This window comes from Kineosporia babensis (assembly GCF_021129305.1).
In the GTDB taxonomy this organism is placed as follows: domain Bacteria; phylum Actinomycetota; class Actinomycetes; order Actinomycetales; family Kineosporiaceae; genus Kineosporia; species Kineosporia babensis.
This window is the reverse complement of record NZ_JAJOMB010000020.1, coordinates 115,344-197,710: the sequence shown is the minus strand read 5'-3', so window position 1 is coordinate 197,710 and position 82,367 is coordinate 115,344. Positions and strand designations below refer to the sequence as shown.

Below are 82,367 nucleotides of genomic sequence, written 5' to 3'. Positions count from 1 at the left end.
TGATGGCGCTCGGGTGTGCCGAGAGCAAGAGGGATCGCCCCGAGTGTGGCGGCGGACATTGCTGTCGTCTGCTGGGACAGCATGCGGGCAGCATTCCCATAAACTGGAGCCAGGCTCTGAGCGGCCGTTGGTGGCTGGTCCGTCAGGCTGCCGCACGGCTTGTTTGATGAGGACAGGCCGAGGGGATGGGTGCTGATCCGGGCATAGGAGGTGGTTCATCCGCTCCATGCCGACATGAAGCGGTAATGGGCCAGCTGGAAGACATTTTCAGGCGCTTGTACCGGCAGCGGAACCTGATCATCCACGCGGGGCAGCTGACATCATGTGCCCTGCGTGGCTCGCTGCGGACTGCCGCACCACTCGTGGGTGCGGGTGTCGACACCGCAGTCCGGGCTGCAACGATCGACGGCGTGCCACCGTTGGAACTCGCAGCCAGGGCTGAGATTCGGCTGGCTGCAGCGGCCGTCGGCAAGTGCCCACTCTTGGGGCTGCTGTCCGCCAGCTACGTCCTCCCCGATCGGTGAGGCACTCGACAGAGCGGTCTCGCCCTGGCATTCCAAGGCGTACATTGACCTGACCGGTTTGGGCGATGACAGGTGGATTGGGCGATGCAGGTCTCCCCGAAGCCCGGGCACGATTATCTCAGCGGAGGCCTGCGCTTTCTGACCGAGCTGATCGCGTGGGTGGCTACGCCGTGGGCGTTGTGGTCGCACTCGAAGGTCTTGGCGATCGGTTCGGTGGTGCTGTTGATTGCGCTGCCGGCGATTTTCAGCACACCGGGGGACCGGCCGGGTGGTGACGGGCCGGTGGCGGTTGCGGGCATCGTCACGATCGGCTTGCTGGTGGTGCAGTTGGTGGCCGCCACCGTCGCGACGTGGGTGCTGGCGCCCACCTGGCTGGCTGTGATCGTCACTGTGCTGTGTCTGCTTGTGGTCGTGACTGAGCAGCCGCGCTGGCGTGCGCTTACCCGTTGACTGCCTGGGTGAAGGCGGCGACTCGGGCGGCGATGACGGAGTCCGGGGCTGTGTGGAATTCGCCGTCCAGCAGTTCGAAGGTGCCGTGCGGGGCGAGGGCAGCCAGGTGCCGTGCGGGTTCCTGAAGGTAGGCAGGGCTGCCGGTGCTGGCCAGGCCGAGCAGGGGCACGGTGAGTTGCTGGGCGAGGTCGGTGGGTAGTGAGTGGTCGTCGCCGCCCAGGCAGTGCCCGTCGTAGGCGAGGGTTGGGGCGACGGCGGTGAAGTGGGCCCACATCGGGGTGGCCTTCATGCCCTCGACCATGTCCTCGGGCAGGCCGACGGCCTTGAGCATGAAGAACTCGTAGGCGCCGTCGCGGTCACCGGCGGCGTTGAACTTCTCCAGCGTGGTTGTGTACCCCTCCGGCAGGGGAGGGCCGTCGGGCAGGCGGTACGGGGGCTCGAAGGGGATGACGCCGCTGACCTGAGCGCTGGCGGCGGTGGCCTGGAGGGCGAGCGCGGCGCCGGAGGAGAAGCCGGCCAGGAATGCCGGCCCACCCGGGCGGACGGCCTGGATCACGGCCTGGATGTCTTCTACCTCGCGTTGCACGGCGTAGGGCGCGGTGTCGGTGCTGTCACCCCGGCCGCGCCGGTCGTAGACCACCCCGACGCAGCCTGCGGCGGCCAGCGCCTCGGCCAGGCTGCTGGAGTCCAGACGGCGCTGGGTTGCGCCCCCGACGATCAGGACGAGCGGGCCGTCCGATCCGTTTGAGTCGTGGACGTCGAAGGCGATCACGGTGCCATCAGCGGAAACGGTGGTCTGCGGGGCGCGGGAGGCCACGGGCATCTCATACATGTTCTCTCCGACCGTCGATGACTGAGAAACTCATCGGAACGTTTCGGCGGCGACTGGACATGAGCAGGTGTGAAGGACGAAGCGTTCCGGCGCCTGTACACCACCCACTTCACGGCGATCCTGAACTATGCGCAGCGCCGGGTGAGCACCCCGGACGACGCCGCCGACCTGGTTGCCGAGACGTTCCTGGTGGCCTGGCGCCGACGAGCGGAGATACCCCCGGGCGGTGAGGCCCGGCTGTGGCTGTTCGGGGTGGCCCGCCTGGTGCTGGCCAATCACACCCGGGGCGAGCAGCGTCGCGTGCGGCTGGGCGAGCGGCTGCGGCTGGACCTGCGCGAAGGGCTCGAGGATCCGGCCGTCGACCTGGTCGAGGCCCTCGCCGTGGATGCGGCGCTGAGCGCTCTGGACGACACCGACCGTGAAGTGCTGGAGCTGACCGTCTGGGAGCAGCTCAGCCCGCGGGAGATCGGCGCCCTGCTGGACCTTCCGGCCCGGGTGGTGCGCTCGAGGTTGTTCCGGGCCCGGACCCGGATGCGTGGCCGGTTCGATTCCGGGAACTTGACGAACGATCGAGCGGGGGCCGGACATGTACCGGATGTCCGCACAGCGCTCACGCCGAGAAAGGAGAGGAAGGCATGAACGACCGTCAGATCGAGGATTTGATGCGCCGGGCCCGCCCGGTCCAGTCGCCGTCCTCCGGATTTCATCAGGCGAGGCAGGAACTCCTGGAGGAGATCATGTCCAGTCAGACCGAGGAAACCCTCGAAACCGGTTCCGACGTCACCCCGTTGCGAATCCGCCCGGTGAAGCGCACGGCCTGGCTGGCGGGAGTGGCTGCGGCCGCTGCGCTGGTCCTGCCCCTGGTTTTCTTCCCGAACAACGACGAAACGGTTTCTCCGGCGGCCGATCTGCCCCAGCAGGAGCTGAAGAGTGACGGTAACCCCTACCTTTTCGTGGAGAACGACGACTGGAAGCTGACCGAGCTGTACCAGGGCGCCGCGCAGGACGGCAGCGAGACGTTCACCCGGGGCCGGGAGAGCATGACGATCTCGTGGCTGCCGATGCGGATCTGGGACCGGACGCTGGAGCGGCTCGGCCCGGACATCGACGAGCGGGGCACGATCGACGTCTTCGGCCAGGAGGCCACGATTCTCGGCCTGGACCTGCACTACGAACTGCTGATTCCGGTCGGCGAGGTGTTCGTCACCGTGCGGATCGACGGTATCCGCGAGCGGGAGGCGTTCCTCTCGGCGGTGAGCGGGCTGCGGGTGCTGCAACCGCAGGAGTGGGAAGCCGCCCTCGGTGAGGGTTTCGTCCGGCCGGAGACCTCGGTCGCGGTGGCCGAGGAGATGCTCAGTGATGTTCCGGTGCCGGCTGGCCTGGAGGCGGCGGACTTGAGGGCCGAATACAGCCAGGACCGTTACTATTTCGGCATCGATGTGCTCCGTACGGTGAGCTGTGCCTGGCTGGAGGAGTATGCGCAGGCCCGGGCCGCCGACGACGACAAGGGCATGGCCGCGGTGGACGACGCGCTGAGCGGCCACCGCGAGTGGGCGGTGCTGCAGGAGATGAACCGCACGGGTGACTGGGGGAGTCAGGTGCCGATCTTCGCGGCCAAGGTGGCGATCCGCGCGGACGTCTCCCCGTACCAGGAGGCGTTGTCCTGCGACCGATGAGGGACGCACGCCCGGGCCGCGCGACTGTGTGACCCGGGCGTCCGGTTCAGTTCGAGCGCGAGTCGGGCGGCAGGATGGTCGAGACCGTGGTGAAGAACCGGTTGATCTGCTCCACCACCGCCTCCAGCTTGTCCAGGTCCAGCGGTTTGGTGACGAACGCGCTGGCGTGACCGTGGTAGCTGGCCAGTACGTCGGACTCGGCGTCGGAGGTCGTGAAGACCACCACCGGGATGGCCCGCAGCCGCTCCTCGGACTTGATCGCGGCCAGCGCCTCCCGACCGTCCAGGCGCGGCATGTTCAGGTCGAGCAGGATCAGGTCTGGGCGCGGGGCGTCGGCGTGCGAGCCTTCCCGGCGCAGGAACTCCAGACCCGCCTGGCCGTCCCCGGCCACGTGCAGTTGGGGCGGCACGCTGGCGCGTTCCAGGGCTTCGGTGATCATCAGGACGTCACCCGGGTCGTCCTCGACGAGCAGGACGACCGGGATGCGGGCGGGAGCGTTGGGCACCACGTCGTGGAGTGCCTCTCTGGGAGATGACTGCGGGTTGTTGGGAGCACCGCGGTTTGGCTGCACGGTTGACCGCATATGATCACACACTTCCCCTTCGGTCCCGTGCGTCGCTGGCGGCCGAAGCGCGGGTATGGGTGACTGAGGGGATGCAGACCCGGCACCACAGCGCGGACGAGCCGTTGCGCAGGCTCAGCCGCTTCGACGGGACGGGCTTCCACCCGGTCACCGCCGACAGCATCCAGGCCCCCTTCGTCCATGTCTTCGTGCACGGCTGGCAACCGGGGTTCTGGCTGCAGGAACGTTTCCACGCGGTGGGTGACCTGGTGGCCGAGCTGCCGGCCTGGGACCCGCGGCTGATCGACCCGACCGGCCGTACCCTGAGCTCGTACTACCTGCCGCTGCTGGAGGCCCTGGCCGGGCTCGGCGAGGACCACTGTGTGCTGCACTACTCCTGGCTGGACGAGTCGGCCACCGACGCCGACCTGATCCTGGCCTACCGCTCGCGCCAGGCCACCCAGAACAACGGCCGGCGCCTGGCGATGGCCCTGCAGCAGGGCCTGAGCAACCCGGACGCCCGGATCCAGCTGATCGGGCACAGCCATGGCAGCGCGGTCGCCGTGCACGCAGCGGCGGCGCTGGAGCGGGCGCCCGAGCAGGTGACGCTGCTGGACGCCCCCGACAACCGGCTCAGCCGGCTCAGCGGCGCCGCCAACCTGACCGACGTGGTCCTGCCCCGGATCGCGCCCGGTCGCACCGACGGCCGGACCTTCGTCGACTCCTACACCTCGGTCTTCGGCAGCCCGTACCACCGGATCCCCGGACTGTCGGCGGTGGTCGACGTGGTGCTGACCCCGGCCGGCAAGGCACCCGATCACAATGTGGTGCGGGCGGTGAACTGGGCGCATCTGTACGCCGTGGAGTGGTACGCCCGGTCGGTGCGCGAGTCGGGGCACGGCGTGGGCTACGGCTGGTCACCGCTGGCCGGGGCGAGCGTGGCCCGGCTGCATCCGTCCTACCGTTCGCTGTGGCCGTTGCGGCCCCTGGAACTGACCCGGATGCCGGAGATGGCGTGGAAGCCCTGGCAGCAGCGCGTGGCGGCCCGTGGGCTGCGGCGGGGCCGGATCACCGGGGCCGATCTCACCCTCGATGCGCACAAGCCCGCCGCGGCGGTGATCCTGAGCAGCCTGCCCGGCGACGGCCTGATCGAGTTCGGGCTCGAGGTCCAGGGCGGCGACGGCAGCGAGCAGATCCAGATCGACCTGGACGCGCTCACCGTCTTCGTGGCCGAGGCCCGCTACCCGGTACCGGCCTCCGGACGGTACGTGATGCTGGCCGACGGACGAGCCGGTGACCATCTGCTCACCGCCCGGCTGATCACCTCCGGGCCCGACTCTCAAGCTCAGGTTCGGATCACCGGCGTGACCATCGTGTCCTGGCCGGACGCCGCCCCCGGCTTCACCTTTCGCCGCCTGGCCCTGACCACGTTCACCTCCGGCGCGGTCAGCGGCAGCCTGGCCACGGTCGCGACCGGCGCCGGTCTGCTCTGGCTGCGCCGGCAGCTGCGTTCGCTGCTACAGCGCTGAGACCGGGCCCACCACGACGGGTTCCTCGTGAAAGACCAGCGCGGCGGCACCCACCGCCGCCGCGTCCGCGACATGCGCGGCCAGGGTGACGCCGACGGTGAGAAAGCCGTCGGCGTGCAGACGTTGTTCCAGCACCGCCACATAGATCGACCCGGCGGTGCTGAACGACGGCCCGGCCAGGGCCAGCGAGTCGATGTCCAGCAGGTGCGCGAGCGTGACCACAGCATCGGCCAGGTAGTGCGCGGACTCCTCCACCAGCTCCAGCGCGAGCGTGTCCCCGTGCACCGCGGCGGCGGCCACCATACCGAAATCCCTGAAGGGATCGCCCTCTTCGGTGAGCTCGATGGCCGAGGCGCGTCCCTCGTCCATCAGCAGTTGAGCTCTGTGCGCCACCGTATGGGGAGCGGCCAGGTCTTCCAGTGAAGGCCCGGCATCGCGTCCGGCCCGATGCAGATGCAGCCGTCCGAGCGGGCCCGGATTACCCCCGGCCCCGCGATGGACCGCCCCGGCCAGAATGAAGCCCGCGCCGATCCCGGCCCCCATGTACAAGGTGCAGTGGGCCACCGCGCCGGCGGTGCGCCCGCTCCAGTGTTCCCCGACGGCCGCGGCGGTGGCGTCGTTGTCCATCGCCACCGGCACCCCGAGCGCTTGGGACAAAGCGTCCCGTACCGGAAATCCGCTCCACCGGGGCAACGTGCGTGCCTCCCGGATCGCCCCGGCCTCGCGGTCGATCGTGCCCGGCACCGCCAGCCCTACCCCGATCAGCTGCTCGGAGCCGATGGCGGTGGCCCGCAGCAGAGTGTCCACATGCCCGGCGACGACGGTGATGACGTCGGCGGGGTCGTCCTGGCGGGCCCCGCGGACCCGGATCCGACCGACCACCGCGCCGCGAGCGTCCGTCAGCACCACCACGATCCAGTCGGCCCCGAGCTGTACCCCGACAGCGCAACGGGCCCGGGCCGAGATGGTCAGCATCACCCGGGGTTTACCGCCGGTGGGCTCACGCAGTCCGCTCTCCTCGACCAGTCCCTCGTCCAGGAGGGAGCGCACGGCGTGGGTGATCGCGGCGGGGGTGAGGCCGGTGATCTCGGCCAGCTGGACGCGGCTGATCGGGGCGCGGGTACGGATCAGATCCAGCACCACGCGCCGGGTGGATGTGCGGGGGGCCCGGCGGGCGCGCTTGCTCGTCTCAGGCCCTACATCCGCTCCGTACACGGGCGCAAGCATGGCACGGTCCGCTCGGCGCCGAGCACCGCTTTTCCCCGGCGCCGGGCATGTCATGCTGGGCGGCATGACTTCAGCGGCGGGGGCCGGTGCGGGCCCCCGGGTGGGCATGGCGCTGCTGGCGATGGATGACGACAGCGGCCTGGAACCGTTCTACGCCAGCCTGCTGGCCGGGCTGGAAGAGGAACTGGACCGCCACGACGGCACCGTCTTCCTGCACATCGTTCCGGATCTGGACGCCGAGATCCTCGCCTACCGCCGTTGGGTGGCCGAGGACCTGGTGGACGCGCTGGTGGTCTCCGACCTCGTCGAGGGCGACCCCCGTCTGGTGGTCTGCGCCGAGCTGGGGCTGCCGGCCATCCACATCGGCGGTGACCCAGCCTCAGGCGCCTGGGTGGTCGACTACGACAACGCCGGCGCCATGCGAGCCGCCGTCCAGCACCTGACCGGCCTGGGACACGAGAACATCGCCTGGGTCTCGGGTCCGGAGCGTTACCGCCACACCCAGGCTCGGGCCGAGGCCTTCACTGACGCGGTGAACGCGGCGGGTGGGCGGGGAACCCGACGGGAGGGCGACTACGGTGCGGCGGCGGGTACCAGCCTGACCGGCGAGCTGCTCGACCTGAACCCTCGGCCCACCGCCGTGGTCTATGACAACGACCTGATGGCCGTGGCCGGACTGCGCGAGGCCCGCCGCCGGGGCGTCCAGGTGCCGCACGACCTGTCGATCCTGGCCTGGGACGACTCAGCCAACAGCCGGATCTGCCACCCGCCGCTGTCTGTGGTCAGCCGCGACGTGCACGAGCTCGGCGTGATCACCGCCGGGGTGCTGCTGCAGGCGGTGCGCGGCGACGTCCCGATGGTGCAGACCCCACCCTGCGCCCAGGTCGTCGCCCGCGCCTCCACCGCGCCTCCGAAAAGTTAACTGGTGACGTGCACGACGAGGGCTTGCTGCGGCCACAGCGCCGGGATCTGCAGACCCAGCGTGTCGAGCATCAGGCCGCTCAGCACCACCTCCGGTTCGGACAGCCAGCGCGGCGTGATCCAACCCCAGCGGGCCTTTCCGATCTCCTCGCGCACGCGCACCTGATAGCTGCGGTCCGGATCGAGGCCGTGCAGCCGAACCGGCTCCGGCCGAGCATCTTCCAGCGTGGCCACCGTGGCGATCGTCCACACCCCAGCACGACGATCGGTAGCAACCACACCCCGCACCCGTAGAGCCGGATCACGGACGTCGGTGTGCACCACGGTGCCGCTGTGCAGCAACCCGCGCAGTTCCCGATACAGCCCGGCGAAACGCTGCAGCCGCTGCACCTCTTCCTCGTCGCACTGCAGCACATCCCATTCGAACCCCGCCGAACCGGTCAGGCTGGTCGCCAGCCGGTACGAAAGATCAACCGTACGGCCGGAACTGTGCGCGGTGGGCGGGCCGACGTGCGCACCGATCAGCTCCGGCGGCAGGAGCAGCTCGGTCCAGCGCTGAATGTCCTGCCGTTCCACCGCATCGTTGGAATCGCTGGCCCAGACCCGGTCGGCCACCTCGATCGCTCCCAGGTCGCAGCGCGCGCCGCCGGATGAGCAGGACTCGATCTCCAGACCCGGATGCCGGGCTTTGAGCTCCGCCATCAGTGCCAGGGCGGCTTGAGTTTGGGCATGCACACCGGGACGACCCCGGTGGCGGGCATCGACCAGGTCGCGGTTGTGATCCCACTTGATGAAAGCCAGCCCGAGCTGCGCCACCAGCCCACTCATCCGCTCCAGCAGGTAGCCGTACGCATCCGGATCGGCCAGGTCGAGCAGATACTGGGTGCGCCAGGAAAGACCTGCGGGTGAGGGAACCTGAGCCGGATCGTGCAGGAGCCACTCCGGATGGGCCCGGGCCAGATCCGAGTCAAGGCTGACCATCTCGGGCTCGAACCACAGCCCGAACTGCATCCCGAGTTCGCGCACCCGCTCGGCCAGCGGCTCCAGGCCTTCGGGCCAGACCGTGCGATCCACCTCCCAGTCTCCCAGGCCGCGAGTATCATTGCGGCGAGCCAGGAACCAGCCGTCGTCCAGAACGAACCGTTCCACCCCGATCTCAGCCGCCCGCTCGGCGAGCTGCAGGACCTTGGCCGGGTTGTGGTCGAAGTAGACGGCCTCCCAGGTATTCAGAACCAATGGACGGGGTGCCTGGGGATGCTGGGGACGTGACCTCAGGTAGGTGTGGAACTTGTGGGTCACCCCGTCGAACCCGTCCGGCGACCACGCGAACCAGGCCTTCGGCGAGGTGTAGGAACTGCCTGGTTCCAGGACGATTTCGCCGGGGCGCAGCAGTTCGCCCGCGCCCAGGAGCGTGGGGTTTTCCGGCAGGCGGTCGGTGCGGTAAGTGACGTCGGCGGGCCAGGCCAGGTGGACGGCCCACACTTCGCCGGAGCGGGCTCGGGCCTCGCCGTCAGAAAGAGCCAGCAGCCAGGGCTGATCGTGGCCGGGACGGCCGCGGCGTGTCTGCCGGGCCAACGAACCGCGGCTCAGCTGGGTGGTTTGCGGCGCCTTCTCACGGGTCCAGCGGCCGGAGAACGTGGTGACGCTGTCCGCTCGGGTGGGGACCGGCAGCACGGCTTCCAGCCACTGCACTTCGACCGGTTCGCCCTCGGTGCTCAGAACGTGCTGCAGGCCGAGCAGGCCACCCGGTTCCAGCCACAGCCGGGTGGTCAGGCGAAGGCCGGATTCATTGTCCTGTAAGGTTGTTTCGAGTTCCTGATCGGTCCCGGAGACGGTGCCGAGATGCCAGCGGGGGATCAGGGGGATGCCGTTGCGTACCAGCAGCAGACCGGGCCGGCCGGGCCAGCCGTCGGGCTCGGTGGGTAGAACGCCGGGGCGCCAGGCCGCATCGAGCGTGCCCGGGGGAGTCTGACGGTCGTCCGCGTCCCTGAGGGCGATGAGGTCCTCGGGGCTCAGAGGTCCGAGGTCGGCACCCCAATGCTGGACGATGGGGGGAGCGTCAGTGGGATGACGGACGATCACGGCCACTCCGTCACGCCTGAGCACCGACGTCTGCGGCGCAGAGGTCGGCATCGCTGACGTTGGGGTCGCGGATGCTGGGGGCGTGGGCTTTTGGGGTGCTGGGGTTGTGGCGCTCGGGCCAGGGGTGGGATCGATAGGGGTGTCGGGCACGGTTTCTCCTGGGGAAGGGAACGAGACGAAGGCTCCACGGCCGGAAGGGCTTTGAGAGTCAGAACGAGGTTGGGTGCCTGGATGAAGACCGTTTCAGGTCGTCAGTGGTGAGACGTTCTTCTCGGGAACCGCCGGCGGCTCGGCGTGGGCCAGGGGCGAGCGCAGCACCACCAGAGCCCCGCCAACAGCCGCAGCAGTAGCAGCATCAGGCGAGAGCAAAATCTTGACCGGCCGCAGCAATCGGGCCAGGGCACCGCGTTCGGCCGCCCGGGTAGCCGCCTCGGCGTACAACGGGCCCGCGGTCACCATGGCCGGACCGGACAGCACCACGGTATCCAGGTCGAACAGGTTCATCAGGGTGACCACCGCGTCCGCCAGCCGGTCCGCCGACGTGCGCAGCAGAGCCAGGGCCCACCGATCGCCCCGGTCTGCCGCCACCGCCAGGCGCTCGAAGTCGTTCAGCGTGTCCTCCGGTCGCCCGGACAACCGTAACCGCCCCTGCTGCAAGGGATCGGCAACCGCCTGAGCCACCACCGCAGCCGGCCCGGCCGTCACCTCCGCGCACCCCCGATTGCCGCACGCGCACAACGTCGAACTGGGATCCAGCGGAACATGCCCGATCTCCACCGGATTGGCGATCGGGCCACCGAAAGCCTCACCGTTGAGCACCACCCCGCCACCGATCCCGCTACCACTCACCCAGACCACCCCGAACGTGCCCACCCCGAGCGCACCCGTCCACTGCTCACTGATCGCCGCCGCCGTGGCATCGTTCTCCAGCAGCACCGGCAGCGACAGCAACTCGTTCAGCGTGGTGCTCAGCGGAAAACGTTGCCATGCCGGGGTCGGCTGCGCAGTCAGGATCATGCCGCGCTCACGGTCCTGCGGCCCGTGCGTGACCAGGCCCAGCCCGAGCACCCGCTTCCGCGGCACGGCGGCCGAGGCCAGCAGGTGCTCCACGTGCGCGGCCAGGGTAGTCAGCGTGGCCTGCACCGTGCCGTCCCCGACACCCGGCGACTGCGCGCTGACCAGCCGTCTTCCGGTGAAATCAGTGACCACGGTGGTGATCGTGGAGCGGGACAGCTGAACGCCCACGGCGTACCAGGCATCCGGAGCGAGGTCGAGCAGGCGCCGGGGTGAGCCGACCGCCACCGGGCGGCGGCCGGTCTCCCGGACCAGACCGCCGGCCAGGAGCTCGCGCACGGTGTTGGTGATCGTCGCCGGCGTCAGTCCCGAGTGGGCGGCCAGTTCGACCCGGCTGATCGGGCCGGAAGTCCTGATCAGATCGAGGACGAGGGCGAGGGTCGGTGTCGCCAAGGTGCCCCCTTCGCGGACGGAGAGTTCAAAGGCGCAGGTCAGGGGCGCAACGCAGGCCGGTGAACAGCTCCGTCGCGATGTCCCAGGACTATATTGACACACTAAATTTAGCTCCGTAAGAATTGCGTCACCGCAAAGTTGCGGGAGATGAGCCGTCGGTGGCACCCGGCGGTCAACGGGAAGGACCAAGGATGTTCCTTACGGCGATGAGGGCTCGCTCCCGGACGAACCGGGCCCGGGCTCTGCAGATTTCGGCCGGTCTGGTCGCGCTCGGGATGCTCGCGGCCGGCTGTTCCGGTGGCAGCGGCAGCTCAGAGGGCTCCGGAGGCGGCGGCACCACCACGATGGTGGTCTACACCGGCCAGTCCGGGGACTACCAGATCAACTTCAACCCGTTCTCGCCCACCCAGATCGGCGGCGGGGCGGCGATCTACGAGCAGCTGTTCTTCATCAACAAGTCCGGTGACGGCGAACCGCAGCCGCTGCTGGGCACCGAGTACACCTGGAACGACGACGGCACCGAGCTGTCGATCACCCTGCGCGACGACGTGAAATGGACCGACGGCGAGGCGTTCACCGCCGACGACGTGGTGTTCAGCCTCAACATCGTCAAGGACCACGCGGCGCTGAACTCGATCGGTTTCGACGGTGAGGCCAAGGCTGTCGACGACACCCACGTGGTGATCACCTTCCCCGAGGCGGCCTTCACCCAGGGCCCGGATGTGCTCGGCAACATCTACATGGTGCCCGAGCACCTGTGGGAAGGGCGTAACCCGGAGACCGACGTCAACGAGGAGCCGGTCGGCACCGGCCCGCTCAAGTTCGGCGACTTCAAGGCCCAGGCGTTCACCTACGTGGCCAACGAGGACTACTGGGGCGAGGTCCCGGCGATCAAGACGGTGCGCTTCCTGTCGCTGTCGGGCAACACCGCCGGCGCCGACGGGATCATGGCCGGCACGATCGACTGGCAGACCTCGCCGGTGCCGAACATGGACAAGGTCTCGGAGGTCTACCCGGGATACGACGCGCTGACCTCCAACCTGATGCAGACGTCGCTGATCGCCTGCGCCAACCCGGATCTGGGCTGCACCGGCCCGCAGACCGACCCGGCCGTGCGGCGGGCGGTGTACTACGCCCTGAACCGGCAGCAGATCAACGCCCTGGGCTTCCAGAACACCAACAGCGAGATCTCGCCGAGCTACGCGCTGCTGTCCAACCAGAAGGACATGATCTCCTCGGCGATCACCGAGCCGGTGGCCCCGGAGACCGGTGACGCCGCCGCGGCCACCGCCGAACTCGAAGGCGCCGGCTGGGCCAAGGGCAGCGACGGGATCTACGCCAAGGACGGCGAGAAGCTCAGCCTGATGGTCGAGACGGTGACCGGCTGGACCGACTACATCACCGGCCTGCAGACGATGGCCCAGCAGCTCAAGGAGGTGGGCATCGAGCTGAAGGTGGGCCAGTCGTCCTGGAACGAGTGGACCGGCAAGAAGACCAGCGGCAAGTTCCAGCTGGCGATCGACAACCTCTACCAGGGCTCGGCGCCGGACCCGTACTACGTGTACAACAACTTCTTCTCCACCACGAGCACGGCCAAGGTGGGCAAGACCTCGGGCAACAACGTCTCCCGGTTCTCCGACCCGGAGGTGGACCAGGCGATCAAGGCGCTCAGCGGCCTGCCGCTGGACGACCACGCCGGACGGCAGCCGCACCTGGACGTCATCCAGAACACGATCGTCGAGGAGATGCCCTACATCCCGCTGTGGACCGGTGGCACCACCAGCGTCTGGAACGTGAAGAAGTTCAGCGGCTGGCCCAGCGACAGCGACATGTACGCCTACCCGGCGGTGTGGTCGCGCAACGACTTCGCCGAGATCATCAAGCACGTCAAGCCGGCGTCCTGACCGACCTCCTGCGTGATCGGGCCGGCCACCGGCCCGATCACGGCCCGGACCTGCGAAAGGTGGTCGTGCCGTGAACTTCGTCGTGCGCAAACTCCTGTTCTACGCGGTCGCCGTCTGGGCGGCCATCACCCTGAACTTCGCCATTCCCCGCCTGCTGCCGGGCAATCCGGTGGACATCCTGCTGGCCAAGCTGCAGGCCCGGGGCGCCAGCGTCACCCCCGAGTCCCGGGCCGCCTACGCCGCCCTGCTCGGCGGGGAGAGCGACGACCCGATCCTCGTCCAGTACTGGGACTACCTGGTCAACCTGGTCCAGGGCGACCTGGGCACCTCGGTCACCTACTTCCCGACCAACGTCACCGAGGTCATCTCCACCTCGATGCCGTGGACCATCATGCTGGTCGGCATCGCCACCGTGATCGCCGCGGTGCTGGGCGTGGGCCTGGGCGCGATCGTCGGCTGGAAACCGGGTACCTGGCTGGACTCGGCCGTGCCGGCCACCACGATCCTGGCGGCGGTGCCGTACTTCTGGCTGGCCCTGGTGCTGGTCTACTTCCTGTCCCGGGTGCTGGGCTGGTTCCCGGCCCAGGGCGGCTACGACGTGGTCCTCGATCCCGGGTTCAACGCACCGTTCGTCGAGTCGGCGATCCGTTACGGGTTCCTGCCGGCCCTGACCATCGTGCTGGCCTCGCTCGGCGGCTGGCTGCTGGGCATGCGCAACATGATGGTCTCCACGCTGTCCGAGGACTACGTGCTCACCGCCCGGGCCAAAGGCCTTCCCGAGCGGACGATCATGCGCAACTACGCGGCCCGCAACGCGGTGCTGCCCTCGATCGCCGGGTTCGCCATCTCGCTGGGCTTCGTGGTCTCCGGCTCGGTGGTCACCGAGCAGGTGTTCTCCTACCCGGGCATCGGCTCCAAGCTGCTCTCGGCCGTGCAGAACAACGACTACGCCCTGATGCAGGGCATTTTCCTCTACATCACCCTGGCCGTTCTCGGCGCCAACCTGGTGGTCGACCTGCTGTACGGCCTGATCGATCCGCGTATCCGGGCCAAGGCCTGAGAGGAGGAACCCGATGACCACCTCGACCCCCACGGACCCACCCCGGCCGACCGGAGCGTCCGTTGCTGATTCCACTCTGATCGCTCAGGAGAGCCCGGCCGCGCCCACCGCGATCACCGGTCCGGGCGGCCCGATCGCCGGACCGCCACCGACCCCGCCACCGACCCCGGCAGCCGTGCCACCCGCCCAGCCCCGGCGGCGCGGCTGGCGTTCGCTGCTGCCCACCATGACCCCGTGGCTGGCCCTCGGCCTGACCCTGGTCGGGCTGATCACGCTGTTCGGCCTGATCGGCCCGTTCCTGGTCGGCGACCCCGACACGATCCGCGACATCGGCCTGGCCGGCCCGACCGGTGAGAACATCCTGGGCACCACCCAGACCGGGCAGGACGTGTTCTCCCAGCTGGCCTTCGCCACCCGGGGCTCGCTGCAGATCGGCCTGATCGTCGGAGTACTGGCCACCGTGCTCTCCGCGTTCTTCGGCATCTACGGCGCCTACCTGGGCGGCTTCGCCGACGAGGCGTTCTCGTTGCTGTCCAACGTCTTTCTGGTGATCCCCGGCCTGCCGCTGGTGATCGTGATCTCCGGCTTCGTGCCGCCGGAGAGCCGTGGCCTGTGGACGATCGCCCTCGTGCTCGCCCTGACCAGCTGGGCGGCCTCGGCCCGGGTGCTGCGGGCCCAGACGCTCTCGGTCCGCCAGCGCGACTACGTGTCCGCCTCGCAGCTGTCCGGCGAACGGCCCTGGCGGGTGATCGTGGTGGAGATCCTGCCGAACCTGCTGCCGGTGCTGGCCTCGCAGTTCGTCTACGCGGTGATCGCGGCCATCCTCGGTGAAGCCGGCCTGTCGTTCCTGGGTCTGGGCGCGTCCAACTCCTCCACCCTGGGCACGATGCTGTTCTACGCCCAGAACGGTTTCGCCCTGCCGCTGGGCGCCTGGTGGTGGTTCGTCCCGCCGGGCCTGATCATCGCCCTGTTCGGGATGGGGCTCTCACTGATCAACTTCTCGATCGACGAGATCATCGACCCCCGGCTGAAGAACGCCCGCAATGCCCGGCGGCTGGCTCGCACCCGGAAGGAGTCCTGATGGCCCGGCAACCCGTGCTCAGTGTGCGCGACCTGACGGTGATCTACGAGACCGAGCAGCCGGTGACCGCGGTCAGGCAGGCCTCCCTGGAACTGGGCCGCGGCGAGATCCTCGGCCTGGCCGGGGAGTCCGGCTGCGGCAAGACCACCCTGGCCTACGCGATCAACCGGCTGCACCAGCCCCCGGCCCGGATCGCCGGTGGCTCGGTGATCTTCCACGATCGCGAGGGCGAGGACATCGACCTGCTGGCCCTCAAGGACGAGGGTCTGCGCCAGTTCCGCTGGTCCCAGCTGTCGATGGTGTTCCAGGGAGCGATGAACTCGCTGAACCCGGTGCGCACCATCGGATATCAGCTGGACGACACGCTCAAGGTGCACGACGGCTCGCTGTCCAGGGCGCAGCGCAAGGAGCGCGCGGCCGAGGTTCTCACCCGGGTCGGCGTCGATCCGGTCCGGCTGCGGTCCTATCCGCACGAGCTGTCCGGCGGGATGCGGCAGCGGGTGATGATCGCGATGGCCATGCTGCTGCAGCCGCAGATCATGATCATGGACGAGCCGACCACCGCGCTCGACGTGGTGGTGCAGCGCGAGATCCTGCGCGAGATCCTGCGGCTGCGCGACGAACTCGACTTCGCGGTCATCTTCATCACCCACGACCTGCCGCTGCTGCTGGAGATCGCCGACCGGATCGCGGTGATGTACCAGGGCGAGATCGTCGAACTCGGTACCGCGCAGCAGGTGCACCAGCAGGCGCAGCACCCGTACACCCGCAAGCTGCTCGGCTCGTTCCCCAGCCTGACCGGTTCGCGCAGCGACTTCGTCCGGCACGGCAGCGCCCAGGAGAGGTCAGCATGAGCAGCGTGAAGGTCACCGACCTGACCAAGGACTACCTGATCCGGGACGGCCTGCGCCGGCGCCGGATGCGGGCGGTCAACAAGGTCAGTTTCGAGCTGACTCCCGGTCGTACGGTGGCTCTGGTGGGGGAGTCCGGTTCGGGCAAGTCCACCATCGCCAAACTGCTCACCCGGCTGGAGCGTCCGACCTCGGGCACGATCGACGTGCTGACGGACGATGGCGCGCGGGTTGCGGGGTCGGCGTACCGGCGCGAGGTCCAGATGGTCTTCCAGGACCCGTTCGCCTCGCTGAACCCGTTCCACTCGGTGGCTCACCACATCGCCCGCCCACTGCGGCTGCACAAGCGAACCCAGGACGCCGCGTCCACTCGTTCGGAGGTTCTGGCCATGCTGGAGCGGGTGAACCTCACGCCCGCCGAGGAGATGGCCGAGCGCCGGCCGCACGAACTCTCGGGCGGTCAGCGCCAGCGGGTGGCGATCGCCCGGGCGCTGGCTCCGGGGGCGCAGGTGCTGATCGCCGACGAGCCGGTCTCGATGCTGGACGTCTCGATCCGGCTGGGCGTGCTGAACCTGCTCGGCCGCCTGCAGCGCGAAAGTCGGCTGGCAGTGCTGTACATCACCCACGACCTGGCCACCGCCCGGCACTTCTCCGACGACATCCTGGTGCTGCATCACGGCCGGGTGGTCGAGCGTGGCCCGGCCGATGCGGTGATCCTGGATCCGCATCACGACTACACCAAGCTGCTGGCCCTGTCGGCGCCGGATCCCAACCGGCTCGGCGGAGTGGTGCGTTCCACGGCCCCTGACCGGGACGCGATCGACGACTCGGTCTGCTACGACCATCATCTCGGGGACTGGGTACCCAGCGGCACCCAGGAGGTCGCGGCATGAAGCTGGCCGAGGGGCTGGTGTACGGCGGCGACTACAACCCCGAACAATGGACGCGTGCGGTCTGGCTCGAGGACATGGCACTCATGCGGGAGGCTGGGGTCAACCTGGTCACGCTCGGCGTTTTCTCCTGGGGTCTCGTCGAAACATCCGACGGGGTTTTCGAGTTCGGCTGGCTGGACGAGATCGTCGAGCTGCTGCACGAGAACGGCATCGGGATCAACCTGGCCACCCCGACCGCAGCTCCGCCGAGCTGGCTGCACACCGCCCACCCGGAGATCCTGCCGCGCCTTGGCGACCTGTACCAGGAACCGCCGGGCGGCCGGAACGCCTGGTGCCCGAGCTCACCGGTGTTCCGCCGCTACGCGCTGCGGATCGCCGAGCAACTGGCCCGGCGCTACGGGCAGCACCCGGCGGTGCGGCTCTGGCACGTCGGCAACGAGCTCGGCGGTGGGAATGCCCGCTGCTACTGCGATGTCTCGGCCCAGGCGTTCCGGGAATGGCTGACCGAGCGGCACGGCACCCTCGAGGCGGTGAACCAGGCGTGGGGCACGGCGTTCTGGGGTCACCGGTTCGGCGCCTGGGAGGAGATCCTGCCGCCTCGCGGTAAGCACGGTGCGCCCAACCCCGGCCTGTTCATCGACTACGAACGGTATTCCTCCGACGCCCTGCTGGCTCACTATCGCGCTGAACGTGAGGTGCTACAGGAGTTCTCGGATCGGCCGGTCACCACGAACATGATGGTCGGGCCCGGCGCTCAGGTGGTGGACTACGCCCGCTGGGCCCCGCACACCGACATCGCGGCGACCGATCACTACACCTTGGTCAACGATCCGGACCGGGCGGTGGAGCTGGCCTGCGCGGGCGACCGGATGCGGGGGATGTTCGCGGATCGGCGGCCGTGGCTGCTGATGGAGCATTCCACCGGCGGGCCGAGTTGGCAGCAGCGCAACCGGGCCAAGGATCCGGGGGAGATCCTCCGGAACTCGCTGGCCCACGTGGCGCGGGGATCCGACGGGGCGATGTTCTTCCAGTGGCGGTCCTCGACGGCCGGGGCCGAGCAGTTCCACTCCGCCATGCTGCCGCACGCCGGTACCCGCTCGAGGGTCTGGCACGAGGTGCTAGAGCTCGGTTCCCGTCTGAAAGCGCTTAACGAGGTGGCCGGTTCGCGGGTGGAGCCGGCCCGGGCGGCGATGGTGGTCGACGACGAGTCCGGCTGGTATCTGCAGCACGGGCTCAAGCCGCACCGGGGCTTGCGCTACGGGCGGGAGTTGCGGGCCTGGCACAAGGCGCTGTGGGAGCGGCAGGTGCTGCTCGACCTGGTCCCGGCCGGTGCGGATCTGGCCGGTTACGACCTGGTGCTGGTGCCCAACCTGATGCTGGTCTCCGACGCGGTGGCTGAAGAGCTTTCAGCTCTGCCGCAGCACGGCACAGCCCTGGTGGTGACTTACCTTTCGGGGATCTGCGAGCCGACGGGACGGGTGCGAACCGGCGGCTACCCCGGGGCCTTCCGCGACGTTCTGGGCGCCTGGAGCGATGAGTTCTACCCGCTGCAGGACGGCGAGGAGGTGCAGTTGGACGACGGCGGCGTGGTGCGGGACTGGACCGAGCGGGTTCACCTGGACGGCGCCGAGGCCGTGGTGTCCTACGCCAGCAGTTCGCTGAGCGGTGCCCCGGCGGTGACCCGCCGTCCGATCGGTGCGGGTGCCGCCTGGTACGTCTCGGCGGCCTTGTCAGAGCGCAGCATCTCGGCGATCGTGGAGCGGTTGATCACTGAGGCAGGGCTGCCGCGCACGGTGCCGGCGCCCTCCGGGCTGGAGGCGGTGCGTCGGATCGGTGAGAACGCCTCCTACCTGTTCCTGATCAATCATCGCACCGATGACGTGGAAGTGGCGGCGGAAGGCCTGGACCTGCTGACCGAGGAGAAGGTCGGTCCGGTGACGGTGGTGCCGGCCGGTGGTGTGCGGGTCGTGCGTGAGAACCCTGCAGTCGAATCGCCCGGGAGGGCCTTGTGAAACACCAGGAAGTGACCAGCGGCTGGACCGTCACCGCGACGGCCGGTGAACTGCCGGAGGCGGTCAGGGGAACCTGGCCGGCCATGGTTCCGGGCAGCATTCACACCGATCTGCTGGCCGCCGGGGCGATCGATGAGCCGTACGACGACGCGCACGAGAACGACCTGGAATGGTTCCACCGCACCGATTGGCTCTATCGCACTGAACTGGACCTCGAACCACCGGCCGCCGGTGAACGCATCGACCTGGTGTTCGACGGCATCGACACGATCGCGACGCTCAAGCTGGGTGGGACCGTCCTCGGCGAGACCGCAAACATGCACCGCAGCTACCGGTTTGACATCACCGGGCACGCGGCTGCCCACGACCTGGAAGTGGACATCCGCTCGGCCACGATCTGGGCCGAGGCCCTGCGCGAGGAACTCGGCAACCGGCCGGCCACCAACGCGCCGCGCCCGTTCAACTTCGTCCGCAAGATGGCCAGCTCGTTCGGCTGGGACTGGGGGCCCGACTTCCGCACCGCCGCCCTGTGGAAGCCGGTCCGGATCGAACGCTGGGCCACTGCGCGACTGGCCCAGGTGCGTCCTGTTGTCGGGGTGGCCCCTGACGGCACCGGCACCGTCCAGGTGCACGTCGAGATCGAGCGCTCCGGGCTGGAACCGGACACGGCGTTGGAACTGACAGCCGAGGTCTCGGGGGTCAGAACGACCACGACGATTGCGGCGGGCGAGAATGGCGCCGTGTTGAGCCTACGGGTGCCCGAGGCTCCGCTGTGGTGGCCGGTAGGCCACGGTGACCAGCCGCTGGCCGAGTTGAGCGTCGAGCTGAAGAACGACCAGATTGTCGACGCGTGGACTCGCCGGATCGGGTTCCGCACGGTTGAGATCGACACGGGCGACGACGAGTACGGCACCCGCTTTAGCATTCTGATCAATGGCAAGCCGATTGCGGTGCGTGGGGCGAACTGGATCCCCGACGACCACTTCGTCTCCCGGATCACCCGCGAGCGCCTCGACCGTCGGCTGGACCAGGCCTTGGGCGCGCACCTGAACCTGGTGCGGATCTGGGGCGGGGGAATGTTCGAGTCCGACGACTTCTACGAGTTGTGCGATGAGAAGGGCCTTCTGGTCTGGCAGGACTTCCTGCTGGCCTGTGCGGCCTACCCCGAGGAAGAGCCGCTGCGCACCGAGATCGAGGCCGAGGCCCGCGAGAACGTGGTGCGCTTGATGCCGCACCCGTCGCTGATCCTGTGGAACGGCGGCAACGAGAACCTCTGGGGTCACGAGGACTGGGACTGGAAGCGACGTCTGGGCGATCTGACCTGGGGGCAGGACTACGCCCAGCGCCTGTTCAGGCAGATCGTGGCGGAACTGGACCCGACTCGTCCGTACAGCGACAACAGCCCCTACACCCCGCGGCGCACGCCGGAGCAGTCGCACCCCAACGATGCCGACCGGGGCACGCACCATCAGTGGGAGGTCTGGAACCGGATCGACTGGACCGCCTACCGCAGCGAGATTCCGCGTTTCTGCTCGGAGTTCGGATATCAGGCGCCGCCCGCGTGGCGCACGCTGACCGACCACGTGCGTGCCACGGACGGCACTGCTCTGGCCGAGGCGGCGGCTCCGTACGCCGATCCGGTGTTCCTGATCCACCAGAAGGCCGACGACGGCACCGGCAAGCTCGAGCGGGGCATGGATCCGCACACCGGGGTGCCGCAACGGTTCGAGGACTGGCACTGGGCTGCGCAGCTCAACCAGGCCCGGGCCATCCGGCACGCGGTGGAGCACTACCGTTCGTACTGGCCGCGTACCGCCGGGTGGATCGTCTGGCAGCTGAACGACTGCTGGCCGGTGGTCTCCTGGGCGCTGGTCGACTACGAGGAGCGGCCCAAGCCGGTCTATTTCGCTCTGCGCCGGGCCGCCGCACCACGGGCGCTGTATCTGACCGAGGGCACGTTGGTGGCGGTGAACGACACCGACGAGCCGTGGCTGGGCACATCCGAGGTCCGGCGCGAGACCTTCGCGGGGGAGCAGCACACCTCGGGCAACTTCACCGTTTCCGCACAGCCGCGCAGCGTTGTCGTCCTGCCGTTGCCGGCGGATCTCACCACGGCCAAGGACCCGGCCGGTGAGGTGCTGGTCGCCGAACTCGACGGCCTGCGGGCGGTCAAGACCTTTGGCGAGGACGTCACCCTCACCCTGGACCCCGACCCGCTGGAAGTCAGCGCCGACAAGGTCGACGGTGGTTACCGGATCGACGTGCGGGCCCGGAGCTTCGCCTCCGACATCACCGTTCACCCCGATCGTCTGGCCTCCGACGCGCAGGTGGACGACGGCGTGATCAGCCTGCCGGCCGGGGCCCGGGCCAGTTTCCTGGTGACCAGCACCGCCGACCTCGATCCGGCCGGCCTCACCCGGGCGCCGGTGCTGCGCACCGCCAACGACCTGAAAGCCGTTGCGGTGCGAACCGCTTCCCCGGCCACCGGTTCCGGTGGCCACATGGTCGCTGACTGAGCCACACCGTCCTCCATTTACTAACCCTCTCAGGAGCTTTGATGAACGAGCCCACCCAGCGTCGTTTCCCGGAAGGGTTCCTCTGGGGAACCGCCACGTCCTCGTACCAGATCGAGGGCGCCACCGAGGCGGACGGCCGCAAGCCGTCCATCTGGGACACCTTCTCCCGCGTGCCCGGAGCCGTCCGCAACGCCGAGAACGGCGACATTGCAGCCGATCACTACAACCGGCTGGGCGAGGACGTCAAGCTGATGGCCGATCTCGGGGTGAACGCCTACCGGTTCTCGGTGGCCTGGCCGCGGGTGCAGCCCCTGGGTTCGGGCCCGGCCAACCAGCCCGGCCTGGACTTCTACAAGCGCCTGACCGACCAGCTGCTGGAGCACGACATCGCCCCGGCGGTCACGCTGTACCACTGGGACCTGCCGCAGCCGCTGCAGGACGCCGGGGGCTGGCCGAACCGCGACACCGCCTACCGGTTCGCCGAATACGCCGCCCTGGTGGCTGATGCGCTGGGCGACCGGGTGCATCTGTGGATCACGCTGAACGAGTCGTGGTGCGCCGCCTACCTCGGTTACCTCTCGGGTGAGCACGCGCCGGGGATCAAGGACCCGGCGCAGGCGCTGGCCTCGGTGCACACCCTGAACCTGGCCCACGGTCTGGGCGCGCAGGCGGTACGGCAGAACGCGGGACCGGACGCCAAGGTGGCGATCGCGCACAACCTTCAGGTGAACCGGGCCCACACCGACTCGCCGGAAGACCTGGCCGTGAAAGCCAAGCTGGACCTGGTCAACAACGAGATCCTGCTCGCCCCGCAACTCGACGGCGCCTACCCGGAAGGGCTGTTCGAGGCCACGGCGGCGTTCACCGACTGGTCTTTCGTACAGACCGGCGACCTGGAGATCATCAACGCCCCACTCGACGGCCTGGGGCTGAACTACTACTCCACCGGCTTCGTGAAGGCCGGGATCGACCCGGACCGCGACCCGTTCCAGCCCACCCTGGTCGAGGGCGCGATGCGGGTGCGGCCGGAGGGCGAGTACACCGAGATGGGCTGGCTGGTGCGGCCCGAGGGCCTGACCGAACTGCTGCTCGAGATGCACCAGCGCCGGCCCGGGCTGCCGCTGTACATCACCGAGAACGGCGCGGCCTTCGACGACGTGGTGGCCGAGGACGGTCAGGTGCACGACGAGCGGCGCACCGCCTACCTGCAGACCCACATCGAGGCGGTGGGCCAAGCGATCGACGCCGGGGCGAACGTCCGCGGTTACTTCGCCTGGTCGCTGATGGACAACTTCGAGTGGTCGTACGGGTACGGCAAACGGTTCGGGCTGGTGCACGTGGACTACGACACCCTGGTGCGCACGGTGAAGGACTCCGGGCACTGGTACCGCTCGCACATCGCCGGCTACAGGTAACCAGCCAGCCGGGTAGCGACCGGGCGCAGGACCGGAAGGTCGAGCGAGGCGTGCACGCATCGCGCGAACAACCAGGCCAGCACCCGGTCGCGGTCCAGCCCGGCCAGATCGGCCACCCGGTGCACCAGCGCCCGCGGATCGTGGTGCAGGCGCTCGTCGCAGTTGAGCAGGTGCTGCAGGACGTCGTAGTGCGGGTCGCCGACGTACGGCTTGGGGTCGATCACCAGCCACGGCTCACGCTCGGCCTGCAGCACGTTGCCGGCGTGCAGGTCGGTGGCCAGCAGCACCTGCTCGGTGGCGGTGGTGGGTAGCTCACGCAGGAGGTTCAGCCCGGCCCGGGCCAGACCGCGGTCGATCGTGATCGGGCGGGCCTGGGCCGAGTCGGCCCAGGCGTTGCACATCTGGCTCAGCGGCCGGAACGGGTGCCCGCCCAGGGGCGCCGCCCACAGCTTGCGCAGCACCTCGACGATCACGGCGTCCTGCTCCGCCTCGGGCCGGGCCTCGGCCAGCGGGGTACCCGGCGTGCAGCGTTCCAGCAGCAGCACACTGCTCACAGCGGTTTGTTCGCTCGCGTGCACGCGGACCGCGCCGTGCCCGGACCAGGTTGCGAGCCCGGCAGCCTCGTCGTCCGCCTCGTAGTGCCGCCAGCTGACCTTGAGCACCCGGTCCCCGTCGGCCGCAGCCACCCAGGAACAGGTCCCGCCGGGCTGGTACGGCTCCTGGAGCTGCAGGGACCAGCGGGCCGCGTACTCGTCGACGATGTCCGGCAACTCACGCAACCAGCCGTGGAACTGCGCGTCGTGGTTGTCCCGGGCATGGCGCAGCAGGTTCTCCGGCAGCAAGATCACCCGCTTATGATGCGTGGCGGATCTGGCCACGGCCACCGGTTTTGGCGGCATACATGGCGGAGTCGGCGCTCTTGATCGATTGTTCCGGATCGGCGCCCGGCGGCGCCAGGAGCACCCCGATGCTGGCCCCCACCGAGACCCGGTGACCGTCCAGGTCGATCGGGCGGCTGATCGTGGCCAGGATGCGCGAGGCGATGTCGTCGGCGTGCTCGTCGCTGGCCCCGGGCAGGATCACCGCGAACTCGTCGCCGCCGAGACGGGCCACCACGTCACCGGAACGCACCACGGCGCTGATCCGCTCGGCCACGGTCCGCAGCACCACGTCGCCGCTCTCGTGCCCGAGCGTGTCGTTGATCTTCTTGAAGCCGTCCAGGTCCACGTACAGCAGCGCAGTCGGCCCGGCCGTCCCACTCAGGTTCTGCTGCCAGCGGTCATGGAACAACCGGCGGTTGGCCAGACCGGTGAGCTGGTCGGTGTGGGCCTGCGTCCGGGCCGTCTGCAACGAGTCGTCCAGCTGCTCCACCACACCGTGCAGCCGGGCCAGGACCAGCAGGTACAGGGCGATCGAGCCGAACGCGATCAGCGGCGCGTCGATCGGCCCGCCGCGCAGCCATTCCAGCAGCAGCACCAGCGGGGCCATCAGGCTGGCGGCGGCCAGCCCGTACAACCGTCTTCGCCCGATCACCCCGGCCAGCAGCGGCGCGGTGGCCTGGGAGATCGCGGGCATGGACGGGTGCAGGGCGGCCGCGGCCAGCAGCGCATGACTGAAGAACCAGCCGCCGTCCAGGAGCCCGCCCGCGCTGTACAGGCCCTCCAGCTCCAGCAGGGTGTAGGCGATGTCGGTGACCAGCAGACAGCTCACCCCGGCAACCAGCAGACGGTACGCGAACGGCCTTTTCCCGGCGCCGATGGTCAGCCGGAAGAGCACGGCCAGAGCGGTCAGATCCAGGATCGGATAGGCCAGCGACACCGCCTGGGCGAACAACGACAGGGTGCCGTCGCCGGCCGTGGGGGAGATCAGGTACAGCCAGGCCAGCATGCTCGCGCCGATGGTCAGGACCGCCGCGTCGATCAGGCCGGGGCGGTCCCAGCCGGTATGTCGCGACAGCGTGAAGCCGATCAGCGCGGCGATCAGGGCCAGGTTGGAGGGAACGTAGAAGGCATCGGCCCAGGACGGGAACACGTCCTGGCCGAAGGCACTCTGCGTCCAGTAGGCGATGTCCCCGACGGCGAACAGACCGGCCCGTGCGGCCAGGGCGTACCAGGGCCAGCGCAGCGCTGGCCGGTAGATACGGACGCCAGCCAAAATGATGCCGCTCGCGCAGAAATGCAGCAGCGTGGCCAGGACCGCCTGGACGTGCTCCCAAGGCAGCAACGGGTACACCAGGGCCAGTACGGCGCAGAACGCGACGTACCACTGCCACCCCCGTGACCCTGGCACCAGCCTGCTCCCCCCGAAGCCCTTGAGCCGTCATCATCGGCCGGTTGCGCGATCGGGTGAAGCTCCGAATTTCCCGGCGCGCCCCCGGCCGGCCGCAGCCTCAAGATCACCTAGCCTCAGCGTGATCATCTTCGGGGGGAAGGTTTTCGACATGAGCACCGCGCCACCGCACACCCGCCGCCGCAAACGTCAGGCTGCGGGCGGATTTGCCGCTCTCATCACCATCTTCGCACTGGCCTCGCCGGCCGGGGCGACCGGATCACCCGGGGCCGAACTACCGGGCCAGATATCCAAGCCCCAGCAGCTCACCCTGCTCGGCGCCGGCCCGTCCGGATACACAGTGGCCCGCAACCACACCGAGGTGCTCACCGCCCCGGCCGGAAAACCCTTCGCCGACAACCGGATCACCTACTCCGAGGACGGTTCGCCCGGGCGGCTCCAGCAGGTCAAGGACCTGACCGGCCACCAGCTACGGTGGGCCACCGCCGCCGACAGCGCCTGGCGGATCCACACCGCCGATCTGCGCACCGGGGCCACGACCACCCAGAACGTTCCCGATCGGCCGCTCGCCTTCGTCCCCACCGGATACGTCGGAGAGCTCGGCAGCCGCATCACCCTGCACCGCAAAGGTCTCGCCGACAAAGTCCTGATCAACGACGTGTCGGCCGACCCGGGCATGGCCGGGGCACCCACCTACGTCGCTGCCGACGCCGGTAGTGCGCTGATCAGCTACGCCCGCACGATCGCCGACCAGCCCACGTCCGGCCGCACCCTGGTACACGTGCCGTTCGGTTCCAGCGCCGTCGAGGTGATCGTCCCGCCCCGGACCGCACCCGGGTACTGGCCGGGACAGGTAGCCCTGACCCCGTCGTCCTTCGTCTGGCTCTCGTACGGTTTCGCCGACCGGTCCTTCTCCAGGATCGGGCGCAGGGCCCGCACCGACACCGAGATCACCGACCAGGAAGTGCCGTGGTTGCGCGCCGGCACCCGGATCGACTTCGCCGCGACCGACCAGCAGGTCGCCGTCGCCGACTCCTGGGTACCGCCCGGGAAGCTGAACACGACCGGGCTGCGGGTCCTGGTCGCCGGTGCCTGGCGGGAGGTGCCCTTACCAGAGAGCCTTTTCGGCACCGGAAGTACCGAGACGAGCCAGTTCGGCGGCGTCGAGGCCATCGGCAACCGCCTGGTGTACGCCCTCGGCTCGGCCGCCGAGCAACCCGCCGGAGTGCACGAGATCACCGCCGACGGGACGTCCCGGCCACTCGCAGCCCTGACCGAGACCTACCGCCCGGTCGAGACACTCGCGCTGGCGGCCGGGCGGCTGTACTACACCGGCCGGCCCGGCTCCGCCGACCCCGATGACGGGATCCGGCTGATCGCCCGACGTCCGGTCGAACAGGATTCAGCCGGGCGCCTGTCGCTGGGCGCCAAGGAGACCGGGGAACCGTTCTTCCGGGTGCCCGCCTGGCTGATGTCCCCACCCGGGGCCCTGGCGGCGTCCGGCGACCGCTGGCTGTTGCGTGGGCTGCCACCCACACCGCACTACTACCTGGCCAGCAGTACGTTCTCCACCACCGACCTTGGCCCGGCCTCCGCCGAGCCGACGCCGCTGCGGCTGTCCGGCCCGTACGCCGTGGCCGGCAACCGGGTGTTCCGGGACAAGAGCGCCACCCCGCTGCTCGACCTGACCAGCGGGACGAAAGACGTTGATCTGTTTGGCTCGCGGGTGTTGTGGTCGACGACCGGCGGGCAGTTGCGCACGCAGGACGTGACGCAGGGCGCGGCCAGCACCCTGGCTCAGGGGGCCGGCGGCGAGGTGGCGATCTGGGGGAGTGACATCGCCTGGGCTGACGGCTCGTCGCTGCGGATCGCCACCTTGGCCAAACCGCAGCAGCCCCGCGTGGTCACGAACACTGGCGGGGTACACGAACTGCGCTTCACCGAGGGCACTTTGAGCTGGCAGGACAACGCTGGGCGGTTGCGGGTCCTGAACACCCGCTCGAACCGCACTAATCCACAGATCACGCCGCTGAAGGCCCCGGCCGACGTCTACGACCACCTGATGACCGGGGTCGCGGCCAACGGGCGGGCCCAGGTGCTGCCGCTGCCGTTCGGTCAGGACACCAACTACCGGCCCAGGCTGATCGCGGCCAAGACCGAGCCCAGCGTCACCGCAGGCACCAACTGGGCGCCGGAGTTCGACACCAGCAAGGCGCTCATCGCGGTCAAGCTCACGATCCGGCGCAACAGCCGGGTGGTGGCGAACCTGACCGGTGAGGCCGCCCACGGCACCGTCCACGGCCTGAACTGGGACACCACCGGCGCCACGCCTGGCGTGTACACCTGGGCGCTGACCGCTCAGGCGGCGGACGGCGACGGCACCCTGGCCGGACCCGTCGAAGGGAAGGTCACGGTGGCTAGAACCTAACCGACGAACAGTTCCGAGATGGCGGTGTAGTCGTCGGTGAACTGGCCCGGGGTGGTGGTCTGGTTGACCCGCAGCCGGACGGTCCGGGACTGCACCGCCTCGATCGTCATGTACTGGATCTCGCGGGTCTCGTCCTCCAGCGACTGGTTGACGCTCAGGCCGTTGTCGAACATCCAGGTCACCGAGCGGATCCGGCGTCCGGCGGGGTAACGGTCCTCGCCGGAGACCGGGTCGACCTTGGTGTAGCCGTTGGTCAGCCCGACCGTCTGGATCGTCGAGGCGGCCGGCAACGTGATGGTGATGAACTCGTCCGAGTAGAAGCCGGGGGCCCGCCAGGCGGTGTTCGGGTCTTCGTCGGTCAGGTGCTCGGTGCCGTAGGTGACCGGGTCGCCGGCGGCGTCCTCGGCCGGATCGGCGGTACGGTCCGCGACGATCGTGGCGCTCTTGGCCAGGTTCACCACGGTGGTCGGGGCGGCGGTGCCGGTGCTGGCCACCCCCGAGGGCAGGTCGGCCGGCCGCAGACTGGAGGACGCGTCGTCCCCGCTGCGGCTGGCCGCGAACTGCAGGCCGACGAAGACGCAGATCAGGACGCCGACGACGGACACACCCCGGATGATCCAGGGACGTTCGGAGTCACGGGTGGTGCGCACCGGCGTCAGCGCGTTCCCGCTGACCGAGGGGAGCGCGGCCTGCAGTTCCAGTCCGCAGCGCGGGCATTCGGGGTCGGCGAGCAGGTAGCCGGCGCCGCAGCGGGTACAGGTCACTGGTCCGTCCCATCGAGAATGACCTGCGTCCGGCGGTGGAACTCCTCCGGGTCGAGGCCGGCGTTCTCCATCGAGGCGGCGACGGTCTCGATGATCTGCTGCTCGATCACCCGGATCTGCCGCTGCGCCGCGAAGCCGGCCATCAGATTCCCGGACTCCTGATCGGTGCCCAGTTCGCGCACGCTGGCGTGGGCGCCGCGCTCGTCCGAGGTCCCGAGCTGGCGCAGCCGATCGCGCAGGTCCCAGGACAGCTGCTCCTGGCCGAGCAGGGCCAGCACCAGGTTCAGCGGTGCACGCAGGAAGGTACCGGGCAGGTCGGGGAGCACGCCGAGCGCGGTGCGCAGCACCACCCCGGGCCCGGACGCGGCGTACTGGTCGATCTCGCGGTACCGGGCCCGGACCGGCGGCAGACCGCAGCTGACCAGGTCCAGGTGCAGCCGGCGGCCCTGGACCAGGGCCCGCACGAACACCCAGACCTCGCCCTGACCCCGGTCCGGTGCGGTGCGCACGCTCAGGTAGCGGTGGGTTCCGGTGGAATCGGACTCGGTGAGCTGCTCCATCTCCGCGACCGGCAGCCGGTGGCGCAGCAGGCCGGTGGCCGGATCCAGCCGCGGATCACCGGAGTGCGCGCTCGCCGGGGTGATCAGCCGGTCCTGGACCGAGACCTCCTCGGGACCGTTCAGCTGAGCCAGATCGCGGGCCAGGGCCTCACGCAGGCTCTCGGTGCTGAACTCGGCCGCGCCGCCACCGCCTGCGGCCAGCGAGACCGTCCGGGTGTAGGTGTGCTGCGCGGGCCCGGCACCGATGAACGGCTGCTCGGCGGCGTCCTGCGGGTAGTAGGTGACGTTGCCGAGCTGGGCCTCGGCGATGTACCGCAGCCGGGCCTGGCGGGACCTGGGCCCGGCCGGGCTCTGCGTGGGGTCGAACCGGCCCGGCATCAGGTGGTCCAGGATGGTCTGCCGGTTGATCAGCCGCTCGACGGTGATCGTGGTCCAGGCCGCCCCCATCACGATCACGAAGACGCCGATGACCTCCAGCAGGAAGGCGCCGAAGGGGGTGTGCTCCTCGTACCCGCTGGAGCCGTCGATCGAGGCGAACAGCCCGGAACTGGACTCCAGCAGGAGCAGGGCGATCAGCAGCGCGATCAGCGCGGGCACCAGCAGCACGAGGGCGGCCAGGAACCGCAGCCGCAGGGCGGTGCGGGCCGCCCGCAGGGTCAGCAGCGCCGAGCCGGTCAGGGCCAGGATCGCCAGCAGCAGCTTGGCCTGCAGCACCAGGAAGACCAGCAGGACGACGGTGAGCACCAGATCGCGCACGACCTGGTTGCGGCGCGCGTTCAGGGCGTGCCGCACCACCGGTACGGCGTCGGTGCTGAACGCGGGCGCGACCGAGCGCTTGGCCGAGCCCACCAGTTCCCGCAGGACCGCGTTGCGGAACGGCGGGTCGAGGTAGACGCCGGCGCTCAGATAACGCGTGGCGGGACTGCCCAGCATCCGGCGCTGCGCCGACGTGGGGGGCAGGTCGGGCGGTCGGCTGTCCGGCTCTGCCGTCCTGACCACTGCAGTTAACCCCCGATAGCGTCAGCAATACCCGATTCGAGAGCTTACCAATGAGTCATCAGAGCGCCGGTGCGGGCGGGGAACCGTTCCCCGCCCGACCTGCCCGCACGTCGGGTCAGCTGATCGCAGCGCGCAGCTGGGCGGCCGCCGCGGCGACGTCAGGAGCGCTGTAGATCGCGCTGCCGGCCACGGCCACGATGGCGCCGGAGCCCTGCACCGCGGCGATGCTGGAGACGTTCACACCACCGGCGACCGAGAACGGCACCCCGGCGCTCCGGCCGGCCTCCAGCAGGGTCTGCAGGCTGAAGCCGGGCTCGGCCTGCTCGTCCAGGCCGGCGTGCATCTCGACGAACTCGGCGCCCAGGTCGATGACCTCCTTGGCCCGGCCCACCTTGTCGTGCACCCCGATCAGGTCCACGACGACACCCTTGCCGTACTTGCGGGCGGCCTTCACCGCACCGGCGAGGGTGCTGTCCCCGGCCGCGCCCAGCACGGTGACCAGGTCGGCGCCCGTAGCGAAGGCGATGTCGGCCTCCAGCTCACCGGCGTCCATCGTCTTCAGGTCGGCGAAGACGATCTTGTCCGGGTGCGCCTGCTTCATCGCGGTGATCACGCTCAGCCCGACGCTCTTGATCAGCGGCGTGCCGAGCTCCAGGATGTCGACGGACGGCGCCGCGGCGGCCGCCAGCTCCAGCGCCTTCTCGGTGCTCAGGGTGTCGATGGCGAATTGCAGCTGCATGATTTCTCCTCTTGCGCGGAACGGGTTATTCGAGATTGGCGTGGCGTGGCCACAGGTCGTCGCCGGAGGCACCGGAGTTCAGCCAGAGGGCGTGGAACAGGGCGTCGCCGATCAGCATCACGGTCTGCTCGAAAAGGCTTCCGGCGTACTGCGAGCTGGCCGCGCCGGAGCGATCCAGCTTCTCGGCGGCGGGCACCACGACCACGGTGCCGGCCAGTTCGGCCAGCCGGGAGCGGGGATTCGTGGTGATGGCCGCCACTTCGGCACCCGCCGCCACCGCGGTCTCGGCGGCCCGCACCACGGCGGCCGTGCTGCCGGAACCGCTTGCGGTGAGCAGGATGTCCTGCGGGCCGATGGCGGGCGTGGTCACTTCGCCGACCACGTGCACGGTGAGCCCCAGGTGCATGAGCCGCATCGCGGTCATCCGCAGGGCCAGCCCGGACCGGCCCGCGCCGAGCACGAAAACCCGCTCATACCGGTCCAGAAGCTGGGCCAGCCGGGACAGGTCTGCGCCCGCCACCTGCTGGGCGCAGGCGCCGACTTCTTCGGTGATTGCCGTCAATGACTGTGCTGCAGTAGCCGTTCTCGAGGACACGACAGTGATGCTGGCAGCGCGGCGCCGCGGCTGCCGCCCTGCGACGGTCGAGCCCTACCTACCCGAACGGGTAGGTGCCGGCCATCCGCTAGGTTCTGCGGAATGACCGAAGCCTCCCGCCGCCAGGGCGCCGAGAACAACCGGCTGCTCGCGGAACTGGGTGAGCAGCACGCCGTGACGCTGGAATCCCTGCTCGCCGTGCTGCGCTCCGGCCACCTGGACGACCGGGCGGCCCGCACGATGGCGATCGACCTGGCCGCCTCGGCCCTGGTGCAGCTGCGCACCCAGACCGACCAGGTGCGGGCGGCCGTGCTGGAACCGGTGGTCGGGGCCTTCGCCCGGCTGAAGAACGACCTGCGGCCGCTGGTTAGGTTCGGCGATCTGGACGTGCAGTTCGTCGAGCCGCCCTCGACCGGCCGGGCGCTGCCGGGGGAGGTGGCGCACTCGGCCCGGGCGATCGTGCGTACTGCGGTCCTGGCCCTGGTCGATGCCGGAGAAGCCCAGCGGGTGCGCATTCACTGGGACTGCGACGGGCTGAACCTGCTGATCCACGTGCGCGACGACGGCCGGGGCGAACTCACCGGGCACGACGACGCGCTGCGCCCGATCGCCGAGAAGGTGACCGCACTGAGCGGTCACCTGGACGTCTCCTCCACCCCGGGCTGGGGCTCCAACCTGAGCATCGTGATCCCGCTCGACCCGCCCTCGCCCTCGTTGCCGCTGGGCGAGAGCGTGGACCTGAGCCCGCGCGAGCAGGAAGTGCTGCGGCTGCTGGTCGGCGGCGGGCGCAACCAGGAGATCGCCAAAGAGCTCGGGATCAGCGAGAACACGGTCAAGTTCCACGTCTCGAACCTGTTACGCAAGGCCGGGGCCCGGACCCGGGCGGAACTGGTCGCCCTGGCCCGGTAGACCGCCCTTTGTGCTGCGGAACCGCAGGCGGAGGTTCTGCGGAACCAGGGTGATGGTGGTGGACATCCCGGTCGGTGCGGGGCCCTCGACCGTCCCGGCCTGAAGCACCTCGCGCACCAGATGGTCCAGCCGGGCCAGCGAGAGTTCGGCGCCGACGCAACGCCGGGCGCCCGCTCCGAACGGGAAGTACTCGTTGATCCTGGGGTGCAGGCCGTTCCAGCGCTCGGGCCGGAACTCTTCCGGATCGGGGAAGACCTGCGCATCGCGGTGGCTCACATAGGGCGAGAGCACCAGTTCGTCGCCCGCGCGCAGTCGCCAGCCGGCGTAGATCCCGTCCTGGGCCACCATCCGGCTGATCAGCCAGGTGGGCGGGTACAGGCGTAGCGTCTCGTTGATCAGCCAGGTGCGGGCGGTTTCGTCGGTGCGGGCCCGTTCCTGCCACTGCGGGTGGGCGGCGAGCATGGCCAGCACCCAGGCGCCGGCTGCACCGGGAACCACCGAGCCGGCCAGGAGCATGGCCACCGCGAAGTTGGTGACTACCTGAGGCTCGACGCCGGCCCGGGCGAGTTCACCCACCAGCGAGTCGGGGTGTGCGACGGCCTGGATCTGGTTCTGCAGCAGAGTGTCCCGGCTCCGGGCATGCCGGTGGCGCCGGGTCAGCAGAGCGAGGACGCCGCGTAGTCGGGTGCCCTGATCCACCACCTCGGTGAGCGGGGACAGCAGGGCGAGGGTGGCCTCTTCCAGGGCCGGATCGGAGGTCCCGGTCACCAGCCGGGCGGTGGAGCGCAGGTTGAGGCGACTGAGATCGCCCACCAGATCGGTGGGTTCGCCGACCCTGACCCACGCCCGAACGTGTTCGGTGAGTTCCTCGTCCATAGTCGGGTTGGCTGCGGTGTGCAGAACGGAGGACGAGCGCCGGCGGGCCAGCATCCAGGCGTCCAGGGCAGCTTCGCCGCGGGCGGCGGATTCCGACTCCATCCGCCGGTTCAAGGTCATCTGGAAGTCGGTGTTCGTGCGCCGGAACATGGTTTCGATCAGGTCCGGGTCGCTGACGAACACCAGGTTGGCGGCCATCCGCACCACCGGCGCCCGGCTGGGCAGCGTGCTCAGGAAGGCGAGGCGGTCGGTGTTGTAGGCGGAGGTGAAAGCACGCCAGCTGAGGCCGGATTCGGCTGGATCGAGCGCACGGGAGGCGGCTGCCTCCCGTGCGCGGGATCGGATCAGTGCCAGGAGTAGCGGCCCGGCATGGTCTTACGGGTGAGACGCTCGATGATGCGCTTCATCGCAGAACCTCCAGCTCGACTTCAGGGAAGAGCCCGACATAAAAGGGGTAAATCGGACTTCGATCGAGGGTAGGTCAGGAAACCGAAGCCGTCCAGCATTCCCGAGGCCGGATCCCCTAGGCTGCCCCGGTGACGAAGCGCAACGTGATCTTGGACGTGGACACCGGTATTGACGACGCGATGGCGATCATGTTCGCCGTGCGGCATCCGGGCATCGACGTGCGGGCGATCAGTTGCGTGGCGGGCAATGCCTCCCTGGAGCGAGTGGTGACCAACACCCTCGGCGTGCTCGAGCTGCTCGACGCCCCGCCGATCCCGGTGGCCGGCGGAGCCCAGCAGCCCCTGATCGAACCGTCGCGCCCGGCCTCCTGGGTGCACGGCGCCGACGGCCTGGCCGGGCTCGATCTGCCGGTCGGCGGGCGCAAGCCGGTGCAGCAGCACGCGGTCGAGCTGATGCGGCAGACCCTGATGGCCGCCGCCGAGCCGCTGACCGTGGTCTGCCTGGCCCCGATGACCAACCTGGCCCTGCTGCTGCGCACCCACCCCGAGGTGATCGAGCGGATCGAGCGAGTGGTGTTCATGGGCGGAGCCGTGGCCGACGGAAATGCCACCGCGCTGGCGGAGTTCAACGTCTGGCACGATCCGGAAGCGGCCTACGTGGTGCTGAACAGCGGCGTGCCGCTGACCATGTACGGTCTCGACGTCTTCCACACCGTCGAGGCGAGCGCCGAGACCACTGCCGACCTGAAAGCGTCCGGGCAGCGCCTCGATCAGGTCCTCGGCGCCCTGCTCGGCTACGAGATGGTCAACCCGCTCACCGGTGCGATCACGGTCAACCGGGTGATCGGCGACGCCGGAGCGGTCTGCGCGATCACCTCGCCCGAGCTGTTCCGCTTCGAGACCTGGCCGTTGCAGGTCGAACTCGCACCCGGACTGAGCCGGGGCCAGACGGTGGTCGACCGCCGCCGGGCGATCGGCGAAGACACGTTCTACCCGACCGGCCAGCGGCCCTGGCCGACGGCGGACATCGCGCTCAGCGCCGACCCCGAGGCCGTGCTCCAGCTCTTCTTCGACACCGTTCGCTGAGTGCCCCCAGACGGATTCGAACCGCCGGCCTTCTCGTTCGTAGCGAGACGCGCTCTCCAGCTGCGCCATGGGGGCCTGATGGATCGCTTCCGGCCGAGGACTCGAACCTCGATCAACGGGTTCAGAGCCCGTCGTGCTGCCATTGCACCAGCCGGAAAGGGTGACGTGCGGGCGGAGGGAGTCGAACCCCCACAGCCGAGGCGGCGGCTCTACAGGCCGTTGGGCTCAACCACATGCCCAGTGCACCCGCGGGTCGGGACTAGGGCCTGTCCTGTGGATCTTTGCCTACTGCGGGGCACCCGGGACGCCGTCTGGACGCGTCCGGCGTGGCCCCACGCAAAACCATTGCGAGGGGCCCCACCGGCCACGCCCAGCCGACGCCCCGGGCACCTCCTCGCTACGGCCATGATCCACAGGACAGGCCCTGCGCGGAAGCTGAAGGAGTCGAACCCTCGGGCGCACTGCCCGGCCCTGTTTTCGAGACAGGTTCGCCACCACTGGCGCCAGCTTCCTGGGACAACGAAAAAGCGCCGCGGCCGGAGGTTCCCGGCCGCGGCGCTTGGTCAGCACCTGATCAGGCACTTACAAGACCGTGCGGGAACGCTGTCGGGACGACTGATAGCGACGCTGGCGCAGTGAGTAACGCATGATTTCAGTCCTTCCAGATCGCTGTCGTACCCGGCCGGCGTTTCCGGCGCGAGATCAGGATGGCACGGCGCTCGTGCGCAGCGCCAGGGTATTTACCGCAGGCGTTGCGTGAGGGGTGAGCCCAGCACGGCCGGCGCCACGGTGACCTTGTCGATGTTCGGCGCCCAGCCCTGCGAACTGGTCAGCCGCAGCGGCTGGTTCGCGGTCTTCAAGGTGACCGCGATGCTGCGCTGGGAGAAGCTGTTCCAGTCGTAGGTGTAGCGGAAGTACCCGTGACCGATCGGCCGGGTGCCCTCCTGCAGTTCGGCCCGCCGGTCCACCACCTGGGGGTTGTACTGGTGATCACCCTTCAGTTCGGCATTGGCGTAGGTGATGGCCACGTCGTAGTCGCCGGGCTGGTCGTAGCCCTTGACCCGGTCGAACACCACCGCGTTCTCGGTGCCGTTGCCGACGTAACCCACGTACCCACGTCCGCTGGCATTGCTCCCGACCGAAGCGGCCAGTTCGGTGACGGACGCCTGTCCCTCGAGCCGTGCGTCCTCTGCTTCCAGAACTACCTGCGAAGCATCAGATTTACGGACGCGGGTGGTCGTCAACGTGTCGATCAGGACTCCGGAGGGGGAGCGAAGTTCGATCTCGTTGATGCCCTCGACCAGGCGCAGGCGCACGGTCGACTTCCACGAACCGGACTGCTTGGCGGAGAGTTTGGCGCGTTCCCGGCCGTTGACGGTGACCCGGACATCCGATGGCTTCTTGGTCCGGTAGGCGACATCCACGTCGTAGTAGCCGGTGTCCATCGCCGTCACATAGAGGTCGCTGCGGGCCTTGCCGCTCAGTGAAGCCTGCCCGTGATCGAGCTTGGCGCCGTTGTAGAGGCGGAAGGTGGAAGCGGGGTACTGGGTGGGCTCGCCGTCGGTGACGTCGGTGAGCAGGTAGCGGTCCAGGGTGACATCGGGGTTGGGGAGCAGGGTCTTGCCGTCCTGGCTGGTGCGCAGGGAGAGGGTGTGAGTACCGGCCTTGAGGTCGAGGAGGACCTCGGCGCTGCCCCGGTAGTCCCAGTGCAGGTCGGCCGCGTACTGCACGAGCTTGCTGAACCTGTCGTCCACGAAAAGGGCATGACGGCCGGGTTTCTTGTTGCTGGCGCCGATCACCTGCAGCCGGTACGCGCCGGTGCGGGGCACCTTGACGGTCCAATCGCTGCGGGAGTCCAGGGTCTTGAAGGCGCGGACGTCCTTGTTGCCCGAGGCCAGCCAGGTCCAGCCGCCGCTCGCCTGCGGATCGTGGGTGGTGATGTCGGCACCGGTGACCTTGGTGTCCTCGGCCTCGACGGTGGTGGTCCAGGGCTGCGCGGCGTATGCCTTGGCCACGTCCCGGTCTCCGGACGGGGTGATGATGACCTGGTAGGCGGCGTAGCGGTTGTAGGTCTGCACCGGCAGGTTCAGCGCGCCGGAGTTGAGCTTGACCGCGTTCTTGGCCCACACCACTCGCGGGGTCTGAGCCAGGCCCTCGGCGCCGGTGGTGGCCACCTCGCGGACCTCGATGTCGACGCTTGCCCCGAACGTCTTGCGGTCCAGGCCGGACAGCTGCAGCGCTACGTCGTCGTCCGATCCGCCGAGCAGAACCGTTGCGCGGGAGTTGGTGTCGTCACGAGCGGCGATGGCCTGCAGGGTGTCGGCGGTGTCCGGCTGCGGCGCAGTGACCTTGACGGTCTGGGAGCCTTCGAGATCGCCGTACCACTTGAACAGCCACCAGCCGGCGTTGGCACCGTTGGGGCGGGCGGTGTTGTCGGAGAAGTTGCCCGAGTAGCCCCAGTAGGCGGTCTGAGCGTCGACCTTGGTGTCCTCGAACATCGAGAACCACTGCACCAGCTGGCCGGGGGTGCCCATGTCGCGCAGCATGCCGTACTCGGTGATGTTCACCGGCAGCGGGCCGATGCCGTGTTCCTGCTCCAGGGCGCGGTACTCGGCCAGATGGCCGCGGTAGGTGGCCAGGTTCTCGATGCCCAGCTCGTGCCAGATCCAGATGTCCGGCAGCACCTTCCGGTCCTTGGCGAACGCGACGAAGTCGCTGCTGCGCTGCTTCAGCCAGCGGCTGTCACCAGGGCCGCCGACCCGGGCGTGGCCCAGGCCGTGCCGGGCGTAGACCTCCTGGATCTCGTTGTACGTGGCCTCCCAGTCACCGAGGAACTGATCCTTCTGGGTGGCCCAGTCCGGGTACCAGTTGCCGCCGTCGGCCTCGTTGAACGGGATGATGACGTACTTCTCCGGATGCTCGGAGCGGGTGGCCACTGCCTCGACCACGAACTCGAGCACCTCGAGGTAGTCCCAGACCCCGTTGGGTCCCTCGGTGTACGTGCCCTTGGCCAGGTCGTAGGTCCGCTCGTCGCCGGGCCGTTCGCCGCTGTTGTAAGGCCATTCGGGGTAGTAGTCCTGGGCGTAGATGTACAGGTCCTCGCCGTGCTTGGCGAAGAAGCCGTCCTCGATCTTGAGGGTGTCGCCGCCCGGGTGCTGGGTGCCGTACGGCGGTTTCTGCGAGGTGTTGGTGATGTGGGCGCCGTTGATCAGGGCCTGGGTGGGGGCCCCTTCGTCGCCGAATCCGTACAGGGTGCCGCTGGCCCCACCGCGGAAATCGCCGGTGGTGGTGGAGAAATCAATCTTCAAGGGCTGACTCGCTGCTTGTGAGGGTGGCGCGCTCAGGACGGAGAACATCAGGGCGGCGGCCGTGGCCACCACCCCGGCCAGGGACTTCTTCATGAAGGACTCTCCTCGTCGTCGAGACAGGTCGCATCCGAGTGTCGGGCCGCGGCCAAGGTAGCAATCGGGTGATAACGGTTTCAATGGGTTCGTGATAGCGGTTTCATCCGGGGTCTTGATAGCGCTTTCAGAATCGGGTTACCGTCGACGGGGAGCACCGGCCTCGGCTCACGGGGTCGGTGCCGACGGGCCTGATCCACGATGACGAGGAGTCCGGTGCTGCGCAGGTTCACCTTCGGAGATTCCGCCCTGGAGCTGGTGTTTGAACACGGTCCGGGGGTTGCGGTCCGCCTGGTCCGGGCCGGCGGGGCGGATGTGTATCCGGTTGCCGTGGTCGAGATCGTCACGGCTGCTCAGGGCCGGCTGCCGGCTTCGAGCCGCTTGGCGCACACCCAGCTCGGAACGGAGCTGCGCTACACCGGGCACGAGATCCAGCAGCGTGGCGGCGTGCGCACGCTCGTGGTGAGGCAGGCGGGCGGCGGTCTGGAGGCGGACTTGCTGCTCACCCAGCCGGCGGGGATGGCGGCGGCGACGGCCCGGGTGGTGGTCCGGGCGGCTGGTGGTGGACGCGTGGTGTTGCGGTCGGTGGCCTCATGGTCGGGCGGCTTCACGGCGGCTTCGGTACAAGCACCAGCAACGGACGCTGTGGTCGCCCAGGTGCCCACGGCCGCCTCGGCTCCACTCCCCGAAGCCGACAAGCGGGAAGCCGGGGATCCTCTGGTGGGCTGGGAGTTGGTGTCGGGGGTCAGCGACTGGCTGGCTGAGGGGCGCTTCACCAGCAGACCTCTTCGCGAGCTGGGGTTGCCGCAACTGGCGGCGGCGCTGACTCATCAGCCGCCGCGTGGCTCGTACACCGCTACGTCTCAGGGCACCTGGTCGACCGGGCACCACCTGCCGGTGGGCGCGGTGGTCCATGCAGCGCAGCAACAGGCCCTGGCCTGGCAGATCGAGCACAACGGAGCCTGGCGCTGGGAGATCGGTGACGACGAGACCGGCGCCGTCCTGACCCTGGCCGGCCCGACCGACGAGGACGCGGCCTGGACCAAGGTGCTACAGCCCGGCGAGGAGTTCAGCACCGTCCCGGTCACCCTGGCCTGGGGCAAGAACTTCACCGCAGCGATGGCCGGACTGACCGATCACCGACGGGCCGGCCGCCGCCCCCACCAGGACAACGCGCTGATGCCGGTGGTGTTCAACGACTACATGAACACCCTCAACGGCGACCCGACCACCGAGCGCCTGCTCCCCCTGATCCAGGCCGCGGCCGAGGTCGGCGCCGAGGTGTTCTGCATCGACGCCGGCTGGTACGACGACACCGGCCACTGGTGGGACAGCGTGGGGGAGTGGCAGCCCTCGCGCACCCGCTTTCCCAACGGACTGCAGGAAGTGATCGAGGCCGTCCGGGCGCACGGCCTGGTCCCGGGGCTGTGGCTGGAGCCGGAGGTGATCGGGATCAACAGCCCGATGGCCGAAAAGCTGCCGCGGGAGGCATTTCTGCAGCGCAACCAGGAGCGGGTGGTCGAGCATCACCGCTATCACCTCGATCTGCGGCACCCGGCGGCCGTCGAGCATCTGAACGGGGTGGTGGACCGGCTGGTCGAGGAGTTCGGCATCGGCTTCTTCAAGCTGGACTACAACATCAACCCCGGCCCGGGGACCGACCTCGATGCGGACAGCCCGGGCGCCGGGCTGCTGGAGCACAACCGCGCACACCTGGCCTGGCTGGATGCGGTGCTGGAGCGTCATCCGCGGCTGATCCTGGAGAACTGCTCGTCGGGTGCGATGCGTTCGGACTGGGCGATCCTGTCCCGGCTCGCCCTGCAGTCCACGTCGGACCAACAGGACTTCCGGTTGTTCCCGCCGATCGCGGCGGCGGCGCCGATGACCATGCTGCCCGAGCAGGCGGCCAACTGGGCCTACCCGCAGCCCGGGATGACGCCCGAGCAGATCTCGTTCTGCCTGGTCACCGGGCTGCTGGGCCGGTTCTACCTGTCCGGCTACCTGAACCGGATGACGTCGGCCGAGCGCGAGCGGGTGGCCGCGGCGGTTGCGGTGGCCAAGGAGATCCGTTCGTTCGTCCGCACCGGGCATCCGATCTGGCCCTTGCACCTGCCGATCTGGGACGGGTCCTGGGTCGCCTTGGGTCTGTGCCGGGCGGACGAGGACCTGGTCTCGCTCTGGCGGCGCGGCCGACAGAGCGAGGTTCAGCTGCATCTGCCGCACCGGGCTCAGCAGCAGATCACCGTCGAAACCGTTTTCCCGAAGGATCTTCCGCCCTGGTCCACGCACTGGGATGCCGACCGGGCCGTGCTCACCGTACGCGCCGACAGCACCCATGACGTGGCTGCCCGCACTTTTCGTCTGCACGTGAGCGACCCGAACGACTGAACGAACCCCTGCCCACCCGTCCGTACAAGGAGCAGTTCAATGAAGAATCCGTTCCTCACCGTCGTCGCCGCGGCCACTCTCGCCGCCGTGACCTTGACCGCCTGCTCGGACCCGGGAGCGGGCGATGCCGGCGAACCTGCGACCGCCAGCGACTGGCCGGCCCAGGACGCCGATCTCAACGGCATCACGCTGACCGTCTGGGCCGCGCAGAACTCCAACAAGGTTCCGGAAAGCGTGGTCTCGGCCTTTGAGTCGAGCACCGGCGCCACCGTGGACGTGGTCACCATCCCCGACCCGTACGAGCAGAGCGTGCAGACCAAGGTGGCCACCGGAGACAAGCCCGACCTGGCCTTCTGGCAGCCCACCGCCTCGCAGCTGACCGCCCTGAACGCCCGCACCAACCTGCAGCCCCTCGACGGGGCGCCCTGGCTGGACTCGTACTCGGGCGATCTGCGCGGCATCACCGGAATCCTGGACGAGACCCGTTATGCCGCGCTGATCACCACCCCGGCGGTGGAGGGCGTCTACTACAACAAGCAGGTCTTCGAGCAGGCCGGCATCACCGAGACCCCCGCCAACTGGGACGAGTTCCTTGCTGTGGCACGCAAACTCAAGGGCGAGAACGTCACCCCGTTCTTCGACTTCGGCGCCGGAACACCGTGGGCCACGCAGTGGTGGGTGCAGGTGCAACTGGCCGATGCCGCCAAGGACGGCCTGTGGGAGCGGGTGAACCAGAACCAGGAGAAGTTCACCGACCCGACGATCCAGAAGGCGATCGACAGCTACCAAGGGCTGATCGAGGAAGGGCTGTTCAACCAGAACCTGAAGACGGCCACGTTCGAGGACCAGGGTGCGGCGTTGCTGGCCGGTGAGGCGGCGATGGCGATCCAGGTGAACTCCTTCTTCGGGCAGCTGCAGTCGCTGGCCGACACCGACGAGCTGAACGAGAAGATCGGCTTCTTCCCGATCTCGCCCTCCGGCAACGTCGGCACGTTCATCCCCGACCAGTCCAACGCCCTGGTGGCCTTCCGGACCGGTGATGCCGAACGGGAGGCCGCAGCCCGGCAGCTGCTGTCGTTCTGGCTCGGCGACGGGTACGCCGGTTTCGTCGAGGCGCAGTCCACGGTCTCGTTGCAGGACGCCGTCCCGACCCCGGCCGGGGTGCCGCAAGCGCTCCTGGACGTTCACGCGTCTCTCGGTGATGCGGTCGGCTCCATGCAGGCTCTGGCCGTGGCCAACCCGGATCTGTATCTGAACCTGGGCGACCTGATCCAGGGCACCAAGACGTCTCAGGAAGTGGCCGAGGCCACCCAGGCCCAGTTCGCCGAGCTGGCCAAAGCCATCGGTACCGAAGGCTTCTGAGCGTGGCCGTCGTCATCGACCGCGCCCTCGCGCCACCGAGCCCGAGCCGGCCCCGAACGTCATCCGGTCAACGGGCCGCCCACGACCACCCGCTGTGGTTCCTGATCCCGGCGCTGGCCGTCCTCACCGTGTTCTTCGTCCTGCCCACGGTGTTCAACTTCGTCTACGCGTTCACCGACTGGTCCAGCTTCAAGTCCTCGATCTCGTTCGCCGGGCTGGAGAACTTCCGGTCCCTGCTGTCCAACGGTTCCTTGGCCGACGCGCTGGTCGTCACCATGGTCTATGCCGCGCTGGTAGCCGTCTTCCAGAACCTGTTCGGCCTGGTCCTGGCCCTGCTGCTGGAGCGCGACACCGCGGTGAACCGGGCCGTGCGGGTCGCGTTCTTCGTTCCGGTGGTGATGTCGGCCCTGGCGGTGGGCTACATCTTTCAGGCCCTGCTGAAGCCCGAGGGCGCGCTGAACCAGATCCTCGGGTTCCTCGCCGGCCGTACCGTCGAGATCGCCTGGCTGGGCAGCACCACCTGGACGATCGTGGTGGTGGCGCTGGTGCACGCCTGGAAGTGGATGGGCCTGTCCATGCTGATCTACCTGGCCGGGCTGAAGACGATCAACAGCGAGGTGATCGAGGCGGCCCGGATCGACGGCGCGGGCTGGTGGAAGACGTTTCTGGCCATCCGTTTCCCGTTGCTGGCGCCGGCGATCACGTTCAACGTGGCCACCGCGCTGCTCGGCTCGATGAACGGTTTCGACATCGTTCAGGCCACCACCGCGGGCGGGCCCGGCGGGAGCACCGAACTGCTCAACATCTGGGTGTTCCGGACCTTCGGCCAGGGGCTGTTCGCCCAGGCCACCACGATGAGCCTGGTGCTGTTCGTGGCCGTCACGGTGCTGGCCTTCCCGGTGATCCGGACCCTGCGCCGACGAGAGGACGTGTTGTGAACCGGTTCGCCAGGCTGCAGCCGGTGGCCGCGGTGGCCACCGCCCTCGTCCTGCTGGGGATCCCGTTCTGGCTGGTGCTGGTGACCGCGGCCAAGGATCAGGCGCAGGCCCTGAACCCGACCCTTGCCCTCCCGGAACGCTGGCAGTTGCTGGAGAACCTGCAGGCGGTGTTCACCGACGGGCGGATGCTGGCCGCGCTCGGTGGCAGCCTGCTGGTGATGGTTCCGTCGGTGCTCGGCGTGCTGATCCTGGGGTCGATGGCCTCGTGGATCCTGGCCCGGCGCAGTTCACGGTGGCTGGCGGCGGTGTACGCGCTGGCGATCAGCGGCATCGTGCTGCCGCCGGCGGTGGTCACGATCGTCCTGCTGCTGCGCCAGCTCGGCCTGGCCGGAACCGCGACCGGCATGGTGGGGGTGTACATGGGGATGTACCTGTCCACGGTGATCTTCTTCGTCACCGGCTTCGTGCGGACCATCCCGCTGGAGCTGGAGGAGGCGGCCCGGGTGGACGGCGCCTCCCCTTGGCGGGTCTTCGCCCGGATCATCCTGCCGTTGCTGCGCCCGGTCCTGGCCACCGCGACGATCCTGATCTGCCTGTACATCTGGAACGACGTGTTCTACGCGCTGTTCGTGATCGGCGGCCGGATCGACACCCTGCCGCTGAACCTCTACCAGGTCGCCAGTTCCGGTCTCTACCTGCAGAACTGGCACCTGGTGTTCGCCTATATCATCCTGATGAGCCTGCCCCTGCTGCTCACCTTCGTCGTCGCCCAGCGGCGCATCATCTCCGGGATCACCAGCGGGGCCGTGAAGTGACAGCACGCTCGTTGCCGAGGAGGGCAGGGATGCCAGGGCAGACGTCCCGGCCGGCCACGATCACCGACGTGGCCGCACGCGCCGGGGTCTCGGTCCCTACCGTCTCGCGGGTGCTCACCGGGGCCGCGCGGGTCAGCCCGGACAAGCGCCGGCTGGTCGAGGCCGCGATCTCCGAGCTGCGGTTCCGGCCCAGCGCGGCGGCCCGGGTCCTGGCCTCGCGGCGCTCGCAGGTGATTGCCGTGATCGCGGGGGAGACCTCGCGCTACGGCTACGCCGAGACCATCCGCGGGGTGGAGGAGGCGGCTCGGGCGGTGGGTTACACGGTGATGATCACGGTGGTCGAGTCCGCCGACCAGGACGAGCTGGACCGGGCCATGTCGGCCACCCTCTCGCAGCCCATCGCCGGGGTGATCGTGCTGAAGTTCGACCCGCCCGGGGTGGCCGCGCTGCACCGGGTTCCGGCCGATCTGCCGGTAGTGGCGCTGTCCGGGGTGCGGGAGAAGAACATCGCCCAGGCCGTGCTGGACGAGACCCGCGCGGCCGAGGAACTCACCGCGTTCCTGCTCGGGCTCGGTCACGCCACCGTGCATCACGTCCGGGTGCCGCCCTCCCGGCGCGAGGACGGCCGCACCACCGGCTGGCGGCGGGCTCTGCGCAAGGCCGGTGCAGAGGTGATCACGCCGTACGACGCCACCTGGGAACCGCGCAGCGGCCGGGCGATCGGGCACGAGATCGCGGCCGACGCCTCGGTGAGCGCGGTGTTCTGCGGCAACGACGAGATCGCCATGGGTGTGGTGCGGGGCCTGAACGACCAGGGGCTGCGGGTGCCCGAAGACGTGTCGGTGGTGGGCTTCGACAACCATCCGCTGGCCGAGATGTGGTCACCGGCGCTGACCACGGTGGAGCAGGACTTCGCCGGGATGGGCCGGCGCGGGTTCGACCTGCTGGCCCAGCTGGTGAACGGCGAGGACGGCCGGACCTTCTCGTCCGAGCGCCCGCGGCTGCTGGTGCGGGACAGCGCGGCCGCCCCGGCGCCGCAGCGGGGCTGAGCCACCGGCGCCGACTCCAAGGGCTGCCAAGTAGCGAGCTAAGTAAAGGTGTATTTCGGACTTAAATAGCAAACGCCACTCTTCCGTAGAAGACTTACATATCGGTAACGTGCGCCACGGCGGCTGAGGAGGGGTCTCGTGGCGGATGTTCTCGTGGTGCCGGTGAGTCTCGCGGCGCTGTATCTGGCTGAGGACGTCGACGTGGTGGGGGCGGCAGATTTCACGCGCCTGCCGTATGTGGACCCGCTCACCGGTCGGGACATGAACTCGGGCACCCCGTACGTCAGCGAGGTGATTCTTCCCGACCCGCTTCAGGACCAGAGTTTCCCGCTCCAGGCTGGCGTGCATCTGCATTGGACGCTGCCCGACGCGCTGACCAGGCTCGTCCAGCGCGACGGGACCACCCGGGCGCCCACCGTGCCGAATCGGTGGCTGGTGACCCGCCGCAACCAGGGCAAGATCGAGAAGTCATGGGTGGTCGAGAGCGACTACCTGGCCGCACCCACCGATACCGCAGCCGCCGGCATCGCCTTCCCCGTGCCCGGTGACGTGCCGTTTCGGCGTCTCGGCCGGGCCGTGCCGCTGGCGGACTGGAACCCGGGACTGCCTGGCGACCGACTGCCGCAGGTGACGGCCATTGGTCATGGCGAGGCTGCCTTCGCGGCGTTCTACCCCGACTGTCACAGCGTCTTCGGCTTCCATGACGCTGACTTCGCCTCGACACCGCCTCCCAACGGCATCCAGTATGAGGTCGCGGGCTGGTTCTCCTCGCCCGCGCAGGACACCCTCGCCGACCTGACCACGGGACCCGACTGGCGCGTGGCCCTGAGCAGCGGTTTCGCCTGGACCGTACCGGAGGGCAGCGCCCGCCCTACGTCCACGGTCTGCTTTGCCTCGCTCCTGTTCCGGCCCGATGGCCGGACGGTCAGCCCACTGCTGCACGACCAGGACGCCGGGGTGTACGTCGGCACAACCGCGACCGAGGCCCTCGCCGCCCACCTCGGTGCCGAACTCGGTGGCGACCCCGATCAGGTGGAGAACCTGCTAGAGGCCCTCGCCTACGCCGATGAACTGGAGGCCACGCCCCTCGACGTCGGCATCAGGCTGGCCGAGGAGCGGCACGCGGACGGCTTTCGGCCCCTGCCGTCCGGCGAGCTGTGGACGATCCGCCGTGAGGACGCACCGAACGTGGACGCCCCGACCCGGCAGCGGCGCGAGGCGCTCACCCTCAGCCACGCGATCGGTGACCTGCTGAACGCGCTGAACACGGCACAGGAGACTCTCGACCGGGCGCGCGGCGCGCAGGTCAGCCTGCGCGAACAGCTTTTCGCGGATTGGTACAAGTACATGATCTGCGCCTATCCGGCAGGGGGCGCGCGGGAGAGTTACCCCGATCCGGACGAGGTGCGCTCCTACCTGGGATGGTGGATGGCGCATCTGACCGGGCAGGACGGCGTCGCGGACGAGGCGGAGCTTGCGTTCCGAGCCGCCCGTGCGGCCATGGCCGCCGCGCTGAAGACCTACAACGTTGCGACGGCCGTGCCCAACGGGGCGACTTTTGTTCTCGACGCGGTCCCCGCCCCCCAGTACCACCTGCCCGCCGAGCCCGTCGTGCTGCTCACCGGCCAGGCCGCCACCCCTTCGGATCGGCACGGCCAGGACGGAACCCTGGCCTGCCAGGTCCTTTCGGTCACAGACCCGCGTGACCCGGTGGCCCTTCAGAAGACGCTGCCGGGGGCGGGCTTCGTCCCCGATGTCTGGGCGCACAACCCCTGGCACCCGGTGCTGCTCGAATGGGAAGTCGAGTTCCTCGCGACTGGGGGCGGCGACAATCTCGGCCCGTCCGATTCGGTGTACGACCCGGCCTACCTCACACAGGCCTACGAACTGGTCCCCGGTGAGGTGGATCTGCGGACCCGGCCGGGATTTGAGGCCCCGACCCGTGCTGCGAGCGTGTATGCGGGCAGAACCGTTCTGTCGCAGAGCGCGAAGCCAGTGCTGTCCGCGCGCGTCCTGCGCTACCTGGCCGGGACCGTCGTCGACTCCTACAACACCGCACACGGGACGACGCTCGCGCCCGCCGATTTCCAGGCCGCCCCCGACACCGTGCTCACCTGGTACGACGCCCACGGTGAGGATGCCCGTCTCAAGACCCTCGTGGCGGTCTACCAGCACCTGGCCGAGCACGAGGACAGCAATCTCGCGCAGGTGCTCGGCGGTTTCAACGACGCCCTGCTGATGCGGCGCCTCACCCGGCAGCTCCCGATCGCCGACCCGCTCGGATTCCCTGCCTACCAGGAGTTCGCTCGCCAGGTCGCAGCCGCCGTCGGCGACGACACCCGGCACGCTCCCGAGCCGCTTTCCGCGTACAACCCGATTCGCGCCGGGGTGATGCGCCTGTCCCGGCTGCGCATGGTCGACAACTTCGGGCAGTGCTGCGACGTCGACGTGGACTCCGCGGCCACCACCACCCAGCTGCGGGTACCGGACCGGCCCGGCTGGGTGGCCATGCCACCGCGCCTGACACAGCCGTCCCGGCTGTCGTTCCGATGGCTGGACTCCGACCACGAACTGCGGGAGATGAACGACGTGCCGGTCACCTCCCCGGTGTGCGGCTGGGTGGTTCCCGACGATCTCAACGGCGGCCTCGCCTTCTACGACGAGGACGGCGTCGAACTCGGCCTGCTCACGGCGGATCCGGAGCCGTCGAACGGCGATCTCGCCCGCTGGCTTGCCTCACCCGGCAGCACCGTCACCGGCATCCCGCAGATCGGCAACGCCCATCTGAAGGCGGTCGCGGCCCGGCTCCAGGCCCTCGGTCCCGACCCGTTCGCGGCGTTCGTCGCCGCCCTCGACATCCTCACCTCGGGTGTCGAGCCCGAGGACCAGAGCCTGGACGTGTTCACCATCAGGCCACTGGCCGTCCTGCGGGCCGAACTCGACCTCCAGCTCATGGGACTGCCCGCGGTCCACCAGGACTGGAACGTCTTCCGCCAAGACCTGCGGCGGACCACCCGCGACTCCAACGGCTACCCCGCAGTGGTCTTTCCCGTGCGGGTCGGCTCGGCGGCGCGCCTGAACGACGGGCTCATCGGCTACTGGCGGGAGGACCCTGCGCTGTTCCTCGGGCTCGGCGACTTCGTGCCGGTGACGACCGCGCCCCCACTGGCCGTGGGACCCGGCCAGGAGGCCCACATCCTCACGATGCTCGTCGACCCCAGGGCGCCTGTTCATCTGACCTCGGGGTTCCTGCCCGCCCAGGCCATCAGCCTGCCCGCCGACCAGTACCGCACCGCCATGGAGGCACTGCGCGTCCCCGAGTTCACCGCGCCCGTGCTCGTGGACGGCGATTCTCTGGCGCTGCCCGTCCCCAGCGTGGCCGGGCACCGGTGGACCTGGCGGGAGCGCGGACCTGCTACGTGGACCGACCGGCAACTCGACCCGGTGCACAACGACGCGGGTCTGCCCACCCTGCCCACGGCCCGCGAGGGCTGGCTGACACTCGTTCCGGACACCGAGTAGAGGATTCCGATGCCGAAAATCAATCTGTCGCTGACCCTTCCCGAGGTCAACCAGATCCTCGACGCTCTCGGGGCCCTCCCGTACGCCCAGGTCTACGAGCTGATCGGCTCCCTCCAGCAGCAGGCCCAAGGTCAGCTAGGCCTCGCCCCGGCCGCTGAGGAGGTGCAGAAATGAGCGATTCCCTCGTCCTGCACTGGCCCCTGAACGCTCTCGCCCCGCAGAACGTGATTCTCGACAGCGGTCCGAACGCCATCAACGGGATCTACAAGGGCACGCCGACGATCGTCACCGACCAGAAATTCGCCTGCCTGAGCCTTGACGGGAAAGACCAGTACGTCAGCGTGCCGGCGGGTAATCCGGCGCTGCAACTGACGGCCTACACCCTGTCGGCCTGGATCAAATGGGCCCCGGGCGGTGCCAACTCAGCCGTCGCGGTGTTCGGGAAGGCCTCACCCAACATCCGGCTCAGGCTCTACGGTGACGGACGGCTCGAGCACTTGTTCGACTCAACAGTGGGCCTGGAGACCACCCTCTCGGACGCCGGAGCGGTGCCCGGCAACGTCTGGGCGCACGTGGCCATCACCCATGACGGCGGTGTCGCGCGAACCTATGTGGACGGCGCCCTGGTCGCACAGGCGCAGGGACGCGGCTCCCGCGTGGCCGACCAGGCGGAGTTCGAACTCGCCGCCGGCAATGGGACACTCAGCTTCGCTGGTCTCGTGGCGCAGTTCCGCGTGTACTCCCGTGCGCTGACCACCGCGGAGATCCAGCGGGACATGGCCGACAGCGAACCTCCGCTGGAAGCGTTCGTCCGAACCCACCCGCTCGACTTCGGCTTCGTCAACAACGACGGTCAGCCCGTCCTGTTCATCGACGACACCAACCTTCAGGTGATGTCCCTGGAGGTGACCAACAGCTCCCGCCACGCCATCGAGGCCGTCCCGCTCACCGGGGTATCCTCCAGCACCTACCATTTCGCGCTGCGCCTACGGAAAGGCACACTCGCCGCCGCGCTCACCCCGAAGGTCTCCTCGGCGGACTGGGCGATAGCGGCCGAGCCGGACGGCACGGCCCTGTATTTCCAGTGGAAGAACAACCTCAAGCCGATCCTTCCCGGCGCAACGATCTCCGTGGACGTGTCGGGCCTGAACGCCGACGGTACGGACGGCACCCACGGCACCCAGGTGGAACTGGAGTACGGCACCGTCAGGTACACCGGGCAGAGCCAGCCCCTGGCCGGCACCCGAGTGCAGTACCTCGACGTGGTCAACCACCGAGGGCGCCGTGACCTGCCCCTGGACCTGCGGTTCGTCGGGGGTGACCGGGTCCTCAGCGACGGGGCGACCGCCAGTGCTCTGACCCTGCACCTCACCAACGTGATGAGCGCCGGCAAGGGCATCTCTTTCCAGACAGCAGAGCCGGTGTCGGCCTTCCGGGTGTCCTTCGATGCCGAACCGGACGGAGCGAGCCCGACCGCCAAGAACGAGAAGCCCTGGGCACTGACCACGGTCGGGGCGGCGGGCAACATCAGTCTGTCGGTGTCGGCGGGCTGGAGCATCACGAAGGTCCTGGACCGGGAACGCGCCTGGGACATCACCCCGGACGCCGACACCCTGCTGACGCCCGGGCAGTTCATCGAGTTCAGGCTCGACAAGGTCTATGCGCTGCCCAAGCAGGGCCACGCCCCGATCCTGGTGGAGTACCGCAACATCCCAGGCTACGCCGACGGCTCGATGACCGCGCCGGTGGAACGCACCCCGCTGCTGTTCAACCAGTCCTTCGCCGGGGTCAACTTCCCTCCGACCGATCTGGAGGGGCGCTTCCAGATCCTGCACACCCCCACCGACGCCAACGGGGTCCCCGCCCTCATCATCGGCCGTAAGCGGGACCAGAACCTTCGCCTCGGCTACGGGAACGACCACACGTGGATCCAGTCTCACAGTGGGCTTCCCCTGGCCCTCAACCCGCTGGGCAACCGGGTCGGCGTCGGCGTCTCGGCACCCGCGAGCCGCCTGCACATCGTCGACGCCAACCAGGACGCCACCAACGGAACGCTGATCATCGGGCCGACGAACCAGTCGAACCTGCGGCTCGGATACCACGCGAGCTACTCCTGGATCCAGTCGCACGGAGGTAAGCCGCTGCTGCTGAACCCCGTCGCCAGCGCCGTGGGCATCGGCGCGGTCACCGAGCCGAAGGGCCGCCTGCACGTCGTCAACGTCAGCGAGAACTCCCTCGGCGGCGCCCTGTACGTCGGCCCGGACAACCAGGCGCACATCCGGTTCGGGCACCACCAGGACTACTCCTGGATCCAGTCCGGCGGGGCCAAGCCACTGGCCATCAACCCGCTGGGCACCGACCCCGTCGCCATCGGCACCTCGGGTCCGCTCGGCGGCAAGGTCACGATCATGAACGCGGGCTCCCATCTTCAGCTACGCCGGGACACCGGCCACGGAGGCGGCGGGCAGGTCCTCTACCTGGAGCTGTTCCAGGACACCACGACCGGCGACGCCATCACCTACCCGAGCATCAGGTTTCATCACGGCAGCAAGTTCTGGCACCGCATCGAAGGACGGCCGGAGGGGTTCGCGTTCAAGGACGGCAACCTGCCCAGCGACACCTTCGTCGATGCCTACGCCCAGACGTTCGTGGCCAGCAACGGCTTCAGGATCAAAGACGTCACCATCGGCGTGGAGGAGTTGCGCATCCTGAAGCGGCTCGCGGCCGGAGCGCTGGAGTTCGACCTGTTCAACGTCAAGCAGGGGGAGTACGCCTACGCGGCCGACTACAAACCCTACGACGGCGACCGCAGGAACGTGTGGACATGGCGACGTAAGGAACGCATCGACCAGGGCCGCTGGCGCATCACTTTCCCGAGCTGAACGGAGTCCTCCTGCCATGGGGAAAAAGGACGTGGCCCGGGCCAAGGGCAAGAGCACCATTCCCATCCGGAAGGCCATCACCCGCTCGGCCACCAAACCCGCCCGCGACGCGAAGCTGCAGGCGATCGCCCAGCAGGCCCTGGCCGAGCAGCGGGCACTCGCCCAGCGGCGGGCCCAGGACCTGGCGAACCGGCCGGTGGCCCCGCCAGGCAATCGGGGCGACGGCCAGTTGCACCTCGCGTTCGTGAAGATCGGTCAGGGCGACTGCGCGATCATGGCGACCCCGAGAGGCCAGATCGTTCTGTTCGACTGCGGCTCGGACGCCAAGGACTCCGAGACCGACCTGCTCTACCGACGGCGGGTTCAGGCGGTCCTGACCCGGGCCAAGTTCATGGCCGGCTACAACACCGTCGACATCCTGGTACTCACCCATCCGGACGCGGATCACTACAACCAGCTGACGAACATCCTCAACCCCGCCGTCACCATCAACAACGTGTACTTCAGTTCGGAGCTGAGGTTCTACGCCCAAGGCGCCACCAGCAGCTTCATCACCACACAGATGAGCAACGTCCTCGGGATCAAGAAGGTCGTGCACAACCACGATCCCGGCAACCAGGCGCCCGGGCAGGTGACCATCGCGGTGAACGGGGGGACCCCCACCCCGGTCCCGGCAGCTTCGGCCGGCGTCTTCGTCGACCGGCTCGACGCCGCCGGTGGGATCAGGATTGTCGACGAGCCGAACTGCACGGTCAGCATCCTGGCCGCCGACGTCTCACACCAGTACGTGGCCGACAACAGCAACACCACCAACCGAGGAAGCGTGGTCACGCTGATCGAGACGACCCGTGACAAGATCCTCATCTGCGGAGACGCCACCTTCAACACCGAGCAGTACCTGCTGAACACCGCGCGGGCCCGGATCACCGGCATGTCCATCGCCCAGGCGGGCCACCACGGCAGCCGTCTCACCTCCTCCTCCCAGGCCTTCGTCGATACGGTCAACCCGCTGCGCAGCGTCATCAGCGCGCCGAAGGCCGTGCCGCTGCACCACCTGCCGAGCGAGGAGGTGATCGACCGTTACCGGACCCGGCTCAACACCAGCAATCGGGCGCTGATCCCCAGTCACGAGACGTTCGGCTGGCGGGCCGGCAGCTTTGGCAGCTACACCAACGAGAGCCAGTTCCACCAGGAACAGGTCTTCACGACCGGGTCGTGGGACACCGTCGAGTTCACCCTCACGCCGTGACCCCCGACCAGCTCAGGGGCATCGTGACCGCGACCGACGGCCGCCTCGACGTACAACTGGACGCGCTCACCGGGATCAGCGCGTTCTTCACCGGGTTCTTCCCCGCCGGACGCCTCGTCCTGACCTCGGTGACGACCACGGCCGCGACCGCCGACGGCGTGACGGTCACGGGAACCGGCGCGTCCGGGCCGTTCACCGGTATGGCCGTGTCCGCCACGTTCGCGGCGGCCGGGGGCACCGTCACCGCGCTCGTGCGGGCGACCGGAGACCAGAACTGGACTTTCGTCGACGCCTTCGGCGTGCTGCGGCACTCCATCTTCGACTCGCTGCGCTTCCAGGGGCCGGCGCTGGTCCTGGACTCGACGACGGCTGTCATGTCCTTCACCGGCACGCTGATCATCACTACGCCGATGGCCCCACTGGATCTGCTGTTGCCCGGTGTCACGCACACCGTGACCGGCGAGATCACCACCGTCACCGGTGATCCCGAACTGGGATTCCCCACCTCAACAGTGCCCGACATCCTGCTCTACGGGCCGCAGGGGGCGAGTCTCGACCTGGGCCTGTTCACCCTGACCGATCTGCGGTACGAGATCCTCGGCGATCCGACCTTCGACTACGACGTCGTCGACTACGCGGTCCAGAGCTCGATCGTGGTCACCGGCTCGGTGCCGGTGCGCGTGGCCGGTGTGCCCCACAGCGCGCTCCTCTACACCGAGATCTTCGGCTGGGGCGACAGCGTGCTGTTCGTCGCCGACTTCACCGACCTGGGACCGCTGAGCCTGGCCGATGTGGCGGCCTTCACCGGCCAGTCATCACTGCCGATCCCCTTCGACTTCGACGTGTCCAGCCCGGTGGTACTCACCGACGTGCGGATGCTGGTCGCCCCGAAAACCATGACGCTGAGCTACATCAGCGTGAAGCTGGAGACCGCCGAGGAATGGCAGATCGTCGAGGACGTGCTGGACCTTCAGGCCATCGACCTGACCTTCCGGATCGACAGCCCGCTGTCCGGCGCGCGGCTGTCCGGCGTGCTGAGCGGACTGTTCGGCATCGGCGCGTCGGGTGTCCTGGAGATGAGTGCCAACTTCGGCGACCGCTCGGTCGGCGGTGCGCTGCGCTCCGGCGACGGGCCGCTCAGCATCCGTGAGGTCTACACCGACTTCACCGGCCAGGATCCGGCCCCGGTGCCCGACCTGGCGGTGGCCAGGTTCGACTTCGGCCTCGCCTTCCCACCCGCACCCCAGCCCTTCACCTACCACGGCTTCCTGGAACTGGTCGGCGACTGGAAGCTCACCGACCAGTTGTCGCTCACCGACGTGATGTTCTCGCTGAGCCACGACCCCGACACCAGGTTCGCGGCCATGGCCACCTTCGTCATCCAGGGTGTGGGCGTCGCGATCGGGGCGTCCTACGATCCGGCCCCGGACAAGCAATGGGAGTTCAGCGGGGCGAGCGGCCCGGGCCAGCAGATCGCGATCGGCGAGCTCTTCCAGACCCTGGCCGGCAACTTCGGCGCCATCGCCCTGCCCACGCCGATCTCCCAGCTGGTGATCGAGAACCTGGGAATCGAGGTGTCCACCGGGACCAAACGCCTCTACCTCACCGGTGAGGCGCTCTTTCCGATCGACACCGCGTCGGCCGACCTCACCATCGCCATCGACACCGCACAGCGCTCCTTCACTGCATCGCTCGTGGTGAGCGTGCCGACCGCGCACGGCCCGTTCACCCCCCGGTTCGATCTGCTGTTCGCCCAGCAGGAGACCGCGACCCTGTTCACCGCCGCGTACTCGCATGCGACGGGTGACCCGGTCCCCGCCCTGAAGGACCTGATCGCCGCGCTCCTGCCGTCGGCGGCGGCCTACGTCCCGGACGGCCTGGTGGTCGACCTCAACGACACCTTCATGGCCGTGGACGGCCCGGCGAAGGTGTTCGGCGCCGACCTGGCGATCACCCTCGACCTGTCCCACCTGCCGGTGTTCGGCGACCACCTCGACCTCGGGGTGATGGGCTTCGATCCGCTGCGGCTGGTCGCACTGTCGGCCGCGCTGAGCGCCACCGAGGTGACAGCGATCAACGGGCAGCTGCCGACGGCGATCACCAAGCTGCCCGACGGGGACCGGGCAGCCGGGTTCCTGGTCAGCGGAAAGCTGAAGCTGGGCGTGCTGGAACAGCCGATGGCGTTGCCCGTCTCACCGGCCCAGACGGCGCCACCGATCACTTCCAAGCAGACCCAGACCGCTGACAACACGCTCTGGTACAAGGTCCAGCGGTCCTTCGGCCCGATCCAGCTCGACCGGGTCGGCGTCGCCTACCTGCACGAACCCGGCCAGCCCGCGAGACTGTCGGTCCGGGTGGACGCCTCGGTCTCGGCAGGCGGGCTGACCCTGTCGTGCGACGGGCTCAGCGCCTCGGTGTCGCTCGCCGATCCGGCGGCGCTGCCGGTGTTCGATCTGGCCGGGCTGGGGGTGTCCTACACCGGGGGACCAGTGACGCTCAGCGGGGCGTTCCTCAGGAACACCGTGACCTACCAAGGCAAACCGATCCCCTCTTACAGTGGTAAAGCCGTCATCGAGACTGAGACGTTCACGCTCGGCGCGCTCGGATCGTATCTGCAGCTCCCCGAGGGGCCGTCGCTGTTCGTGTACGCGTTCCTGAACTACCCGATCGGTGGGCCTGCGTTCTTCTTCGTCGAGGGGATCGCCGCGGGCTTCGGCTACAACCGGCGGTTCATCGCGCCTGCGGTCGACCAGATCGCGAGCTTCCCGCTGGTCGCCGAGGCCGTCGGCACGACGGTCCCCGGCACCCTGGCCACCGAGCTGTCCCAGCTGGCGGACGCCCTGCCGCCGTCTCCGGGCGACGTCTTCCTCGCTGCGGGTCTGCGCTTCACGTCGTTCAAGATGATCGACTCGTTCCTGCTGGTGACGGCCGGGTTCGGGCACCGGTTCGAGCTGAACGTGCTGGGTCTGTCGACACTGGTCCTGCCCGTGCCCGATGCCGGCCTGGGAGACGTCACGCCGGTCGCGGAGATCCAACTGGCGATGAAGGCGTCCTTCATGCCGGACGACGGCTACTTCTCCCTGCTGGCCCAGCTCACCTCCAACTCCTATCTGCTGTCCCGGGCGTGCCGCCTGACCGGCGGGTTCGCGTTCGTCACCTGGTTCGCCGGAGACCACGACGGCGACTTTGTCCTGACCGTGGGCGGCTACCACCCCCACTTCACCAAGCCCGGCCACTACCCCGCCGTGCCGCGCCTCGGGTTCGACTGGAAGGTCTCCGACAAGCTCGCGCTCAAAGGCTCGGCCTATTTCGCCCTCACCCCGGGCGCGCTGATGGCCGGCGCGGCGCTCAGCGCTACGTACGAGGACGGGTCCTTGCGGGCCTGGTTCGACGCCGGGATGGACTTCCTCATCGCCTGGCAGCCATACCATTACGAGGCGGCGCTGCACATCAGTGTGGGGGCGTCCTACACGTTCAGCTTCTTCGGCAGCCACACAATCAACGTGCACGTCGGCACCGACGTGCGGTTCTGGGGCCCGGACTTCGGCGGCACCGCTTACATCGACCTTGACGTCATCTCGTTCACGATCACGTTCGGGTCTTCCGGCGGCGCCTCGGCCGAACCCGTCCCGTGGAACAGGTTCAGGACGGCGCAGCTGCCCGCGGCGGACAAAGCCGTCACGGTGGTGCTGCGCGGTGGCGCACCGCAGGCCGCGGCCGGGACCTACCTGGGCACGGTCAACCCCGCCGAACTGGAACTGCTCACCGATTCCTGCGTCCCGGCGACGAGCGGACGGTCGGGAACGACGGCGCTGACCGGGACCGGAGCCCTGGCCTTCGCAATAGCCCCCGTGGGGGCAAAGCCCGGCACGTTCACCTCGGTCCAGACGATCAACATCACCCAGGGCACGACCCCGGTGAACGCTTCGTTCAGGTTCGAACCGGTCGCCAAGAGCCTTCCCGCTGCACTGTGGGGTGAGGAACTCACCCCAACGCTGTCCAAGGAGGCTCTGTGCGAGGACATGCTGACCGGGTACGTGGTGCGGCCCACGCCACCAGTCAGACCCGCGACGACATCCAGCCTGCCCGTGTCGAGCCTCCAGTCCGCGACCGCGCTGTTCGTCGAGCACCACGCGTTCGAGTGGGTCCCGCTGCCGACTTTCACCAAGGCGGCGGACCAGACCCTGAACCTCACCGCCGGGGCGCAGACCCGCGACGCCATCGCCGGCAAGCTACGGCCGGACCTGCTCATCGACCTGAACGGGCTGGCCCCGGCCGATTTCCTGCTGGCCCCGGAGGTGGGCGCGAATGGCTGACAACCTGACCTTCGTCAGCTTCCTGCGGCCCTCCCTGCCGACCGGCGACTACACGATCGACGTCGCCCAGGATCTCAAGAGCGTCGAGCCCAGCACGCTGGTGGACCCCACGACCTTCACGACGACTCGGACCTTCAGTGTTGCGGGGGAACGGTTCACGCTGCCGCCGACCATGGTCAGATCGGTGTTCCCACCGGACGGCGGACTCGGCGACTACGCCGAGGTGCTCCCGCACGTCGTCCTCGACCGGCCGACGCTGCCCTGGGAACGTCCCGCCACGGCCGCGTCGCCCACGGCCCCGCCCTGGCTGGTGCTGCTGGTGTTCAGCGGCGACGAACAACCCGAGCTGAAGACCGTGACGCTCGGCACGCTCGCGACCGGCGAGGCCTACATTCCCGCGCCCGTGCTGGAGCAGGCCCAGAAGGCGGCCGACCCGGTGAACGTCATCGACGTCAAACGCACCCTGCTGGCCTCGATCATGCCCTCGCTCACCGATCTGGAGCGGCTCGCCCACGTCCGGCATGGCACCGAGGAGACCGCCGTGGTGATCGCCGGCCGGCTGGCCGTGCCCGGCGTGCCCACAACCGTTCACCTGGTCTCGGTCGAGGGCCGGTACTCCGACTCGGGTTTCGTGCTCGGCCCCGACACGGCGGGGGCGCAGGTTCGGCTGGTGACGCTGGCGAACTGGCGGTTCGCCTCGGTGTCCCAGGAACACACCTTTCCCTACCTCGCGCGGGCCCTCGCCGACGAAGGGACCCCGTTCCGGCTCCCCGACAGCGGGGTGCCCGCCGCCGACGGGTTTCTGCGGCAGGGGTACGTCCCGGTCGGGCACGAACTCCGGCAGGGCGGCCGTACGGTTTCGTGGTACCGCGGGCCCTTCGTCACCGGCACCTCGCCTGCAGACCCGCGCCTCGGCGTCCGGGCCTCCGACGAACTGTTGCGCTACCACCCGGCCGTGGGAATGCTCGATCTCGGATACGCCTCGGCCTGGCAGCTGGGCCGGATGCTGACGCTCCAGCACACCACGATCGCGCGGAGCGTCACCGCCTGGAAACGGCGGCTTTCCATGGCAGCCGGGCGTGACGAGCCGTCCGACCACCCCCTCGACCTGGTCGACATCGACGTCACCGTGCCCGGCGACGTGCGAGCGTTCCTGGACGACCTGGCCACACTGCGCGGTGTGCCACTGCGCTACCTCGTGCCGGACGAACGACTGCTGCCGGTAGAGACGATCCGGTTCCTCCAGCTCGACCCGGCCTGGATCACCCATCTCCTCGACGGCGCGACCAGCATCGGCCGGATCACCCGCGCAGATGCCGACCGGGACCGGACACACCCGGTGCCGGTGAACACGGCCCCCGTCACCGGGGCGCTGATCCGCTCAGCTCTTGTTCCCGGATACCCCGGCCTGCTGATCGACGCCTACGCCTCGGAGTCTGGAGGCACCCAGCTGCCCGTGCTCCGCACCGAACGGCTGTCGCCCACAATCCTGCTCTGCCTGTTCCAAGGCGTTCTCGGCAGGCTCGACCTTCACCAACCCCCGCAGGACCAGCACTTCGGCGTGGAACTGCCCTCGGCGGGCGGCGTGGCCAAAACCCTCAGAACAGCCGACGGCTCACCCGGCCCGTCCACTCCTGTCCAAGCCTTGCCCACAACCGGTGTCGTCCCCATCACGGCCCTGGCCGACGCCATGGCCACGGTCCTGAATGTCCAGGCCGCCACCTTCGACTCCGGGGCCTTCGCCCGCCAGATGATCGAGACCGCACAGCGCGTCACCTTCCTGCGCACCTGAGAGGGCCTGCAACCCATCGGGTGACCAGAGCATCAGCTGGTTCGGGCTATCTCTGGGAAAGAGGTCTCCGTCGGGGACGGTTTGCTTGGTCGCTTCCCAGCCCAACGGAGACCTCTCCCATCTCCACCGAACGAAACCCCCTGCTACATCAGCCCTACCGACTTAATCCAGAACACGGCCTAGTGATCGGCCAGATCGGCGTGCGTCTGGCGGATCTTGTCCCACGACTTGGGCTTGACCGGCGTGGGCAGCGCGGCCCGGCTGCGCCCGTCCGGCCGGGCGGTGCCCAGTTCCGGCTTCCCGGAGGTGAAGAGCCAGGCGTCGAACAGCTTCGTCAGGTCCTGCTTGGAGATCTTCTCGGCCAGCGCGATGAACTCGGCCGTGGTGCCGTGGCTGTTCTCCTTGTTCTTGAGCCAGGTCTTGAGCAGGGTGCGGAAGGCCTTGTCACCGATCTGCATCCGCAGCGCGTGCACGGCCATCGCCCCGCGCAGGTAGACCGGTCCGGCGAACATCTCCGCCGGACCCGGGTCGCCGATCTTCAGGTCCCAGAACGGGTCCTCGGCCGGGATCACCTCGTAGGCGTAGTCGAACAGCTCCTGCGGCGTGCCCTCGTTCTCCTGCTCCGACCACAACCATTCCGCGTAGCTGGCGAAACCCTCGTTGAGCCAGATGTCGCGCCACTGACCCACCGACACCGAGTCGCCGAACCACTGGTGCGCCTGCTCGTGGGCCACCACGTACATGGCACTGCCGTTACGCCAGAACCGGGCGTCGTACACCGGCCGGGTCTGCGTCTCCAGCGCGAAACCGAGCCACCCGAACGGCACCACCACGCTGCCGCGGGCCTCGAACGGGTACGCGCCGAACCACTGCTCCTGCGACTCGATGACCTCGTTCGAGCGGCGGATGTTGGCCTTGGCCGGGTTCGCGTACTGGCCCAGCGAGGTGGAGAAGGCGTTCAGGATCTGCTCGCCCTGGTCGGTCTCGTCGAGTTCCAGCTCGTACTTCCCGACCGCCAGGAAGGCCAGATAGGTGGCCTGCGGGGTGGTGCTGCGCCAGCTCCAGCGGTCCCAGCCCTTGAGCTCACCCTGGGCCACGGTGACCGTGCCGTTGCTCAGCGCCTGCACGGTGTCCGGGACCAGGGCCGAGACGTCGTAGGTGGCCTTGTCGGTGGGGTGGTCGTTGCTGGGGAACCACCACCAGGCGCTCTCCGGCTCGTTCACCGCCAGCGCCCCGTCGGGCGTGCGCTTCCAGTTGGTGAAGCCGTTCACCTTCACCTTGGACGGGGTGTCCGCGTACTTGACGACGATGTTCAGCGGATCGCCCTTGAAGACCTCCCGGGCCGGGGTCACCACCAGCTCGTGGTTCTTGTTCTTGTGCTTGAACTTGGCGGCCCGGTCGTTCACCCGCACCGAGGAGACCTTCAGGGCGAAGTCGAGGTTGAAACTGGAGAGGTCCTGGGTGCTGCGGGCCACGATCGTGGTGGTGCCGGAGAGCTCGTCGGTCTTGGGCTGGTAGCGCACCCGGATGTCGTAGTGCTCGACGTCGTAACCACCGTTGCCGTACCCGGGGAAGTAGACGTCCCCGGCTCCCGGGTCGCCCGGCGTACCGGCCGCGTAGGCCACCCCGGCGCCCACGGCCAGGGCCGTGGCGGTGACCGCCGAGGTGGTGAACGTGCGGATCGAGACTCTTCGCATGAGCGGTCTTCCGTTCGTCGCAGGGCTGAGGCTCACCGAAGATCGCTTCAGAGCGGATTCCCGGCAAGCACTTTCGCCCACGCGCTCACGGACAAAGACACTGTCCGGTTGCGCGGGGGTGAGCTTGCCGCTGGAGTAGGCAAATGGACGATTCGCCCATCCGCGCCGCTCTTGACCTGCTTCTGCTCGTGCTCACGGTGCTGTGCCTGACGGCCGTCGTGGTGGTCGGGTCACGAGCCGCTGTGCTGGCGGTGCGGGCCCGTCGACAGGGGATGCCGCTGGGCCGGGAGACCGACGGCGGCAAGCGGGAGGTGCTGCGCAGGGCGTTGCGCGAGGGCGCCGATGGGATCGATCTGGTCGAGTTGCGGCACCTGGCCGAGGAACTGCGCTCGCGCCGGCCTCGGTGGTTCGCTGCATTGTTCGTGGCGGTGCAGTTGGGGGCGGCTTTGTCGGCCCCGCCGCCTTGGCATCTGCTGCTTCTGGGTCTGCTCATCCTTGCGATCGTGATCATGCTGGTGGCGGTGGAACGGAACGCCCGGGTGGCCGGGGCCTTCTTGCGCCGCTATCCGGTGCCTACGCTGAAAGCGGCCGGTCTGGGGGCATGACCGAGCTTCAGACCGTGGCCAGCGGGCTATTGCTGGTGCTCGCGGTCACGGTCCTGGCTGTACATTTCGTGCAGCTGCGGCGGGTGCGTCAGCGGATCTCGGCCGAGCGCAGAGCCCTGCAGCTGCCGTTCGATCGGGTCAGCGCCCGCGAGCGCCGACGCGTGATGGGGGTGGCTCTGCGGGAGGGGACCGAACCCGAGGAGCTCGGCCAGGTTCGGATCATGGCTCTGCAGATGCAGGCGCAGCGGTTCTTCTTCGTGTTCTTCGTCCTGCAGGCTGCTTGGCATTGGCCCCGGGTCGTCGCCGGGTCGGGGCCGGTCGAGACCACTCTTCTCGCCCTGTTCACGGTCGTCGCCGTGGTGGGGGTCATCTACGGCGAACGTGATGCGCGTCTCGGCCGGGCCTTTCTGCGTCGTTTCCCGGCCCGCTCCTGCGCCGACGCGGACCAGGTGCCGCAACCACACCGTCCATAATTGGCGCCATGCACAACCCCGAGGCTCCGCAGACCGCCCAGGACTTCGCCCGCAACATCGCCGCCGTCCAGGACCGCATCGCGGCCGCGGCCGAGCGGGCGGGCCGTGACGCGTCGGCGGTCCGCCTGTTGCCGGTCAGCAAGACCGTGCCCGAGGAGCGGCTGCGCCGGGCCGTGGAGGCCGGCTGCCGCGAACTGGGCGAGAACAAGGTGCAGGAGGCCACGCGCAAGCACCACGAGATGGCCGATCTGGACGTCGCCTGGTCGATCATCGGGCACCTGCAGACCAACAAGGCCCGTGACGTGGCCGCCTACGCCAGCGAGTTCCAGGCCCTGGACAGCCTGCGGGTGGCCGAGGCGCTGGACCGCCGGCTCCAGGCCGCGGGCCGCAGCCTGGACGTGTTCGTGCAGGTCAACACCTCGGCCGAGGAACAGAAGTACGGCCTCGCACCGGAGGAACTACCGGCCTTTCTGACCGCCCTGCCGCAGTACAGCAGCCTCAGGGTGCGCGGGCTGATGACCTTGGCGGTGTTCAGCGCCGACACCGAGCGGGTGCGCGGCTGCTTCTCGCTGCTGCGGACCTTGCGCGATCAGCATTTCGAGGCGGGCGAGCTGTCCATGGGCATGTCCGGGGACTTCGAGACCGCGATCGAGGAAGGCTCCACGGTGGTCCGCGTCGGTCAGGCGATCTTCGGGGCCCGGGCCACGCCGGACAGTCAGTACTGGCCGGGCGCGGCCGGCTGAAAAAGGGGCAGGTCCGTCGTTCGGCTGATTCCGCCTGATTGACGCTTCACCGGTCACAGCGGACCCATAGCTTGGCCCAGCGAGCACGGGCCGAGCACGGCGGACCTCCTCATCGACAAGGACGGCGTAATGAGCGACTGGCAGGGCGGCCAGCCCCCACGGCACGCCAATCCCGGACAGCACGCCAACTCCGGGCAGTGGGCCCGGCCCGGTCAGGAACAGCTGAGCTGGGGCCAGTCGGGCTGGGAACAGCCGCCCCGCCGGCCGGACCGTCGTCCCTGGTACAAGAAGAAGCGGTTTCTGCTGCCGCTGATCCTGCTGGCCGGCTTCGCCCTGCTCGGTTCTCAGTTGGACGATCCGGCCACCAACGCCCCGGGTGCGCAGAGCACGGCCACCCCGCAGCCGTCGTCAACCACCGAGCCGTCCAACGATGTTCAGGCTGAGGTCGCCGCCCTCGAACAGCAGACCCAGGAGCGGGCCGAGGCCAAGGCGGAAGCAGAGGCGAAAGCCGAAGCGAAGGCGGAAGCCAAGGCCAAGGCGAAAGCAAAAGCCAAACGGCTGAAGGCAGAACGGATCAGGAAGAAGCGCGAGGCCCGCAAACGGCGCGAGGCCCGTGAACGCCGGGAAGCCCAGGCAGCGGCCGAGCAGGAGCGCCAGCGCGAGGAGGAAGAGCAGCGCGAAGCGGAAGAAGAAGACGCGGCCACGAGCGCCTACTACCAGAACTGCACGGCGGCTCGCGCGGCTGGTGCAGCTCCGGTCCGCGTCGGCGATCCGGGTTATGGGCGCCACCTCGACCGCGACGGTGACGGCGTGGGCTGCGAGTAGCCTGCCCGTCCCCAACGGGCCGAGTCACACAGCTTTCACAGCTACGATGCACGGGTGTCCAGCGCGCTTCGACCCGCAAGCGCGCTGACCCATGCCCGGGTGGCCGTGCCCGCCGTGATCGGCCTGCTGGCCGTGGGCGCCTACTGCGCCTCGGTGGCCACCCCTCTGCTCGCCTCCCTCATCGTCGGCCTGATCAGCGTGGCCGTGCTGCTCCTGGTCAGCGACCGGCGCGGGCCCTGGCTGGGGATCGAGGCAGTGGTCCTGGGCAGCGCCCAGTACGGACTGCACCACGGGCTGGAAAGGCTGAGCAGCAGCGGGATCGTGCTGCCGCGGGGCTGTACCGCACCGGAGGGATTCCTCGGCTGCGCCGGTGATCTGGGCTGGCGTGGCCTGGTGGTGGTCGCCCTGCGGGTGCTGATCGCGCTGCTGGTGGTGCTCGCCCTGCGCCAGAGCCGCCAGGCCCTGCAGCGTTCGGTCGAGCTGACCTTCCCGCCGCGGCTGCGCTCGCGGATCTTCGGCCTGCGGCAGCTGGTTTCGTGTCGCGCCCGTCGGGCCCAGGCCCTCGAGAAGCTGGTGCGCAGCGCGCCGCGGCGTGGTCCGCCCCGGGGCTCCTTCCCCGGCCGGACGGCCGCGTTCATCTGATCCGGCTCCCTGGAGCCGCGCTCATCAGCTTTCCCGAACCAGTATTCGGGCTTTCCGCATTCTGAACCGTTCCGGTGCCGTGGCTTTCGCCTGCCCGGATTCGGCGCTGCGGACAGCCCGGCCAGGAAGGACCCCCCCATGTCCCGCAATCTCAAGCTTTCCGGCGCCCTGATCGCCGTTGTCGTGCTCTTCATCGGCGCCGCGTTCATCTTCTCGGCCACCCGCAGCGAACCCTCGCAGGCCGCCACCCAGCCCACCGGCAACGGCCAGGTGCAGCGCGAGGATTCGCACGTGCTGGGCGAACCCGGCTCGAGCGATGTGACCCTGGTCGAGTTCCTCGACTTCGAATGCCCCTCCTGCGGCGCCATGTACCCCTTCGTCGAGGAACTGCGCCAGACCTACGCCGGACAGGTGACCTTCGTGGCCCGCCACTTCCCGCTGCCCATGCACAGCAACGCCAACGACGCCGCCCTGGCCGCCGAGGCCGCGGCTCAGCAGGACCAGTTCGAAGCCATGTACAGCAAGCTCTTCCAGACCCAGAACGCCTGGGGCGGCCAGGACAACCAGGCCGCGACCTTCCGGGGCTACGCCGAGGAACTCGGCCTGGACCTGGCCGAGTACGACGCCGCGCTCGCCGACCCGGCCACCCAGGAACGCGTCGACCGGGACCAGAAGGACGGCGAAGACCTGCAGGTCCCGGGTACGCCGACCTTCTTCCTGAACGGCAAGCTGCTGCAGCCGGAAAGCGCGGAGGAGTTCACCGCCGCGATCGACGAGGCTCTGAAGTCATGAGTCTCGACACCCGAAGTGAGCCGACCGCACCACCGCGGGCCGACGTCCGTCATCTGGCTCTGCTCCTGATCATCGGTGCTTCGATCGGGCTGGCCGCATCGTTCACGCTGATGGTCGAGAAGATCCATCTGCTGAGCGATCCGACGTACGTGCCCAGCTGCACCGTGAACGCGGTCCTCAGTTGCGGGCCGGTGATGTCCAGCGATCAGGCCGGGGTGTTCGGTTTTCCCAATCCGCTGCTCGGGATCGCCGGGTTCCCGCTGGTGATCGCCACCGGCGCAGTGCTTCTGGCCGGAGCCCGGTTGCGGTCCTGGTACTGGGTCGGCCTGCAGATCGGGGTCACGGCGGGTTTCGGGTTCGTGCACTGGCTGATCTTCCAGACGTTGTTCCGGATCGGCGCGCTGTGCCCGTACTGCATGGTGGTGTGGGCGGTGACGGCGCCGATCTTCTGGTTCGTCACGCTGTACAACTTGAGGACGCTGGCGGCCCGGCGACCGGGGAGTCGGCCGGCCACGATCTCCTCGGCTCTGGCGACGATTCCGGCGGTGCCGTTGGTGATCTGGTACCTGGCCGTGTTCTGCCTGGTGATGTTCCGGTTCTGGGACGAGTTCGTCGGGCTAAGCAGCTAGGGCCTGGACGTGAGACGCGAGAGCCTGCACGCGGCGGTCGATCTCGGTCAGGGCGCTGACGTAGGCCTGGCGCGTGCCGATCGGGCTGGGATTGGGAACCGACCAGTGCAGGCTCTGCGCCCGCTTCAGTGATTCGTGGGCCTTGTCGCACAGGGTGACGACGAGGTCGCCTTCCTCGGTGACCTCGTCGATCGCCCGGGGGCGGTGGTCGTCGAGGTCGAGGCCGTGCTCGTGCGCCACCGCCAGCAAGCGTGGTGCCATGTCTCTGGGCTGCAGGCCGGCCGAGGTGGCGGGCACCGGGCTGTGCCGTTGCCAGAGCGCGGCGGCCAGTGGTGAGCGGGCGGTGTTGCCGGTGCAGACGAACAGCAGGCGGCGGACCAGCAGCGGCTGCGTGACCTCGGCGGCCTTCTCGGCCTCGGGCGAGAGATGCAGGTACTTGCGCCGGCGATCGCCTTCGGAACGGTGCTCGCCGATCAGCCCGGCCTGGTTCAGCACGGTGAGGTGGTGGGTGAGCAGGTTGGCCGGGATGCCGAGCTCGGCCCGGATCTGACCCACGGCCAGGTCGCTCAGCGCCAGCAGGTCCACGATCCGCAGCCGCGTGGCATCGCCCAGCGCTGCGTGCTGCCGGGCGCGGTGCTCAAGGTTGTCGGCCATTGCTTCAAGATTGACTGAACTAATTCTGGCGGTCAAGCTGACGCCCATGACTGACCTGCGCCGACCCCCGGGCACACCCGGCGAGGTGTTCGTGGCGTTCCTCCAACTCGGCCTGACCTCGTTCGGCGGGCCGGTGGCGCACCTGGGCTACTTCCGCGAGGCGCTGGTGGTGCGGCGCAAGTGGCTCAGCGAGCAGGCCTACGCCGATGTGGTGGCGCTGTGCCAGTTCCTGCCCGGGCCTGCCTCAAGTCAGGTCGGCATGGCGTTGGGTCTGCAGCGGGCCGGTTACCTGGGCATGCTCGCGGCGTGGGTGGCCTTCACCCTGCCCTCGGCCGTGGCTCTGGCGCTGTTCGCCTACGCCGTGGTGGAGATCGGCGACCTGTCCGACGCCGGGTGGATCATCGGTCTGAAGGCGGCCGCCGTCGCGGTAGTGGCGCAGGCCGTGCTGGGGATGGCGAGTTCGCTGGCGCCCGATCGCAAACGCGCCACGGTCGCTGGTGCGGCTGCGATTGCCGCCCTGCTGATCGCCGGCCCCTGGGCGCAGGTCGCCATTATTGCCGTGGCCGGGGTCATCGGCTTGTTGTGGCTGCGCCGAGAGGCGTCTTCGGAAAAAACCTCTCAAGAAGCAGCTTTCGATGTACAGGTGCCCCGGCCGGTGGCCTTGTCCGCGCTGGCCGCCTTCGCGGTACTGCTGATTGCCCTTCCCCTGGTAGTCGATGGTGCGCTCTTCGAGATCTTTTACTCTGCCGGCGCACTGGTCTTCGGTGGTGGACATGTGGTGCTGCCCCTGCTGGAATCGCAGACGGTGTCCACGGGTTTGGTCGGCCACGACGAATTCCTGGCCGGATATGGTGCCGCTCAAGCAGTTCCGGGACCGCTGTTCACCTTCGCCGCCTACCTGGGTGCGCTGATCGATGGGGTCCCCGGCGTCATCATCGCCATCTGCGCGATCTTCCTGCCCGCAGCCCTGCTCGTGCTGGGTGCGCTGCCGTTCTGGCAGTCGCTGCGGCATCTGCCGAAAGCCCGGGCCGCGTTGATGGGGGTGAACGCCGGGGTGGTCGGCCTGCTCGCGGCCGCTCTCTACGACCCGGTGTTCACCGACGGCATCACCTCGGCCCGGACTCTGGCGGTGGCCATTGCGGCCTTCGTGTTGCTTACCCGTTGGGCTGCGCCGCCCTGGGCCGTGGTGCTCGGTTCGGCCGCGGTCGGGTTCGTCCTCCTCTGACCAGGCTAGGTATTCACACTGTGACGGGTTCGGCCGGCTGGTTCAGACGATGGACGAGGGCCTCGCCTTCGACGTCAAGGTTCGGCAGAGCGCGCTCCAGTCGGGCGGGAAGCCACCAGATCCGCTCACCCACGATCGCCATCACCGCCGGGACGATCAGCATCCGGACCAGGAAGGCGTCGGCCAGAACGCCCACCGCAAGGCCGAATCCGATGGTCTTGATGATGATGTCGTCGCTGAGCGCGAAGCCGGCGAACACCCCGAACATGATGATCGCGGCGGCGGTGACCACCCGGGCGCTGTGCGCGAAGCCGTCGATCACGGCCTGCCGGGCCTCGGTGCCGTGCACGTGGGCCTCCCGCATCCGGGTCACGATGAACACTTCGTAGTCCATGGCCAGGCCGAACAACACGCCGGTGAGCAGCAGCGGCAGGATGAACAGCACCGGTGTGGTCACGTCCAGGCCGATCACCTCGTTCAGCCAACCCCACTGGAACACCGCGACCACCGCTCCGAGGGCCACGCCCACGCTGAGCAGGAAACCGAGGGCGGCCTTGAGCGGCACCAGGATCGAGCGGAACACCAGCACCAGCAGGACGAAGGCCAAGCCGACGACCACCAGCAGGTAGAGCGGGAAGATGTCCAGCAGTTCCTGCGAGATGTCCACCCCGACCGCGGTGGTGCCGGTGACCATCACGGTGGCATCGGTCCCGGCCACCGCATCCCGGATCGTCTCGACCAGGGCCTTGGTGTCCGCGTCGGCCGGGCCGGTGCGCGGCACGACGGTGAAGCTGGCCAGGTTCACCGCGTCGAGTTGCTGCTGGAACGCTTCCTGGGCCTGCGGCGTGTCACTGGTGACCGGCGGGATCAGCGCAGCCACGTCGAGAGTCGAAAGCTTTTCCTGCACAGCCGAAACCGCCCCCGCCTGGTCGGCGGATCCGGCCGTGTCCACCACCACCAGCAGCGGGCCGTTGGCGCCGGGGCCGAAGTTCTCGGAGATCGTGTCGTAGGCCAGGCGACGGTCACTGCCGGCCGGGAAGGTGGCGTCGTCCGGCAGGGCCAGTTCCATTTTGGCCACCGGCAGCGAGATCACGGCTGCCAGAGCCACACCCAGGACCAGCGCCCCAACCTTGAACCGGCTGACCGCCTGAACCCAGCGCTGCCCGGCCGGAGGTCCTTCCCGCTTGACCGGGTCCCGACGGCCCCGGATCACCCGGTGGCCCGCGAACCCCAGCGCGGCGGGCAACAGGGTGAGCGCGATCAGCACGGCCAGGGCGACCATCGCGGCTCCGGCCACCCCCATCTGGATCAGGAAGCCGATGCCGGTGATGCTCAGCCCCAGCAGTGCGATGATCACCGTCAGCCCGGCGAAAATGACGGCTGAACCGGCGGTTCCGACCGCAACCCCGGCTGCCTCGGCCAGCGGCCGGCCCTGTCGTACCTCCTGCTGGTAACGCGACATGATGAACAGCGCATAGTCGATCCCGACCGCCAGGCCCAGCATCGTGCCCAGCGCCGGAGTCACCGAGCTCAGCTCGATCACGCTGGTCAGCGCGGTGATGCCGAGGGCGCCGATGCCCACCCCGATCAGCGCGGTGATCAGCGGCATCCCGGCCGCGACGAGCGAGCCGAAGGTGATCACCAGGACGACCAGGGCCACCGCGATACCGACGACCTCAGCCGTGGTCGCGTGCATCTCCTCACTGAGTGCGTCACCCCCGATGTGAGCTTCCAGCCCGCCCGCCTCGAGCAGAGCCTTGGCGTCCTCGAGGGCGATCTTGTCCGGTTCGCCCAAGTCGGCCGCGAGCTCCCGGTACGAGATCGTCGCGTAGGCGACCGTCCCGTCCTCAGTTATGGTTCCTGAACTGAAAGGATCGGCAATGCCCTGCACACCAGGGCTTTTGGCGATCTCCAGAGCCTGGCCGATCAGGGCTTGATGGGCCTCGGACGTGAGCGCTTCGCCCTCGATCACCAGACGGGCGGTGGCGCCGTCGGGAGAGGTCTCCGGGCTGCGCTCCTTGATCAGCTCGAACGCGTCGGTGGACTCCATTCCGGAAAGCGTGAAGTTGCCGTTGGTCTGCCCGGACGAACCGGCGGCAGCAAACCCGACCACCGCCAGCAGCGCGATCCAGAAACCGGCCACCAGTCGGCGGTGCCGGAACGACCAGGATCCGAGCCGGAAAAGATGCCATGCCATGAGAGTGATTGCCCTTCCTAGGGCGCGCTCACCACCCAGGGAGCGCGCTGCGGCATCATCAAACTAGCCGATCGGCAAGTGGATGCCAAGGGCGAGCGACCATTTTGCTAGCCGATCGACTAGTGATGGCCGAAGGCTGGGCAGCGGCAGGGCAGAGGGCCGATCCGCAGAGGACCGGGCTGATCGGAGGCTGATCGGAGGGCTGGCCGGAGAGTTGCGGTCGGTGCCCGAGGCCTCAGCTGCTGCGTCGCCGGCGCTGGGGGACCAGGCGCTGGCCGGCCTCGATCAGGGCAGCGGCCAGGTCGTCGTCGTTCATCTCGGCGAACCGGGGGGCGCTGGCCGAGATCGCGATGCCGCTCAGCGCGACGTCGGCGCAGATGATCTGCTCCATGGTCGGGTCCTCACCGAGCAGGATGGCCATGAACCGGTCGTCGATCCCCTCGAAACCGGGTACGTGGCCCAGCCCGATCTGGGTGATGTGGGCATCGCCCCAGGCCAGGCCGAGCAGGGTGCGGTTCTGCACGACCAGCCGGACGAAGCCGTCCAGGAAGGTGCGGGTGCGGGCCGCCTGGCTGCGCTGCGCCTCGGCCTCCTCGAGCACCTCGGAGAGCCGGCGCAGCGCGGGCTGCACCACGGCCAGCACGATCTCTTCCTTGGTCTTGAAGTGGTAGTACAGCGCGGCCTTGGTCACGCCCATCTCGTCGGCGATCATCTGCAGCGAGGTGGCGCCCACGCCGTTCTTGGCGAACTGGGCCAGGGCGGCGTCGAGCACCCGCTGGCGGCCGTCGACGCGTCGGGCGGTGGTCATGGCTGCTCCTCGCAGTTCACTGGCAGGAGTTTATGCTAGCTGCTCGGCTAGTGGCGGCTCCTCCAGGCCGGATCGGTAGGGTGCTGACCTGTGACTCTGCCTGTTCGTGATCTGCGTACCTGTTTCGTCGGAGACTCCTTCACCGCCGGGGTGGGCGACAGCACCGCGCTGGGCTGGACCGGGAGGGTCAGCGCGGCCGCGATCCGTGAAGGCGCCCGTCAGGGCTACGCTTTCACCGGTTACAACCTCGGCATCCGGCGGGACACGTCACAGGACATCGCGGCGCGGATCGTTGCCGAGACCACCCCGCGGCTGAGCCCGGCCGAGGACGCCCGGGTAGTCCTCGCCTTCGGTGTCAACGACACTACGCTCGCCGGGCACGGGCATCCTCAAGTTTCGGCTGAGCAGACCCTGCAGGCGCTGCGCTCCATTCAGCGGCAGATGCCCGCCACCGGGCTCTTCTTCGTCGGGCCACCGGCCATCGACAACGAGGAACAGAACGAGCGGATCGCCGTCCTGGACACCCACCTCAGCGGACTGTGCCGCGAACTGGACATCCCGCACGTCTCCAGTTTCTCCAGCACCGTGAGCAATCCGTTGTGGCGCCAGCAGGTTCGCGAAGGCGACGGCGCGCACCCGGATGCCGGCGGGTACGAGATCCTGGCCGGCCTGATCATCCCGCCCCTGCTGGCCTGGCTCAGCCAGGGATCAACAGACCGTGGATAAGCCAGGGGCCGGACACCAGACTCGTTGAGGAAGCACCACCCACCTCGACGACAAGGAACGAACATGCTCACCATCCCTGACCTGTCCGGAAAGCTCGCGGTTGTGACCGGTGCCAGCGACGGTGTCGGTCTGGGACTGGCCACCCGCCTGGCCGCCGCTGGAGCGGAAGTGGTGATGCCCGTCCGTAATCGACGTAAGGGCCAGGCCGCGATCGAGAGGATCAAGCAGACGCAACCCCGCGCCGTCCTCTCGTTGCGGGATCTGGATCTTTCGTCGCTGGAGTCCGTGCACGCGCTCGGGGCGACGCTGAACCAGGAGGGCCGGGCGATTCACCTGCTGATCAACAACGCCGGGGTGATGACGCCGCCGGAACGGCAGACCACGGCGGACGGGTACGAACTGCAGTTCGGCAGCAATCACCTGGGGCACTTCGCCCTGGTCGCACACCTGATGCCGCTGCTGCGGGCCGGGCGAGCCCGAGTGACGTCGCAGGTCAGCGTGGCCGCCCAGAGCGGGCGGATCAACTGGGACGACCTGAACTGGGAACGCTCGTACCACGGGCAGCGCGCGTACGCGCAGTCGAAGATCGCGTTCGGGCTGTTCGGGCTGGAACTGCAGCGCCGCAGTGAGGCCGGGGGATGGGGGATCACCAGCAACATCTCGCATCCGGGGATCGCGCCGACCAATCTGCTGAAGGCCCGGCCCGAGATCGGCCGGCCGCAGGCCACCATGGGTGGGCGGATGATTCAGTGGATGGCGGACCGGGGCCTGGTGTTCGGGACGGTGGAATCGGCTGGTCTGCCGGCATTGATGGCGGCGGTCGGTGCGCAGGGGGAGCCGGGGCGGATGTACGGGCCGAGCCGGTGGATGCACCTGTCCGGGCCGCCCGCCGAGCAGAAGCTCTACCGTCCTCTGCGCAGCGCCGAGGAAGCCGCCCGGATCTGGGAGGTTTCCGAGGAGCTGACCCGTACCAAGTTCCTGGTTGGGTGAGACTGAGCGCATGGATCGTGCTGAGCTGGCTGACTTCCTCCGCAAGCGCCGGGAGGCCCTGCAACCGGAAGACGTAGGGCTACCGCGGGGTCAGCGCCGACGCACCGGTGGGCTGCGCCGCGAGGAAGTGGCTGCGCTGTGCGGAATGTCGGAAAACTATTACAGCCGGATCGAACAGCAGCGAGGGCCGCAGCCGTCGGCCCAGATGCTCGCCGCCATCGCCCGGGGGCTGCATCTGTCGCTGGCCGAACGCGACCACCTGTTCGAGGTCGGCGGCCATCCGGTACCGCAGCGCCAGCTGCGCGGGGACCACATCACCCCGGGCATGATGCGCATCATCGACCGGCTGGAAGACACGCCCGCGCAGGTGTTGAACCATCTGGGCGAGACGTTGAAGCAGACCCGGCCGGCCATCGCCCTGATGGGGGACGACCAGCGCTGGACCGGCAAGGCCCGCAGCCTGGGCTACCGCTGGTTCACCGAACCGGAGGCGCGGTGCATCTACCCGCCGGAGGACCACGACATGCACAGCCGGATCTTCGCCGCGGGCATGCGCGAGCGGTACGGGCGCAAGCTGCCCCGGGTGGCCGAGTACGTGGACGACCTGCTGGCGAAAAGCCCCGAGTTCGTGCGGTACTGGTCGGAACACGAGGTGGGGCTGATCTACACCGAGGGCAAGCGGTACCTGCACCCGCAGCTGGGCGTGCTCGACCTGCAGTGCCAGACGCTGGTGGATCCCGAGCAGCACCAGACCCTGCTGGTGTACACGGCCGCGCCGGGCACCGAGGCCTACGAAAAGTTGCAACTGCTCAGCGCGGTCGACTTTTCGACGCTCTGAAAGGTCTCAGGCCGGAACGTACTGCCGGCCGATCTGCTGCACCACCCACAGACTGTCCGCGTTGGCCCAGTACTCGCGGATCAGGCCGTCGCTGATGCGCAGGGTGTCGGTGCCGTAGAACTCCACGGTCCGGCCCTTCGCGTTGGGGGCGGTGCCCGGCAGCACACCGGTGTAGGTGCCCTGGGCCTTCCAGCGCAGGATCACGAAGTCCCCGTCCTGGAAGGGGCCCAGCTGCACCTTGAACCGGAGGTCGGCAAAGACCGCGTGGGCGCCGGAGATCCAGCGCTCGAGCAGGTCCCGGCCGGTGTTGTCGGCCGCCGCGCCTCCGAACAGCGGCGCGGCGTGGGAGACGAAATCGGTAGCGACGATGCTGGGGGAGAGGGCGAGATCACCGTTCCAGAGGTCGACCCAGGCGGCGGCGAGTTCGGCAGGGGTTTGATCAGGCATCCGAGCATCCCTTCGGTGTCTGGACGCAGCCGAGTAGATCATCACCGCGGGCCGGGCGCCACCGGTTGGCCGGTTTCGGGTCGAACGGCAGACGTCAGTGCGTGCGTTCGCCGTCGGGGTGCGGCTTTTCGTCGGTAAGCGACTTCAGCGCATTGTCCCAGCGGTCGCGCTCCTCGAGGTAGATCGGCACCGCGATGGGGGCCGGCATCAGGCAGACCCCGATGCGGGTGAGGACGCGGTCCAGGTGCATCAGCCAGAGACTCATGGCCACCATCCAACCGGTTGGTGACCGGGCTGTGGGAGGCCCGGTCAGCACCCGGATCAGGTGCTCGGGTCGGCCTGGAGCGAGAGCTGCCACAGGCGCTGCAGCAGGTCGGGGTCGAGCTCCGGGCCGGGCTGCAGATCGGTGCGCCCGGCGGCGCCGTGCACCTCATGGTGCAACTGCTCCATCTGCAGGTCGAGCTGCTCGGCCGCGTCGGCGGCCTGCTTCAGGTCGGCCCGCAGGTCCTCGGGCACCTCGCGGTCGTACTTGTAGAAGATCTTGTGCTCCAGGCTGGCCCAGAAGTCCATCGCGATGGTCCGCAGCTGCAGCTCGACGATCACCGGGACCGGGCCGGTGGACAGGAACACCGGGATCTCGACGATCGCGTGCAGGCTCTGGTAGCCGTTCGCCTTGGGGTTGGCGATGTAGTCCTTGACCTGGATCAGCCGCACGTCGTCCTGCGAGGTCAGGGCCTCCAGCACGCGGTAGGTGTCGGCCCGGAAGCTGCAGGTGATCCGCACCCCGGCGATGTCGGTGATGTGCCGCCGGATCGAGGGCAGGCTGGGGTGCACACCCCGCCGGGCGACCTTCTCCAGGATGCTGACCGGGGTCTTGACCCGGGAGTTGACGTGCTCGATCGGGTTGTAGCGGTGCAGCTGCAGGAACTCCTCGCGCAGAATCGAGACCTTGGTCAGGATCTCCTGCACGGCCCAGCGGTACTCCATCTCGAACCGGTTGAAGTCGTCGCGCATCCGGCGGAAGAACTCGATCCGCTCGGCGTCGAGCGACACGACCTCGGCGGATGCCACCAGCTCGCCCGCCCGATGCTCCGGGTCGGCCGCCCCACCCACGATTACCTCCAGCACGTCTTTACCGATCACGTTCCGTTAGGGTAACCCGCCGACCTGAAGGCCTGGTGAACCCCTACCTCGGGCGGCTGAACGCCTGTACCTGCTGGTAGCTGACGGTGTCGGCGGGAGCGGGCCGGTCTTGAGCCAGTTCGTTCGCCGTCTGTAAGGCAGCGGTCAGGGCCTGGCGGTAGAGCAGCGAGCCGGTGCTGATCCGGGCGACGCCTAGTTCGGCCAGCTGGCTGCGGGTGTACCTGGGCGAGGCCAGCACGTTCAGCGGCAGCCCGTGGGCCAGTTGCGCGATGTCCGGCTCGGTGAGCGGGCCCGGTACGAACACCCCGTCGGCCCCGGCGTCCTGGTAGGCCTGCAGGCGGGCCGGGGTGGACTCCAGCTCGGAGCTCAGCCAGTAGGTATCGGTGCGGGCGTTGACGAACAGGCTCGGTGCGGCGGCCTTGACCGCGGCGATCTTGGCCGCGTGCCGGGCCGGATCGACCAGGGCGCCCTTGGTGGCGTCCTCCAGGTTGATCCCGCACACCCCCAGCTCGGACAGCTGCGCCGTCAGGTCGGCCAGTTCGGCCGGATCATCGGTGAAGCCGTCCTCCAGATCCACCGTGACCATCGCCAGAGGCACGATCTGGCGGACCAGCGTCAGGGTTGATTCCCGGCCCTGACGGGTGGCGTCCGGCAGGCCCTGCGCAGCGGCGATGCCCAGGCTGGTGGTGCCGAGCGCCGGGAACCCGGCCTGGGCCAGCAGTGCGGCCGAGGCCACGTCCCAGGCGTTGGGCAGGATGAACGGCTGCCCCGGGCGGTGCAGCGCGGCGAATCTGGTGGTCGGCATGGGCTCCAGCTTGCCCTCTTCTGTCATGATCACGGTTTCTGCGGGTCCGGCTCGGCGGAATGGTGGGCAACGTGCACTGGGGATACAAGGCGCTGACCGGGGTGATGGTCGGCTCGTGGATGGTGGCGGGGTACGCGGTGCTCTCCGGGCTGGACGGTTGCGCCGCCGACGAGGTGGTCGAACGGCACGAACGGGCTCTGGACCTGGTGGTTCACCAGTTGCCCGCCTCCCAGATGGACGTGGCGTCCTTCGACGGCTGCACCGAATCGGGCGGCGGTCCGGCCGCGAGCATCGCCCTGGTCGGCACCGAGGACCCCTTGCCCGGCCTGGTGCGCGATCACGGGTGGACCCAGCTCGAGCGCAGCGAGTTCGAGGACCCGACCGCTCTTTCCGAGGGATACCTCCAGTTCGAGGACGCCTTCGTGGTGATCTCCCTGTTCGAGCCGACCGTACCCGAGGGCAGCCGGGCTCTGGAGGTCTTCGTGGTCAAGGCGCCCTGAACGTCTCAGAACAGCGTCTGGGGAACCTGGTCGGCGGGCATCAGGCCGGTCAGCGTCACCCTCAGGCCGCTCAGCGGTGGCAACGGCTCACTGCGCAGCAACCGGCTCACCGTGCTGCGCCACCCGGAGCGCTCGGTACCGGCCGTCAGGTCGCTCTGTTTTCGGCGCAGCGGGCTGCCCTGGTCGCTGGGCTGCATGGTCAGCGTGATCCCGGTGCCCACCAGCCCGGCCTTCTCGGCCCGGCGCAGCACCCGCTCCAGGCAGGTCTCGGCCAGCTCGGCAGGCGTGTGATCCGCCCGCCCGTAGCCGGAGGTGGACGTCTCGGCGCTGAGTGACTCGCGATGCTGCACCGGCCGGACCTGGGCGTCGTCGGTGCCCGCGCGGATCTGGCCCAGCCGCCGGGCCATCCCGGTGCCGCAGATGGACTGCAGCTGGTTTTTCGGGATCCGGTCGAGGTCGAGCAGGCGGTGCACATCCAGGTCCCGCAGCCGGGCAGCCGTCTTCGGCCCGATGCCCCAGACCTGGCCGATCGGCAGCTCGGCCCGCAACCGGGCTTCCTGATCCGCCGCAATCACGTGCAGTCCATCGGGTTTGGCCGCCCGCGAGGCCAGCTTGGCGATCAGCTTGGTCCGGCCCACGCCGACGCTGACGGCGATGCCCAGCTGCGCGGCCACCTCGGCCCGGATCGCCTGGGCGGCCTGGCGGGCGGCGGACTGGTCCGGCGCCGCGACATCCAGAAAGGCCTCTTCCATCGAACCCGGCTCGACCGCGCGGGCGTGGCGGTGGAACACCTCGAACAGGGCGTCGGCCACCTCCTCGACCTCGGCGTGCGGCACCTCGAGCACCACCAGCTCGGGGCACTGGTACAGCGCCTCCTGCACCAGCGTGCCGGAGCGCACGCCCCGGGCCCGGGCCGGGTAGTTCGCGCTGGCGATGATGACGTGGTTGACCACCGCGACCGGCCGGGCCTGCAGCTCGGGCCGGGCCCGGAGGGCGACCGAGGCGAAGAAGCAGTCGGCATCCGCGTGCAGCAGCGGGCGTTCGAACATGTGTTCGATCATAGCCGCAGAAAAGAGGGCGGGTGCTCCGTGTGCACCCGCCCTCTGTGTTCGCGGTTACTTGCCGGCGCGGAACCCGGCCTGGTCCGGCTCGGTGATCGGCACCCGGGTACCCGGCGCCTTGGTCTTCTGGGTGATCTTGGCGTCTGAGGGCGCGAAGATGATCTGCGAGATCTGCTGGTAGTGCAGGTCGGAGTCGGGGATGTAGTTGATCGAGCTGAGCGCCTGGTCCTGACCGGCGGACTCGACCACGAACCGGCCGTAGCCCAGGATCTGGCCGGGCACCGTCCGGTCGTAGCGCATGTCGGTGACCTTGGACATCGGCATGATGTCGACCTGGCGGGTGATGATCCCGTGCACCCGCATCAGCCGCCGGTTGGTCGCGATGATCAGCTCGTCCCACCACCACCACAGGTGCAGGCCGAGCCGGGCCAGCAGGATCAGCCAGGCCCCGGCCGCGATGGTGACGAAGAGGCCGCTGGTCAGGCTGGTCAGCCAGGCCAGCATCACCAGGCCGAAGATCGCGCTGGCGGCCGGCTCGAACAGGATGATCCAGTGCCGGCGGAACATGAAGACGATGTTCTCGCTGGGGATCAGGTAGCGGTCGAGCTCGGCCGGGACACCCGGTCCGTAGCGCTCCGAGTGCCTCATACCGGCCACCCCTTCTCGCGGTTGCGGGGTGCTCGCGCCGGTGCTGCGCAGAGCACGGCATCAGGTGTGGTGCGTGAGGACGACATCAGCCCGTGCATGCTTCTTACTAACACGGTGCTCCGAACGAGTGAAGCGCGCCATGCTGGTGAGGCGGATGTCACGCACCGCTCGCGGTGGGTCGTGGGGGAGATTGAAGGACGCTGTGGCTGGGTTCCCGACTTGGTGGCACCTTGGGCTGGTGGTCGGCTTGATGGGGAGCAGCAGGCGGAGCGGTCGGCTTGAATGGTGGTTCAGTGCCATGTCACACCGCAACTGCATTGACGTGGAGCCGGACCTCTCCAGCTCTGGCCAACCCGGCCGGTGAATGCTACGGCCGTGTTAACTCCTACGAGATAGCCGTATTCGCGGCGAGCGAGGTGATCTGACGGGTTCTCAACGGCTTGTCCCTGTGCAATATTACAGGCGTGGCAGAGCGAGGGCGCGTCATCGTAATCGGGGCTGGGATCATCGGCGCCGCCATCGCCCGCTCCCTTGTGCGCGGCGGGAGCGACGTGGTGGTGCTCGACCGCGGTCCTTCCGCCGGGGGAACCTCCTCCAGCGGCGAGGGCAACCTCCTGGTCTCGGACAAAGGCCCAGGTAGCGAGCTGGAACTGATGCAGCGCTCGCTAGAACTGTGGCGCGAGATCGGGCCGCAACTGCGCGATGAGCTGCCGTCGGGCTTTCCGGGCCTGGAACTGGAGTACAAAGGTGGGCTGGTCGTCGCCACCACCGAGCAGGGTGCGCAGGGCCTGCGGGAGTTCGCGGCTCAGCAGCGCACGGCCGGTGTGCTGGCCGAGGAGGTGGGAGAGGAACAGGTGCGCCAACTGGAGCCGGACCTCACCCGCAACTACACCAGCGCCGTCTACTATCCGCAGGACGCCCAGGTCCAGCCCGTGATAGCCACCGAATCACTGCTCGCCTCGGCCCGTTCCGGCGGGGCCCAGGTGCACCAGGGCGTTGAGGTGCTCGGCGCGGTGACGAGCGGCAGCCGGATCACCGGAGTGCGCACCAGCAACGGCGACTTCCTGGGCGATGCCGTGGTGGTCGCGGCCGGGCCCTGGTCAGGACAGCTGGCCGCGAAACTCGGCGCCTCGCTGCCGGTGAAGCCCCGGCGAGGAACGGTCATGGTCACCACCCGCATGCCTCAACGGATCCAGCACAAGGTCTACGACGCGGACTACGTCGGCGCGGTCGGCTCCGGGGCCGCCGATCTACAGGTCTCCAGCGTGGTCGAATCCACCGCCGCGGGTACCGTGCTGATCGGATCGTCCCGGGAACGGCGCGGTTTCGACGACCGGATCGAGGCCCGGGTCCTGGCCGCGCTCGCAGCCAAAGCGCTTCTGCTGTTCCCCTTCCTGTCCGACGTCGCGGTGATGCGGGCGTACGGCGGCTTCCGGCCGTTCATGCCGGATCATCTGCCGGTGATCGGAGCCGATCCGCGAGTTCCCGGCCTGTGGCATGCAACGGGGCACGAGGGGGCGGGCATCGGCCTGAGTCTGGCCACCGCCGAGATCCTGACCCGCGAACTGCTGGAGACCCCGGGCGAGAATCCCTTCCGGGTCGACCGTCCCAGTCTTCAGCCCTATCTGGAGGAGGCCGCGTGAGGGGACCTCGTCGTCTGCCCGCCGAGCAGGACCCGGTCCGCCCGAAGGACTCCGGCCCGGTGACGATCACCGTGGACGGTGAGTCGCTCAGCGGCCTCCAGGGCCAGAGCATCGCCGGGGTGCTGATGGGCAACGGCCGGCAGTCGTGGCGGCGCAGCCCGCGCACCGGTCGGCCCCGCGGCGTGTTCTGCGGGATCGGCGTGTGTTTCGACTGCCTGCTCACGGTGAACGACATCCCCGACGTGCGCGCCTGCCAGCGGCGGGCGGGGGAGGGCGACGTGATCACCACGCAGGAGGCTTCGGATGTCTGAGAAGGCCTGCCAGGTACTGATCATCGGCGGTGGGCCGGCCGGGATGTCCGCGGCCCGGGCGGCTCTGGCCGGTGGCGCGCAGGTGGTGCTGCTGGAAGCCGGCGATGCCCTGGGCGGGCAGTTCTGGCGGCATCTGCCCGAGTCGCGCAAGGGCGGCGAGGAGCAGGTGCTGCACCACAAGTGGCGGCACTTCAACACCGTGCAGCGCGAACTGCGCGACGATCCGGGGTGCGAAGTCGTTCTCGGCGCGCACGTCTGGGCGATCGAGCGGCCGGACGGCGGCCAGGCCCCAGCGGTGCACGTCATGGTCGGCCCGCCGGACGGCGCCGATCGCGAACCGCGCACCTACCTGCCCCAGAGCATCATTTTCGCCACCGGTGGGCAGGAACGCACCTTGCCCTTCCCCGGCTGGGACCTGCCCGGGGTGTACACCGCCGGTGCGGCCCAGGCCTTGGCCAAGGGCGAACGGGTCGCGGTGGGGCAGCGGGTGCTCGTGGCCGGTGCCGGTCCGTTCCTGCTGCCGGTGGTCACCAGCCTGATCAGGACCGGGGCCACGGTGATCGGCGTAGCTGAGGCATCAGGCTGGAAACGACTTGCCAAGGGCTGGCTTTCGCGTCCCTGGGAGCTGGCGGCCACTCGCTCGAAGGCCGGTGAGCTCGGCGGCTACCTGCGCGAGATGGTGCATCACCGCGTGCCCTATCGCGCCGGGACGACCGTGATCGCGGCACACGGCGAGGAAAGTGTCGAATCGGTCACCCTTGCCAGACTCGACGCCGACTGGAAACCTGTTCCTGGCACGCAACGCCGGGTCGAGGTCGACGCGGTCTGCGTGAGCCACGGGTTCGTCCCGCGCACCGAGCTCGCCCTCACGGTCGGCTGCACCGTCGACGCCCACGGATTCGTCGTGGTCGACGACCAGCAGCGCACGTCCGTCGAAAACGTCTTCTGCGCGGGAGAGCTCACCGGCATCGGCGGAGTCGATCTGGCTCTGGCCGAGGGAGAGATCGCCGGGGCCACCGCCGCCGGAACGCAACCCCGAGCGTCCGTTGTCAAAGCCCGTAACGTCTTTCGGGCCTTTGCCGAACGCCTGCAGACGGCGCACGGCATCCGGCCCGGATGGCAGACCTGGCCCGAACCCGGCACCACGCTGTGCCGCTGCGAGGACGTCACGGTCGGCGAGGTCCGCGAGGTGGCCGCCGCCACCCAGGCGCGCGGGCTGCGTTCACTGAAACTCACCACCAGAGCCGGTCTCGGGCCGTGCCAGGGCCGCACCTGCGGCCGCAACACCGAAGAGATCCTCAGCTCCTGCGGTCTGCTCGATCCGGGCCGCACCGCCCGTCGTCCGATCGCGATCCCGGTCCGGCTCGGCGAACTCGCCGCCACCACCAGCTCCCAACGAGAGGAAACGCCATGAGCGCCACCGACCTGCGCGGCGTCATCGTCGCCACCGCCCTGCCGTACAAGGAGAACCCCTCGGCCCCGGCCGGTCTCGAGGTGGACTACGACAAGTTCGCCGAGCACTGCGACTGGCTGATCAGCAACGGCTGCCGCGGCGTGGGCCCGAACGGCTCGCTGGGGGAGTACTCCTCGCTGACCGACGCCGAGCGCCGCAAGGTGATCCAGGTCGCGGTCGAGACCGTGGGCGATCGCGGCGTGGTCGTGGCCGGCGTGCACGGTCCCGGCTGGCACCAGGCCAGGCACTGGGCCGAACTGGCCGCCGAGGACGGCGCGCACGGCGTGCTCTCGCTCCCGCCGACCATGTACCGCGCCTCGAACTCCCAGGTGGTCGAGCACTTCGAGAAGATCGCCGAAGTCGGCCTGCCGGTGATGATCTACAACAACCCGATCGACACCAAGGTCGACCTGGTGCCCAAGCTGGTCGCCGAGATCGCCCAGATCCCGAACATCTCGGCGATCAAGGAGTTCAGCGGCGACGTCCGGCGGATGTTCGAGATCTCCGAACTGTGCGACATCGACGTCATCGCCGGCGCCGACGACGTGCTGTTCGAGCTGATGGTGGACGGCGCGGTGGGCTGGTTCGCCGGGTTCCCCAACACCTTCCCGCGCGAGTCGGTGGAGATCTACGAGCACATGCGGGCGGGCCGGGTGAACGAGGCCCGGGAGCTGTACAAGCACCTGGTCGCGGTGTTCCGCTGGGACTCGCGGGTGGAGTTCGTGCAGGCGATCAAGCTGGGCATGGAGATGGTCGGGCGTTACGGTGGCCCGTGCCGCCCGCCGCGCGGCCCGCTCACCGCCGAGCACACCGCTCAGGTGCGCGCCGACATGGAACGCGCGATCGCGGGCCTGGAATCGCTGAAGGCCACCGCCTCCGTCTGAAAGAGGTTCTGACATGCGGTCCACGAGGCTCTACTCGGCGGTCGACTCGCACACCGAGGGCATGCCGACTCGGGTGGTCACCGGGGGCATCGGGGTGATCCCCGGCGCCACCATGAACGAGCGCCGGCTGCACTTCATCGCCGAGATGGATCACATCCGGCGGTTCCTGGTGAACGAGCCTCGTGGGCACGCGGCGATGAGCGGCGCGATCCTGCAGCCGCCCACCCGCCCCGACGCCGACTTCGGGGTGCTCTACATCGAGGTCTCCGGCTGCCTGCCGATGTGCGGGCACGGCACCATCGGGGTGGCCACCGTGCTGGTCGAGACCGGCATGGTCGAGGTGAGCGAACCGGTCACCACGATCCGGCTGGACACCCCGGCCGGGCTGGTGGTGGCCCAGGTCGCGGTCAAGGACGGGCACGCCGAGTCGGTGACGCTGGAGAACGTCCCCTCGTACTGCGAGCGGCTCGACGAAGTGGTGCCGGTGCCCGGCCTGGGCGAGGTGCCCTACAGCCTGGCCTTCGGCGGGAACTTCTACGCCATGGTCGATCTGGCGGCGGTGAACCTGCCGTTCGACCGGGCCCGGCAGCAGGACATCCTGCAGGCCGGCCTGGCGATCATGGACGCGATCAACACCCAGAACCCGCCCAAGCACCCGACCATCGACGGCGTCGACCACGTGCACCACGTCGAGTTCATCGCCCCCGGCTCGGACGCCCGGCTCTCCCAGCACGCGATGGCGATCCACCCCGGCTGGTTCGACCGTTCCCCCTGCGGCACGGGAACCTCGGCCCGGATGGCAGAGTTGTACGCACGTGGTGAGCTGCCGCTGAACCAGGACTTCGTGAACGAGTCGTTCATCGGCAGCCGCTTCGTCGGCCGGCTGGTCGGCGAGACCACGGTCGGCCCGCACCGGGCGGTGTTGCCCACGATCACCGGGCGCGCCTGGGTGACCGGCATCGGGCAGTACCTGCTCGACCCGAGCGACCCGTACCCGGAAGGGTTCACGTTCTAAGCCACTTGGCCGTTCTAGTGCAGGAAGACGACATGACTACAGAGCTGGACCAGATCCTCGCCGCCGCGGCCGTCGTTCCGCTGACCGGGCCCTCCAGCCCTTCACCGGACACCCGGGCCGGCTGGCTGGAAGCGGTCGCCGCGGCGCTCGACGGTGCCGCCGAAGAACTGGTGGAGCTGGCCCAGAACGAGTCCCACCTGCCCACCGCGCGGCTGACCGGTGAGCTGAAGCGGACCACGTTCCAG

The 82,367-nt window shown here is 68.9% G+C and carries 68 protein-coding genes and 4 tRNA genes (1 of these 72 only partly in view); 45 read left to right on the top strand and 27 right to left on the bottom strand.

Annotated features, from left to right (window positions below):
* Nucleotides 1-608: 608 nt before the first annotated feature.
* Nucleotides 609-974, top strand: coding sequence for a hypothetical protein (locus LR394_RS30480; protein WP_231448037.1), 366 nt, complete (start codon nucleotides 609-611; stop codon nucleotides 972-974).
* Here LR394_RS30480 and LR394_RS30475 read toward each other — a convergent pair.
* A complete protein-coding gene (locus LR394_RS30475; RefSeq protein WP_231448036.1) occupies nucleotides 964-1,806 on the bottom strand; it encodes an alpha/beta fold hydrolase in 843 nt (280 codons plus the stop codon). The two genes, LR394_RS30480 and LR394_RS30475, sit on opposite strands and share 11 nt — an antisense overlap.
* Before the next feature lie 69 nt (nucleotides 1,807-1,875).
* Between LR394_RS30475 and LR394_RS30470 the strand changes: the two genes are divergently transcribed.
* A complete protein-coding gene (locus LR394_RS30470; RefSeq protein WP_231448035.1) occupies nucleotides 1,876-2,445 on the top strand; it encodes an RNA polymerase sigma factor in 570 nt (189 codons plus the stop codon).
* Nucleotides 2,442-3,482: a hypothetical protein gene (locus LR394_RS30465; RefSeq protein WP_231448034.1), complete on the top strand. Its 1,041-nt coding sequence runs from the start codon at nucleotides 2,442-2,444 to the stop codon at nucleotides 3,480-3,482. Before LR394_RS30470 ends, LR394_RS30465 begins: the two co-directional genes overlap by 4 nt.
* A gap of 46 nt (nucleotides 3,483-3,528) precedes the next feature.
* Here LR394_RS30465 and LR394_RS30460 read toward each other — a convergent pair whose 3' ends face one another.
* A complete protein-coding gene (locus LR394_RS30460) occupies nucleotides 3,529-3,987 on the bottom strand; it encodes a response regulator (protein ID WP_231448033.1) in 459 nt (152 codons plus the stop codon).
* A gap of 137 nt (nucleotides 3,988-4,124) precedes the next feature.
* Between LR394_RS30460 and LR394_RS30455 the strand changes: the two genes are divergently transcribed.
* Nucleotides 4,125-5,573, top strand: a complete 1,449-nt coding sequence (locus tag LR394_RS30455; RefSeq protein ID WP_231448032.1) for a hypothetical protein — start codon at nucleotides 4,125-4,127, stop codon at nucleotides 5,571-5,573.
* Here the strand turns inward: LR394_RS30455 and LR394_RS30450 are convergent.
* Nucleotides 5,562-6,800, bottom strand: a complete 1,239-nt coding sequence (locus LR394_RS30450) for an ROK family transcriptional regulator (protein WP_231448031.1) — start codon at nucleotides 6,798-6,800, stop codon at nucleotides 5,562-5,564. The two genes, LR394_RS30455 and LR394_RS30450, sit on opposite strands and share 12 nt — an antisense overlap.
* 64 nt (nucleotides 6,801-6,864) lie before the next feature.
* Between LR394_RS30450 and LR394_RS30445 the strand changes: the two genes are divergently transcribed.
* Nucleotides 6,865-7,722, top strand: a complete 858-nt coding sequence (locus tag LR394_RS30445; protein ID WP_231448030.1) for a LacI family DNA-binding transcriptional regulator — start codon at nucleotides 6,865-6,867, stop codon at nucleotides 7,720-7,722.
* On the opposite strand, the gene LR394_RS30440 is transcribed toward LR394_RS30445, so the two are convergent.
* Both LR394_RS30440 and LR394_RS30435 read right to left on the bottom strand, forming a co-directional pair.
* The gene (locus LR394_RS30440) at nucleotides 7,719-9,803 is read right to left on the bottom strand and encodes an alpha-galactosidase (protein WP_231448029.1); all 2,085 of its coding nucleotides are present in this window, start codon (nucleotides 9,801-9,803) and stop codon (nucleotides 7,719-7,721) included. The two genes, LR394_RS30445 and LR394_RS30440, sit on opposite strands and share 4 nt — an antisense overlap.
* A gap of 243 nt (nucleotides 9,804-10,046) precedes the next feature.
* Nucleotides 10,047-11,270, bottom strand: coding sequence for an ROK family transcriptional regulator (locus LR394_RS30435; RefSeq protein ID WP_231448028.1), 1,224 nt, complete (start codon nucleotides 11,268-11,270; stop codon nucleotides 10,047-10,049).
* A 206-nt stretch (nucleotides 11,271-11,476) separates the two neighbouring features.
* Between LR394_RS30435 and LR394_RS30430 the strand changes: the two genes are divergently transcribed.
* The 8 genes from LR394_RS30430 (at nucleotide 11,477) to LR394_RS30395 (ending at nucleotide 23,002) form a co-directional block, all read left to right on the top strand.
* Nucleotides 11,477-13,174 carry an ABC transporter substrate-binding protein gene (locus tag LR394_RS30430; protein ID WP_231448027.1) on the top strand — a complete coding sequence of 566 codons (1,698 nt, stop codon included), beginning with the start codon at nucleotides 11,477-11,479 and terminating at the stop codon, nucleotides 13,172-13,174.
* A gap of 70 nt (nucleotides 13,175-13,244) precedes the next feature.
* Nucleotides 13,245-14,234 (top strand): ABC transporter permease, encoded by a 990-nt coding sequence (locus LR394_RS30425; protein WP_231448026.1) that lies wholly within the window; start codon nucleotides 13,245-13,247, stop codon nucleotides 14,232-14,234.
* A 226-nt stretch (nucleotides 14,235-14,460) separates the two neighbouring features.
* Nucleotides 14,461-15,315 (top strand): ABC transporter permease, encoded by an 855-nt coding sequence (locus LR394_RS30420; protein ID WP_407937156.1) that lies wholly within the window; start codon nucleotides 14,461-14,463, stop codon nucleotides 15,313-15,315.
* The gene (locus LR394_RS30415; protein ID WP_231448024.1) at nucleotides 15,315-16,169 is read left to right on the top strand and encodes an ABC transporter ATP-binding protein; all 855 of its coding nucleotides are present in this window, start codon (nucleotides 15,315-15,317) and stop codon (nucleotides 16,167-16,169) included. Before LR394_RS30420 ends, LR394_RS30415 begins: the two co-directional genes overlap by 1 nt.
* Nucleotides 16,166-17,059 (top strand): ABC transporter ATP-binding protein, encoded by an 894-nt coding sequence (locus LR394_RS30410; protein ID WP_231448023.1) that lies wholly within the window; start codon nucleotides 16,166-16,168, stop codon nucleotides 17,057-17,059. The genes LR394_RS30415 and LR394_RS30410 overlap by 4 nt, the downstream gene beginning before the upstream one ends.
* The gene (locus tag LR394_RS30405) at nucleotides 17,056-19,071 is read left to right on the top strand and encodes a beta-galactosidase (protein ID WP_231448022.1); all 2,016 of its coding nucleotides are present in this window, start codon (nucleotides 17,056-17,058) and stop codon (nucleotides 19,069-19,071) included. Before LR394_RS30410 ends, LR394_RS30405 begins: the two co-directional genes overlap by 4 nt.
* Nucleotides 19,068-21,587: a glycoside hydrolase family 2 protein gene (locus LR394_RS30400; protein ID WP_231448021.1), complete on the top strand. Its 2,520-nt coding sequence runs from the start codon at nucleotides 19,068-19,070 to the stop codon at nucleotides 21,585-21,587. Before LR394_RS30405 ends, LR394_RS30400 begins: the two co-directional genes overlap by 4 nt.
* 41 nt (nucleotides 21,588-21,628) lie before the next feature.
* Entirely contained in the window at nucleotides 21,629-23,002 is a 1,374-nt protein-coding gene (locus LR394_RS30395; RefSeq protein WP_231448020.1) for a GH1 family beta-glucosidase, read from the top strand.
* Here LR394_RS30395 and LR394_RS30390 read toward each other — a convergent pair.
* Together LR394_RS30390 and LR394_RS43315 are read right to left on the bottom strand one after the other, a co-directional pair.
* Nucleotides 22,993-23,850: an aminoglycoside phosphotransferase family protein gene (locus LR394_RS30390; protein ID WP_231448019.1), complete on the bottom strand. Its 858-nt coding sequence runs from the start codon at nucleotides 23,848-23,850 to the stop codon at nucleotides 22,993-22,995. The two genes, LR394_RS30395 and LR394_RS30390, sit on opposite strands and share 10 nt — an antisense overlap.
* 4 nt (nucleotides 23,851-23,854) lie before the next feature.
* The gene (locus LR394_RS43315; RefSeq protein WP_231448018.1) at nucleotides 23,855-25,291 is read right to left on the bottom strand and encodes a GGDEF domain-containing protein; all 1,437 of its coding nucleotides are present in this window, start codon (nucleotides 25,289-25,291) and stop codon (nucleotides 23,855-23,857) included.
* Nucleotides 25,292-25,442: 151 nt separating this feature from the next.
* Between LR394_RS43315 and LR394_RS30380 the strand changes: the two genes are divergently transcribed.
* Entirely contained in the window at nucleotides 25,443-27,719 is a 2,277-nt protein-coding gene (locus LR394_RS30380) for a hypothetical protein (protein WP_231448017.1), read from the top strand.
* Here the strand turns inward: LR394_RS30380 and LR394_RS30375 are convergent.
* The 4 genes from LR394_RS30375 to hxlB all read right to left on the bottom strand — a co-directional run bounded on the left by LR394_RS30375 (nucleotide 27,716) and on the right by hxlB (nucleotide 31,376).
* Entirely contained in the window at nucleotides 27,716-28,483 is a 768-nt protein-coding gene (locus tag LR394_RS30375) for an NADase-type glycan-binding domain-containing protein (RefSeq protein WP_231448016.1), read from the bottom strand. The two genes, LR394_RS30380 and LR394_RS30375, sit on opposite strands and share 4 nt — an antisense overlap.
* A complete protein-coding gene (locus LR394_RS30370; RefSeq protein WP_231448015.1) occupies nucleotides 28,480-30,042 on the bottom strand; it encodes a hypothetical protein in 1,563 nt (520 codons plus the stop codon). Before LR394_RS30370 ends, LR394_RS30375 begins: the two co-directional genes overlap by 4 nt.
* Before the next feature lie 115 nt (nucleotides 30,043-30,157).
* On the bottom strand, nucleotides 30,158-30,781 hold the full coding sequence (gene hxlA, locus LR394_RS30365) for a 3-hexulose-6-phosphate synthase (RefSeq protein ID WP_231448014.1): 624 nt from the start codon (nucleotides 30,779-30,781) through the stop codon (nucleotides 30,158-30,160).
* 25 nt (nucleotides 30,782-30,806) lie between these two features.
* On the bottom strand, nucleotides 30,807-31,376 hold the full coding sequence (gene hxlB, locus LR394_RS30360) for a 6-phospho-3-hexuloisomerase (protein WP_231448013.1): 570 nt from the start codon (nucleotides 31,374-31,376) through the stop codon (nucleotides 30,807-30,809).
* 102 nt (nucleotides 31,377-31,478) lie between these two features.
* Here hxlB and LR394_RS42210 point away from each other — a divergent pair, with 102 nt between their 5' ends.
* Nucleotides 31,479-32,285 carry a helix-turn-helix transcriptional regulator gene (locus LR394_RS42210; protein WP_269330004.1) on the top strand — a complete coding sequence of 269 codons (807 nt, stop codon included), beginning with the start codon at nucleotides 31,479-31,481 and terminating at the stop codon, nucleotides 32,283-32,285.
* On the opposite strand, the gene LR394_RS42205 is transcribed toward LR394_RS42210, so the two are convergent.
* On the bottom strand, nucleotides 32,232-33,359 hold the full coding sequence (locus LR394_RS42205) for a cytochrome P450 (protein ID WP_269330003.1): 1,128 nt from the start codon (nucleotides 33,357-33,359) through the stop codon (nucleotides 32,232-32,234). The genes LR394_RS42210 and LR394_RS42205 overlap by 54 nt on opposite strands.
* A 338-nt stretch (nucleotides 33,360-33,697) precedes the next feature.
* Between LR394_RS42205 and LR394_RS30345 the strand changes: the two genes are divergently transcribed.
* Nucleotides 33,698-34,654, top strand: coding sequence for a nucleoside hydrolase (locus tag LR394_RS30345; RefSeq protein ID WP_231448012.1), 957 nt, complete (start codon nucleotides 33,698-33,700; stop codon nucleotides 34,652-34,654).
* A 1-nt stretch (nucleotide 34,655) separates the two neighbouring features.
* Here the strand turns inward: LR394_RS30345 and LR394_RS30340 are convergent.
* The 5 genes from LR394_RS30340 to LR394_RS30320 form a co-directional block, all read right to left on the bottom strand.
* Nucleotides 34,656-34,729 (bottom strand) — tRNA-Arg (locus LR394_RS30340).
* An 11-nt stretch (nucleotides 34,730-34,740) separates the two neighbouring features.
* Nucleotides 34,741-34,811: transfer RNA gene (locus LR394_RS30335), tRNA-Gln, on the bottom strand.
* A 9-nt stretch (nucleotides 34,812-34,820) separates the two neighbouring features.
* Nucleotides 34,821-34,904 (bottom strand) — tRNA-Tyr (locus LR394_RS30330).
* A 179-nt stretch (nucleotides 34,905-35,083) separates the two neighbouring features.
* A tRNA-Ser gene (locus LR394_RS30325) sits at nucleotides 35,084-35,166 on the bottom strand.
* Nucleotides 35,167-35,394: 228 nt separating this feature from the next.
* Nucleotides 35,395-38,055: a carbohydrate-binding protein gene (locus LR394_RS30320; RefSeq protein WP_231448011.1), complete on the bottom strand. Its 2,661-nt coding sequence runs from the start codon at nucleotides 38,053-38,055 to the stop codon at nucleotides 35,395-35,397.
* 216 nt (nucleotides 38,056-38,271) lie between these two features.
* On the opposite strand from LR394_RS30320, the gene LR394_RS30315 reads away from it, so the two are divergent.
* From LR394_RS30315 to LR394_RS30265, 11 genes are all read left to right on the top strand, one after another.
* Nucleotides 38,272-40,443 carry a glycoside hydrolase family 36 protein gene (locus LR394_RS30315; RefSeq protein ID WP_231448010.1) on the top strand — a complete coding sequence of 724 codons (2,172 nt, stop codon included), beginning with the start codon at nucleotides 38,272-38,274 and terminating at the stop codon, nucleotides 40,441-40,443.
* 39 nt (nucleotides 40,444-40,482) lie between these two features.
* Nucleotides 40,483-41,805: an ABC transporter substrate-binding protein gene (locus tag LR394_RS30310; protein WP_231448009.1), complete on the top strand. Its 1,323-nt coding sequence runs from the start codon at nucleotides 40,483-40,485 to the stop codon at nucleotides 41,803-41,805.
* A gap of 2 nt (nucleotides 41,806-41,807) precedes the next feature.
* On the top strand, nucleotides 41,808-42,743 hold the full coding sequence (locus LR394_RS30305) for a carbohydrate ABC transporter permease (protein ID WP_231448008.1): 936 nt from the start codon (nucleotides 41,808-41,810) through the stop codon (nucleotides 42,741-42,743).
* The gene (locus LR394_RS30300) at nucleotides 42,740-43,558 is read left to right on the top strand and encodes a carbohydrate ABC transporter permease (protein ID WP_231448007.1); all 819 of its coding nucleotides are present in this window, start codon (nucleotides 42,740-42,742) and stop codon (nucleotides 43,556-43,558) included. Before LR394_RS30305 ends, LR394_RS30300 begins: the two co-directional genes overlap by 4 nt.
* A 29-nt stretch (nucleotides 43,559-43,587) precedes the next feature.
* A complete protein-coding gene (locus tag LR394_RS30295; protein ID WP_231448006.1) occupies nucleotides 43,588-44,607 on the top strand; it encodes a LacI family DNA-binding transcriptional regulator in 1,020 nt (339 codons plus the stop codon).
* A gap of 138 nt (nucleotides 44,608-44,745) precedes the next feature.
* Nucleotides 44,746-48,129: a hypothetical protein gene (locus LR394_RS30290; RefSeq protein WP_231448005.1), complete on the top strand. Its 3,384-nt coding sequence runs from the start codon at nucleotides 44,746-44,748 to the stop codon at nucleotides 48,127-48,129.
* Between the two features lie 9 nt (nucleotides 48,130-48,138).
* Nucleotides 48,139-48,303 (top strand): hypothetical protein, encoded by a 165-nt coding sequence (locus LR394_RS30285; RefSeq protein ID WP_231448004.1) that lies wholly within the window; start codon nucleotides 48,139-48,141, stop codon nucleotides 48,301-48,303.
* Nucleotides 48,300-51,011, top strand: a complete 2,712-nt coding sequence (locus LR394_RS30280; RefSeq protein WP_231448003.1) for a LamG domain-containing protein — start codon at nucleotides 48,300-48,302, stop codon at nucleotides 51,009-51,011. Before LR394_RS30285 ends, LR394_RS30280 begins: the two co-directional genes overlap by 4 nt.
* A 16-nt stretch (nucleotides 51,012-51,027) precedes the next feature.
* On the top strand, nucleotides 51,028-52,260 hold the full coding sequence (locus tag LR394_RS30275; RefSeq protein WP_231448002.1) for a ComEC/Rec2 family competence protein: 1,233 nt from the start codon (nucleotides 51,028-51,030) through the stop codon (nucleotides 52,258-52,260).
* A complete protein-coding gene (locus LR394_RS30270) occupies nucleotides 52,257-56,576 on the top strand; it encodes a DUF6603 domain-containing protein (RefSeq protein WP_231448001.1) in 4,320 nt (1,439 codons plus the stop codon). Before LR394_RS30275 ends, LR394_RS30270 begins: the two co-directional genes overlap by 4 nt.
* Nucleotides 56,569-58,368, top strand: a complete 1,800-nt coding sequence (locus tag LR394_RS30265; RefSeq protein WP_231448000.1) for a hypothetical protein — start codon at nucleotides 56,569-56,571, stop codon at nucleotides 58,366-58,368. The genes LR394_RS30270 and LR394_RS30265 overlap by 8 nt, the downstream gene beginning before the upstream one ends.
* Before the next feature lie 179 nt (nucleotides 58,369-58,547).
* Here the strand turns inward: LR394_RS30265 and LR394_RS30260 are convergent, their stop codons facing one another.
* Nucleotides 58,548-60,065: a M1 family metallopeptidase gene (locus tag LR394_RS30260; RefSeq protein WP_231447999.1), complete on the bottom strand. Its 1,518-nt coding sequence runs from the start codon at nucleotides 60,063-60,065 to the stop codon at nucleotides 58,548-58,550.
* Between the two features lie 143 nt (nucleotides 60,066-60,208).
* Here LR394_RS30260 and LR394_RS30255 point away from each other — a divergent pair, with 143 nt between their 5' ends.
* The 7 genes from LR394_RS30255 (at nucleotide 60,209) to LR394_RS30225 (ending at nucleotide 64,774) form a co-directional block, all read left to right on the top strand.
* The gene (locus LR394_RS30255) at nucleotides 60,209-60,670 is read left to right on the top strand and encodes a hypothetical protein (protein ID WP_231447998.1); all 462 of its coding nucleotides are present in this window, start codon (nucleotides 60,209-60,211) and stop codon (nucleotides 60,668-60,670) included.
* Nucleotides 60,667-61,143 (top strand): hypothetical protein, encoded by a 477-nt coding sequence (locus LR394_RS30250; protein WP_231447997.1) that lies wholly within the window; start codon nucleotides 60,667-60,669, stop codon nucleotides 61,141-61,143. Before LR394_RS30255 ends, LR394_RS30250 begins: the two co-directional genes overlap by 4 nt.
* Nucleotides 61,144-61,151: 8 nt before the next feature.
* The gene (locus tag LR394_RS30245) at nucleotides 61,152-61,886 is read left to right on the top strand and encodes a YggS family pyridoxal phosphate-dependent enzyme (protein WP_231447996.1); all 735 of its coding nucleotides are present in this window, start codon (nucleotides 61,152-61,154) and stop codon (nucleotides 61,884-61,886) included.
* 129 nt (nucleotides 61,887-62,015) lie between these two features.
* Nucleotides 62,016-62,711 carry an excalibur calcium-binding domain-containing protein gene (locus LR394_RS30240; protein WP_231447995.1) on the top strand — a complete coding sequence of 232 codons (696 nt, stop codon included), beginning with the start codon at nucleotides 62,016-62,018 and terminating at the stop codon, nucleotides 62,709-62,711.
* Nucleotides 62,712-62,765: 54 nt separating this feature from the next.
* Entirely contained in the window at nucleotides 62,766-63,353 is a 588-nt protein-coding gene (locus tag LR394_RS30235) for a hypothetical protein (protein WP_231447994.1), read from the top strand.
* Nucleotides 63,354-63,491: 138 nt separating this feature from the next.
* Nucleotides 63,492-64,145 (top strand): DsbA family protein, encoded by a 654-nt coding sequence (locus LR394_RS30230; RefSeq protein WP_231447993.1) that lies wholly within the window; start codon nucleotides 63,492-63,494, stop codon nucleotides 64,143-64,145.
* Nucleotides 64,142-64,774, top strand: a complete 633-nt coding sequence (locus LR394_RS30225) for a vitamin K epoxide reductase family protein (RefSeq protein WP_231447992.1) — start codon at nucleotides 64,142-64,144, stop codon at nucleotides 64,772-64,774. The genes LR394_RS30230 and LR394_RS30225 overlap by 4 nt, the downstream gene beginning before the upstream one ends.
* Here the strand turns inward: LR394_RS30225 and LR394_RS30220 are convergent.
* Nucleotides 64,763-65,428 (bottom strand): arsenate reductase/protein-tyrosine-phosphatase family protein, encoded by a 666-nt coding sequence (locus LR394_RS30220; protein WP_231447991.1) that lies wholly within the window; start codon nucleotides 65,426-65,428, stop codon nucleotides 64,763-64,765. The two genes, LR394_RS30225 and LR394_RS30220, sit on opposite strands and share 12 nt — an antisense overlap.
* 46 nt (nucleotides 65,429-65,474) lie before the next feature.
* Between LR394_RS30220 and chrA the strand changes: the two genes are divergently transcribed.
* Entirely contained in the window at nucleotides 65,475-66,653 is a 1,179-nt protein-coding gene (gene chrA, locus LR394_RS30215) for a chromate efflux transporter (RefSeq protein ID WP_231447990.1), read from the top strand.
* 13 nt (nucleotides 66,654-66,666) lie between these two features.
* On the opposite strand, the gene LR394_RS30210 is transcribed toward chrA, so the two are convergent.
* Together LR394_RS30210 and LR394_RS30205 are read right to left on the bottom strand one after the other, a co-directional pair.
* Nucleotides 66,667-68,850, bottom strand: coding sequence for an MMPL family transporter (locus LR394_RS30210; RefSeq protein WP_231447989.1), 2,184 nt, complete (start codon nucleotides 68,848-68,850; stop codon nucleotides 66,667-66,669).
* A 235-nt stretch (nucleotides 68,851-69,085) separates the two neighbouring features.
* The gene (locus LR394_RS30205; RefSeq protein WP_231447988.1) at nucleotides 69,086-69,658 is read right to left on the bottom strand and encodes a TetR/AcrR family transcriptional regulator; all 573 of its coding nucleotides are present in this window, start codon (nucleotides 69,656-69,658) and stop codon (nucleotides 69,086-69,088) included.
* A 90-nt stretch (nucleotides 69,659-69,748) separates the two neighbouring features.
* Here LR394_RS30205 and LR394_RS30200 point away from each other — a divergent pair, with 90 nt between their 5' ends.
* From LR394_RS30200 to LR394_RS30190, 3 genes are all read left to right on the top strand, one after another.
* Entirely contained in the window at nucleotides 69,749-70,384 is a 636-nt protein-coding gene (locus LR394_RS30200; protein WP_231447987.1) for a GDSL-type esterase/lipase family protein, read from the top strand.
* Nucleotides 70,385-70,447: 63 nt separating this feature from the next.
* Entirely contained in the window at nucleotides 70,448-71,374 is a 927-nt protein-coding gene (locus LR394_RS30195) for an SDR family oxidoreductase (RefSeq protein WP_231447986.1), read from the top strand.
* Nucleotides 71,375-71,384: 10 nt separating this feature from the next.
* Nucleotides 71,385-72,212 carry a helix-turn-helix transcriptional regulator gene (locus LR394_RS30190; RefSeq protein ID WP_231447985.1) on the top strand — a complete coding sequence of 276 codons (828 nt, stop codon included), beginning with the start codon at nucleotides 71,385-71,387 and terminating at the stop codon, nucleotides 72,210-72,212.
* Nucleotides 72,213-72,218: 6 nt separating this feature from the next.
* On the opposite strand, the gene LR394_RS30185 is transcribed toward LR394_RS30190, so the two are convergent.
* The 4 genes from LR394_RS30185 to LR394_RS30170 all read right to left on the bottom strand — a co-directional run bounded on the left by LR394_RS30185 (nucleotide 72,219) and on the right by LR394_RS30170 (nucleotide 74,607).
* Nucleotides 72,219-72,659 carry an ester cyclase gene (locus LR394_RS30185; RefSeq protein ID WP_231447984.1) on the bottom strand — a complete coding sequence of 147 codons (441 nt, stop codon included), beginning with the start codon at nucleotides 72,657-72,659 and terminating at the stop codon, nucleotides 72,219-72,221.
* Nucleotides 72,660-72,753: 94 nt separating this feature from the next.
* A complete protein-coding gene (locus LR394_RS30180) occupies nucleotides 72,754-72,924 on the bottom strand; it encodes a hypothetical protein (RefSeq protein WP_231447983.1) in 171 nt (56 codons plus the stop codon).
* Between the two features lie 56 nt (nucleotides 72,925-72,980).
* A complete protein-coding gene (locus LR394_RS30175; protein WP_407937155.1) occupies nucleotides 72,981-73,673 on the bottom strand; it encodes a GTP pyrophosphokinase in 693 nt (230 codons plus the stop codon).
* 172 nt (nucleotides 73,674-73,845) lie between these two features.
* Entirely contained in the window at nucleotides 73,846-74,607 is a 762-nt protein-coding gene (locus tag LR394_RS30170; protein WP_231447981.1) for an isocitrate lyase/PEP mutase family protein, read from the bottom strand.
* Nucleotides 74,608-74,678: 71 nt separating this feature from the next.
* Between LR394_RS30170 and LR394_RS30165 the strand changes: the two genes are divergently transcribed.
* Nucleotides 74,679-75,107: a hypothetical protein gene (locus tag LR394_RS30165; protein WP_231447980.1), complete on the top strand. Its 429-nt coding sequence runs from the start codon at nucleotides 74,679-74,681 to the stop codon at nucleotides 75,105-75,107.
* Between the two features lie 5 nt (nucleotides 75,108-75,112).
* On the opposite strand, the gene LR394_RS30160 is transcribed toward LR394_RS30165, so the two are convergent.
* Both LR394_RS30160 and LR394_RS30155 read right to left on the bottom strand, forming a co-directional pair.
* A complete protein-coding gene (locus LR394_RS30160) occupies nucleotides 75,113-76,156 on the bottom strand; it encodes a Y-family DNA polymerase (protein ID WP_231447979.1) in 1,044 nt (347 codons plus the stop codon).
* Between the two features lie 66 nt (nucleotides 76,157-76,222).
* Nucleotides 76,223-76,816: a PH domain-containing protein gene (locus tag LR394_RS30155; RefSeq protein ID WP_231447978.1), complete on the bottom strand. Its 594-nt coding sequence runs from the start codon at nucleotides 76,814-76,816 to the stop codon at nucleotides 76,223-76,225.
* Nucleotides 76,817-77,280: 464 nt separating this feature from the next.
* Between LR394_RS30155 and LR394_RS30150 the strand changes: the two genes are divergently transcribed.
* The 6 genes in view from LR394_RS30150 to LR394_RS30125 are tightly spaced (at most 32 nt apart) and all read left to right on the top strand, a layout consistent with a single transcriptional unit that may run on beyond the window.
* Entirely contained in the window at nucleotides 77,281-78,459 is a 1,179-nt protein-coding gene (locus LR394_RS30150) for an NAD(P)/FAD-dependent oxidoreductase (RefSeq protein ID WP_231447977.1), read from the top strand.
* Complete coding sequence (locus LR394_RS30145) at nucleotides 78,456-78,770, top strand: (2Fe-2S)-binding protein (protein ID WP_231447976.1); 315 nt, start codon at nucleotides 78,456-78,458, stop codon at nucleotides 78,768-78,770. The genes LR394_RS30150 and LR394_RS30145 overlap by 4 nt, the downstream gene beginning before the upstream one ends.
* The gene (locus tag LR394_RS30140; RefSeq protein ID WP_231447975.1) at nucleotides 78,763-80,184 is read left to right on the top strand and encodes an NAD(P)/FAD-dependent oxidoreductase; all 1,422 of its coding nucleotides are present in this window, start codon (nucleotides 78,763-78,765) and stop codon (nucleotides 80,182-80,184) included. Before LR394_RS30145 ends, LR394_RS30140 begins: the two co-directional genes overlap by 8 nt.
* Nucleotides 80,181-81,107 carry a dihydrodipicolinate synthase family protein gene (locus tag LR394_RS30135; protein WP_231447974.1) on the top strand — a complete coding sequence of 309 codons (927 nt, stop codon included), beginning with the start codon at nucleotides 80,181-80,183 and terminating at the stop codon, nucleotides 81,105-81,107. Before LR394_RS30140 ends, LR394_RS30135 begins: the two co-directional genes overlap by 4 nt.
* 13 nt (nucleotides 81,108-81,120) lie before the next feature.
* Complete coding sequence (locus LR394_RS30130; protein ID WP_231447973.1) at nucleotides 81,121-82,122, top strand: proline racemase family protein; 1,002 nt, start codon at nucleotides 81,121-81,123, stop codon at nucleotides 82,120-82,122.
* Nucleotides 82,123-82,154: 32 nt separating this feature from the next.
* Nucleotides 82,155-82,367, top strand: partial view of an aldehyde dehydrogenase (NADP(+)) gene (locus LR394_RS30125; RefSeq protein WP_231447972.1) — the 5' portion only. The gene runs 1,173 nt beyond the window's last position; only the first 213 of its 1,386 coding nucleotides appear in the window; the start codon lies at nucleotides 82,155-82,157; its stop codon lies beyond the right edge, outside the window.

What these genes read in the sequence shown, in the direction of transcription:
- LR394_RS30170 (WP_231447981.1), bottom strand. Translation starts at nt 74,607, where the DNA reads ATGCCGACCACCAGATTCGCCGCGCTGCACCGCCCGGGGCAGCCGTTC.
- LR394_RS30415 (WP_231448024.1), top strand. Translation starts at nt 15,315, where the DNA reads ATGGCCCGGCAACCCGTGCTCAGTGTGCGCGACCTGACGGTGATCTAC.
- LR394_RS30210 (WP_231447989.1), bottom strand. Translation starts at nt 68,850, where the DNA reads ATGGCATGGCATCTTTTCCGGCTCGGATCCTGGTCGTTCCGGCACCGC.
- LR394_RS30135 (WP_231447974.1), top strand. Translation starts at nt 80,181, where the DNA reads ATGAGCGCCACCGACCTGCGCGGCGTCATCGTCGCCACCGCCCTGCCG.
- LR394_RS30260 (WP_231447999.1), bottom strand. Translation starts at nt 60,065, where the DNA reads ATGCGAAGAGTCTCGATCCGCACGTTCACCACCTCGGCGGTCACCGCC.
- LR394_RS30195 (WP_231447986.1), top strand. Translation starts at nt 70,448, where the DNA reads ATGCTCACCATCCCTGACCTGTCCGGAAAGCTCGCGGTTGTGACCGGT.
- LR394_RS30275 (WP_231448002.1), top strand. Translation starts at nt 51,028, where the DNA reads ATGGGGAAAAAGGACGTGGCCCGGGCCAAGGGCAAGAGCACCATTCCC.
- LR394_RS30130 (WP_231447973.1), top strand. Translation starts at nt 81,121, where the DNA reads ATGCGGTCCACGAGGCTCTACTCGGCGGTCGACTCGCACACCGAGGGC.
- LR394_RS30155 (WP_231447978.1), bottom strand. Translation starts at nt 76,816, where the DNA reads ATGAGGCACTCGGAGCGCTACGGACCGGGTGTCCCGGCCGAGCTCGAC.
- LR394_RS30410 (WP_231448023.1), top strand. Translation starts at nt 16,166, where the DNA reads ATGAGCAGCGTGAAGGTCACCGACCTGACCAAGGACTACCTGATCCGG.
- LR394_RS30450 (WP_231448031.1), bottom strand. Translation starts at nt 6,800, where the DNA reads ATGCTTGCGCCCGTGTACGGAGCGGATGTAGGGCCTGAGACGAGCAAG.
- LR394_RS30405 (WP_231448022.1), top strand. Translation starts at nt 17,056, where the DNA reads ATGAAGCTGGCCGAGGGGCTGGTGTACGGCGGCGACTACAACCCCGAA.
- chrA (WP_231447990.1), top strand. Translation starts at nt 65,475, where the DNA reads ATGACTGACCTGCGCCGACCCCCGGGCACACCCGGCGAGGTGTTCGTG.
- LR394_RS30225 (WP_231447992.1), top strand. Translation starts at nt 64,142, where the DNA reads ATGAGTCTCGACACCCGAAGTGAGCCGACCGCACCACCGCGGGCCGAC.
- LR394_RS30295 (WP_231448006.1), top strand. Translation starts at nt 43,588, where the DNA reads ATGCCAGGGCAGACGTCCCGGCCGGCCACGATCACCGACGTGGCCGCA.
- LR394_RS30310 (WP_231448009.1), top strand. Translation starts at nt 40,483, where the DNA reads ATGAAGAATCCGTTCCTCACCGTCGTCGCCGCGGCCACTCTCGCCGCC.
- LR394_RS30185 (WP_231447984.1), bottom strand. Translation starts at nt 72,659, where the DNA reads ATGCCTGATCAAACCCCTGCCGAACTCGCCGCCGCCTGGGTCGACCTC.
- LR394_RS30180 (WP_231447983.1), bottom strand. Translation starts at nt 72,924, where the DNA reads ATGAGTCTCTGGCTGATGCACCTGGACCGCGTCCTCACCCGCATCGGG.
- LR394_RS42210 (WP_269330004.1), top strand. Translation starts at nt 31,479, where the DNA reads ATGACCGAAGCCTCCCGCCGCCAGGGCGCCGAGAACAACCGGCTGCTC.
- LR394_RS30245 (WP_231447996.1), top strand. Translation starts at nt 61,152, where the DNA reads ATGCACAACCCCGAGGCTCCGCAGACCGCCCAGGACTTCGCCCGCAAC.
- LR394_RS30255 (WP_231447998.1), top strand. Translation starts at nt 60,209, where the DNA reads ATGGACGATTCGCCCATCCGCGCCGCTCTTGACCTGCTTCTGCTCGTG.
- LR394_RS30240 (WP_231447995.1), top strand. Translation starts at nt 62,016, where the DNA reads ATGAGCGACTGGCAGGGCGGCCAGCCCCCACGGCACGCCAATCCCGGA.
- LR394_RS30230 (WP_231447993.1), top strand. Translation starts at nt 63,492, where the DNA reads ATGTCCCGCAATCTCAAGCTTTCCGGCGCCCTGATCGCCGTTGTCGTG.
- LR394_RS30280 (WP_231448003.1), top strand. Translation starts at nt 48,300, where the DNA reads ATGAGCGATTCCCTCGTCCTGCACTGGCCCCTGAACGCTCTCGCCCCG.
- LR394_RS30320 (WP_231448011.1), bottom strand. Translation starts at nt 38,055, where the DNA reads ATGAAGAAGTCCCTGGCCGGGGTGGTGGCCACGGCCGCCGCCCTGATG.
- LR394_RS30220 (WP_231447991.1), bottom strand. Translation starts at nt 65,428, where the DNA reads ATGGCCGACAACCTTGAGCACCGCGCCCGGCAGCACGCAGCGCTGGGC.
- LR394_RS30475 (WP_231448036.1), bottom strand. Translation starts at nt 1,806, where the DNA reads ATGTATGAGATGCCCGTGGCCTCCCGCGCCCCGCAGACCACCGTTTCC.
- LR394_RS30265 (WP_231448000.1), top strand. Translation starts at nt 56,569, where the DNA reads ATGGCTGACAACCTGACCTTCGTCAGCTTCCTGCGGCCCTCCCTGCCG.
- LR394_RS30190 (WP_231447985.1), top strand. Translation starts at nt 71,385, where the DNA reads ATGGATCGTGCTGAGCTGGCTGACTTCCTCCGCAAGCGCCGGGAGGCC.
- LR394_RS30160 (WP_231447979.1), bottom strand. Translation starts at nt 76,156, where the DNA reads ATGTTCGAACGCCCGCTGCTGCACGCGGATGCCGACTGCTTCTTCGCC.
- LR394_RS30465 (WP_231448034.1), top strand. Translation starts at nt 2,442, where the DNA reads ATGAACGACCGTCAGATCGAGGATTTGATGCGCCGGGCCCGCCCGGTC.
- LR394_RS30420 (WP_407937156.1), top strand. Translation starts at nt 14,461, where the DNA reads ATGACCCCGTGGCTGGCCCTCGGCCTGACCCTGGTCGGGCTGATCACG.
- LR394_RS30140 (WP_231447975.1), top strand. Translation starts at nt 78,763, where the DNA reads ATGTCTGAGAAGGCCTGCCAGGTACTGATCATCGGCGGTGGGCCGGCC.
- LR394_RS42205 (WP_269330003.1), bottom strand. Translation starts at nt 33,359, where the DNA reads ATGGCCGCCAACCTGGTGTTCGTCAGCGACCCGGACCTGATCGAAACC.
- LR394_RS30175 (WP_407937155.1), bottom strand. Translation starts at nt 73,673, where the DNA reads ATGCGCGACGACTTCAACCGGTTCGAGATGGAGTACCGCTGGGCCGTG.
- hxlA (WP_231448014.1), bottom strand. Translation starts at nt 30,781, where the DNA reads ATGCAGCTGCAATTCGCCATCGACACCCTGAGCACCGAGAAGGCGCTG.
- LR394_RS30480 (WP_231448037.1), top strand. Translation starts at nt 609, where the DNA reads ATGCAGGTCTCCCCGAAGCCCGGGCACGATTATCTCAGCGGAGGCCTG.
- LR394_RS30445 (WP_231448030.1), top strand. Translation starts at nt 6,865, where the DNA reads ATGACTTCAGCGGCGGGGGCCGGTGCGGGCCCCCGGGTGGGCATGGCG.
- LR394_RS30395 (WP_231448020.1), top strand. Translation starts at nt 21,629, where the DNA reads ATGAACGAGCCCACCCAGCGTCGTTTCCCGGAAGGGTTCCTCTGGGGA.
- LR394_RS30250 (WP_231447997.1), top strand. Translation starts at nt 60,667, where the DNA reads ATGACCGAGCTTCAGACCGTGGCCAGCGGGCTATTGCTGGTGCTCGCG.
- LR394_RS30205 (WP_231447988.1), bottom strand. Translation starts at nt 69,658, where the DNA reads ATGACCACCGCCCGACGCGTCGACGGCCGCCAGCGGGTGCTCGACGCC.
- LR394_RS30430 (WP_231448027.1), top strand. Translation starts at nt 11,477, where the DNA reads ATGAGGGCTCGCTCCCGGACGAACCGGGCCCGGGCTCTGCAGATTTCG.
- LR394_RS30380 (WP_231448017.1), top strand. Translation starts at nt 25,443, where the DNA reads ATGAGCACCGCGCCACCGCACACCCGCCGCCGCAAACGTCAGGCTGCG.
- LR394_RS30285 (WP_231448004.1), top strand. Translation starts at nt 48,139, where the DNA reads ATGCCGAAAATCAATCTGTCGCTGACCCTTCCCGAGGTCAACCAGATC.